General features: G+C 71.1%; 99 protein-coding genes, 3 tRNA genes, 1 other RNA gene and 1 pseudogene (2 of these 104 cut by a window edge). 46 read left to right on the top strand and 58 right to left on the bottom strand.

Features of this window, described 5'->3' with window-relative positions; translation table 11 throughout:
- From eccCa to FHU34_RS02965, 4 genes are all read left to right on the top strand, one after another.
- A protein-coding gene (gene eccCa, locus FHU34_RS02980) for a type VII secretion protein EccCa (RefSeq protein ID WP_145778581.1) crosses the window boundary here: on the top strand, positions 1-3,052 show its 3' portion. Its footprint begins 932 nt before the window's first position; only the last 3,052 of its 3,984 coding nucleotides appear in the window; its start codon lies beyond the left edge, outside the window; its stop codon occupies positions 3,050-3,052.
- 74 nt (positions 3,053-3,126) lie between these two features.
- The gene (gene mycP / locus FHU34_RS02975) at positions 3,127-4,467 is read left to right on the top strand and encodes a type VII secretion-associated serine protease mycosin (RefSeq protein ID WP_145778580.1); all 1,341 of its coding nucleotides are present in this window, start codon (positions 3,127-3,129) and stop codon (positions 4,465-4,467) included.
- Positions 4,468-4,519: 52 nt separating this feature from the next.
- Positions 4,520-5,311 (top strand): phosphatase PAP2 family protein, encoded by a 792-nt coding sequence (locus FHU34_RS02970; protein WP_145778579.1) that lies wholly within the window; start codon positions 4,520-4,522, stop codon positions 5,309-5,311.
- A gap of 37 nt (positions 5,312-5,348) precedes the next feature.
- Complete coding sequence (locus FHU34_RS02965) at positions 5,349-6,056, top strand: phosphatase PAP2 family protein (protein ID WP_145778578.1); 708 nt, start codon at positions 5,349-5,351, stop codon at positions 6,054-6,056.
- Positions 6,057-6,068: 12 nt separating this feature from the next.
- Here the strand turns inward: FHU34_RS02965 and FHU34_RS02960 are convergent, their stop codons facing one another.
- From FHU34_RS02960 to FHU34_RS02935, 6 genes are all read right to left on the bottom strand, one after another.
- Positions 6,069-7,247 carry a MarP family serine protease gene (locus tag FHU34_RS02960; RefSeq protein ID WP_145778577.1) on the bottom strand — a complete coding sequence of 393 codons (1,179 nt, stop codon included), beginning with the start codon at positions 7,245-7,247 and terminating at the stop codon, positions 6,069-6,071.
- A 63-nt stretch (positions 7,248-7,310) separates the two neighbouring features.
- Positions 7,311-8,003 (bottom strand): NUDIX hydrolase, encoded by a 693-nt coding sequence (locus FHU34_RS02955; RefSeq protein WP_145778576.1) that lies wholly within the window; start codon positions 8,001-8,003, stop codon positions 7,311-7,313.
- Positions 8,000-8,641, bottom strand: coding sequence for a TlpA family protein disulfide reductase (locus tag FHU34_RS02950; protein ID WP_145778575.1), 642 nt, complete (start codon positions 8,639-8,641; stop codon positions 8,000-8,002). Before FHU34_RS02950 ends, FHU34_RS02955 begins: the two co-directional genes overlap by 4 nt.
- On the bottom strand, positions 8,638-9,426 hold the full coding sequence (gene nth / locus FHU34_RS02945; RefSeq protein ID WP_145778574.1) for an endonuclease III: 789 nt from the start codon (positions 9,424-9,426) through the stop codon (positions 8,638-8,640). The genes FHU34_RS02950 and nth overlap by 4 nt, the downstream gene beginning before the upstream one ends.
- A 40-nt stretch (positions 9,427-9,466) precedes the next feature.
- Positions 9,467-10,636 (bottom strand): CapA family protein, encoded by a 1,170-nt coding sequence (locus FHU34_RS02940; protein WP_145778573.1) that lies wholly within the window; start codon positions 10,634-10,636, stop codon positions 9,467-9,469.
- A 56-nt stretch (positions 10,637-10,692) separates the two neighbouring features.
- Complete coding sequence (locus tag FHU34_RS02935; RefSeq protein ID WP_145778572.1) at positions 10,693-11,355, bottom strand: adenosylcobinamide amidohydrolase; 663 nt, start codon at positions 11,353-11,355, stop codon at positions 10,693-10,695.
- A gap of 143 nt (positions 11,356-11,498) precedes the next feature.
- Here FHU34_RS02935 and FHU34_RS02930 point away from each other — a divergent pair, with 143 nt between their 5' ends.
- The 9 genes from FHU34_RS02930 to FHU34_RS02890 all read left to right on the top strand — a co-directional run bounded on the left by FHU34_RS02930 (position 11,499) and on the right by FHU34_RS02890 (position 22,531).
- Positions 11,499-12,176, top strand: a complete 678-nt coding sequence (locus FHU34_RS02930; protein WP_007466162.1) for a Crp/Fnr family transcriptional regulator — start codon at positions 11,499-11,501, stop codon at positions 12,174-12,176.
- Positions 12,177-12,284: 108 nt separating this feature from the next.
- Positions 12,285-13,028: a metallophosphoesterase family protein gene (locus FHU34_RS02925; RefSeq protein ID WP_145778571.1), complete on the top strand. Its 744-nt coding sequence runs from the start codon at positions 12,285-12,287 to the stop codon at positions 13,026-13,028.
- A gap of 334 nt (positions 13,029-13,362) precedes the next feature.
- Positions 13,363-13,968: a TetR/AcrR family transcriptional regulator gene (locus FHU34_RS02920; RefSeq protein WP_145778570.1), complete on the top strand. Its 606-nt coding sequence runs from the start codon at positions 13,363-13,365 to the stop codon at positions 13,966-13,968.
- A gap of 37 nt (positions 13,969-14,005) precedes the next feature.
- The gene (locus FHU34_RS02915) at positions 14,006-14,803 is read left to right on the top strand and encodes a TIGR03084 family metal-binding protein (RefSeq protein WP_145778569.1); all 798 of its coding nucleotides are present in this window, start codon (positions 14,006-14,008) and stop codon (positions 14,801-14,803) included.
- Positions 14,800-16,494: an acyclic terpene utilization AtuA family protein gene (locus FHU34_RS02910; protein WP_145778568.1), complete on the top strand. Its 1,695-nt coding sequence runs from the start codon at positions 14,800-14,802 to the stop codon at positions 16,492-16,494. Before FHU34_RS02915 ends, FHU34_RS02910 begins: the two co-directional genes overlap by 4 nt.
- Complete coding sequence (locus FHU34_RS02905; protein ID WP_145778567.1) at positions 16,491-17,687, top strand: acyl-CoA dehydrogenase family protein; 1,197 nt, start codon at positions 16,491-16,493, stop codon at positions 17,685-17,687. The genes FHU34_RS02910 and FHU34_RS02905 overlap by 4 nt, the downstream gene beginning before the upstream one ends.
- A gap of 55 nt (positions 17,688-17,742) precedes the next feature.
- The gene (locus tag FHU34_RS02900) at positions 17,743-19,344 is read left to right on the top strand and encodes an acyl-CoA carboxylase subunit beta (protein ID WP_145778566.1); all 1,602 of its coding nucleotides are present in this window, start codon (positions 17,743-17,745) and stop codon (positions 19,342-19,344) included.
- An 11-nt stretch (positions 19,345-19,355) separates the two neighbouring features.
- Positions 19,356-21,344 carry an ATP-binding protein gene (locus FHU34_RS02895; RefSeq protein ID WP_145778565.1) on the top strand — a complete coding sequence of 663 codons (1,989 nt, stop codon included), beginning with the start codon at positions 19,356-19,358 and terminating at the stop codon, positions 21,342-21,344.
- A complete protein-coding gene (locus tag FHU34_RS02890; protein ID WP_145778564.1) occupies positions 21,341-22,531 on the top strand; it encodes an acyl-CoA dehydrogenase family protein in 1,191 nt (396 codons plus the stop codon). Before FHU34_RS02895 ends, FHU34_RS02890 begins: the two co-directional genes overlap by 4 nt.
- Positions 22,532-22,548: 17 nt before the next feature.
- On the opposite strand, the gene FHU34_RS02885 is transcribed toward FHU34_RS02890, so the two are convergent.
- Together FHU34_RS02885 and FHU34_RS02880 are read right to left on the bottom strand one after the other, a co-directional pair.
- Positions 22,549-23,739, bottom strand: a complete 1,191-nt coding sequence (locus tag FHU34_RS02885) for a hypothetical protein (RefSeq protein ID WP_145778563.1) — start codon at positions 23,737-23,739, stop codon at positions 22,549-22,551.
- A complete protein-coding gene (locus FHU34_RS02880) occupies positions 23,736-24,677 on the bottom strand; it encodes a transporter substrate-binding domain-containing protein (protein WP_145778562.1) in 942 nt (313 codons plus the stop codon). The genes FHU34_RS02885 and FHU34_RS02880 overlap by 4 nt, the downstream gene beginning before the upstream one ends.
- A 168-nt stretch (positions 24,678-24,845) precedes the next feature.
- On the opposite strand from FHU34_RS02880, the gene FHU34_RS02875 reads away from it, so the two are divergent.
- Complete coding sequence (locus FHU34_RS02875; protein WP_145778561.1) at positions 24,846-25,190, top strand: hypothetical protein; 345 nt, start codon at positions 24,846-24,848, stop codon at positions 25,188-25,190.
- Here FHU34_RS02875 and FHU34_RS02870 read toward each other — a convergent pair.
- From FHU34_RS02870 to FHU34_RS02845, 7 genes are all read right to left on the bottom strand, one after another.
- Positions 25,174-26,673, bottom strand: coding sequence for a serine/threonine-protein kinase (locus tag FHU34_RS02870; protein ID WP_145778560.1), 1,500 nt, complete (start codon positions 26,671-26,673; stop codon positions 25,174-25,176). The two genes, FHU34_RS02875 and FHU34_RS02870, sit on opposite strands and share 17 nt — an antisense overlap.
- A gap of 30 nt (positions 26,674-26,703) precedes the next feature.
- Complete coding sequence (locus FHU34_RS02865; RefSeq protein WP_145778559.1) at positions 26,704-27,207, bottom strand: hypothetical protein; 504 nt, start codon at positions 27,205-27,207, stop codon at positions 26,704-26,706.
- 196 nt (positions 27,208-27,403) lie between these two features.
- The gene (locus FHU34_RS02860) at positions 27,404-31,042 is read right to left on the bottom strand and encodes an adenylate/guanylate cyclase domain-containing protein (protein ID WP_145778558.1); all 3,639 of its coding nucleotides are present in this window, start codon (positions 31,040-31,042) and stop codon (positions 27,404-27,406) included.
- Positions 31,039-31,875, bottom strand: coding sequence for an MBL fold metallo-hydrolase (locus FHU34_RS02855; protein ID WP_145778557.1), 837 nt, complete (start codon positions 31,873-31,875; stop codon positions 31,039-31,041). The genes FHU34_RS02860 and FHU34_RS02855 overlap by 4 nt, the downstream gene beginning before the upstream one ends.
- 114 nt (positions 31,876-31,989) lie before the next feature.
- On the bottom strand, positions 31,990-32,451 hold the full coding sequence (locus FHU34_RS02850) for a RidA family protein (protein WP_088950573.1): 462 nt from the start codon (positions 32,449-32,451) through the stop codon (positions 31,990-31,992).
- Entirely contained in the window at positions 32,448-32,603 is a 156-nt protein-coding gene (gene sp36 / locus FHU34_RS32815; protein WP_007466198.1) for a Sp36 family protein, read from the bottom strand. The genes FHU34_RS02850 and sp36 overlap by 4 nt, the downstream gene beginning before the upstream one ends.
- Before the next feature lie 44 nt (positions 32,604-32,647).
- On the bottom strand, positions 32,648-33,133 hold the full coding sequence (locus FHU34_RS02845) for a hypothetical protein (protein ID WP_145778556.1): 486 nt from the start codon (positions 33,131-33,133) through the stop codon (positions 32,648-32,650).
- Positions 33,134-33,580: 447 nt separating this feature from the next.
- Here FHU34_RS02845 and FHU34_RS02840 point away from each other — a divergent pair, with 447 nt between their 5' ends.
- The 3 genes from FHU34_RS02840 to bagB are packed head-to-tail and all read left to right on the top strand — an operon-like array spanning position 33,581 to position 36,456.
- Positions 33,581-34,246 carry an Rv0361 family membrane protein gene (locus FHU34_RS02840; RefSeq protein WP_145785417.1) on the top strand — a complete coding sequence of 222 codons (666 nt, stop codon included), beginning with the start codon at positions 33,581-33,583 and terminating at the stop codon, positions 34,244-34,246.
- Positions 34,247-34,272: 26 nt separating this feature from the next.
- A complete protein-coding gene (gene bagA / locus FHU34_RS02835) occupies positions 34,273-35,250 on the top strand; it encodes an ATPase BagA (RefSeq protein ID WP_145778555.1) in 978 nt (325 codons plus the stop codon).
- 54 nt (positions 35,251-35,304) lie between these two features.
- Positions 35,305-36,456, top strand: coding sequence for an ArsA family ATPase (gene bagB, locus FHU34_RS02830; protein WP_167524752.1), 1,152 nt, complete (start codon positions 35,305-35,307; stop codon positions 36,454-36,456).
- A 6-nt stretch (positions 36,457-36,462) separates the two neighbouring features.
- Here bagB and FHU34_RS02825 read toward each other — a convergent pair whose 3' ends face one another.
- Positions 36,463-36,783, bottom strand: coding sequence for a WhiB family transcriptional regulator (locus tag FHU34_RS02825; RefSeq protein WP_145778553.1), 321 nt, complete (start codon positions 36,781-36,783; stop codon positions 36,463-36,465).
- 407 nt (positions 36,784-37,190) lie between these two features.
- Here FHU34_RS02825 and FHU34_RS02820 point away from each other — a divergent pair, with 407 nt between their 5' ends.
- Positions 37,191-39,620 (top strand): penicillin-binding protein, encoded by a 2,430-nt coding sequence (locus FHU34_RS02820; RefSeq protein ID WP_145778552.1) that lies wholly within the window; start codon positions 37,191-37,193, stop codon positions 39,618-39,620.
- A gap of 94 nt (positions 39,621-39,714) precedes the next feature.
- Here the strand turns inward: FHU34_RS02820 and FHU34_RS02815 are convergent, their stop codons facing one another.
- Positions 39,715-40,170, bottom strand: coding sequence for a GatB/YqeY domain-containing protein (locus tag FHU34_RS02815; protein ID WP_145778551.1), 456 nt, complete (start codon positions 40,168-40,170; stop codon positions 39,715-39,717).
- 25 nt (positions 40,171-40,195) lie between these two features.
- Between FHU34_RS02815 and FHU34_RS02810 the strand changes: the two genes are divergently transcribed.
- The 3 genes from FHU34_RS02810 to FHU34_RS02800 all read left to right on the top strand — a co-directional run bounded on the left by FHU34_RS02810 (position 40,196) and on the right by FHU34_RS02800 (position 42,679).
- Positions 40,196-41,089, top strand: a complete 894-nt coding sequence (locus FHU34_RS02810) for a metallophosphoesterase (protein ID WP_145778550.1) — start codon at positions 40,196-40,198, stop codon at positions 41,087-41,089.
- A gap of 215 nt (positions 41,090-41,304) precedes the next feature.
- Positions 41,305-41,381, top strand: a tRNA-Pro gene (locus FHU34_RS02805).
- Between the two features lie 482 nt (positions 41,382-41,863).
- Entirely contained in the window at positions 41,864-42,679 is an 816-nt protein-coding gene (locus FHU34_RS02800) for a class I SAM-dependent methyltransferase (RefSeq protein WP_145778549.1), read from the top strand.
- Between the two features lie 44 nt (positions 42,680-42,723).
- Here FHU34_RS02800 and FHU34_RS02795 read toward each other — a convergent pair whose 3' ends face one another.
- The 7 genes from FHU34_RS02795 to FHU34_RS02765 form a co-directional block, all read right to left on the bottom strand.
- Positions 42,724-45,408, bottom strand: a complete 2,685-nt coding sequence (locus tag FHU34_RS02795; RefSeq protein ID WP_167524751.1) for a right-handed parallel beta-helix repeat-containing protein — start codon at positions 45,406-45,408, stop codon at positions 42,724-42,726.
- 142 nt (positions 45,409-45,550) lie between these two features.
- Positions 45,551-48,136, bottom strand: coding sequence for a NosD domain-containing protein (locus FHU34_RS02790; protein ID WP_167524750.1), 2,586 nt, complete (start codon positions 48,134-48,136; stop codon positions 45,551-45,553).
- Between the two features lie 128 nt (positions 48,137-48,264).
- Positions 48,265-50,874 carry a right-handed parallel beta-helix repeat-containing protein gene (locus FHU34_RS02785; RefSeq protein WP_145778546.1) on the bottom strand — a complete coding sequence of 870 codons (2,610 nt, stop codon included), beginning with the start codon at positions 50,872-50,874 and terminating at the stop codon, positions 48,265-48,267.
- A gap of 134 nt (positions 50,875-51,008) precedes the next feature.
- On the bottom strand, positions 51,009-53,603 hold the full coding sequence (locus tag FHU34_RS02780) for a right-handed parallel beta-helix repeat-containing protein (RefSeq protein ID WP_145778545.1): 2,595 nt from the start codon (positions 53,601-53,603) through the stop codon (positions 51,009-51,011).
- Between the two features lie 45 nt (positions 53,604-53,648).
- Positions 53,649-56,267 carry a right-handed parallel beta-helix repeat-containing protein gene (locus FHU34_RS02775; protein ID WP_145778544.1) on the bottom strand — a complete coding sequence of 873 codons (2,619 nt, stop codon included), beginning with the start codon at positions 56,265-56,267 and terminating at the stop codon, positions 53,649-53,651.
- Positions 56,268-56,375: 108 nt separating this feature from the next.
- The gene (locus FHU34_RS02770) at positions 56,376-58,985 is read right to left on the bottom strand and encodes a DUF1565 domain-containing protein (RefSeq protein ID WP_145778543.1); all 2,610 of its coding nucleotides are present in this window, start codon (positions 58,983-58,985) and stop codon (positions 56,376-56,378) included.
- A 106-nt stretch (positions 58,986-59,091) separates the two neighbouring features.
- The gene (locus FHU34_RS02765) at positions 59,092-59,565 is read right to left on the bottom strand and encodes a hypothetical protein (protein ID WP_244311529.1); all 474 of its coding nucleotides are present in this window, start codon (positions 59,563-59,565) and stop codon (positions 59,092-59,094) included.
- An 86-nt stretch (positions 59,566-59,651) separates the two neighbouring features.
- Between FHU34_RS02765 and FHU34_RS02760 the strand changes: the two genes are divergently transcribed.
- Positions 59,652-60,935 carry an MFS transporter gene (locus FHU34_RS02760; protein ID WP_145778541.1) on the top strand — a complete coding sequence of 428 codons (1,284 nt, stop codon included), beginning with the start codon at positions 59,652-59,654 and terminating at the stop codon, positions 60,933-60,935.
- 535 nt (positions 60,936-61,470) lie between these two features.
- On the opposite strand, the gene FHU34_RS02755 is transcribed toward FHU34_RS02760, so the two are convergent.
- Positions 61,471-63,177, bottom strand: coding sequence for a bifunctional metallophosphatase/5'-nucleotidase (locus FHU34_RS02755; RefSeq protein WP_145778540.1), 1,707 nt, complete (start codon positions 63,175-63,177; stop codon positions 61,471-61,473).
- Between the two features lie 300 nt (positions 63,178-63,477).
- Here FHU34_RS02755 and FHU34_RS02750 point away from each other — a divergent pair, with 300 nt between their 5' ends.
- On the top strand, positions 63,478-64,275 hold the full coding sequence (locus FHU34_RS02750) for an alpha/beta fold hydrolase (protein ID WP_208744913.1): 798 nt from the start codon (positions 63,478-63,480) through the stop codon (positions 64,273-64,275).
- A gap of 75 nt (positions 64,276-64,350) precedes the next feature.
- On the opposite strand, the gene FHU34_RS02745 is transcribed toward FHU34_RS02750, so the two are convergent.
- Together FHU34_RS02745 and FHU34_RS02740 are read right to left on the bottom strand one after the other, a co-directional pair.
- Positions 64,351-65,001 carry a histone deacetylase gene (locus FHU34_RS02745; protein ID WP_244311528.1) on the bottom strand — a complete coding sequence of 217 codons (651 nt, stop codon included), beginning with the start codon at positions 64,999-65,001 and terminating at the stop codon, positions 64,351-64,353.
- 11 nt (positions 65,002-65,012) lie between these two features.
- Positions 65,013-65,792, bottom strand: a complete 780-nt coding sequence (locus FHU34_RS02740; RefSeq protein WP_145778539.1) for a phosphodiesterase — start codon at positions 65,790-65,792, stop codon at positions 65,013-65,015.
- A gap of 241 nt (positions 65,793-66,033) precedes the next feature.
- Here FHU34_RS02740 and FHU34_RS02735 point away from each other — a divergent pair, with 241 nt between their 5' ends.
- Positions 66,034-67,398: a sensor domain-containing diguanylate cyclase gene (locus tag FHU34_RS02735; RefSeq protein ID WP_425280560.1), complete on the top strand. Its 1,365-nt coding sequence runs from the start codon at positions 66,034-66,036 to the stop codon at positions 67,396-67,398.
- Here the strand turns inward: FHU34_RS02735 and FHU34_RS02730 are convergent.
- Entirely contained in the window at positions 67,395-68,456 is a 1,062-nt protein-coding gene (locus FHU34_RS02730; protein ID WP_145778537.1) for an aspartate-semialdehyde dehydrogenase, read from the bottom strand. The genes FHU34_RS02735 and FHU34_RS02730 overlap by 4 nt on opposite strands.
- Positions 68,457-68,462: 6 nt before the next feature.
- Complete coding sequence (locus FHU34_RS02725) at positions 68,463-69,728, bottom strand: aspartate kinase (protein WP_088987236.1); 1,266 nt, start codon at positions 69,726-69,728, stop codon at positions 68,463-68,465.
- A gap of 258 nt (positions 69,729-69,986) precedes the next feature.
- Here FHU34_RS02725 and FHU34_RS02720 point away from each other — a divergent pair, with 258 nt between their 5' ends.
- The 3 genes from FHU34_RS02720 (at position 69,987) to leuA (ending at position 73,448) form a co-directional block, all read left to right on the top strand.
- Complete coding sequence (locus FHU34_RS02720) at positions 69,987-70,775, top strand: hypothetical protein (protein WP_244311527.1); 789 nt, start codon at positions 69,987-69,989, stop codon at positions 70,773-70,775.
- A gap of 84 nt (positions 70,776-70,859) precedes the next feature.
- The gene (locus tag FHU34_RS02715) at positions 70,860-71,411 is read left to right on the top strand and encodes a nitroreductase family protein (protein WP_145778536.1); all 552 of its coding nucleotides are present in this window, start codon (positions 70,860-70,862) and stop codon (positions 71,409-71,411) included.
- 285 nt (positions 71,412-71,696) lie between these two features.
- Positions 71,697-73,448, top strand: a complete 1,752-nt coding sequence (gene leuA / locus FHU34_RS02710) for a 2-isopropylmalate synthase (protein WP_145778535.1) — start codon at positions 71,697-71,699, stop codon at positions 73,446-73,448.
- Positions 73,449-73,477: 29 nt separating this feature from the next.
- Here leuA and FHU34_RS02705 read toward each other — a convergent pair whose 3' ends face one another.
- Positions 73,478-74,971, bottom strand: a complete 1,494-nt coding sequence (locus tag FHU34_RS02705) for an MFS transporter (RefSeq protein ID WP_145778534.1) — start codon at positions 74,969-74,971, stop codon at positions 73,478-73,480.
- 107 nt (positions 74,972-75,078) lie between these two features.
- On the opposite strand from FHU34_RS02705, the gene FHU34_RS02700 reads away from it, so the two are divergent.
- Positions 75,079-75,735: an HNH endonuclease family protein gene (locus tag FHU34_RS02700; protein ID WP_145778533.1), complete on the top strand. Its 657-nt coding sequence runs from the start codon at positions 75,079-75,081 to the stop codon at positions 75,733-75,735.
- Positions 75,711-76,100: a hypothetical protein gene (locus FHU34_RS02695; RefSeq protein WP_145785413.1), complete on the top strand. Its 390-nt coding sequence runs from the start codon at positions 75,711-75,713 to the stop codon at positions 76,098-76,100. Before FHU34_RS02700 ends, FHU34_RS02695 begins: the two co-directional genes overlap by 25 nt.
- A 60-nt stretch (positions 76,101-76,160) precedes the next feature.
- Here the strand turns inward: FHU34_RS02695 and FHU34_RS02690 are convergent, their stop codons facing one another.
- The 8 genes from FHU34_RS02690 to FHU34_RS02655 form a co-directional block, all read right to left on the bottom strand.
- Positions 76,161-77,264 (bottom strand): ABC transporter ATP-binding protein, encoded by a 1,104-nt coding sequence (locus FHU34_RS02690; RefSeq protein ID WP_145778532.1) that lies wholly within the window; start codon positions 77,262-77,264, stop codon positions 76,161-76,163.
- Positions 77,261-78,274, bottom strand: a complete 1,014-nt coding sequence (locus FHU34_RS02685; RefSeq protein WP_145778531.1) for an ABC transporter ATP-binding protein — start codon at positions 78,272-78,274, stop codon at positions 77,261-77,263. Before FHU34_RS02685 ends, FHU34_RS02690 begins: the two co-directional genes overlap by 4 nt.
- A gap of 8 nt (positions 78,275-78,282) precedes the next feature.
- Positions 78,283-79,245 carry an ABC transporter permease gene (locus tag FHU34_RS02680; protein ID WP_030328130.1) on the bottom strand — a complete coding sequence of 321 codons (963 nt, stop codon included), beginning with the start codon at positions 79,243-79,245 and terminating at the stop codon, positions 78,283-78,285.
- Complete coding sequence (locus FHU34_RS02675; protein ID WP_145778530.1) at positions 79,242-80,246, bottom strand: ABC transporter permease; 1,005 nt, start codon at positions 80,244-80,246, stop codon at positions 79,242-79,244. The genes FHU34_RS02680 and FHU34_RS02675 overlap by 4 nt, the downstream gene beginning before the upstream one ends.
- 85 nt (positions 80,247-80,331) lie before the next feature.
- Positions 80,332-81,993, bottom strand: coding sequence for an ABC transporter substrate-binding protein (locus FHU34_RS02670; RefSeq protein ID WP_145778529.1), 1,662 nt, complete (start codon positions 81,991-81,993; stop codon positions 80,332-80,334).
- 313 nt (positions 81,994-82,306) lie between these two features.
- Positions 82,307-82,900, bottom strand: coding sequence for a recombination mediator RecR (gene recR, locus FHU34_RS02665; protein WP_145778528.1), 594 nt, complete (start codon positions 82,898-82,900; stop codon positions 82,307-82,309).
- An 8-nt stretch (positions 82,901-82,908) separates the two neighbouring features.
- On the bottom strand, positions 82,909-83,217 hold the full coding sequence (locus FHU34_RS02660) for a YbaB/EbfC family nucleoid-associated protein (protein WP_030489880.1): 309 nt from the start codon (positions 83,215-83,217) through the stop codon (positions 82,909-82,911).
- 150 nt (positions 83,218-83,367) lie between these two features.
- A complete protein-coding gene (locus FHU34_RS02655; RefSeq protein ID WP_167524749.1) occupies positions 83,368-83,943 on the bottom strand; it encodes a hypothetical protein in 576 nt (191 codons plus the stop codon).
- 252 nt (positions 83,944-84,195) lie between these two features.
- On the opposite strand from FHU34_RS02655, the gene FHU34_RS02650 reads away from it, so the two are divergent.
- Positions 84,196-84,885, top strand: a complete 690-nt coding sequence (locus tag FHU34_RS02650; RefSeq protein WP_145778526.1) for a DUF998 domain-containing protein — start codon at positions 84,196-84,198, stop codon at positions 84,883-84,885.
- A 48-nt stretch (positions 84,886-84,933) separates the two neighbouring features.
- Here the strand turns inward: FHU34_RS02650 and FHU34_RS02645 are convergent, their stop codons facing one another.
- A complete protein-coding gene (locus FHU34_RS02645; protein WP_145778525.1) occupies positions 84,934-87,810 on the bottom strand; it encodes a DNA polymerase III subunit gamma and tau in 2,877 nt (958 codons plus the stop codon).
- A gap of 234 nt (positions 87,811-88,044) precedes the next feature.
- An RNA gene (ffs, locus tag FHU34_RS02640) (signal recognition particle sRNA small type) lies at positions 88,045-88,134 on the bottom strand.
- Positions 88,135-88,216: 82 nt separating this feature from the next.
- Between ffs and FHU34_RS02635 the strand changes: the two genes are divergently transcribed.
- A tRNA-Ser gene (locus tag FHU34_RS02635) sits at positions 88,217-88,301 on the top strand.
- 68 nt (positions 88,302-88,369) lie between these two features.
- Here FHU34_RS02635 and FHU34_RS02630 read toward each other — a convergent pair.
- Together FHU34_RS02630 and FHU34_RS02625 are read right to left on the bottom strand one after the other, a co-directional pair.
- Positions 88,370-89,032, bottom strand: coding sequence for a pentapeptide repeat-containing protein (locus tag FHU34_RS02630; protein ID WP_145778524.1), 663 nt, complete (start codon positions 89,030-89,032; stop codon positions 88,370-88,372).
- On the bottom strand, positions 89,029-89,460 hold the full coding sequence (locus FHU34_RS02625) for a YbaB/EbfC family nucleoid-associated protein (protein ID WP_145778523.1): 432 nt from the start codon (positions 89,458-89,460) through the stop codon (positions 89,029-89,031). The genes FHU34_RS02630 and FHU34_RS02625 overlap by 4 nt, the downstream gene beginning before the upstream one ends.
- A gap of 30 nt (positions 89,461-89,490) precedes the next feature.
- Here FHU34_RS02625 and FHU34_RS33525 point away from each other — a divergent pair, with 30 nt between their 5' ends.
- The 4 genes from FHU34_RS33525 to FHU34_RS02605 are packed head-to-tail and all read left to right on the top strand — an operon-like array spanning position 89,491 to position 91,380.
- Positions 89,491-89,712, top strand: a complete 222-nt coding sequence (locus FHU34_RS33525; RefSeq protein ID WP_280116504.1) for a Scr1 family TA system antitoxin-like transcriptional regulator — start codon at positions 89,491-89,493, stop codon at positions 89,710-89,712.
- Positions 89,703-89,894 (top strand): DUF397 domain-containing protein, encoded by a 192-nt coding sequence (locus FHU34_RS02615; RefSeq protein WP_145778522.1) that lies wholly within the window; start codon positions 89,703-89,705, stop codon positions 89,892-89,894. The genes FHU34_RS33525 and FHU34_RS02615 overlap by 10 nt, the downstream gene beginning before the upstream one ends.
- Positions 89,895-89,953: 59 nt before the next feature.
- Entirely contained in the window at positions 89,954-90,667 is a 714-nt protein-coding gene (locus tag FHU34_RS02610) for a helix-turn-helix domain-containing protein (RefSeq protein WP_244311526.1), read from the top strand.
- Between the two features lie 56 nt (positions 90,668-90,723).
- Entirely contained in the window at positions 90,724-91,380 is a 657-nt protein-coding gene (locus tag FHU34_RS02605; RefSeq protein ID WP_145778521.1) for a dihydrofolate reductase family protein, read from the top strand.
- Between the two features lie 65 nt (positions 91,381-91,445).
- Here FHU34_RS02605 and FHU34_RS02600 read toward each other — a convergent pair whose 3' ends face one another.
- Entirely contained in the window at positions 91,446-92,078 is a 633-nt protein-coding gene (locus tag FHU34_RS02600) for a DUF1349 domain-containing protein (protein WP_145778520.1), read from the bottom strand.
- 136 nt (positions 92,079-92,214) lie between these two features.
- Between FHU34_RS02600 and FHU34_RS02595 the strand changes: the two genes are divergently transcribed.
- Together FHU34_RS02595 and FHU34_RS02590 are read left to right on the top strand one after the other, a co-directional pair.
- Complete coding sequence (locus FHU34_RS02595; protein ID WP_145778519.1) at positions 92,215-92,769, top strand: hypothetical protein; 555 nt, start codon at positions 92,215-92,217, stop codon at positions 92,767-92,769.
- A gap of 92 nt (positions 92,770-92,861) precedes the next feature.
- On the top strand, positions 92,862-93,356 hold the full coding sequence (locus FHU34_RS02590; protein ID WP_208744912.1) for a hypothetical protein: 495 nt from the start codon (positions 92,862-92,864) through the stop codon (positions 93,354-93,356).
- Between the two features lie 13 nt (positions 93,357-93,369).
- Here FHU34_RS02590 and FHU34_RS02585 read toward each other — a convergent pair whose 3' ends face one another.
- On the bottom strand, positions 93,370-94,983 hold the full coding sequence (locus FHU34_RS02585) for a carboxylesterase/lipase family protein (RefSeq protein WP_145778517.1): 1,614 nt from the start codon (positions 94,981-94,983) through the stop codon (positions 93,370-93,372).
- Positions 94,984-95,171: 188 nt separating this feature from the next.
- On the opposite strand from FHU34_RS02585, the gene FHU34_RS02580 reads away from it, so the two are divergent.
- Positions 95,172-96,098 carry a TetR/AcrR family transcriptional regulator C-terminal domain-containing protein gene (locus tag FHU34_RS02580; protein ID WP_167524926.1) on the top strand — a complete coding sequence of 309 codons (927 nt, stop codon included), beginning with the start codon at positions 95,172-95,174 and terminating at the stop codon, positions 96,096-96,098.
- Between the two features lie 4 nt (positions 96,099-96,102).
- Here the strand turns inward: FHU34_RS02580 and FHU34_RS02575 are convergent, their stop codons facing one another.
- On the bottom strand, positions 96,103-96,735 hold the full coding sequence (locus FHU34_RS02575) for a TetR/AcrR family transcriptional regulator (RefSeq protein WP_208744911.1): 633 nt from the start codon (positions 96,733-96,735) through the stop codon (positions 96,103-96,105).
- 131 nt (positions 96,736-96,866) lie between these two features.
- Here FHU34_RS02575 and FHU34_RS02570 point away from each other — a divergent pair, with 131 nt between their 5' ends.
- Positions 96,867-97,616, top strand: coding sequence for an SDR family oxidoreductase (locus FHU34_RS02570; RefSeq protein WP_145778514.1), 750 nt, complete (start codon positions 96,867-96,869; stop codon positions 97,614-97,616).
- A gap of 57 nt (positions 97,617-97,673) precedes the next feature.
- Here the strand turns inward: FHU34_RS02570 and FHU34_RS02565 are convergent.
- A tRNA-Ser gene (locus FHU34_RS02565) sits at positions 97,674-97,760 on the bottom strand.
- A 75-nt stretch (positions 97,761-97,835) separates the two neighbouring features.
- Here FHU34_RS02565 and deoD point away from each other — a divergent pair.
- Positions 97,836-98,543 carry a purine-nucleoside phosphorylase gene (gene deoD / locus FHU34_RS02560; RefSeq protein WP_030328147.1) on the top strand — a complete coding sequence of 236 codons (708 nt, stop codon included), beginning with the start codon at positions 97,836-97,838 and terminating at the stop codon, positions 98,541-98,543.
- An 81-nt stretch (positions 98,544-98,624) separates the two neighbouring features.
- On the opposite strand, the gene FHU34_RS02555 is transcribed toward deoD, so the two are convergent.
- From FHU34_RS02555 to FHU34_RS02540, 4 genes are read right to left on the bottom strand one after another with little or no spacing between them, the layout of a single operon-like run.
- A complete protein-coding gene (locus tag FHU34_RS02555; RefSeq protein ID WP_425280510.1) occupies positions 98,625-99,839 on the bottom strand; it encodes an ABC transporter permease in 1,215 nt (404 codons plus the stop codon).
- Entirely contained in the window at positions 99,839-100,522 is a 684-nt protein-coding gene (locus FHU34_RS02550; RefSeq protein ID WP_208745113.1) for an ABC transporter ATP-binding protein, read from the bottom strand. Before FHU34_RS02550 ends, FHU34_RS02555 begins: the two co-directional genes overlap by 1 nt.
- Before the next feature lie 8 nt (positions 100,523-100,530).
- Positions 100,531-101,625, bottom strand: coding sequence for a peptidoglycan-binding protein (locus FHU34_RS02545; protein ID WP_145778512.1), 1,095 nt, complete (start codon positions 101,623-101,625; stop codon positions 100,531-100,533).
- Complete coding sequence (locus FHU34_RS02540) at positions 101,622-102,134, bottom strand: hypothetical protein (RefSeq protein WP_244311525.1); 513 nt, start codon at positions 102,132-102,134, stop codon at positions 101,622-101,624. The genes FHU34_RS02545 and FHU34_RS02540 overlap by 4 nt, the downstream gene beginning before the upstream one ends.
- A 140-nt stretch (positions 102,135-102,274) precedes the next feature.
- On the opposite strand from FHU34_RS02540, the gene FHU34_RS02535 reads away from it, so the two are divergent.
- Together FHU34_RS02535 and FHU34_RS02530 are read left to right on the top strand one after the other, a co-directional pair.
- Positions 102,275-102,931, top strand: a complete 657-nt coding sequence (locus FHU34_RS02535; protein WP_208744910.1) for a response regulator transcription factor — start codon at positions 102,275-102,277, stop codon at positions 102,929-102,931.
- Positions 102,928-104,082, top strand: coding sequence for a sensor histidine kinase (locus FHU34_RS02530; RefSeq protein WP_145778510.1), 1,155 nt, complete (start codon positions 102,928-102,930; stop codon positions 104,080-104,082). The genes FHU34_RS02535 and FHU34_RS02530 overlap by 4 nt, the downstream gene beginning before the upstream one ends.
- A gap of 11 nt (positions 104,083-104,093) precedes the next feature.
- Here the strand turns inward: FHU34_RS02530 and FHU34_RS02525 are convergent, their stop codons facing one another.
- The 4 genes from FHU34_RS02525 to FHU34_RS02515 form a co-directional block, all read right to left on the bottom strand.
- Positions 104,094-104,540, bottom strand: coding sequence for a nucleoside deaminase (locus tag FHU34_RS02525; RefSeq protein WP_145785409.1), 447 nt, complete (start codon positions 104,538-104,540; stop codon positions 104,094-104,096).
- Positions 104,541-104,685: 145 nt separating this feature from the next.
- Entirely contained in the window at positions 104,686-105,213 is a 528-nt protein-coding gene (locus tag FHU34_RS02520; protein ID WP_145778509.1) for a tRNA adenosine deaminase-associated protein, read from the bottom strand.
- Between the two features lie 118 nt (positions 105,214-105,331).
- On the bottom strand, positions 105,332-105,499 hold the full coding sequence (locus FHU34_RS32810) for a hypothetical protein (protein ID WP_167454701.1): 168 nt from the start codon (positions 105,497-105,499) through the stop codon (positions 105,332-105,334).
- 132 nt (positions 105,500-105,631) lie between these two features.
- Positions 105,632-106,024 (bottom strand): hypothetical protein, encoded by a 393-nt coding sequence (locus FHU34_RS02515; protein ID WP_425280509.1) that lies wholly within the window; start codon positions 106,022-106,024, stop codon positions 105,632-105,634.
- A gap of 65 nt (positions 106,025-106,089) precedes the next feature.
- Here FHU34_RS02515 and FHU34_RS02510 point away from each other — a divergent pair, with 65 nt between their 5' ends.
- Complete coding sequence (locus FHU34_RS02510; RefSeq protein ID WP_145778508.1) at positions 106,090-106,851, top strand: M23 family metallopeptidase; 762 nt, start codon at positions 106,090-106,092, stop codon at positions 106,849-106,851.
- A 1-nt stretch (position 106,852) separates the two neighbouring features.
- Positions 106,853-107,920, top strand: a complete 1,068-nt coding sequence (locus tag FHU34_RS02505; protein ID WP_145778507.1) for a PHP domain-containing protein — start codon at positions 106,853-106,855, stop codon at positions 107,918-107,920.
- Here the strand turns inward: FHU34_RS02505 and FHU34_RS02500 are convergent.
- Positions 107,809-108,969, bottom strand: a pseudogene (locus FHU34_RS02500) (DMT family transporter); the annotation flags it as partial. The gene FHU34_RS02505 and the pseudogene FHU34_RS02500 overlap by 112 nt on opposite strands.
- 130 nt (positions 108,970-109,099) lie before the next feature.
- Between FHU34_RS02500 and FHU34_RS02495 the strand changes: the two are divergent.
- Positions 109,100-110,770, top strand: coding sequence for a DUF885 domain-containing protein (locus tag FHU34_RS02495; RefSeq protein WP_145778505.1), 1,671 nt, complete (start codon positions 109,100-109,102; stop codon positions 110,768-110,770).
- 61 nt (positions 110,771-110,831) lie between these two features.
- On the opposite strand, the gene FHU34_RS02490 is transcribed toward FHU34_RS02495, so the two are convergent.
- From FHU34_RS02490 to pgfA, 3 genes are all read right to left on the bottom strand, one after another.
- Positions 110,832-112,238 carry a DUF6114 domain-containing protein gene (locus FHU34_RS02490; RefSeq protein ID WP_145778504.1) on the bottom strand — a complete coding sequence of 469 codons (1,407 nt, stop codon included), beginning with the start codon at positions 112,236-112,238 and terminating at the stop codon, positions 110,832-110,834.
- A gap of 76 nt (positions 112,239-112,314) precedes the next feature.
- Complete coding sequence (locus FHU34_RS02485; protein ID WP_145778503.1) at positions 112,315-112,938, bottom strand: DUF6230 family protein; 624 nt, start codon at positions 112,936-112,938, stop codon at positions 112,315-112,317.
- A 466-nt stretch (positions 112,939-113,404) separates the two neighbouring features.
- Positions 113,405-114,445: a cell envelope lipid trafficking protein PgfA gene (gene pgfA / locus FHU34_RS02480; RefSeq protein ID WP_145778502.1), complete on the bottom strand. Its 1,041-nt coding sequence runs from the start codon at positions 114,443-114,445 to the stop codon at positions 113,405-113,407.
- A gap of 133 nt (positions 114,446-114,578) precedes the next feature.
- On the opposite strand from pgfA, the gene FHU34_RS34200 reads away from it, so the two are divergent.
- Positions 114,579-115,343, top strand: partial view of an acyltransferase family protein gene (locus FHU34_RS34200; protein WP_145785407.1) — the 5' portion only. 714 nt of this gene lie beyond the right edge of the window; the window shows 765 of its 1,479 coding nt (coding positions 1-765); the start codon lies at positions 114,579-114,581; its stop codon lies beyond the right edge, outside the window.

Here is a 115,343-nt window from a genome sequence, read left to right as displayed (position 1 = left end):
CGTGCTGGCCAGCCGCTCCCGATTCAGCCCGGCCGGGCCGGCCACCGACGGCCCGCACGTGGTGGTCGTCCTCGACGGCGGCGAGTTGACCGGCGCCAGTGATCTGACCGGTGACGGCGGCATCGACGCGGTCACCGTGCTGGACCTGGACACTCCCCCGCCTCGGCTGCTCGACCGGTACGCGCTGCTGCTGGAGTTGCACGGCCGACGACTGCACTCGCGGTCGACCGACGGGCATGCCGACGTCGGCACCGCCGACCAGCTCGACCTCGCCGACGCCGAGGCGGTCGCCCGACGGTTGGCCCCACTCCGGCTCGCCGGCGCGGCCCGTGGGCCCGATTCCCCACTCCAGGCCGACCTGGGCCTTCCCGAGCTGCTCGGCCTCGGCGACCCGGAGAGCTTCACGGCCGAGCAGGGCTGGCTGCCGCGCTCGGCACGGGAGCGGCTGCGGGTGCCGATCGGGGTGGGCACCGACGGCGGTGCCATCGAACTGGACCTCAAGGAGTCCGCCCAGGACGGAATGGGCCCGCACGGCCTTCTCATCGGGGCGACCGGTTCCGGTAAGTCCGAGCTGCTCCGCACGCTGGTGCTGGGGTTGGCCGCCACGCACAGCTCCGAGCAGCTCAACTTCGTGCTGGTCGACTTCAAGGGCGGCGCCACCTTCGCCTCGTTCGACAGGTTGCCGCACACGGCGGCCGTGATCACCAACCTGGCCGACGCGCTGCCGCTGGTCGACCGGATGGTCGACGCGATCAACGGGGAACTGGTCCGCCGGCAGGAACTGCTCCGCCGCGCCGGCAACTTCGCCAGCGTGCGCGACTACGAGCGGGCCCGCGCAGCCGGCAGCCCGCTGGCCCCGCTGCCGTCGCTGCTGCTGATCTGCGACGAGTTCTCCGAACTGCTCTCCGCCAAGCCCGACTTCATCGACCTGTTCGTGCAGATCGGCCGGCTGGGCCGCTCACTCGGTGTGCACCTGCTGCTCGCCAGTCAGCGCCTCGAGGAGGGACGGCTTCGCGGGCTGGACACCCATCTCTCGTACCGGATCGGTCTGCGGACCTTCTCCGCGCTGGAGTCCCGCACCGTGCTGGGGGTGCCGGACGCCCACGAGTTGCCCCGCTCGCCAGGTCACGGTTATCTGCGCGCCGGCACCGACCCGTTGGCCCGGTTCAAGGCCGCGTACGTGTCCGGTGCCGTCCGCCGGCGGACGGTGGCGGCCGGCGCCACCGTCGAGGGTGGCGCCCGGCTGCTCACCTTCACCACGCACGCCGTACCCGTGCCCGAGCCGGCGACCCCGGTCGTGCCCGTCGTGGCCGAGGAGGAGGGCCGGGAGACCCTGCTCGACCTCCTGGTGGACCGGCTTGTCGGGCAGGGTCCGCCGGCGCACCAGGTCTGGCTCCCCCCGCTCGGTCAACCGCCGACAGTGGACGAGCTGCTCGGCCCGGTGGGGGTCGACCCGGTACGCGGCCTGACCGTGGACAACCCGGAGCTGCACGGCGCGCTCAGCGTGCCTATGGCCGTGGTGGACAAACCGTTGGAACAGCGTCGGGACCTGCTCTGGCTGGCGCTGGACGGCGCTGCCGGGCACGTGGCGGTGGTCGGCGCGCCGCAGAGCGGCAAGTCGACGGCGCTGCGCACGCTGATCTGTGCGCTGGCGCTCACCCACACGCCGGCCGAGGTGCAGGTCTACTGCCTGGACTTCGGTGGTGGTGGGTTGGCCGCGCTACGCGACCTCCCGCACGTGGGCGGGGTCGCCGGTCGGGCCGACCCGACCGCCGTACGGCGCACCGTCGGCGAGATGACCACTCTGCTGGCGGATCGGGAGCGCCGCTTCGCGGAGTTGGGTGTGGAGTCGATGGCCGTGTACCGGCAGCGCCGAGCCGCGGCGGGGACGACCAACCAACCGGGTATCGATCCGTTCGGTGACGTGTTCCTGCTGGTCGACGGTTGGAGCACCGTCCGAGGTGAGTACGACGACCTGGAGCCCCTGGTCACCGACCTGGCCACCCGGGGCCTGTCGTACGGGGTGCACGTGGTCGCCACCGCGCTGCGCTGGCTGGACTTCCGTCCGGCGATCCGGGACCTGTTCGGCTCACGGCTGGAGTTGCGCCTCGGTGACCCGTCCGACTCGCTGGTGGCGAGGCGTGCGGCCGCGAACGTGCCGGAGCGCGCCGGCCGGGGGGTGACGGCGGAGGGCCTGCACTTCCTCACCGCGTCACCGCAGCTCGGTGCCGCCGCCGGGGACACCGCGGATCTGGTGAAGCGGGCCGCCGACGGGTGGGCGGGTCCTCCGGCGCCCCGCGTGCGGCTACTCCCGCCCGTGCTGCCGTACGCCGATCTGGGCCTCGCCGCGACGACCGGCCTGCGGTTGCCGATCGGGATCGCGGAGGCGGACCTGCGCCCGGTGTCGCTCGACTTCGCCACCGAGCCGCATTTTGTGGTCTTCGGGGACTCGGAGTGCGGCAAGTCGTCGTTCCTGCGGGCGCTGGCCACGTCGATCATCACGCGGTTCACGCCCGAGCAGGCTCGGGTGATCCTTGTCGACTACCGGCGCAGTCTGCTCGGCGCGATCGAGACGCCGCACCTGATCGGGTACGGCACCGCCGCGGCACACACCGCCGACCTGATCGAGTCGGCTGCCGGTTACCTGGAGCGGCGGGCCCCGGGGCCGGAGGTCACCCCGCAGCAACTTCGGGACCGCTCCTGGTGGTCCGGCCCGGAGCTGTTCGTGCTGGTGGACGACTACGACCTGGTGGCGGCCGGGCCCGCGAACCCTCTGCGGGCGTTGGAGGAGCACCTGCCGCACGCCCGCGACGTCGGGCTGCACCTTGTGCTGGCCCGCCGGTCGGGTGGCGCGGGCCGCGCCCAGTACGAGCCGATCGTGCAGCGGCTGCGGGAGTTGTCCACCGCCGGTCTGGTGATGGCGGGCAGTCCGGACGAGGGCGCGCTCGTCGGGCCGGTACGCCCCGGCCCGCTGCCGCCGGGGCGTGGTCGACTGGTCACCCGGCGGGAGGGCGTACGCCTCGTCCAGCTGGCACAACTTCCGCCACCATGACCTGACTCGCCGGTTCCTCCCGTGACAGGTGAGGAAACCGGTAATCTCCGATCGTCATGGTTCCGTCGGGATGAATGGCTGGGGATGTGACTGGGGTTCGGCACAGCGGTCCGTCAGCGGCCCGCCGAGCGGCCAGCCGGGCGCTGCTCGGTGTCGCCGCGGCGCTCGCTGTCGTGGCCCCGACCGCGGCGGCCGTGCCCGTCGCCACGCCCACCAACGGCGGACAGCTCGCCGGCGCGTCGATGGCCCTCGCCCCTGGCGACGCGGTCGCCCGCACCGACCAGGTTCGCGACGAACAGTGGCAGCTCGACGAGTTGCGCGCCGAGACGGCCTGGCGCAGCTCGACCGGTCGAGGCGTGACCGTCGCCGTGGTGGACTCCGGAGTGGACGGCAACCATCCCGACCTGGTCGGCCAGGTGCTGCCCGGCAAGGATCTGGTCGGCCCCGGGGGCGGGGCGGGCCCGGATCCGGTGGGGCACGGCACGACCGTCGCCGGTCTGATCGCCGGGCGCAAGGACGACAAACGGGGCGTCGTCGGCCTGGCGCCGGACGCCCGGATCCTGCCGGTCCGGGTGCTCGACGAGCAGAACCGCTACGACGACGCGTTGATCGTCGCCCAGGGGGTCCGCTGGGCCGTCGACAACGGCGCCCGCGTGATCAACCTGTCCCTGGGTGGCAGCGGCGACAGCCCAGCCCTGGCCGCGGCTCTGGACTACGCGTTCGTCCGGGACGTGGTCGTCATCGCCTGCACCGGCAACCTGGCGACGTCCACCAGCACCAAGGTCTGGTACCCGGCCCGTGAGCCGGGAGTGGTCGCGGTCGCCGGCCTCGAACGCGGTAGCGACAACCTGTGGTCCGGGTCGATCACCGGGCGGGCGACGGTGCTCACCGCTCCCGCCAGCGGGCTGGTCGGCGCGAAGTCCCCCGACGGGTACTGGCGGGTGCAGGGCACGAGCTTCGCCGCGCCACTGGTGACGGCCACCGCCGCGCTGGTCCGGTCCCGCTATCCGCAGATGCCCGCCGGTGAGGTGGTCAACCGGTTGCTGGCCACCGCCCGGGACATCGGCCCGACCGGGCGGGACGACCGCTTCGGGTACGGGGTGGTGGACCCGGTGGCCGCGCTGACCGCCGACGTGCCGCCGGTGACCGTCAACCCGCTCGACGACCAGACGTCGCCGGGTGTGACTGGTTTCGGCCCGGCGCCCGGCTCGGCCGACGACGAACCGGTGGCCGGCGCCGGCAGCGACCCGCTCGGGCTCACCGCACCCCACCAGCAGACCCGGTGGACGGCCCGTGCTGCCGGCGGCCAGGACCCGTCCGCTCCGGAACAACTGTGGATCGGTCTCGTGCTGGTCGTCGCCCTGGTCGGCAGCGCAGCGCTGATGATCCGCCGGTTCCGGCACCGAGCCCGCTGACCGCGAACGACCGGGAGGTCTGACCGGGCGCCCGGTCGGGTAGAACCGACGAATGAGTACGCAGCAGCCGCCCACCCTCGCCTCCGTCCAGCAGTCGTCCTGGCGGCACCGCCGACTCGACCCCGACCATTCACTGGGGCTGCGGCTGACCCTCGCCGCGGCGGCCGCGTTCCTGGTACTGGTGCCCTTCGCGCTGCTCACGCTGCTGGTGCTCGGTGCGTGGGCGCCGCTGCACCGGCTGGACACGGCGGTCACCGACGCCCTGCACGGCTACGCGCAGGACCACAGGGGGTGGGTCGTGCTGATGCGGATCTGGACCGAGGTGTTCGCGCCGATGCCGCTGCGTGCCGTGGCCCTGCTCCTGGTGGTCTGGTTGCTGCGCCGGGGGGCTCGCCGGCTGGCTCTCTGGGCGGCCACCACCATGGTCGTCGGTGGCCTGGTCGGTCCGCTGCTCAAACTGCTCGTCGGCCGCGACCGGCCGGAGTTGCTGGACCCGGTGGCACGGGCCGCCGGCTACTCCTTCCCCTCGGGGCACGCGCTGAACGCGACACTGGCCGCCGGGGTGCTGCTACTGGTGCTCCTGCCGTACGTCGGGCGCGGGGCGGCGCGGGTCGTGCTCTGGGTCGCCGCGGTGCTGCTCACCGTGCTCACCGGGCTGAGCAGGGTGGCGCTCGGCGTGCACTTCACCAGCGATGTGCTGGGCGGCTGGCTGCTCGGAGTGGCGGTGGTCGCGGCGACCACCGCCGCGTTCACCAGTTGGCGGGCGCACAACGGTCTCCGGCCGGTCCGGCCCACCCGCGACGGTGTCGCCCCCGAGGTCGAGCGGCAGCCCGGAGCGGCCTGAGGCATGCCGCCGACGTCGGGCGGGTACTGGCCGACCCATGTCCGACACCGTGGTCCTGATCGTCCGGCGGGTGCTGCTGCCGGTGTCCCTCCTGTTCGGTCTCATGGTGCTGCTCGGGATGCTGGTCACCCGGGTGTTCGCCCGGACCTGGCCGTTCACCGTCGAGGACGCGGTGAACCGGGAGTTGGCCGCCGACCGTACCGGCGGCTGGAACGACGTCTCGCTGGTGTTCAGCACGCTGGCCAGCACCCAGATGATCGTCGTGGTCACCGTGCTGGTGGCGTTGGCGCTGCGGCTCTGGCTGAAGCGCTGGCGGGAGCCGCTGTTCCTGTGTGCGGCGGTGACGGCCCAGGCCCTCGTGTTCCTGCTGACCACCCTGGCGATCGACCGACAGCGGCCGGCCGTGGAGCACATGGACGTCTCGCCACCCACGTCGAGCTTCCCGTCCGGGCACACCTCCGCGGCGGTGGCGCTCTACGTCGGCATCGCCGTGTTGATGGCCCTGCGGGCGCATAGCACCGGGGCGAAGGTCGCCTGGTGGACGCTGCTGCTGATGGTGCCGCTGGGGGTTGCGCTGACCCGGATGTACCGGGGAATGCACCACCCCAGCGACGTGGTGGCGTCCTTCCTCAACGGCGGCACCTGCGTGGCGATCATGGCTCGTGCGGTGCTGGACCGAGGGCTGCGGTGGGGCCGGGCGACGCTGCCGACCGGGCGTCGACCGGTGGTGTCGGCCGGGAGTTGATCCGCGCGGCGCTCAGGTGCACTCGCCGGTGGCCACCTGCCGGTTTCGTTCGGCGCCGGCCAACGCCACCGGGCGAGCCTCGGCCGCGGTCACCGCGAATCCGGTGTTCGGGTCGTCGGCCGCCGCCGCGAAGATCACGCCGAGCACGAGGCCGTTGGCGGACAGCAGCGGACCGCCGGAGTTGCCACTGCGCACCAGCGCCCGGATGGTGTAGATCTCCCGCGTGACGTCACCGGAGGAGTAGATGTCCGGCCCCTTGATCTTGTCGACGTCGCGGATCCGCGCCGACTGTGCGTTGTAGGGGCCGTCCAGCGGAAAGCCCAACACGATCGCGTCCGAGCCGCTGCCGGCGTTGCCGGCGGCGAACCGCATGGACGGGCCGGGCAGCCCGGGCACCAGCAGCACGGCCAGGTCCCGGTCCGGGTCGTAGACCACCACCTTGCCGTCGTACCGCTCGCCGCCCAACTCCACGGCGACCGAGCGGGTGCCGGCCACGACGTGCGCGTTCGTCATCACCCGGTCGTCGGCGTACACGAAGCCGGAGCCCTCGATGCGACGCGAGCAGCCCGGCGCGGAACCGAGCACCTTCACGACCGACCGCTGACCGTTGACCACCACCTGCGAGCCGGCCAGCGCCGGGTCGGGCGGGTCGACCTGGCGGGCCCGGGTGGGCGCGAGGTCACCGAAGACGTCCGGGAAGCCGTCCGTGTCGACGGTGTCCTCCAACGCGGTGGACAACCGGTGGGCCTGGTCCGGCACGACCTGGTTGACCACCGAGATCAACGCGCTGTTACGCACCGACGCGGCGAGCCAGGGCACCGAGGACGAGCCGAGCGGCACCGCTACCAGCCAGGCGAGCAGCAGCACCGCGAGCAGCGACACCAGCGCGCCACCCACGTCGTCGACCCGTTTGCCCACGTCGCTGGTGATCGTCTTGCGCAGGTGTGAGCCCAGCCAGCCGGCGAGCGCCTGCCCGACCACGGCCAGCCCGAAGATCGCCACGAGCGAGATCAGCACACGGGTGCCGGCGTCCACGAACTGTCTGGCGAACAGCGGCCCGAGTTGGAGACCCAGCAGCAGACCGAGGAAGAAGCCGGACAGCGAGGTGATGCCGATGACGAAACCCTGGCGGTATCCGCTGATCGCGAACACGAGCATGAGCAGCAGCAGGACGAGATCCACGACGGACACGGGTCAAGCGTACGGGCAGTGCGCCCGCCAGATGACCATCGCTTGCCGAAGGTGACCGTGCGGTCAGCGTAGGGCTGTCTCGTCAGCATCGTCGGTGCCCGCCGACGGTGCCGGGGTAGCCCCGCTCGGCGGCAGCTCGACCACCCGGTCCCGCGGCCACGGACGGGCCCAGCCGCCCATCTCCAACAGGGTGGCCAGCACCCCGGCGGTGAAGCCCCAGACGAGCATCCCGCGTGCCGAGAACGCCGGACCGATCCAGCCGCTGGGGTGGCGGACCCGCAGCCGGTTGGCCGGGTCGACCAGCTCGCTGACCGGCAGGCGGGCGACGTGGGCGACCTCGGCCGGCTCGCAGGGGTACACCGGGTGCGGGTCGTGCCACCAGGCCAGCACCGGCGTGACCACGAAGTCACTGACCGGGATCCACAGTTTCGGCAGCTCGGCGAGCACTGTCACGCTGGCCGGGTCGAGGCCGACCTCCTCGTTCGCCTCGCGCAGCGCGGTGGCGCGGACGTCGGCGTCCTCGGGGTCGGCCGCACCTCCCGGGAAGGCCGGCTGGCCGGCGTGGGTACGCAGGGTGGCGGCCCGTTGCAGGACCAGCACGTCGGGGCCGGTGTCGGGCTGCTCGCCGAGCAGCACCAGCACAGCGCTCTCCCGGCCACCTTCGGCAGGGGTGGTCAACCGGGTGAAGTCCTCGGCGCGGGCGGTGCCCAGCCGGGTCAGCAGCGGGTCGATCCATTCGGGTGGTCGACGGGTCACGCGGGCACCGTCAGGCCGAGGTGCTGGCGGACCAGCTTGGCGAGTTGGGCGTCGTCGAGCGCGCCGCTGGCGTCGATGTGCCGGATCCGACCGTCGGCGTCGACGAAGAGGGTCAGGGGGATGGCGTTGCGCTTCAGCTCGCGTTGCAGCGCCTCGCCCTGGTCCACCAGGATCGGGAACCGGACGCCGAAGTCCTCACCGATGGACTGGGCGCCGCTGCGGCTGTCCCGGCTGTTGACCCCGACCACCTGGAGCTGACCGGTGGTCCGCTGACTCAGTCGTTGGAAGGCGGGCAACTCCTTCCGGCACGGTGGGCACCAGGACGCCCAGACGTTGATCACTGCCGGCCCGGCGACGGACCGGAGCGCGACCGGCGCCCCGCCGGTGAAGCAGGACAGCGTCAGCTCCGGCAGCGCCTGACCACCAGCGGCGGGGGCGGTCGTGCCGGGGGTCTTCGTGCCGGAACCCGGCGTGGTGGCGGCCGTGGGCGCCGTGCCCAGCGTGGCGCAGTCCCGAAACGGCGACGGTCGTTCGGCGGCGGCCGGTCGGGGAGCCGGCTCGTCGCTGGCCTTGTCCGCGGTGCAGCCGGCGACGGCCAGGAGCAGCGGCAGGACGAGCAGCGCGAGGCGGCGGTTCACGGCACCTCCGCGGCGACCGCCTGGGCGGGCACCAGATCCGGGTCGACTCCGGCGGCCACCGCGAGGTCGCGTGCCCGGGGGCCCTTGAGCAGCTTCGCGGCGGCTGCCGGCTCGGTCGGCCCGGTGCCGTACGAGGGGCAGAGCTTCGCGAGGGTGCACGCCCCGCAGGCCGGCTTGCGGGCGTGGCAGACCCGGCGCCCGTGGAAGATGATCCGGTGCGACAGCATGGTCCAGTCGCGCTTGGGGTAGAGCGCACCGACCGCGTGCTCGATCTTCACCGGGTCGGTCTCGGTGGTCAGCCGCCACCTGTGGACCAGCCGCTGGAAGTGCGTGTCGACGGTGATGCCCGGGACGTCGAAGGCGTTGCCGAGGATCACGTTGGCGGTCTTGCGGCCGATGCCGGGCAGCGTCACCAGGTCGACGAGGCGGCCGGGGATCTGCCCGTCGTACCGCTCGACGAGGGCCTGCCCGAGCTTGAGCAGCGAGTCGGTCTTGTTGCGGTAGAAGCCGGTGGGCCGGATCAGCTCCTCCATCTCGCCCCGGTCGGCCCCGGCGTACGCGGCGGCGCTCGGGTAGCGGGCGAAGAGCTTGGGGGTGACCTCGTTGACCTTCTTGTCCGTGCACTGCGCGGAGAGGATGGTGGCGACGGCCAACTCCAGAGCGTTGGAGTGGTCCAGCTCACAATGGGCGTCGGGGTGCGTCTCGGTCAGCACCCGGCCGATCTTGCGGGCGCGGCGTGTGCGCCCGAGGTCGGTCTCGCTGGCGGCGGGAGGACTACTGGTCACGACGGTCAGCCTACGTCGGACCCCGGACGTTCCCGACGGGTCAACCGGCGGTCGGCGGCGAGATCTTGCCCTGTCCGTCGAGCCGGGCACCACCCTTCGGGAAGTCGGTACTGCTCAACTCGGTGACCAGACCGAGGCCCCGCTTGTTCGGGTCCATCGTCGGCTTGCCGGCGTCGTTCATGTACGTCGAGGTGAACGAGCCGCCGGCCCAGCTGCCGTCCGGCTTGAGCGACACCTTCAGCACGCCGCCCCAGCCGAGACGCCCGTCGTTGTTCAGGGAGTTGCCGCCGCCGGCGAAGTTGCCCAGGCTGTACGCGATCAGGCGCCCCTGGTAGAACTCCATCCCGCGCAGCACGTGCGGCCCGTGTCCGACGATCAGATCGGCACCGGCGTCGATCATGGCGTGGGAGAACTTGACCGGGTCGCCCCGGTTCTCGCCAAGGAACATCTCGGTGCCCGGCTTCACCCGGGTCTTCTCCGCTCCCTCGCCGCCCATGTGCACCTGCACCACGACCAGGTCGGCCATGGTGGCGGCCTTGGCGACCACCGTCTTCGCCTTGGCGATGTCGACAAGGCTGTTCGACCAGACGTACGACGAGAAGCCGGCAACGGCGACCTTCACCCCCTTGACGTCGACAATTGTGATCTGGTCCGGCGCGCCGGTGTGCTTCAGGTCGTACTTCTCCAACGCCTTCTGGGTGTTCTCGTAGCCCTTCGGCCCGTAGTCGTACCCGTGGTTGTTGGCCTGGTTGAGCACGTCGAACCCGGCGTCGCGCAGGTGTGCCGCGTACTCCGGCGGGGCACGGAACTGGAAGCAGCGGGTGGAGTTGGCCCCGCACTTGCCGGTGCCGGTGTCCACCGTCAACGGCTCTTCCAGGTTGCCCATCACCAGGTCTGCCTTCAGCGCCTCGGTGACCGAGGTGAAGAAGCCCTTCCCGCCGCCGGCGGGCAGCCGGCTCGGCGCGTTGCCCATGATGATGTCGCCGGTGGCGGAGAGCGAGATCGCGCCGGAGGCTGCGGGCGCGGTGGCGCCCGGTTCGGCAGTGGCCACCGGTGCGCCGGTGCCACCGCCGCCGGCACCGGGCTGCCAGACGGGAGCCTCGCCACCCGCATCGGAGCAGCTGGCGACGAGCAGGGCGGCCAGCAGTGCGGCGAGGCCTAGGGCGACACGGCGACGCGGGCGGGACGCGAGGGGGGCGGGAGCATACATCGCCCGCGACCATACCGGGCCGTAAACGCGCCGACGACAGCCGATCGGTCGAATCTTCAGTCGTTGACCTGCTCTGACCAGGGCACGACCGTCTGGGAGCCCCCGGCGAGCACCGCCGCGTGCACCGCTCGGGCCAGCGGGGCGCCCCAACTGGAGCGCGGCCCCCCGTACGCGGCCTCCGGCCCGTCGACCGGGCACAGCACGGTGACCGCGTCGGTCGGGGTGCCGGTCCCGGGTAGCCCGAGTTCGCTGATCGCCTGGGTCTTCGCCTCGGTCGCCGTGGCCACCGCGTTGACGAGTGCCGAGTCGGCGAGCCGGGCCGGCACGTACACCACGATGTTGACAGTGCCGACCCGTTGGACGAGCCCGGCCGGCGTCGGCGCGGCCGCGAGCACCGGCGTGCCGAGCCCGACCGTCGCCCAGACCCGCACCCCGGTGTCGGTCCGGGCCACCACCTCGCCGACGTGCACCCCGGTCAGCAGGCCGACCCCGGGCCCGTCGAGGGCCAGGTCGACGGCGAGCGCCGCCAGGTGCGCGGCGGGGTCATCACTGTCGTACGACATGGGCACGGTCGCGTTCAGCACCCACCGCCGGACCCCGATGCCACCGCCCAGCGGGCCGCTGCTGACGGTCCGCAGGGGCGCGGTCGCGCGCCAGAAGAGCAGTGGAATGTCCCGCCCGTCCTCGGCACGGCTGGTCAGAGTCGGCTCGCTCAGCACGTCGGGCAGGTTACGCCCACCGATCAAGATTCCAGGGGCGACCTCTGATTCATGCTCATGTGCGCCTAGACTTGGCGGCGCGCGAGGGGATCAGCGGACGGCGACCCCGGCCGACGGACGGCCCGCGTAACCGGAGGTGCGCGATGGACGAGGTACTGGCCCGCAGCGGGATCTTCCAGGGTGTCGACCCGGAAGCTGCCGAGGCGCTTGCCAAGGAGATGGAGACGATCGAGGTCCGCAAGGGCGAGATCGTCTTCAATGAGGGCGAGCCCGGCGACAGCCTCTATATCCTGCTGTCTGGGAAGATCAAGGTTGGTCGCCGCGCAGCGGACGGCCGACAGAACCTGATCGCGGTGATGGGGCCGTCGGACATGGTGGGTGAGCTGTCGCTCTTCGACCCTGGTCCGCGTACGGCGACCGCTACCGCGGTGACCGACACCCGGTTGGTGCGACTGCGCAAGCAGGCGCTGCGACCGTGGTTGAACAACCGCCCGGAGATCGCCGAGCAGTTGCTCCGGGTGCTCGCCCGGAGGCTGCGTCGGACGAACGACTCGCTCGCCGACCTGATCTTCACGGACGTGCCGGGTCGGGTCGCCAAGAACCTGCTCCAGATGGCTGGGCGGTTCGGTACCCGCGACGGCGGCGTCCTGCGGGTGACCCACGACCTCACCCAGGAGGAGATCGCCCAGCTCGTCGGCGCCTCCCGGGAGACGGTCAACAAGGCGCTGGCCGACTTCGCCTCGCGCGGCTGGCTTCGGCTGGACGGCAAGAGCATCATCATCCTGGACCCGGAGCGCCTGGCCCGCCGCGCCCGCGTCTGAGCCGCACGTCAGGTCCCCGCCTCCCGTCATCGACGGTGGGCGGGGACGTTTCGTCTGCCGGGCGCAGAAAGACTGGTTCGGCGCGGCCGAAGCGGTGAGGGTGGGGCCATGGTGAACAGAGTTGCCGTGCTCTCCGACATCCATGGCGTACTTCCCGCGTTGGAGGCCGTGCTGGCCGAGCCGGACGTCGCCGCCGCCGACCTGATCGTGCTGACCGGCGACATCGCGGCCGGTCCGCAGCCGGTCGAGGTGCTGGACGTGCTCGCCGACCTGGGTGACCGGGTCTGCTGGGTGGGCGGCAACGCCGACCGCGAACTGGTCGAGGCACGAGCCGGGAAGGCCGCGTCGATCGAGGTGTCGAACTGGGCCGCCGGGCAGCTCCGCGACGACCAGGTGGCTCGTCTCGTGACCCTGCCGGCGACGGCGACGTTCGCGATCGACGGGCTCGGGCCGACACTGTTCTGTCACGCCACTCCTCGGGACGACGAGGAGGTGGTGCTCGTCGACTCCCGGATGCCGCGCTGGGCCGAGGTGTTCGCCGGCCTCCCGGCCGAGGTCACGACTGTGGTCTGCGGCCACACGCACATGCCCTTCACCCGACTGGTGGACCGACGCCTCGTGGTCAACCCCGGGAGCATCGGCATGCCGTACGGGGGCGCGGGCGCGTGGTGGGCACTGCTCGGGCCGGGCGTCCAGCTCCGTCGCACCGCCTTCGACGTGGACGTGGCGTGCGCCCGGGTGGCTGCGGAGTCGACCTTCCCCGACGCGGCGGCCTGGGCCGACGAGTACCTGCGCTCCCAGCACAGCGACGCCGACGCACTGGCCGTCTTCGGCCCCCGGGACGGCCGCTGACGCTCCGGCTGCCGTCGGTGCTTGAGACGCCGGCTCAGCGGTTGGTGGCAACCTGAGGCAACGCGCCTATGGAGCTGAATCGTTTGCGACATCAGCGCAAGCGACCGGCAAATGCGACCGCCGAATGCGACCAACCGGCCCAACCGACCGGCTCGCCAGCAATTCGGCTGGTGGCTGACTCGTCTGCGTTATCAGCTCCATAGCGAGCCAACACACCGCGACCCACCCGCCTTGAGCCCCACTGCCGCACCCACCGCCAGCTTGACTGATCGGCAGCAGGACTAGAAAAAAAATCAGGCTTGACTGTTTGTTTCGTTGGCAGCAGGCTGTTCGCGTGCCTTCCACACCGACGCGAGTCCCGCAGCAGGAACGCAGCCGCGCCACCCAGGCCCGGCTGCTGGAGGCGACCGTCGACTGCCTGATCGAGCACGGCTGGTCCGGCACCACGACCACTGTCGTCGCCGCCCGGGCCGGTGTCTCGCGGGGGGCCCAGCTGCACCACTACCCGACGAAGGCAGCGCTGGTGACGGCCGCCGTGGCCCACCTCGCCGAGCGGCGGGCCGCCGAGTTGCGCACCGAGGCCGAGGCCTTGCCGGCCGGGCCGCAGCGCCTCGACCGGGTGATCGACCTGCTCGGCGTGGCGTTCACCGGGCCGCTGTTCGTGGCAGCTCTCGAACTCTGGGTCGCCGCCCGCACCGACCGGGAGCTCCGGGACGCCCTGGTGCCGCTGGAGGCGACAGTCGGCCGGGAGATGCACCGACTGACAGTTGCCCTGCTCGGCGTCGACGAGCGTCGACCCGGCGTCCGCGAAGCGGTGCAGGCCACCCTCGACCTGCTCCGCGGGCTCGGGGTGGCCAACCTGCTCAACGACGACTCCGCCCGTCGTACCGCCCTGTTGGCCACCTGGAAGCGCCAGCTCGCCACCCTGCTCACGCCCTGACCGCCGGCCGCACCGGCCACCACCGACCGGAGGCACCATGGTCGACCTCACCGACCTGCTCGCGGATCTGGCCGCCGAGTCCGCCCAACTGGACGCCCTGGTGGCGCCGCTGCCGGCCGCCGACTGGGCCCGGCCCACCCCGGCACCCGGCTGGAGCATCGGGCACCAGATCGCGCACCTCGCCTGGACCGACCACGTGGCGCTGCTGGCCGCCACCGACGCCGAGGCGTTCTACGCAACGGTGACCAGCGCGCCGGACGCGACCCGGCTCGTCGACGCGGGCGCTGAGGAATTCCTCGCCCCGCCGCAGGAACTGCTCCACCGCTGGCGGACCGGCCGGTCGGCGCTGGCCGACGCACTGGGTGCCGTCCCGGCCGGAGAGAAGCTCCCCTGGTACGGCACCCGGATGTCGGCCACCTCGATGGCCACCGCCCGGATCATGGAGACCTGGGCACACGGTCAGGACGTGGCCGACACACTCGGCGTCGTCCGCCCCGACAGCGAGCGGTTGCGGCACGTCGCGCACCTCGGTGTGCGTACCCTCGGGCACGGCTTCGCCGCCCACGGCCGGACGGCACCGACGACGCCGGTCCGGGTCGAGCTGGTCGGGCCCGGCGACGACACGTGGAGTTGGGGGCCGGCGGACGCCGCCGACCGGCTGACCGGCCCGGCTCGAGACTTCTGCCTGCTGGTCACCCAGCGCCGACACCGCGCGGACCTCGCCCTGGTCGCCACCGGCCCGGTCGCCGACGAGTGGCTCGACGTGGCGCAGGCGTTCGCCGGGCCGCCGGGCGTCGGCCGTGAGCCGGCCGGCGGAGACGGGGTACGAGCGTGATCCGCATCGGTAACGCCTCCGGCTTCTACGGGGACCGGTTCACCGCGTGGCGGGAGATGCTCGACGGCGGTGAGTTGGATGTGCTGACCGGTGACTACCTGGCCGAGTTGACCATGCTGATCCTCGCCCGGGACCGGCTGCGCGACCCCGACCTGGGCTACGCGAAGACATTCCTGCGTCAACTGGAGACCTGCCTCGGCACCGCCCTGGACCGTGGGGTGCGGATCGTGACCAACGCCGGCGGGTTGAACCCGGCCGGCCTGGCCGCCGCCATCGAGTCCCTCACGATCCGGCTGGGCCTGGCCGCGAAGGTGGGGTACGTCGAGGGCGACACGATCCAACGGCCGGACGCGTTGAGCGCCAACGCCTATCTGGGCGCGTTCGGGATCGCCGCGTGCCTCGACGGCGGCGCGGACGTGGTGGTCACCGGCCGGGTCACCGACGCGTCGCTGGTGGTCGGCCCGGCCATCGCCCGATACAAGTGGAGTCGCGACGACCTCGACCAGCTGGCCGGGGCGACCGTCGCGGGCCACCTCGTCGAATGCGGCGCGCAGGTCACCGGAGGCAACTTCAGCTTCTTCACCGAGCTGCCCGACGGCGGGCACCGGCCCGGTTTCCCGATCGCCGAGGTGCACGCCGACGGCTCGACGGTGCTCACCAAACATCCCGGCACCGGTGGCGCGGTCACCGTGGAGACGGTCACCGCACAACTGCTGTACGAGATCGGCGGGCCGGCGTACCTGGGGCCGGACGTGGTCACCCGACTGGACACGGTGGCGCTGAGCCCGGACGGTCCTGACCGGGTCCGGGTGTCCGGCGTCCGGGGCACCCCGCCGCCGGCCACGCTGAAGGTGGGCGTCAACAACCTCGGCGGCTTCCGCAACTCGATGACGTTCGTCCTCTGCGGACTGGACGTCGAGGCGAAGGCGGCGCTGGTGCGCGGGCAGGTCGAGGAGGCGGTCGGCACGGACGGGCTGGAGTTCACGCTGGCCCGGACCGACCACCCGGACGCCGCCGACACCGAGGCGGCCAGCGCGCTGCTGCACGTACACCTGCGGCACGGCGACAAGGCACGGGCCGGGCGGGCGTTCTCGGCCGCCGCGGTGGAGCTGGCGCTGGCCTCGTACCCGGGCTGCACGCTGACCACACTGCCCGGCGACGCGACACCGTACGGTGTCTTCACCGCTGACGAGGTGCCGCAGGACGCCGTGGCTCACGTCGCGGTGCTGCCCGGCGGTGAGCGGGTGTCGATCGCCCCGCCGATCCGTACCGCACCCACGTCGGAGGACGAGACGACAGCTGGCGGGGGCGCGACGGCCGACGGCCCGACCCGCCGTGGCGCGCTCGGCGAGCTGGTCGGCGCGCGATCCGGGGACAAGGGCGGGGATGCCAACCTGGGCGTCTGGGCGCGCCACGACGCCGTGTACGAGTGGCTGCGCGACTGGTTGACAGTGGCGCGCCTGGCCGAGCTGTTGCCGGAGACCGCGCCACTGTCGGTGAGGCGTTACGAGCTACCGAACCTGCGGGCGGTCAACTTCGTCATCGAGGGTCTGCTCGGGGAGGGGGTCGCCGCGTCCACCCGGTTCGATCCGCAGGCCAAGGCGCTCGGTGAGCTGCTGCGGGCGAGGATCGTCGACCTGCCGGCCGACGTGCCGACTGGGCCGACCGCAGCGGACGGAGTGACCCGATGAGCATCGTGGACACGCCGGAGCGGCGGCAACTACGGGAGCTGACCCGGGCCTTCGTGACCCGCGAGGTGTTGCCGCACCTGGACGACTGGGAGCGGGCCGGTGAGGTGCCCCGGGCGCTGCACGCCACCGCCGCGAAGATCGGCCTTCTCGGCATCGGCTTCCCCGAGTCGGTCGGCGGCAGCGGCGGTGAACTGCTCGACTCGATCATCGTGACCGAGGAACTGATCCGCTCGGGTGGCTCGTCCGGGCTGGTGGCAGCCCTGTTCACGCACGGCATCGCGTTGCCGCACATGGTCGCGGCGGCCGGCGCCCACACCGGAGGTTCGCTGGGCGGTCGGCTCGGCGGCACCGCGTCCCCGGGTGAGGACGGCCTGATCGAGCGGTACGTCAGACCCACCCTGGCCGGCACGATGATCGGCGCCTTGGCGATCACCGAACCGGACGGCGGCTCCGACGTGGCCGGCATCCGCACCACGGCCCGCCGGGACGGCGACCACTACGTGGTGAACGGGTCGAAGACGTACATCACCAGCGGGCACCGGGCCGACTTCGTGACCACCGCCGTCTGCACCGACTTCCCGGGTAGCGGCGAGCTGACCCTGTTGGTCATCGACAAGGGGCTGCCCGGGTTCACGGTGGGGCGCCGGTTGGAGAAGCTGGGCTGGCACTGCTCGGACACCGCCGAGCTGTCGTTCGTCGACGTGCGGGTGCCGGTGACGAACCGGATCGGCGCGGAGGACACCGGCTTCCTGGCGATCATGCAGAACTTCGCCGCGGAGCGGCTGTCGCTGGCCACCCAGGCGTACGCGACAGCGCAGCGCTGCGTCGAACTGGCCGTGCGCTGGTGCCGGGACCGGGAGACCTTCGGGCGTCCGCTGGCCAGCCGGCAGTTGATCCGGCACCGGCTGGCGGAGATGCACACGCGGGCCGAGGCGGCCCGGTCGTACGTGCACGAGGTGGCCAACCGGGTCGCGGCCGGCGAGCCGGTGGTGACCGAGGTGGCGATGGCGAAGAACGTGGCGGTGGCCGCCTGCGACCACGTCGTCGACCAGGCGCTGCAACTGCACGGCGGCTTCGGCTACCTGCGCGACGCGGAGGTGGAGCGCCACTACCGCGACGCGCGGATCCTCGGCATCGGCGGCGGTACCACCGAGATCATGAACGAGATCATCGCGAAGGGCATAGGGCTGTGAGCGCGAGGAGTGAGCCGATTTTGCGAGCCCCGCAGTCGCGAACGAAGGAGGCACCGTGAGCACTCTGGACAGCGCGATCGACCCGACGGCGCCCGGGTACGCGGCGAACCGGGCTGCCCTGCTGGAGCGGCTGGCCGAGCTGGATGCCGCTCTGGACCAGGCTCGGGCGGGCGGCGGCGAGAAGTACGTGTCCCGGCACCACGCGCGCGGCAAGTTGCTGCCTCGGGAACGCATCGAGCTGTTGGTGGACGCGGACAGCCCGTTCCTGGAGTTGTCGCCGGTCGCCGCGTTCGGTACGGACTTCCCGGTCGGGGCCAGCGTGGTGACCGGGATCGGGGTGGTCGAGGGCGTGGAGTGCCTGATCGTCGCGAACGACCCGACGGTACGAGGCGGCGCGGTCAACCCGTGGTCCCTCGCCAAGACCCGGCGGGCCGGTGAGATCGCGCTGGCCAACCGGCTGCCGATGGTCAACCTGGTCGAGTCGGCCGGGGCGGACCTGCCCACCCAGGCGGAGATCTTCATCCCGGGTGGCCGGGTGTTCCGTGACCTGACCCGGCTCTCGGCGGCGGGTATCCCCACGGTCAGCGTGGTCTTCGGCAACGCCACGGCCGGTGGCGCGTACGTGCCGGGGATGTCCGACCACGTGATCATGATTCGGGACCGGTCTCAGGTCTACCTGGCCGGGCCGCCGCTGGTGAAGATGGCGACCGGTGAGGTCACCGACGACGAGTCGTTGGGTGGCGCGGAGATGCACGCCGGCACCTCCGGGCTCGCCGACTACCTGGCCGAGGACGAGCGGGACGGGATCCGGCTGGCCCGGCAGTGCGTACGCCGGCTGAACTGGCGCAAGCAGGGCCCGCCGCCGCGTTCGGCGGTGCCGCAGCCACCGAAGTACGACCCGGAGGAGCTGCTCGGCATCACCAGCGCCGATCTGAAGGTGCCGTTCGACCCGCGTGAGGTGCTGGCCCGGATCCTCGACGGCAGCGAGTTCGACGAGTTCAAGCCGGCGTACGGGGGTGCGTTGGTCACCGGCTGGGGCGAGCTGCACGGCTACCCGGTGGGCGTGCTGGCGAACGCCCGTGGGGTGCTGTTCAGCGAGGAGGCGCAGAAGGCGGCCCAGTTCATCCAGCTCGCGAACGCCGCCGACACCCCGCTGATCTTCCTGCAGAACACCACCGGCTACATGGTCGGCACCGAGTACGAGCAGCGGGGCATCATCAAGCACGGCGCGCTGATGATCAATGCGGTGTCCAACTCGACGGTGCCGCACCTGACGGTGAACCTGGGCGCCTCGTACGGGGCTGGCAACTACGGCATGTGCGGCCGCGCGTACGAGCCGAGGTTCCTGTTCACCTGGCCGAACGCGAAGTCGGCGGTGATGGGCCCGGCCCAGCTCGCCGGCGTGCTCTCCATCGTGGCCCGCCAGGCGGCGGCAGCGCGGGGGCGTGACTACGACGAGGAGTCCGACGCGGCGATGCGGATGATGGTCGAGCAGCAGATCGAGTCGCAGTCCGGCGCGTTGTTCCTGTCCGGCCGGCTCTACGACGACGGGGTGATCGACCCACGGGACACCCGGACCGTCCTCGGGCTCTGCCTCTCGGCGATCCACAGCGGACCCGTCAAGGGTGCCGACGGCTACGGCATCTTCCGGATGTGAGGGGTCAACCGATGATCGAACGTTTGCTCGTTGCCAACCGGGGTGAGATCGCGCGTCGGGTCTTCGCGACCTGCCGGGCGCTGGGCGTGGAGACGGTAGCCGTGCACTCGGACGCTGACGCGTCGGCGCCGTTCGTGCGGGAGGCCGACCAGGCGGTTCGGCTGCCCGGGAACACTCCGTCCGAGACGTACCTGCGGATCGACCTGATCCTGGACGCCGCCCGGCGCACCGGCGCGGACGCGGTCCACCCCGGTTACGGATTCCTCGCCGAGAACGCCGAGTTCGCGGCTGCGGTGACCGACGCCGGGCTGACCTGGGTCGGCCCACCCGCCAAGGTGATCGCCGCGATGGGCGACAAGCTGGCGGCGAAGGCGCTGCTCGCCGACGCCGGCGTGCCGATGCTGCCGAGCTGGACCGACGCCGACGAGGTCACCGACTTCCCGGTGCTGGTGAAGGCGTCCGCCGGTGGCGGCGGGCGTGGCATGCGGATCGTCCGGGACGCCGGGGAACTGGCCGAGGCCGTGGCGTCCGCGCGCCGCGAGGCGGCTGCGGCGTTCGGTGACGGCACTGTCTTCATCGAGCGGTACGTCGAACGCGGCCGGCACGTCGAGGTGCAGATCTTCGGCGACACCCACGGTACGGTCGCCGCTCTCGGTGTCCGGGAGTGCTCGATCCAGCGCCGGCACCAGAAGATCATCGAGGAGGCGCCCGGGGTCGTCGGGGCGGAGTTGCGGGAGCGGCTGCACGAGGCGGCGGTGGCGGCCGGGCGCGCGGTGGACTACGTGAGCGCCGGGACTGTGGAGTTCCTGCTGGCACCGACCGGGGAGTTCTTCTTCCTGGAGATGAACACCCGCCTCCAGGTGGAGCACCCGGTCACCGAGCTGACCACGCCGGTCGGGCTGGACCTCGTCCGGCTGCAACTGCTGGTGGCCGAGGGCGACCCGCTGCCCGAGCACGGCTACTACCCCGCCGCGCGTGGCTACGCGATCGAGGCGCGGCTGTGCGCCGAGGATCCGGCGCAGGGCTGGCGGCCGGCAACAGGCACGCTGCACCGCTTCGACGTGCCGGGGGTGGACCGCGAGTTCGGCTGGCTCCAACGGGCCGGCCTGCGGCTGGACTCCGGCGTCGTGGCGGGCTCCGAGGTGGGGGTGCACTACGACTCGCTGGTCGCCAAGGTGATCGCCGTGGCGCCGACCCGGTCCGAGGCGGCCCGCGCACTCGCGGGCGCGTTGGCCCGGGCCGAGGTGCACGGGGTGGCCACCAACCGCGACCTGCTGGTCCGGGTGCTCCGCAGCCCGGAGTTCGCGGCGGCCGAGATCGACACCGGTTTCCTGGACCGGCACCCCGAGGTCTTCGCCCCGCTGCTCCCCGCCGAACAGGTTCCGGTCACCGCCCTCGCCGCCGCGCTCGCCTCGGCTGCCGGCCGTCGCGCCTCGTCCCCCGTGCTCGGCGGGCTGCCGTCAGGGTGGCGCAACGTGCCGGCGGTCCCGCAGGTCACCCGCTTCGCCGGCCCCGACGGCGAGATCGAGGTCCGCTACCGGCTGGACCGTACTGGCGGCCTCGCCGAATGGTCCACCGACCCGTCGGCCGATGACGCCACAGTGGCGCTGGTCGAGGCGACCCCGGATCGGGTGGTGCTCGACGTCGACGGGGTCCGGCGCGCGTTCCGCGTACACCGGGTGCTGTCGACGGTCTTCGTGGACGGCCCGGACGGGGCGGCGAGCCTGACCGAGCTGCCGCGCCTTCCGCTGCCCACCGCGGAGGTGGCCGCCGGGTCGCTGCTCGCGCCGCTGCCCGGCGCGGTGACCCGGGTGCACGTCCAGGTCGGCCAGCGGGTCGCGGCCGGCGAACCACTGCTCACGCTGGAAGCGATGAAGTTGGAACATCCCGTGCTCGCCCCCACCGATGGTGTGGTCGCCGAGCTGCCGGTGCCGGCCGGCGGCCAGGTCCGGACGGGTGCCGTGCTGGCTGTGGTCACTACCGAGGAGGACCCCCGATGACCTTCGACCTCACCCCCGAGCAGGATCAGCTACGCGACGCCGTGCGGGCGCTCGGCCGTCGCTACGGCCACGGTTACTTCGTCGAGAAGGCGAAGGCCGGCGAACACACCACCGAACTCTGGGCCGAGGCCGGCCGGCTGGGCTACCTGGGCGTCAACATCCCCACCGAGTACGGCGGCGGGGGCGGCGGCATCACCGACCTGGCGATCGTCTGCGAGGAGTTGGCGGCGGCCGGCTGCCCGTTGCTGCTGCTGGTGGTCTCCCCCGCGATCGCGGCGACGGTGTTGACCCGCCACGGCACCGAGGAGCAGCGCAAACGGCACCTGCCCGGTCTCGCCGACGGCTCCCAGAAGATCGTGTTCGCGATCACCGAGCCGGAGGCCGGCTCCAACTTTCACCGGCTCGGTACCGTGGCCCGCCGGGACGGTGACGGTTGGCTGCTCAACGGCCGTAAGTGCTACATCTCCGGTGTCGACGAGGCGGGTCACGTCCTGGTGGTGGCCCGGGTCGCCGTCGATGACGGCCCAGCCGGCTCAGAGGACACGTCTCCGCAGAAACTCAAGCCGGCGCTCTTCCTGGTGCCTACCGACGCGGCCGGGCTGACCAGGTCCAAGCTGGACATGGAGATCGTCTCCCCGGAGAACCAGTTCCTGCTCTACCTGGACGACGTGCGGGTGCCCGCCGACGCGCTGCTCGGTGAGTCGCTGGACGCCGGACTGCCGGCGCTCTTCGCGGGGCTCAACCCGGAGCGGATCACGGTGGCGGCGATGGGTGCCGGCACCGGCCGGTACGCCATCGAGCGGGCCAGCGAGTACACCGCCACCAGGAAGGTCTGGGGTGGTCGGAGCATCGGCTCCCACCAGGGCGTTTCGCACCCGCTGGCACACGCGGCCGTGCAGGTGGAACTGGCCCGCCTCATGATCCAGAAGGCGGCCACCCTCTACGACGCGGGCCGCGACCTGGAGGCCGGGGTGTCCGGCAACATGGCCAAGTACGCGGCCGGGGAGGCCGCCGCGCTCGCCGTGGACACCGCCGTCCAGGTGCTCGGTGGGGCCGGCATGACCACCGAGTACGGGGTGGCCACGTTGCTCGGCGCGGTGCGGGCCGGACGGATCGCCCCGGTCAGCCGGGAGATGATCCTCAACTTCGTCGCCCAGCACGTCCTCGGCCAGGACAAGTCGTACTGAGCCGTCGACCAGTGCGGTCAGAGTGCGGTGCGGCAGGCGGCGTCGATGCGGTGGACCGGGCGGACCCGTCGGCCCATCCCCTCCAACAGGGAGTCCTCGACGTGGAAGTCGTGGATGCGCAACTGGTGCCGGGGCAGCTCCTCCTCGCTCGGGCAGAGCACCTGCGCGCGGACCAGGTCGACCGGGACGTACCGGACCCCGCCCTGCTCCTGAAGGATCACCATGTTGACGTCGTCGGTGGTGACCACGTGCCCGCGTACGTCCTCGGTCGGTCCGCTCTCCGGGCCCACTGTGGTGACGGTCAACGGCAACACCGGGGTGCTGATCACCGGCACCGCGGCCCAGACCAGCGTGGCCAGCACCGCCACCTCGGTCACCGACGCCAGGGGCCGGATCACCAGGCCCGGCAGGGGTCCGGCGATGAACAGGGCGAGCAGCGGAGGCACCACGAGGAGCGCCAGCACCAGCCCCTCACCGCCCTGCTTCACCGCCTCACGCAGCGTGGGCAGCATCAGCCAGCCGTACCCGGCGAGCAGCGCGACGATGATCAGCAGCCGTGGCAGCACCCGTTCGTGCAGGCGGGCGGGGCGGAGTTGGAACGCGGCCACGAAAGCCGGCAACAGCAACGGAAGGTAGAGCAGCGGCCAGGTGATCAGGGCGAGCAGGAAACTGGCCAGGACCACCCAGGCCGGGGTGATGTCGGCCCAGCGGGCGAAGAGCGGACGGCGACGCGTGCCCGGCGGCAGCTGGTCGGCGCTGACGGCCAACACCGCGCCGAGCGCGAAGACGGCGACCATTCCGGTCGAGAGCAGCCGGGCAGCCGTGGTCAGGAAGCCGGCGAGCAGGTTGACCGGCCCGACGTTCGCGACCAGCAACAGCGTGGTCTGGAGTTCCCCGCCGGCCTCCACCCCGAGGCGGAGCACCGAGAAGATCGCCGGTACGCCCACCACAGCGGTCCAGAACGACTGGCTGGCTCGGGCACGCCGCTCGGCCGGGTCCCATCGGACCCGCCCGTGCTCCACCTCGGCGACGACCGGCTCGGCGGGCTCGGCGACCGGAACTCCGGCCGGCCAGTCGATGGTGTCCACCCCACCGGCCACGGGCACCGTACCGCCGGTGGCCGGCGCGGTGGCGTCGTCACCCGGCACGGATCGGCGGGGCGGCGGGACCGGGCCGTCGCCGTCGGCGGCGGTGCTCGCCGCGCTCACTTCGCGGGTGCCTTGTCGTCGAAGTCGACGAGCTTCGGCACCTCCAGCGGTTGCGGCTGGCGCTTCTCGGCCGTCAGCCATGGACCGAGGGTCTGGTTGTACGCGGTCTGCCACGGGCTCGCCTGTTCGTCGCGGCCCTGCTGGTAGCTCTTCTGCAGGAAGAACGCGACCAGATCGCGGAGTGCCGGGTCGCCGATCGGCACGCCGATGCCCAGCAACTCGCTGGTGCCGAAGGGCAGGTCGACGATCTCGAACTCCTTCGGGTGTCGGGCCAGGAAGCCGGCGAGGATCGTCTCGTCGGAGCTGACCGCGTCGTAGCGGCCGGCACGGATGCCGTTGACGCAGTCACCCACGGTCTTCACGACCAACGCCTTGACCTGGTGACTTCCCAGCTCGGCCTCGGTGGTGGAGCCGCCGCTGGTGCAGATCTTGTAGTCCGGGTTACGGAGGTCCTCGATGGTGCTGATCTTGCCTTTCAACCGGGTCGGCACCATCACCTCCTGGGTGGTGACGAAGTACGGCCCGGCGAAGCTCACCACCTTCTTGCGCTCCTCAGTGATGGAGAAGCTGGAGACCACGAGGTCCACAGTGCCGCCCTGGAGCGCGGGGATCCGCTCCTCCGTGGCCACCGGCACGAACTCCAGCCGCTGGTCCCCCTCGTAGCCCAGGGAGGCGGCGATGTACTTGGCGATCTCGACGTCGAAACCGGCGTGCTTGCCGTTCCGCAACTCGCCCATCAACGGCTCGTTCGTGGCGACACCGATCCGCAGCTTCGACTGGCCGTAGATGTGCGTGTCGCGCATCTTTTCCTGCACCGAGGGCAGCTCGGGCTCCTGCCGACTGTCGCAGCCCGCGGCGGCGGCCAGGGCGAGGGTGAGGGCGACGGCCAGCGTCGACGCGACCGAGCGGAGCCGGGACTGCGACCTGCCTGAGTTCATGGGCGACCTCGCTGCCGGAAGAGCCTGCGGGACACCGAGAGTAGCGGCTCTCGTCCACTGAGTGTGGACGCCGAGCAGCCATGTTGGACCGCCCAGCCGATCGATGCCGATCGGCGCGCCGGTCGGCTCTGCGGTTGACAGCCGGGCTCGTCACGACATGCTGGACGGGTGAGCCAATTGCCCAGACCCGATGCGCGGACGGTGGCGGTGCTCGCGGCGCTGGGAGCCCTCGCGCCGCTGGCCATGCTGGTCATCTGGCGTCGACAGGATCTTCTCGGCGTGGTCCTGGCACTCCTCTGCGTCCTGCTGACCATGGTCGCCGGAGTCGCCGTCTCGGCCGCCCGGCAGGGCGACGCACCGGAGCCGGTGGACCGCGCGCCGGCCGTCGGGCCGCCCGAGTTCATGCCGTACGGGATCGACGCCGACACCCTCGACGCCCTCGACAGTCGGGACGCGTTGCGTGCGGTGCGTGACCGGCGACGCGGAACGAACGGGCTCAGCGGCGGCCGGTGAGGGTGGGCGCGGCGAGCGCGTCCACGCCCCGCCCGGCCAGACACCGGTACGCCCGGTCGATGCTGCCGTCGACCGGCGGTAGCACCTCCAGGTGCCAGCCGCTCGGCTCGGCGATCCCGGTCGTCAACCGGAACGTCGTGGTGCTGCACACCTGTCGCACCTGGGCGGCGGCGATCACCTCGTCATAGGCGGCACCGACCAGCGACACCGGCAGGATGCCCTCGGCGTACGTCTCCCAGGTGTGCCGGCCGGCGCAGGGCAGCCGGGCCGCCTCCGCGCGGTCGCCCCGGATCCGCACCGGGCCGAAGCACTCCAGCTCGGGCAGGCAGCGGGCGCCCTCGGGCAGGGCGGTCGGCGCACCGGAGCCGGTGGCGCAGCCGGGCAGCGGGCCGGTCGCCGGTGCGGCGACCTGGGTGACCGACGGGTTCGGGGTGGGCACCGCCGCCCGGTCGGCGACCCAGGCCCCGGCGGTGGCGGAGGCGGCGAGAGCGAGCACACCCGCGCCGCCGAGGAACCAGCGCCGCCAGCGCCGACCGCTGGGCACCGCCTGCTGGGTGTCCTCGATGGCCGGGCGCGGCATGGGCCGGCTGACCGGGTAGGCGCCGGAGAGGGTCGCGCCACCGCTGACCGGGGCACCGCTGACGGGTGCCGACGGCGGCCCGAGGGGCAGGTTGGCGAGCAGGTCGTGCAGCTCCAGGGCGGAGGGACGCTCGGCGGGTTCGTTGGCCATGCCCAGACGCAGGACATCGATCAGCTCGTCCGGCACCCCGGGCAACGAGGGCAGCGGCTGGTTGAACATCTCCAGCACGGTGACCAGGCTGGGATTGCGCTCGGACTGCCAGCGGGGCGGTCGGCCGTGCATCACCGCGTAGAGGGTGGCGCAGAGCGCGTACACGTCGACGGCCGGTGACGGCGGACTGTGGCTGAACATCTCCGGTGGCGCGTAGGCCGGGGTGAGCACCTCCAGCGTGACCGACGCGTCGCGGTGCTCGGCGAGCACTGCCAGCCCGAAGTCCGCGAGCACTGCCGAGTTGAAGTGCGAGTAGAGGATGTTGGCCGGCTTGACGTCGCGGTGCAGCACCCCGGCCGCGTGTGAGTGGGCCAACGCGTCGGCGATCTTCATGCCGAGGTCACGGGCCTCCACCGGGCCCAGCGGCGAGGTACGCATCCGTTCGGCGTACGAGCCGTCGCAGAGTTCCATGATCAGGTAGGGGTGCTGGTCGACGGTGACCCCGACGTCGAAGAGGTCGACCACGTGCGGGTGTGACGACATCCGGCCGGCAGCCCGCGCCTCGCGCAGGAAGCGGGCCTGATCCCGCTCGCTGTCCAGCGTCCGGTTCTCCACCTTGACGGCAACCTCGCGACCCACCGAGATCTGGGTGGCCTGGTAGACGGTCGCGTATCCACCCCGGGCAAAAACCCGCAAATCGGTCAGACCGGGCACGATCGGAACCGGCAAGCCGCCGCTCGGGGTGTCCGTCACCGCTCGAAAATACCCAACCCGGCCGGTGGCTCAGCGCACCGCGTCCGCCGGAGCGGCTCCGGCTGGACCGGTACCCTCCTCAGCGTCCGCGGTCGCCGCGGCACCCTCGGACGCGTCGATGCCCCCCGCGGGAGCGCCCCGGCGAGCGTCCAGGCGCAGGCCGACAGCGGTGGCCACAGCCCCCAGCCCCTCCCAGGCCGCCACCCCGAAGAACCGGTCGGGGGCGATGTCGGCCAGCACCGCAATGGTGAAGACGGTGAACGTGACCAACCGGAAGACCACTGTGAACCGGTAGAACGCCCGCCACTCGGTGACCGTGGCCAGCAGGTAGTAGACACCCATGTTGAACGCCGCCATCGACGACGCCAACAGGAACGTGCCGGTGTGATCACCGACGGCACGCGTCTCCGGCACCTCGAACCCGAGCATGCGCAACTGCGCCTCCGGCCAGAGCAGCCCAACCGTGCCCATCACCAGCGCCAACACGCCGAAGACCGCGATGGTCCAGCCCGCGATGGAACGCGGCAGCTTCATGAAGGGCCTCCCCAGGCACGGCGACGGTCACCACTGTGGACCAGCACACGGTGGTGACACGCTAGCCGCTACCCCCGACCACCACATCCCCAAAACCGGTAGAAACCCAACCCCGACCCTTCAGGTTGATCAAGAGGTTTCGGTCACCGCACGGGCGTTTCCTGACGCGAACCTCTTGATCACCGAGTTCAGGAGGTCAGGGCGTCAGGGGTGGGGTGCTCAGGCGGGCGTGCAGGGCATCGGCGGCGGCGCGTTCGCTGCGCTGCTCGGTCGCGTACGCCAGTCGGACCGCCTCGTCCGCGCAGGACAGCGCCTCCGCCGGCTGGCCGCACGCAGCCAGCGCCTCGGCCAGCACACTGGCCGCGATCACCTGACTGCGCACGTCCTCGGCCGGCGCGGTGACCGCCCGCCGAGCCCAGTCCAACGCCTGCTCCCGCTGACCGTGAGCGAGAAGCGCCGACGCGTACTGAGCCATCGTCTGACGGCGGGAGAACAGCAGCGAGGGCGCGTTCGCGGCAGCCGTCGCCACCGGGGCGAGCAGCCCGACCGCGGTCGCCGAGTCGCCGGCGGCCAGACGCGCCGTCGCCAGCAGCACCCGAGGTGCCACCTGCGCCGGGGCCTGCGGGTTGTGCGGCTCCACGGTGGTCAGCACCGCACGGGCCATCTGCTCGGCGGTCTCGCAGTCGCCCAGGTCCAACGCCACGAAACCGCGCAGCGTGCCGGCCATCCCGGTCAGCAGCGGGTGCGAGGTGCGCTCGGCGTACGCCAGGGCGTCGCTGAGCAGGTCCGCCGCGTGCTCCGACTCGCCCAGCCCTCGTGCCACGACCGCGCGGACCACCAGCGCGAACCCGCGCCCCCAGTCGTCGGAGGCGGCGGCGAACTCCCGGTACGCCCGCCGGGCCTCCCGGTCCGCCTCGGCCAGGTCACCCAGCTCGGCGGTGGCGAACGCGGCCACCGCGCGCAGCGTGCCCACCGCCCACGCCTCGCCGACCCGCTCCCCGAAGGGCAGGAACACCTGCGCCATCCGACACGCCTCGCGCAGCCGGCCGGCGAGCAGTCGGGCGAACGCCGTGGTGCCGCGCAGCCAGGCCTGCCCGTACGGGTCCTTCAGCTCGGCGAAGAGCCGGGCGGCCCGGCCGAGCACCGCGTCGGTGCCTGCGAAGTCACCCCGGGTGGTGGTGACCCAGGCCAGGTTCTGCAACGACCAGGCCTGCCCGCGCCGGTCCTGTGCGCCGAGGCTGACCTGGTACGCGGCAGCCAACCGACTGCTCGCCTGGCTCAACCGGCCGGCCACGAAGTCGGCCATCCCGATCCGGCGCATCGCGGTGGCACGTTGCACAGGCAGACCGGCCGCCGTGGCCACCTGCAACGCCTCGTGCCAGGCGGTCATCGCCCGGCCCTGATCACCGAGGGTCTCCTGGGCCTGCCCGGCGAGCAGCAGGGCACCGACCCGGGTGGCCTCGTCCCCCGCGTTCGCGGCGATCTTCTCGGCGTACGCCAACGCGTCGCCGACACGGCCGACCTGGAGCAGGGCCCGAGCGTGCACGACCCGATCGGCCGCCGGCACCCCGTCACGGGCAAGTTCGGTGGCGCGCTCGGCGTACTCGACGGCCAGCACCGGCTCACCGGCGGACAGCGACCGGCGGGCGGCCCTGCCGAGCGCGGCGACGCCCAGTGGTACCACCGCGCGGGCCGGCGCGTCCGGACGCAGCTTCACCGCGTCGGCGAGCGTTGCGGCCCGTTCGACGTGCGTCGCCACGAAGTCGTCCCGGGCCTCGTCGGTGAACCCGCCCGGCCCGGCGGGAGCGGCCTCGTCCGCTGGCGCCGCCCAGCGGGCCAGTGCGGCGTGCCGCTCGGCCAGCTCCGCCTTGCTCACCCCGGCGTACGCGGCCTCGCGCATCAGCGGAGTCGCGAACGAGTATCCGGTCCGGGAGCGGTGCAGCATCCGCCGTTGCAGCAGCTCCTCGACGGCCCGGTCGAGTTCCACGGCGACCACGGCGGACGGCCTGCCGTCGCGGCCGGCGCGCTGTTCGCGCATCGCCTCCAACGCACCGTTGGGAACCGTGTCACCGATCACCGCGGCGTCCCGCAGCACCGAACGGGCGTCCGGCGGCAGGGCGTCGATCCGGGCGGCGAGGACGGCGGCGAGGTCCCGGGAGAGCAACCGGCTGCCCAGCGAGCCGGGCACCAACCGCCAGCCGGCCGCCGGGCTCTGGTCGCGGTCGCCGCTCCGCTCCCCCGGTGCGCGGACACCCCGCGTGGACTCCGTGGTGAGTGCTCCCCGCTCGATCAGCAGGGTGACCAATTCGGCAAGGTAGAACGGGTTGCCCTGCGCGGTGGCGAGCAGCCGGTCCGTGTCGGCCTGCGGCAACCTGCCGCCACCGAGGTAGCTCGTGAGCAGCCGCGCCGCGTCGGCACCGCGCAGTGGTGGCAGGGAGTGCACCTCGGCGTCCGCGACCCGGGTCAACGCCCCGGCGGTACGCACCAGCTCCGGCCGACCGAGCAGCAGCACCAGCACGGGGCCGGTGAGCCTGGACAGGGTCAGCCCGAGGGCGCTGATCGTCTCGGCGGTGGCGTCGTGCAGGTCGTCCACCACGATCACCAGCGGCGCTTCCGAGGCGAGGCCGCTGAGCAGGTCGGCGACCGCGTTCGGCACCGCCTCCGCGTCCGCCGCCGGGACGCCAGACCCACCCCACTCGCCGGTATCGGTGCCGGCGTGCGCGGGGAGTTCGCCGTAGCCGAGCAGGGCGAGCAGTTGCTCGGTGGCGATCGGCGCGGTCTCACCGCCGGAGCGGGCGAGCCGCTGCCCGAGCCGCCGCAGCCTCTCCTCGACTGCCGGTCGGGTCAGCGCGGTGGCCGCGTCGCTGGGCAGGCCGACGGCGGCACGCACCAGGTCGGCCAGGGGCGCGAGCCGGCGTCGCTCGCCGAACGCGGCACACCGCACCGAGAGCACCCGGGCTCCCGTGTGCGCCGCGTAGCGGCCGGCGCCCACGTCGTACCCGGCGGCGAGGCGCTCGACCTCCGCGGCGAACCGGGACTTGCCGATGCCCGCCTCGGCGGTCATCAGCAGCACCCGCGGGTCGCCCTGGTCGATCACCTCGGCGAGTCGGCCGGCGACCCGGCCGATCTCCGTCTCCCGTCCGACGTACGGCGCCTCGTCGCCGAGCCCCGACCGGGTGCCCGGCGCGTCCAGGAGGCCCAGCAGCTCGTACGCCTCGACCGGCTCCCGCTTGCCCTTGAGCCGCAGCGGGCGCAGCGCCCGCCAGGACGACACGTGCCGGGTCGCGGCGGCGGTGCGCCCTCCGGCGTACACCGCGCCGACGGCGGCGGCGTCGGCCAGCCGGGCGGCGGTGTTCACCGTGTCGCCGATGACCGTGTACTCGATGGCTGCCTGGATGCCCGCGATGACATCGCCGGTGTTCAGGCCGACGCGCAGCCCGAGTGGCGCGCCGCCGCCTCGCTCGTCGTCGAGCACCCGGCGGACGGCCCGCTGCATGGACAGGGCGGCTCGAACGGCGCGTTCGGCGTCGTCCTCGTGCGCCACGGGAGCGCCGAAGACCGCCATGATCCCGTCACCGGTCAGCTTGTCCACGTGCCCGCCGAACGTCTTCACCGCGCCGGCGAGCGCGGCGAGCACCCGGTCGGTGACCGCGCCGACGCGTTCCGGGTCGAGGTCCTCCGACCAGGAGGTGAACTCGGAGAGGTCGCCGAAGAGCACGGTGACCACCCGGCGCTCGGCCGCCGGCAACGTGGCGGCGGCCGGCAACGCGGCACCGCAGTTGTGGCAGAACCGCGCACCGGGAACGGCGACGGTTCCACACACGGGGCAGGTCACATGTGCTCCAACCCACTGACCCCGGGTGCGGATTCCCCAGGGTCGACACCCAGATATTCGAGCTGGGCGCGGACCGACCACTCGGCCGCCCACCAGAGCGAGCGGTCCACGTCCGCGTAGACCGCAGCCACCACGTCGGCGGGGGTGCGAGCGCCGGCGGCGACCGCGGCCCGGACCTGGTCGAGCCGGGCCCGACGGTGCGCGAGGTAGAAGTCGGCGGCGGCGGCGCAGTCGGCCAGCGCCGGGCCGTGCCCGGGCAGGGCCGGGATTCCCCGGTACGCGGACAGCAGCTCCAGGCTGGCCAGGTAGTCACCCAGGTGCCCGTCGGGGTGGGCGACAACTGTGGTGCCCCGGCCGAGGATGGTGTCGCCGGTGAGCACCGCCTGCTCGTCGCCGTGCTCGACCAGGAAACACACCGAGTCGGCGGTGTGCCCTGGCGTGCTCAGCAGACGGATCTCCAGGCCGAAGCCGCCGAGGTGTTCACCCGGCTCGGTGAGCGGCTCACCGCCGATGGTGTGCGCCGGATCGACGGCGAGGACGTGCACACCGCCGAGCAGTTCGCTCAGTCGCGCGGCGCCCTCGGTGTGGTCGGGGTGGCCGTGGGTGATCAGGATCAGCCCGATGGGCCCGTGCGCGGCGATGCGATTCAGGTGCCCCTCGTCCGCCGGCCCCGGGTCGACCACCACGGCCCGGTCGGCCGACGGGGCGCGCAGCACCCAGGTGTTGGTGCCGTCGAGAGTCATCGGCCCGGGGTTCGGCGCGCGCAGCAGCGTTACCCAGGTCGGCAGCTCGTCGGCGAGCGCCGCCGCCGGCGCCGTCACGTGCCCGCTCATGGCTGCGATCGTACGACCCTGCCCGCCACACCCCACGATCTTGTCCAGCGAACCGGAAGGAAGGGCCGCAAAAGGGGCCCTTCCTTCCGACTGATCACCGGTGACGCCGACGCGTCAGGCGACCTCGACGATCAACTCGATCTCCACCGGGGCGTCGAGGGGCAGTTCGGCAACACCGACGGCGCTACGGGCGTGGCGACCGGCCTCGCCGAAGACGGTGCCGAAGAGGTCGGAGGCACCGTTGATCACCGCGGGCTGACCGGTGAACCCGGGCGCGGATGCCACGAAACCGGTCACCTTGACCACCTTGACCACGTTCTCCAGGCCGACCAGCGAGTCGACCGCGGCCAGCGCGTTGAGCGCGCAGCGCTGGGCCAGATCCTTGGCCTGCTCGGCGGAGATCCCGGCACCGACCTTGCCGGTTGCGAGCAGTTTGCCCTCGGCGATCGGCAACTGGCCGGAGACGTACACGTGCTGGCCGGACTGCACGGCCGGCACGTAGCTGGCCACCGGCGGCACGACCTCGGGCAGTTCGAACCCCAGCTCGGCAAGCTTCGCGTGCGGACCGTTGCTCACGCCTTGGGCCGCTTCAGGTAGGCGACCAGCTGGTCCGGGTTGGGCCCGGGGACCACGGCGACGAGCTCCCACCCGTCCTCGCCCCAGTTGTCGAGGATCTGCTTGGTCGCGTGGACCAGCAGCGGGACCGTGGAGTATTCCCACTTCTGCATCGCTGAAGGGCTCCCTCTCGGTGCGGAATTGTTCGAGGGACAGCCTACGGTCCGCCGGCCGGGCGGGACGCGGGACGCTGCTCCGGCGTGGCCGGCAACTCCCCACAGAGCCCTTCGTGCTCGTACCCCTGCGGGCAGCGGGACCGGTCGGGCAGCAGCAGGTCGCAGAAGACGCGGTGCCGGTTGTTCTGGTCGTCGGCGTTGGACACGGTGGTCTCGCCGGCGTCCAGCTCGGGCAGGAAGCCGAGGGACACCGCGACCCGACCCGCGAGCACCGTCGCCGCCGCCAGGCTCGGCACCCGGATCGGCAAATGGATGACGTAGCCCGCCTCGTCGTCGTCGCGGGCCCGCTCGGCGGGGCGGCTCGGCGTCCGGGCCGCCTCCACCTGCTCCGGCATCCGACGATACGACCGTTCGTTGACCGGCTGGCCGCTGACGGGCCCCCCGCCGGCCTCGACCACGAACCCGGGCCGTCGGGACCGGTCGTTGGTCGGGAACTGGGTGCGAGGGATGTTGTCCGCGTCGCGCATGCACTGCCTCCGGTCGTACCTCTCGGATCATGCTTCCGGCCCGGACGTATTCATCCGTTCCGGCCCCCGCACCGGGACGAAGGTAGGTCGGTGGCCCCAGTCCCGCCAATAGGACGCGCACAACCAGGCACCAACAGTCACATATGCGACAGATCGTCAGCGCGAGGGCGTCGACGTCGACCCCGGGTCCGGGTGCTCGTCCGTCCGACCGACGCCCGCCCGGCATGGCAGGGCGACGCCGATCCGGTCATCGACCGCTACCCTTCCGGTCGGACGGTCGCGCAGCGCCCGGCCGCCCGCTCGATCACGCTCGGCGCCCTGGGTGGCGGCGGGCGTCGCACCCCCGAGGGAACGACGATGACCCAACCGCCCAGCGGCGACCAGGCCGGCCCATCCGCCCACCCTTCGGCCCACCCGGAGTCCGCCGGCCAGTCGGGCCCCCCGGCCATCCCCGGCCAGCCAGCCCCCGCCGCACCGTCCGGGCGACTCGCCCTCCCCGCGTCCCCCGCCCAGCCCGCGCTCCCCGCGTCCCCCGTCCAGGCCACCGGTGCCGGACAACCGGAAGGGCCGGGCGGCTCCACGTCGGCTGCCGCCCCGACACCGCCGGGCGCCGCGGAGATCCCCCCACCCCCGCCGGCGTACGCGCCCTACCAGGGCGCGGCCGAGCCGAAGAAGAAGCGCGGCCTGCTGATCGCGGTGATCGCACTGGCCGTGATCATGGTGCTCTGCGTGGGCGGCGGCGCGGTGGCGTTCCTGACCCTGCGCGACGCCGAGAACGGTGAGGGCGCCAAGGAGCCGGCGGTCGCCGTCGACGAGTTCCTCACCGCGGTCTACAAGGACCGCGACGCCGCCAAGGCGGCCAGTCGGGTCTGCGCAGCCTCCCGCGACGACGAGAAGATCGCCGCGAAGGTCGCCGAGGTGGAGAAGTACGCCTCCACGCACCAGAACCCACGCTTCCGGTGGACCACCCCGAAGGTGGACAACCAGACCGGTGACCGCGCCACCGTCTCCACCCGGGTCACCATGACCACCTCCGACGAGAAGGTGGCTGACCAGGACCTGCGCTTCACTGTGGTGCAGAAGACGGGTTGGTGGGTCTGCGAGGTCGCGTGACCGCCGGGCCTGGATAGGCTCGACGGGTGTGTGCAGCTGAGTGGCCGGCCGACCCGGCCGGTACCGGATGGTCCGCCCGCCTTCACGTGGTGACCGGCAAGGGCGGCACCGGCAAGACCAGCATCGCGGCGGCCCTGGCTCTCGCGCTCGCTGCCGGCGGCCGGCGCACCCTGCTGGTGGAGGTCGAAGGACGGCAGGGCATCGCCCAGCTGTTCGGTATCGACCCGCTGCCGTACGAGGAGCGGCACCTCGCCGACGCGCCGGACGGCGGTGAGGTACGCGCTCTGGCGGTGGACGCCGAGGAGGCGCTGCTCGAGTACCTGGACATGTTCTACAAACTGGGCGCGGCGGGCCGGGCACTGCGCAAGCTCGGTGCCATCGACTTCGCCACCACCATCGCGCCGGGCCTGCGGGACGTACTGCTCACCGGAAAGGTCAAGGAGGCGACCACCCGCACCTCCGGGCAGCGTCGCGCGTACGACGCGGTGGTGTTGGACGCTCCGCCGACCGGGCGGATCGGCCGTTTCCTCAACGTGACGGCGGAGACCGCCCGGCTGGCGAAGGTGGGCCCGATCAAGACCCAGAGCGAGGGGGTCTCGGCGCTGCTGCGCTCCCCGATGACAGCGGTGCACGTGGTCACGTTGCTGGAGGAGATGCCGGTCCAGGAGACGGTGGACGCGATCGCGGACCTGACCTCGCTCGGCTTCGGCATCGGGAAGGTGATCGTCAACGGCGCTCGGCCCCGGCTGCCGGCCGGCCCGGCGGTCACCGCCGCGGAGCTGCGGCGCGGGCTGGTCGCCGCCGGGCTGCCAGCCGATCGGGACACCGTGGCCGGTTTGCACGGCGAGGCCCGGGACCAGCTCATCCGGCGCGAACTGGAAGATTCGCTCCGCGCCGATCTGGTGGAGCTGGGGCTGCCGATGCGCGAGCTGCCGTTGCTGCCCGACGGGGTTGACCGGGCGGGCCTGACGGCCCTGGCCCGGGCCCTCGTCAGCGCCGATTGACTCACACCTGAGCTCAGCACGGGCGCGTTGACCCACGCGGCCCGATACGCTCGATTGGTGCCTTCCGAAGACGCGGCGCCGCAGCTGGACGTCGACCAGATCCTCGCCGACCCAGGCGTGCGGATCGTCGTGTGCTGCGGTGCCGGCGGGGTGGGAAAGACGACCACCGCCGCGGCACTGGCTCTGCGAGCCGCCGAGCAGCACGGCCGACGCACTGTGGTGCTCACCATCGACCCGGCTCGCCGGCTGGCCCAGTCACTGGGGCTGACCGAGCTGGACAACACCCCACGCCAGGTCAAGGGCATCGACGTGGAGAGCAGCGGCGGCGAGTTGCACGCCATGATGCTGGACATGAAGCGCACCTTCGACGACGTGGTGCTGCAGCACACCGATCCGACGAAGGCCGCGGAGATCTTCTCGAACCCGTTCTACCAGGCAATGAGCTCGACCTTCGCCGGCACGCAGGAGTACATGGCGATGGAGAAGCTGGGCCAGCTGCACGCCCGTGGCGAGTGGGACCTCATCGTGGTGGACACGCCACCGTCCCGCTCGGCACTGGACTTCCTCGACGCGCCGGCCCGGCTCTCCCGTTTCCTCGACGGCCGGATGCTGCGGCTGCTGCTGGCCCCGGCGCGAAGCGGCGGACGGAGCATGTTCAGCCTGGTCACGGCATCGTTCGGGATGTTCTCGAAGGTGGTGCAGAAGGTCCTCGGCGCACAACTGCTCACCGACCTGTCCGGCTTCGTGGCCGCCCTGGATTCGATGTTCGGCGGTTTCCGGCAGCGCGCGGAGCAGACGTACCGCATCCTCCAGGCACGGGAGACGGCCTTCCTGCTGGTCGCGGCACCGGAGCCGGACGCGGTCCGGGAGGCCGCCTACTTCGCGGGCCGTCTGCGCGACGAGCGGATGCCGCTTGCCGGTCTGGTCCTCAACCGGGTGCACCGGCCGGCGGTGCCGGAGCTGGACGCCGAGCAGAGCCGGGTCGCCGCCGAGCGGCTGGCCGAGCTGGGTGGGCACGAGGCCACCGTCGACGTGTTGCGGGCGCACGCGGCACTGGCCCGTCAGGCGGTACGCGAGCAGCAGGTCGCCGCGCGCTTCACCGAGGCGTTCCCGGAGGTGCCGGCGGTGTCGGTGACGGCTCAGCCCGCCGACGTACACGACGTCGACGGGCTGCGGACGATCGGCGCGGCGATCAGCCGGCCGTGACCGGCATCAGTTGGTAGCGCTGACCAGGATCTTGTCCTTGCCGGTCTTGTCCTTGCTGTTCTTCTTCATCGCAGCCTCGAACATCTTGCGCCAGCTCGTCACCTGCGGGTGACGACGCAGCAGCGCCCGCCGTTCGCGTTCGGTCATGCCACCCCACACACCGAACTCGATCCGGTTGTCCAGCGCGTCGGCCAGGCACTCGTACCGAACTGGGCAGCTCCGGCAGATCCGCTTCGCCACGTTCTGTTCGGCGCCCTGTACGAACAACGCGTCCGGGTCCCCGTTCTGACATGCCGCCAGTGACGGCCAGTCAGTGATCATGCCCATGTGTACACGTCCCCCCTTGCAGTACCTACCGACCTCGTCGATGCACGTCAGCCGGCAATTCCCCCCGATCGTCCGGCCTGCCTTCCCCAAGGCGGCGCGGACGACATGTGGCCTTGTCGCCGCCCCCATCATGCTCTGTAGTCGACCGATTACGCAACGTTGTCGGCGAAATCCATCATTCCGGACACTCCCGGCTTCCCGGGCCTTCGACCGCCGGTTACCCCGCCGAGGTCGGCGATAACGCTGCGCCGCCTCCCTGAATCGGAGGAGACTCACGCCAGGTCACACGCAACCAAGCACCGGGGGTCGTGCGTTTAGCACAACGAGGGCAGCGCGCGCAGGAAATGGGGCAAGAACGCCCCAGCGCCCCTCGTTCCCTACTCGCGTACCCTGTCGAGGTGACCTGGATGCGGAAACGTGACCACAATGTGCTGACCAACGCCGCATCGCTACTCGTGTGTGGCCTGTTGGCCGGCGTGGTGGTCGCTGCGGCGGCCTTCCCCGCAGTGGCGATGTCCGGCTTGGCCGCCAAGGCCGGCGCCGAGACATTCGGCGCCCTGCCCACGGAGCTGACGGTGGCCCGCGCGCCACAGATCAGCTACCTGTTGGCCGCGGACGGCAAGACGCCGCTCGCGACCATGTACGACGAGAACCGGCGCGACGTGAAGTTCGATGACATCTCGCCGTTCATGCGGAAGGCGATCATCGCGGCCGAGGACCACGACTTCTACAAGCACAACGGCGTCGACATCAACGGTGTCGCTCGCGCGTTCGTCAACAACCAGAGCGAAGGCTCCGGCCGGCAGGGCGCGTCGACGCTGACCATGCAGTACGTCCGGCTGGCCATCGCCTACTCGGCCACCCACCCGGCCGACGTGGTCGCGGCGACCGAGGACACCAGCGCCCGCAAGCTCCGCGAGATGCGACTGGCACTCCAGGTCGACAAGGAATTCTCCAAGGACGAGATCCTCACCCGCTACCTCAACCTCGCCTCGTTCGGCAACGGCGCGTACGGCATCTTCGCCGCCAGCCAGGTCTACTTCGGTAAGCCGCCGAGCAAGCTGAAGATCGAGGAAGCGGCGCTGCTGGCCGGCATGGTCAAGGCACCGACGACGAACGACCCGACCACCAAGGCCGGCTACCCGCTCGCTCTGGACCGCCGCGACTACGTCATCCAGAACATGGTCGAGATCAAGGCCATCACGCAGCAGGAGGCCGACGCGGCCAAGGCCGTCAAGCTCGAGGTGAAGGACAAGCGCACCCCGAACGGCTGCGTCTCCGCCAACGTCAACAGCTGGGGCTTCTTCTGCGACTACTTCTACCGCTGGTGGATGCAGCAGGAGACGTTCGGCTCGACAACGTACGACCGGGAACGGCGCCTGAAGAGCGGCGGCTACACGGTCGTGACCTCGATCGACGTCCAGGCGCAGAAGGCCGCGGACAAGGCGGTCCGGAAGGCCAAGAGCGAGAACAGCAAGGAAGCCGCCATGGTCGCGGTGGTCGAGCCCGGCACCGGCCGGGTCCGGGCGCTCGCGGTGAACAGGCAGTTCAAGCTGGACGACCCGAAGAACCCGAAGAACAAGATCTCCAGCGACCCGGCGAAGAGCAAGAAGAAGATCCGGGGCAACTACCCGGCCACGGTGAACCCGCTGCTCACCGGCGGCGACGGCATCACCGGCTACCAGGCCGGCTCGACCTTCAAGATGTTCACCATCGTGGCGGCGCTGGAGAAGGGCATCCCGCTCAGCTACAACATCAACGCGCCGAAGCAGTTCAAGTCGGAATACATCATCCAACCCGGTCCGGCGGCCTGCCCGGGGACGAACTTCTACTGCCCCACGAACTCCACCGAGAGCATGGCAGGCATGCACAACATGTGGAGCGCGTTCGGCCGCTCGGTCAACACCTACTTCGTGCCACTCCAGCAGCAGGTCGGCGCGGAGAACGTGGTCAAGGCCGCCAAGCGGCTGGGCATCAACTTCCGGTCCCAGGAAGACCTGGACCTGGAGAAGGGTGCGCACCAGTGGGGTGCGTTCACCCTGGGCGTCTCGCAGACCACCCCGCTCGACCTGGCCAACGCCTACGCCACCCTGGCCGCTGACGGCAAGTACTGCGAGCCGATCCCGGTGCAGGAGATCCGCGACCCCGAGGGCAACAAGCTGGACATCGCCAACCCGCGGTGCGAGAAGCGGTTCAGCACCGACGTGGCCCGCGCCGCAGTGGACGCCGCCCGGTGCCCGCTCGGTGACAGGTCGTCGTCCTCGAAGTGCACTGGTGCCACCGCCGGCAACGTACGCGGCGACGTCGGTTACCCGGTGGCCGGCAAGTCCGGCACCACCGACTCGGAGAAGACCGCCGCCCTGGTCGCGATGACCAAGCAGTACTCGGTGGCGGGCATCATGGCCGACCCGGACTGGCCGCAGACGAACGTGAAGATGAAGCACGGGGAGAAGGACGGCATCAACCCGCCGGTGTGGGAGACGCTGCGGGACGCCATGAAGGGCAAGCCGAAGATCAACTTTGAGCCGCCCGGCCAGAAGATCTCCGAGGGTGACCAGCGCAGCATCCCCGACGTGAAGTGCATCTCGGTGGACCAGGCGAAGTCCCGACTCAAGGGCGCCGGCTTCGAACCGGTCGTCTCCAGCACGAAGGTCCCCTCCTCGTGCAAGGCCGGCGACGCCGCCGGCACCAGCCCGGACGGTCGCACGATCAAGGGTGGCCTGGTCAGCATCCAGGTCAGCAGCGGTGGCGGCACGCCGGGCAACACCGACGGCACGCCGGGTAACCCGCCCGGCAACCAGCCCGGTGGTCGACCCGGCGGTCGTCCCGGCGGCTGAGCCGACGAGCAGACACGAACGGGCGGGCACCCTCCTCGGGTGCCCGCCCGTTCGTCTGTCCGGCCCAGTTGTGGCAGGCGCTGGTCCCGTTGGGTCAGAGACCGAGCTGTCGGCGTACCTCCGCGGCCACCCGGCCCCCCTCGGCCCGGCCCGCCACCGCGGCCTGGGCCGCCTTCATCGCCGGGCCCATCTGGTTCTTACCGGTGAAGCCGCCCGCGGCGAGCGCCCCCGACACCAGCCCGGCCAGCTCGGCGTCCGGGAGCTGCTTGGGCAGGTAGCGGTCCAGCACCTCCCCCTCGGCGGTCTCCTTCGCGGCCTGCTCGGCGCGGCCGGCGTCGGCGAACGCGGTGGCGGCCTCCCGACGCTTCTTGGCCTCCTTGGTCAGCACCGCGAGCACCTCGTCGTCGGTGAGGTCGCGCTTGGCCTTGCCGGCGACCTCGGCGTTGCCGACGGCGGCCAGGGCCATCCGCAGCGTGGAGGTGGTCAGCTCGTCGCGCGCCTTGAGCGCGGAACGCATGTCGGCGGTGAGGCGGTCCTTCAGCGTGCTCATGGACGGTCAAACTACCCTGAACGCCATGCGAAAGCGCACACTATTCCGGCTTGCCGCCGGAACCGCCACGGTCGGCGCGGCCACCCTCGCGTACGCGTCGCTCATCGAGCGCAACATGTTCACACTGCGGCGGTACGACGTGCCGGTGCTTCCGGCCGACGCCGAACCGCTGCGTGTGCTGCACCTGTCCGACCTGCACATGATGCCCGACCAGGCGCGCAAGCAGCGCTGGGTGGCGTCGCTGGCCGCCCTGGACCCCGACCTGGTGGTGGTGACCGGCGACAACATGGCCCACCCGGGGGCGGTCCCCGGGGTGCTGCGGGCCCTCCAGCCACTGCTGGACTTCCCCGGCGCGTTCGTCTTCGGCTCCAACGACTACACCGGCCCGGTGTTGAAGAACCCGTTCACCTACTTCCTGCCCGACCGGGAGTACACCGAGGGCGTCGAGCTGCCCTACGAGGAGCTTCGCCAGGTCTTCACCGGCGCCGGTTGGGTCGACCTCAACAACGCCCGGACCATGCTGAAGGCCGGCGGTCGGCAGCTCGACCTGGTCGGCGTTGACGATCCCCACATCGAACGGGACGACTACCCCGCCGTGTCCGGCGCGGTCTCGTCCTCGGCCGACCTGTCCATCGCGGTGACGCACTCCCCCGAACCACGGGTGCTCGACCAGATGGCGGCGGACGGCTTCGGGCTGCTGCTGGCCGGGCACACCCACGGCGGTCAGGTCTGCGTACCGGGCTACGGGGCGCTGGTGACCAACTGCGGCCTGCCCCGCTCGATGGCGCGCGGTCTGCACCGGTGGCCGGGATCGGACTCCTGGCTGCACGTCTCCGCCGGCCTGGGCACCCACCCCACCGCCCCGGTCCGCTTCGCCTGCCCCCCGGAGGCCAGCATCCTGACCCTCATCCCCCGCTGACCCACACCAGGCCCATCGGGCGCGCCCGTCGGCCGCGCTTGCCGGGTCAAGATCCGCGCAACATCGGGGATGTTGCTGCCTCGGCGCGTTCTGAGGCAGCAACATCGGCGATAGTGTGCGGATCTTGGGCGCCGCGCTGTGGCGGGGTGCGCCGGGTGGCGGGGGTACCGAGTTTGACCATCGGACCGGGTGGGCTACTATTTGTCGGCACGCCTCGGGGTGTGGCGCAGCTTGGTAGCGCGCTTCGTTCGGGACGAAGAGGTCGTCGGTTCGAATCCGGCCACCCCGACCAGAGGTAACAGCAGGTCAAGGCCCCTCCACCGAGGGGCCTTGATTCGTTTCCAGGGCTCATCGCTCATTCCGAGGCAGCGAGAAGGCAGCAAACGACGCGAGCACCCTGCAATCCTGGTCCCGCGTCGAATGCAAGGCCTACCTCGACGACCGGATCACCCCGGCGCTCAGCGCCAAGGCCAACATCCCCGAAACCTAAGGCCGCTCCTACGGCAGGCACTCAATGCCCTCCCCTGACGCAGACGGTGGTCGTCAGACGGTCGGATCGTGGCGGTCGACACCCCTACCGGCGGCCCTCCAAGTCGGGAGACGGACACCCCGTCGGCGAGCCGCCGCGACGACGCGTCGGAAAGCCGTGACGGGCGGCGTTCCGCAGGATCCGCTCGGGCTTTGTGCCACCAATATAGGTGTTTCTACCGATCCCTGGAGGTGCTGCCACGCCTAGCGTCGGTGGCACGACGAGCCGCCCAAGGGAGACCACTGATGACCACCGCACTCGACCTCACCGCCGTGAAGGCACGCCAGCAGGTGACCTGGGCCAGCGGCGACTACGGCGCTGTCGCCGCGCTCATCCACCCGATCTCCGAGTTGCTGGTGACGGAGGCCGACCTGTCCGCCGGCGCGCGGGTGCTGGACGTGGCGACCGGCACCGGCAACGCCGCCATCGCCGCCGCCCGCTGCGGCTGCGTCGTGACCGGCGTCGACTACGTACCCGAACTGTTGGCCCGGGGTCAGGCGCGGGCCGAGGCGGAGCGCCTCCCGGTCACGTTCGTGACCGGGGACGCCGAACGCCTGGCGTACGTCGACGGAGCCTTCGACGCGGTGCTCTCCGTCGTCGGCGTGATGTTCGCTCCGAGCCAGGAGCGGGCGGCGGCCGAGCTGGTCCGGGTCTGCCGGCCGGGCGGCACGGTGGCCCTGGCGTCGTGGACGCCGCAGGGATTCATCGGCGAGTTGTTCCGCACGGTTGGGCGGCACGTGCCGCCACCGGCAGGGCTGCGCCCGCCGGTGCAGTGGGGCGACGAGGGCCGGGTCCGCGAGTTGCTCGGCGGGTCCGTGGGCGACCTGCGAGCGGTACGCCGGGAGTTCGTCTTCCGCTTCGGCACGCCGGAGGAGTTCGCTCTCTTCTTCAGGGGCAACTACGGCCCGACGTTGAAGGCGTTCGAGGCGCTGCCCGAGGAGCGACGCGCCGAGCTGCACGCCGACCTGGTGCAGCTGGCCCGTACGCACAACCGGGCCACCGACGGAACGGTGCGGATTCCGGCCGAGTACTTGGAGGTGGTGGCCGAGCGGACGGCGTGAGGGCGACCGCCCCTCGCCCGTCGCGGGCGAGGGGCGGCGCGGGCTCAGGCGGCGGGGATGAAGTAGCCCGCCTGGTCGACGAGCACGTGACTGCTGCCGGAACTGTTGTTGTACAGGGAGATCCTCGCCTCGCGGGTCTTGATCACCGCGAGGTTCGAGGCCGTCTCGCCGGCGACGAAGTTGACGTTCGAGGCGGTGGGCGGCGCCGTCCACGAGGGGAAGGCTGTGAGAAGGCCGGCGGTGGTCGGAGCAGTGACGGTCAGGTTGGCCACGAACGCGGTGGGGGCGGGGCAGTCCGACCCGCATCCGCCGCCGTCGAACGCCTTGTAGTACCAGGGCTCGACGCTCGCCACCGCCTGCTTCTCCAGTGGGCCGGCGGCGCGATCGATCAGGCCGTTGCCGGTGCGGCTGTCGGCGATCCGGAACGGCCCGTACGGCACGTAGGTCTGCGTCGCGCCGGAGGCCGCGGAGCCGAAGTAGCCGGCCAGGTCGGCGACGACGTGGGTGGTGCCGGAGCTGACGTTGCGGATCGCCACCTTGCCGCCCACGACCCGCACGGTGACCAGGTTGGGGATCGTCTGCCCGGCCACGAAGTTCAGGTTGGACGCCACCGGCACCGGCGTACCGTCCGGGTAGACGGTGAGCACCCCGGCGGTCGTCGGCTGGGTGACCGTGACGTTGAGGATCGCGGCGGTCGCGTCGGCGGGGAGGACGCCGGAGAGGTCGACGCGCAGGTCGGCGTTCGGGGCGACCGGAGCTGCCGAGCGGGTGTCCAACACCCGCGTCGGTGCGAGTGGCGCGAAGCCCGAGCCGTGGGCGCTGTAGTAGCCCTGGAGATCGGCGACCAGGTGGACCGTGCCCCCGCTGGCGTTCTCCAGGTAGATCCGGCCGTCGCGCACCGGCACGGTGACCAGATTCGGCACGGTCTCCTTGGCCACGAAGTTGACGCTCGACGTGGTGGTGGGCGTGCCGGCGTCGGGGTAGACCTTCACGAACCCGGCGGTGGTGGGGCCGGTGACGGTGACGTTCAGGACGATCGAGCTGATGTCGGCGGCTGGAACGCCACCCACCTGGGGCAGGTCGAGGGTCACCCGGCCGCCGGCGGCGACCGGCGCCGTGGTCGGAATGCCGAGGGCAGCGCGGGTGTCCAGCAGCCGCGTCGGCGCGACCGCCGTGTAGTGCGAGCCGGTCACCGTGCAGGCCTGATCAGTGCGCCCGACGCCGCCGTTCACACGGCGGAATCCGTTCGGGCTGACGTAGTAGTCGACGCAGGCCACCCCCGCCCGGCGGTACGTGTAGCTGACTCGGGGCACGTCGCTGATGCGCGGGGCGGTCTGGTCGCCGAACCGGAACGCGTACCGGCCCTCTTCACGCTCGACCGGCCAACTGTGGCTCGGGGTGATGGTCGCCACCGTGTCCAATGGAGCGCCACCAGCCGCCCGCCGGATATCGATCGCACCGGGGTCCAACGTCCCCTGGCGCTCCCAGGCGCCGCGGTCCCGGTAACCACTGCCCGTGCCGGTGTTGGCGGCCGCCGGGTCGTCGCTGTACGGGTTGCCCAGGATGTCACTCGGCAGGGCACCTGGGGCGGAGCCGTCCGCCGAGTCGATGGCGGGAGATCCCGGCCGGAGCGTGATCCAGCTCCGCCAGTAGTTGATGTCGACGATGTCGATCCCCGGGTTTGTCGTCAGGTCGTTGACACCCTGGCCGGTGGCCGCGACGAAGCTGTCCCGGATGGTGTGGGCGGTGCCGCCCCACACGTAGAACGGGCCGCCACTGACCGGATCGATCAGGTTGTGGTCAACGACGCTGCGAGCGGTCGACCCGGCGGCCACGGTGATCGCGGCGGCGGCGGCCGGATCGGCGCAGGCCTGCCTGACGCTGCCCGCCGTCGCGATGATGTTGTTGCGGATGCTCGCGCCCGGCGAGTCGCCGGCCACGTCGACCCCCTTCCCACAGGTGGTGATGATGGTGTTGCCGGTGACCACGGTGTCCGGGGCGTCGGTGACGACCATCCCGGCACGGCTGTAGCCCTGGTTGCCGACGACGACCGCGTTGAGGGTGTCGGCCCCGACGGCCACCACGGGCCCGCCGCCGATCAGGAACCATTGGCGGCTGACCGTGACGTCGCGGGATCCACCGGTGATCCGCACACCCTCGGACGCTGCAGCACCCCGTATGCCGTTGCCGTCGATGGTGACCCGGGTCGAGCCGTCCACCGTCACCGCCGGCGCTCCGCTCACGCCCTCCACCACGAAGTCCCGCAGGGCCACGTCGTGCACGCCGGCGACGATGATGACGCTGCCGGTGGTCGGCCCCGCCATGGATCGGACCTTGCCGATGCGCACGTCTCCCCGGACCGCCGAGGCGCGGAACGTGATCGGTGCCTCGGGCGTACCGGAACGCGTCATCGTCAGCACCTCCTCGTAGTGCCCCGGCTCGACGAGGACGGTCTGTCCCGGTTGGACGACGGCCGCCGCCGCGGAGATCGTGCAGAACGGGTCGTTGCTGCTGCCGGTGCCACCGCTGGCGGAGCAGCGGTTCTGGTCCACGGACAGCTCGGCCGGCAGGACGGCTTGGGCGGCCGGCTGGGTGGTCACGGGCACTGCGGCACGAGCGGGCCCTGCGGCATGAGCAGGCACCGCAGCATGCGCCGCCGGCCCGGCCAGGCCTCCGGCACCCAGGACAAGGGGTACGACCAGGAACCCGGCGAACCAGCGACCACCCATGGACCATCCCCGTCTTATGTCGATCATGATCAGGACGGAGACTACCGGCATCGCCCGGCCGGTCACGTCAGTCGATCGGTCACCGTCGCCGGAACGGCCGGAGCCGGCACCATCACGTGGTGCCGGCTCCGGATCGGTTCGGTCACGGGTTGGCGGCGATGAAGTGGCCCGCCTGGTCGACGACCACATCCGTGCTGCCACCGCTGTTGTTGGTCAACGTCACGGAACCGTTGGCACCCACTCGCACCACCGCGGCGTTCGACGCCGTCTCCCCGGCCACGAAGTTCACGTTCGAGGCGGCGGACGGCGCCTCACCCTTGGGCTGTGCGGTGAGGACACCCGCTGCGGTCGGCCCGGTGACCGTCAGGTTGGCGACCAGCGCGGTCGGCTTCGGCGTCGTGTCGTTGCCGTTCGGGTCGAGGTAGGGCACCAGAAGGTTGAGCGACGAGAACGACGCCAGCCTGCTCCCGCCGTTCCCGGACCGGGTGTCGAGGATTCGCCGGGGGCCGTACGGGACGAAGCCGTCGGTGGCTCCGGTGCCGTACCAACCGGCCAGGTCCGCGAGCACGTGGGTGGTGCCGGAGCTGACGTTCTGGATGACGAGCCGGCCGTTCACCACCGGCACCGTCACCAGGTTGGGGATGGTCTGGCCGGTGACGAAGTTCAGGTTGGACGCCGTCGGCACGGACGAACCGGCCGGGTACACGGTGAGAAGCCCGTTCGCCGTCGGCTGGGTGGCCGTCACGTTCAGCACGACGGCCTTGGCACCCGACGGCACCCGCCCGGAGAGATCCAGCACCCGGTAGCTGTTCGCGGGGACCGGCGCGCCTCCGTTGGCCCGAGTGTCCAGCACGCGGGTCGGCGCCAGCGGCTTGAAGCCGTCACCGAAACCGGAGTAGAAGCCCTGCAGGTCGACGACGACGTGCACCGTTCCGCCGGCGTTGTTACGGATGCGCAGGTTGCCGTTGGACATGGGCACCGTGACCTGGTTCGGCACGGTCTCGCCGGGAACGAAGTTGACGCTCGACCCCTGGGGAGTCGTCGTCCCGTCGGGGTAGACGCTGAGGTATCCGGCGCTGGCCGGCTGGGTGGCCGTCACATTGAGGACCACCGCCGTGATGTTCGAGGCCGAGACGCCATTGATCGACATGACCGGCAGAACGATCTCCGAGTTGGCCGCGATGGGAACGGTGGTGCTGATCCCGACGGCGGAGCGGGTGTCCAGCAGACGGGTCGGTGCCACCGGAGTGAACATCGCGCCGAGGACCGCGCAGTCTCCACCCAACGGCTCGGGCACGAACGGCGGGAGCACCCGGAAGTTGTCGAACCGGACGTCGTTGTCCACACAAGCGGAACCGGCGCGCTGGAGTTGGCGATCGACGGGCACGATCGGGCCCACCCGGTAGAACCGATCGTTGGTGAAGATGCGGGCCACCTTGCCCACCGGGCCATCGGTGGGCCACGCGTGATTGACCGTCAGGGGTGAGGTGTAGTCCAGCGAAGAACCGCCGGGCTTGCTCTGGACCCCGTACCCGCTCACCGTCCGGCCACCCTGGAGTTCGACAGCGCCCCGGTCGTGATACCCATTGCCAGTGCCGGTGTTGGCCACGGTCGGTGCGTCGGCGTGTGCGTTGTCCAGCAGGTCGGTGCGGGCGACCCCGGGTGCCGTCGCGTCGGCGGAGTCGACCGCCGGCGACGCGGCGGTCAACGGGAACCAGCCGCGCTCGGTGCCCAACTGCTCGCCCAGCAGGACCGAAGCCAGGATGTCGTGACCGCCCTGACCGGTCGCCGCCTGGAACGACGCCAGGTCGGCGTGATCGGTGTCGCTCCAGCGGTAGACAGCCCCGCCGCTGGCCGGGTCGACCAGGTTGTAGTCGGCCGTCGTGCCGGCGGCGGCGGTGGAGACCGAGATCGCGGGTGCGGTCGCCGGGTCGGCGCAGGCCCCCGGCGCTGGGACGGGCCCGGAACCGGTACGCAGGATGTTGTTCTGGATGCTCGCGCCGGTCGAGGCACCGGCCAGCACGATCCCGGCCGTGCAGTCGGTCACCACGGTGTTGCCGGTGATCCGGGCTCCCGGGGCGTCGGTCACGGCGACCCGGGTCTTGAAGAAGGTGTTGGCCGTGACCACCGCGCCGGTGACGCCCGCCTCGACGGCCACGCCGGTGCCGGAGCCGGAGAACCAGCCCCGGCTGACCGTGACAGCGCTGGACGAGCCCGTCACCCGGACGGCGGGCAGGGTGCCGGCGCCAGCGGCGATACCGTCCACGGTGACCCGCTGGGCCCCGCTGATCAGAGCCGGCACCGCGTCGCCGCGGCCGGTGAGCGTGAAGCCCTCGACCACTACGTCATGCACGCCAGAGATCGTCAGCGGCGTACCGCTGAGCGTGTAGTGACCGAGACGAACGATGCCCCGCGAGGTGTTGACCGCACGCACGGTGATCGGCGCGGACTCGGTGCCCGACCGCGTGACCGTCACATTCTCCGCGTAGTCCCCCGGCTGCACGAGCACCGTCTGACCCGGCTGGGCGACCGCCAGAGCGGCGCCGATCGTGCAGTAGGGCGCGGCCTCACTGCCGTCGCCAGCCGGCTTGCAGTTGGACCGGCTGACGTACACCTCGGTGCCGGCGCTCGCGGCCCTGGCCGCGGCCGGCGCGGGCGCCGCCACCGCCGGCCCGGCGGGCCCGACCAGGCCCACACCCGCCAGCAGCGGTACGACCGCAAGCTGCATTGAACTGTGTCTTCTCATCAACTGTCCCCCGTGGAAGCCGAACGATTCTCACCGCAGCCTATATTTACCTCTGCCGTGCCGGCCGTCTCGTTACCCGACGGACGCTGGCCCTTCTGGTATTCGACGGGTCAGGGCGCGGCGGCGATGAAGTGTCCCGCCTGGTCGATGATCACGTGGGTGTGTCCGGAACTGTTGTTGAACAGCACGACGAGCCCGTATTCACCGACGCCGACGATGGCGTGGTTCGAGGCGGTCTCACCGGCGACGTAATTGACGTTCGACGCGGTCGGCCGGTCGGGTCCGTTGGGGTGGATGGTGAGCACGCCGGCCCTGGTGGGTGCGGTGACGGTCAGGTTCGCCACCAGCGCCGTCGGCTGTGGCGCAGACTTGTCGCCCCTCGGGTCGAGGTAGGGCGCGGTCAGCGCACCCCAGCCGTTCGGCCCGAGCGCCCCCTCGCCGTCGCGGGTGTCGTAGATCCGGGTCGGGCCGTACGGCACGAAGACGTCCGTGGCACCGCCGCCGAACCAGCCGGACAGGTCGGCCACCACGTGGGTGCGGCCGGAGCTGACGTTCTGGATGGACACCTTCCCGTTCACCACCGGCACCATCACCAGGTTCGGAATGGTCTGCCCCGCCACGAAGTTCAGATTCGACGCCGTCGGCACCGCCGTGCCGTACGGATGAACGGTGAGCACCCCACTGGTCGTCGGCTCCGTCACGGTCACATTCAGCACCACCGCCGTCACCCCGGACGGAATCCGACCGGACAGATCCACCGCCCGACCCGTGTTCGGCGCGAACGAGCCACCGACGCTGCGGGTGTCCAACACCCGCGACGGAGCCACCGACCGGAACCCCGACCCGCTCGCCGAGTAGTACCCCTGCAGATCCGCGACGACGTGAACCGTACCGCTGGCGGTGTTACGGATACGCACGTTGCCGTTGGACATCGGCACGGTGACCAGGTTCGGCACTGTCTCGCCCGGTACGAAGTTGACTGTCGACGCGTCCGGCAGGGTGGTGCCGTCCGGGTAGACCCGCAGGAACCCCGCGCTGGTCGGCGCGGTGACGGTCACGTTCAGCACGACGGCGCTGATGTCCGCGGCTGGCACCCCGTTGATCTGCGGCAGCGCCAGCACGACCTCGGTGTCCGCCGGGATCGGCACGGTGCCCGGCACCCCGAGCGCCGCACGGGTGTCCAGTACCCGCTGCGGTGTCAGGGCCGTGTAGGCGGCACCGACAACCGTGCAGCTGGTCTTGGGCGCTCCGTAGGTCCACCGGAAGTCGGTGAACGTCACCTGATGGGTTTCGCAGGCTCCGCCGGCCCGGCGGAAGCGGTGCTCCTCCGGCCCGAGCGGAACGACCCGGCGGAACGGCTCGTCGCTCCAACTGCGGGACACCTTGCCCAGCGGGCCGTCGGTGGGCCAGGCGGTGGTGACAGAGAGGCCGACGGTCACGTCCAGAGGGTTACCGCCGGGCTTGTGCCGGACCGGAACCTCGGTGACCGTCGTCGGGCCCTGCACCTCGACCGCACCCCGGTCGTGGTAGCCCGACCCGGTGCCCGTGTTGGGCACCGCCGGGGCGTCACTGTGCGGATTGTCCAGCAGGTCGGTACGGGAGACGCCCTCGGCGGTGGCGTCAGCCGAGTCGACCGCCGGCGAGTTCGGGGCGATCTCGTAGTACGGCCGGTCATACATGGGCACCGCCGACAGCCGGGGGTTCGCGGCGATGTCGTGGGTGCCGTTGCCGGTGGCGGCGACGAACTCGGGCAGGCTCGTGTAGTCGGTGGCACCCCAGCGGTACAGGGGACCGCCACTGGCCGGCTCGATCAGGTTGTGGTCCGCCACGGTCTGCGGAACGCTTTCGGCGGAGACGGCGATGGCGGTCGCCTGCGCCGGCCACCTGCACGGCTGCGCGTCATCGAGCGGACCGCCGGCGGTCTCCACGATGTTGTTCCGGATCGACACGCCCGGCGAGGTGCCGGTGACGTCCACGGCGAAGGTGCAGTTGGTCGTCAGCGTGTTGCCGACGATCTTCGTGCCGGGAGCATCCCGCACCGTGATGCCACTGGCGGTGAAGGTGTTGGTGGTGATCAGAGCGGCACGCACACCCGGGTCCACCACCAGACCGCTTCCGCCCACGAAGGAGCCACGACTCACTGTGACCTCCGCGGACCCACCGGTGATCCGGACCCGGGCCGGGGCCTCGTACTCGGCGACGACCAGCCGATCGAGGGTGATCCGGGATGACCCGTCGACGAGTACCGCCTCGGCTGTACCCTCACCGGCCGCCCGGAAGCCGTCGAGGACCACGTCGTGGACGCCGCGAACGGTGAAGGCGCTCTCGTTGCCGCCGGGACCACGACGCTTGCCCACCTTGACGACGGTGGCGGCCTCACCCGGCCCGTTCACCGCCCGGAAGGTGATCGGCGCACCCTCGGTCCCCGAGCGGCTGATGACCACCGACTCCCGGTATTCGACTCCCGGGTGGACCAGGACGGTCTGACCGGGCTCGGCCACGGCGGCGGCCGCGGAGATGGTGCAGAACGGGGCTGTCAGGCTGCCGTCACCGCCCGTCCCGCATCTCGTGTTGCTGACGTGCAACTCGGCTCCGACGGCCGCCGGCACCTGCGCGACAAGGGCACCGGGTGCCGCCGACGCGGGCGCCGCCGGGACCGCCAGGCCCGCGCCGACGGTCAGGGGCACGAGCGCGAACCGCGCCAGCACAAAAGTCCTCATCAACCATTCCCTACCAGGTGGATCTTTCGGATCATGAGCTTGAGGCGGCGTACCTCAATGGGTATGACGCCGACCGGACGTCACGGCCGTCCATCGCCGAGACGATGGACGGCCGTGAAACTGGTGCGTTGGAGTCAGGACGCGGCGGCGATGAAGTAGCCCGCCTGGTCGACGATCAGATGCGTGTAGCCGGAGCTGTTGTTGAACAGCACGATGTTCTCGCCCTCACCGACGCCCACAATGGCGTGGTTCGAGGCGGTCTCACCGGCGACGTAGTTGACGTTCGACGCGGTCGGCTGGACCGATCCGTTCGGGTGAGCGGTGAGCACGCCGGCCCTGGTCGGCGCGGTGACGGTCAGGTTCGCCACCACCGCCGTCGGCACCGGCCCCGTCTTGTTGAGCGAATCGAGGTACGAAACGGGGACGCCCGAAGAGGTGAAGGGTGCCTGCGGCCACCCCTCGCCGGCGGCTCCCCGGCTGTCATGGATGCGGCGTGGGCCGTACGGCACGAAGACGTCCGTGGCGCCCCCGCCGAACCAGCCGGACAGGTCGGCCACCACGTGGGTGCGGCCGGAGCTGACGTTCTGGATGGACACCTTCCCGTTCACCACCGGCACCATCACCAGGTTCGGAATGGTCTGCCCCGCCACGAAGTTCAGATTCGACGCCGTCGGCACCGCCGTGCCGTACGGATGAACGGTGAGCACCCCACTGGTCGTCGGCTCCGTCACGGTCACATTCAGCACCACCGCCGTCACCCCGGACGGAATCCGACCGGACAGATCCACCGCCCGGCCCGTGTTCGGCGCGAACGAGCCACCGACGCTGCGGGTGTCCAACACCCGCGACGGAGCCACCGACCGGAACCCCGACCCGCTCGCCGAGTAGTACCCCTGCAGATCCGCGACGACGTGAACCGTTCCGCTGGACTTGTTGACGATCACCACAGCGCTGGTCTTCAGCACCGCCACGGTGGCCAGGTTCGGCACTGTCTCGCCGGCGACAAAGTTGACGCTCGAGGAGTTGGTTGGTTCGCCTTCCGGATACACCTGCAGGAAACCGGCGGAAGTCGGCTGGGTCGCTGTCACGTTCAGCACCACGGCGCTGACGTCCTTCTCCGGCACCCCGTTCAGCGGGTTGATCGGCAGCGTGACCGCCTGGTTCGGCGGGATCGGCACTGTCGGATACCCACCGATCCCGGCACGGGTGTCGAGCACCCGCTTCGGTGACACCGGCGTGTAGGCGGCACCCAGCACCAGGCAGGTCGTCGTCGGGGTCTCCCGGAACTGGCGGAAGTCGTTGAGGCTGACCTGGTGGGCCTCGCACACCCGGCCGGCACGGGGGAACCGGTGGTCCTCCGACCCGAGCGGGAGCACCCGACGGTTGGACTCATCGCTCCAGTTGCGCGATACCTTGCCCAACGGACCGTCGGTCGTCCACGCGGTGGTGATGGAAAGCTCGGCGGTCACATCGAGGTGCGTGTCGCCCGCCTTCCGCCGGATCGGCAGCTCTTTGACCGTCACCGGCCCCTGGGCCTCGACGGCACCCCGGTCGTGGTAACCCGAGCCCGTGCCGGTGTTCGTCTTCGCCGGGTCGTCCGTGTGCGGGTTGTCCAACAGGTCGGTGCGGGACACACCCTCGGCGGTGGCATCGGCCGAGTCGACGGCGGGTGAGTTCGGGGCGATCTCGTAGTACGGCCGGTCGTACGCGTCCGTCGACCGCAGCCAGGGGGTGGCGGCGATGTCGTGCGCGCCCTGACCGGTGGCAGCGACGAACTCGGGCAGGCTGGTGTACTCGGCGGCACTCCACCGGTACAGCGGACCGCCGCTGGCCGGCTCGATCAGGTTGTAGTCCGCCACTGTCTGCGCGACGCTGCCGGCGGAGACGGCGATGGCGGTCGCCTCGGAGGGCACCTCGCACGCCACCGCGTCACTGAGCGGGCCGGTGGCGGTCTCCAGGATGTTGTTCCGGATCGACACCCCCGGCGACGTGCCGGTGACGTCCACGGCGAGGGTGCAGTCGGTCTCCAGCGTGTTGCCGACGATCTTCGTGCCCGGCGCGTCCCGCACGGTGATCCCGCTCTGGGTGAAGGTGCTCGCGGTAACCAGCGCGCCGCGCACCCCCGCATCCACCACCAGGCCGCTGCCCGGACGGAAGGCGCCACGACTTACCGTCACGTCCGCGGAAGCGCCGGTGATCCGGACCGCACCCCGGGCGTCGTACTCGGAAGTGACAAGCCGGTCGAGGGTGATGCGGGACGAACCGTCGACGAGGACGGCCTCGGCCGTGCCGTCACCGAACGCCAGGAAGCCATCGAGGACCACGTCGTGGACGCCGCGAAGAGTGAACGCGCTCTCGCTGCCGTTGGCGCCGCGTCGCTTGCCCACCTTGACGACGGTGGTGCTGCGACCCGGCCCGTTCACGGCCCGGAAGGTGATCGGCGCACCTTCCGTCCCCGAACGGGTGATCACCACGGACTCCCGGTAGTCACCGGGCCGAACCAGGACCGTCTGTCCAGGCTGGACGACGTCCGCGGCTCGGGAGACGGTGCAGAAAGGGCTGGACGCACTGCCGTCGCCGTTGTTCGAGCAGTTGGCCGAGTCGACGTACCACTCGGTGGTGGCGGCGACGGACGCGGGAGCGGCGGCGGCCGGCACCGCCGGGACCACCAGGCCCGCGCCAACGGTGAGTGGTACGAGCGCGAATCGCGCCAGTACAGATCGGTTCATCAAGCTTTTCCCAAGGTAGGTGGCTCTGAGAGCGGACAGATCAGGTCAGGACGCGGCGGCGATGAAGTAGCCCGCCTGGTCGACGATGACGTGCGACGTACCCCCGCTGTTGTGGAAGAGGTCGACGCCGGAGCCCACGGCGACCACCGCGGCGTTCGACGCTGTCTCGCGGGCGACGAAGTTGACGTTCGAGGCGGTGGGGCGCTGCCCGCCGCCCGGGTGCACGGTGAGCACGCCCGGTGTGGTCGGCGCGGTGACTGTCACGTTCCCCAGCAGGGCGGTCGGGGCGGGGCAGGCCGGGTTGCAGATCGCCTCGCTGCGGAACGGTGCGAACCGGACGGTCTCGCGGGCAGCGAGCGGAGCCGGGGTACGGCCGGGAAGCCCGACGCTGTACCGGGAGTCGACGATCCGCTTCGGTGTCATCGGTACGAACGTCTGGGTGGCCTCCGGACTGAACCAGCCGGCCAGGTCCGCGACCACGTGCGTGGTGCCGGAGCTGTTGTTGAAGATGTTGATCTCGCCGTTCGACAGCTGAACGGTGACCAGGTTGGGGATGGTCTGCCCGGCGACGAAGTTGAGGCTGGACGCGGCCGGTGCCACCGAGCCGTACGGGTAGACGGTGAGCACACCGCTGGTGGTCGGTGCGGTGACCGTCACGGAGAGGACGACCGCGGTCGCGGTGGCGGGCAGCCGGCCGGAGAAGTCGAGGGTTCGGGTGCCCTTGGCCGGGATCGGGGCTCCCCCGCTGTCCCGCGTGTCCAGAACCCGCGTCGGTGGCACCGACGCGAAGCCGGAACCGGTCGCGGCGTAGAAGCCCTGGAGGTCGGCGACCAGGTGGACGGTTCCCGAGCCGGCGTTGCGCAACATCACCGACCCGTTGCGGACCGGCACGGTGACCTGGTTCGGCACCGTTTCCCCGGCGACGAAGTTGACGCTTGACGCGTCACTCGATTCGCCGCCCGGAGAGACACTGATGAAGCCGGCGGAGGTCGGCTGGGTCACCGTCACGTTGAGCACGACAGCGCTGATGTCCGTGTCCCGGACGCCGCCGATGATGCCGATCGGCAGTTCGATCGTTCCGAAGCCCGCCACCGGCCCGGCGGTGGACACACCGATCGGTGCCCGGGTGTCCAGCACCCGGGTCGGGGGGATCGGTACGTAGCGCGCGCCAACCTGGGTGCAGACAGGTCCTTCGTACTCCTTGGGCAGTCGGAAATCGGTCTGGGACACCTGCACCTGCACGCAGGCGTCACCGGCTCGCCGCAGCGTGTACTCGGCGGTCGCGGAGTCGGTGACCCGCCAGAACCGCTGACCGGTCAGGTAGTAGGCGTACTGGGACCGCTCCCGCTCGACGGGCCAGGCGGAGTGCGCACCCGACCGGGCGACCACGTCGAACGGGCCTGCGCCGACCTTGCGCTCGACGCGTAGCGGGTCCTGGGTGACCGGTCCCCGAGCCTCTACCGCGCCCCGGTCGCGGTATCCGCTGCCGGTGCCGGTGTTCACGACGGCTGGATCGTCGGCGAACGACCCGCCGAGCATGTCGGTGTCCAGGCCACCGGGGGCGTTCGCGTCAGCCGAGTCCCGTGCGGGCGAGCCGTCCCCGGTCTCGAGGTAACCCCGGTCCATTCCGCTCACCCAGGCGATCTTCGGATCGGCCGAGAGGTCGTGGGTGCCCTGCCCGGTCGCCGCGACGAACGAGGCGAGGGTCGGGTGATCGGTGCCCGCCCAGCTGTAGGGAACCCCACCGCTGGTTGGGTCGAACAGGTTGTAGTCGGTACTGCTGCCCACCGCCGACTCGGCGGACACCCGGATGCCGACGGCGTCCGCCGGAGTGGTGCAGACATGGCGCCGGCGGGTCGTGACGACGATGTTGTTGCGGATCGAGGCACCCGGTGAACGCCCGGCCAGTTGAATGCCTTGCCGGCACTCGACATGGAAGGTGTTGCCGGTGATCGTGGTCCGTGGAGCGTCAGCTGCCGCCAGTCCGGAGTAGTCGAGCTGGTTCCCGGTGACCGTCGTGTCCGTGACGCCCGGCTCGATGGTCACGGACGAGCCGTGCGTGTTGTAGACGAAGGTACGGCTCAGCGTCACCCGGTTCGACACACCGCTGATCCGTACCCCGTTGGGGCCGTAGGCGCCGGTCTCGACGGTCAGCTTGTCGAGGCGGACTCGCTGGGAATCCCGCACCGTGACGACGTCGGCGTAGGGGGCCCCGAAAACGACCAAGCCCTCCACCGTCACGTCGTGTACGCCAGTGAGGTCGAGGATGGTCCCGCTGACCGCCGCGGTGTTGTACCTGCCCACCCGCGCCATCTGCCAGTTGACGTTGACCGCGCGGAAGATGATCGGCGCCGACTCGGTGCCGGAACGGGTGAACCGGACGTTCTCCTGGTACTCCCCCGGGTGCACCAGAACCGTCTGGCCCGGGCCGGCCACCGAAGCCGCCTCGGAGATTGTGCAGAACGGCCGCTCCTCACTGCCGTCGCCGCTGCTCTGACACCATTGCTCGCTAACATGCAGCTCGCCGCTAGCCGCCGCCGCGCCGGTGACCGGCGCGGCCACGACGGGCGCGGGCACCGCCGCAGCGGGCGTCGCGGGGCCCACCAGGGCCGCGCCGCCAATCAGTGGTACGAGCGTGAACTCCGCCCAACGTCGAACGTTCATGAACCGCCCCTGCAGGAGAGATGATCGAATTCGGCGTCACTGCCAAGCGGTGCCTGTGCCACAGCGGGCCACGCCCGACGAGGGGTGTGGCCCGCTGTGGCAGAACCGTCAGTACAGCGGCTTGATGAAGACACCCGCCTGATCCGCGATGGCATGCGTGGTGCCTGAGCTGTTGTTGTAGAGCGTGGTGCCGCCACCAGTCCCGACGATGGCGAGGTTGGAAGCCGTCTCCCCGGCGGCGAAGTTGACGTTCGACGCCGACGGTCGCGCCTCGTCCGTCGGGTAGGCGGTCAGCACGCCCGCCGTGGTCGGAGCGGTGACGGTCAGGTTCGCCACCATCGCCGCCACGAACGGGCAGGAACAGTTCGAGCCGGCCGCGAAGTTGGCATAGGCCGTGATCGACTCGCGCGGATTGAGGGGATGGTTTCCCCGGTTCGGGTCGGCGCGCGTGTCGGTGATGCGAACCGGGGAGTTCGGCACGTACGTCAACTGACCGTCCGGCCCGAAGTAGCCGGCCACGTCCGCCACGACGTGCGTGCTGCCGGAACTCGCATTGTGAATGTCGACCCTGCCTCCCACCACCGGGACGGTCACCAGGTTCGGAATGGTCTGCCCGGCGACGAAGTTCAGGTTCGAGGCGGCCGGCGGCGCGTCACCGGAGGGAAAGACCTTCAGGACGCCGCTCGTCGTCGGCCCGGTCACAGTGACGTTAAGGACGACGGCGGTGGCATCCGCCGGGATCTGCCGGGCAAGGTCCAACTGCCGGGTGGTGTTCGGCGGGAACGCTCCCCCGGAGGTACGGGTGTCGAGCGCCCGCTGCGGGTTGAGGGCGGTGAACCCTTGGCCCTCGGCGCTGTACTGCCCCTGAAGGTCGGCGATCACGTGCACGGTGCCGCCACTGCTGTTGCGGATCCGGATCTTTCCGTTCTCCACCGGAACGGTGACCAGGTTCGGCACCGTCTCCCTGGCCACGAAGTTGACGTTGGACGCGCTCGGCGTTCCCGCACCGTCCGGATAGACGGTCAGGAAGCCCGACGTCGTCGGCTCGGTCACCGTCACGTTCAACACCACGGCACTGATCCGCGCGACGGGGACTCCGCCGATGCTGCTGAGTGGCAACACCACGTCGGAGTTCGCCGGAATCGGGGTGGTCGTTCCCACACCGACTGCGCTGCGGGTGTCGAGCAGCCGGGTCGGTGACACCGGCGTGTAGTGCGCCCCCAGAACCGTGCAGAGGTTGGTGATGGAGCCGGGGGCGTCACGGTTGCCGGAAAAGTTCGTGCGGACGTAGGCGCAGGCCCGGCCCGCGCGGCGGAACCGGTGCGTCTCCTCCGGCGACTGGGTCACCCGGTAGAACTTCGAGTCGCTGAACTTGTAGGTGAAGGTCCCCACCGGGCCGTCGGACGGCCAGATCGACCGGCTGATACTCCGGGAGGTCCCGTCCAGCGGACCGCCGCCGACGGTCTGACGGAAGGGCTGCGTGGACCAGTCGAAGCCGACGACCCGCTCGACTGCGCCTCGGTCGTGGTAGCCATTGCCGGTGCCGGTGTTGGCCGCCTCGGGGTCGTCGGCGTGCGCGTTGCCCAGCATGTCGGTTGCCGGTACGCCCCGTGCCGTCGCGTTGGACGAGTCGATCGCCGGTGAGCCCGGCTTCAGGGGAACGAAGCTCCGCATTCCGCCGCGCTGAAGGTCCAGTAGTGGATCGGCGGCGATGTCGTGTCCACCCTGCCCGGTGGCGGCATGGAACGCCTCCACTGTGGCGTGCGTGGTGCCGGCCCAGGCGTACGGGGCGACACCCGCCGTGGGATCGATCAGGTTGTAGTCCGCCACGGCCGGCAGCGAGGCCGCCGAGACCGAGATGGCGCCGTCGACGACAGGCACCTTGCACGAGATCGCCCGGTCATCCAGAGGTTTGATGATGTTGTTCTCGACGGCCGCGTCGGTGGAGGTGCCCGCGAGGTCGATCCCCGATCCGCAGGCCGCGGTGACCGTGTTGTTGGTGACCGTGCTGCCGGGCGCGTCGGTCACGCGGATCCGCCCCGCCGTGACCTGGTTGGCGACGACCCTGGTGCCGGTCGACGTCCCGTCGACAACGATTGTGGGGAGACCAGTGTCATTGAGGTTTACCAGCCAGTTCCGGCTGATCGTCACGTCATGGGAAGCCCCGCTGACACGTACCGCTGCCGGCACCTTCGTCTGTTGCGCGGCGATCCCGTTCACCGTGACCCGGGACGAACCGTCGATCACCACAGCAGGTGAGGCGCTGGCATTGTGCCCGTACAACACGAAGCCGTCCACGACCACGTCGTGAACCTGGTTGAGGGACAGGATGGTGCCGGTGACGTCCGACCCGTTGGTCCGGCCCACGTAGACCCACCCGTTGAACGCGTTCACCGCGCGGAAGGTGATGGGCGCGTTCTCCGTGCCGGACCGGGTGAAGGTGACCGTCTCGGGGTAGTTGCCGGGCTGCACCAGCACCGTCTGACCGGGCTGCGCCACCGCCGCCGCCGCCGAGATCGTGCAGTACGGTGCCTCTTCGCTGCCATCGGCGACCGGTGAGCAGTTCGCGCCGCTCACGTAGAGCTCGTTCGCCGGGCTGGCCGCCGCTCGGGCGACCGGCGCGGGAGCCGCCGCCACCGCGGGCGCCGCCGGGCCCACCAGGCCCACACCAGCGAGCAGCGGTACGACCGCGAGCCCTGTCACTATTCGTCTGTCCATCACACACCCCCGTGCAAGTCGATCATGCGGTGAGAGAGTACCGCGATGGTGAACGATGTGATCAGCTCCGATCGGTCGGCACCCTCGCCCGTTCGGCCGCGCCGTGTCAGTCGTGCCGCTCGGTGCGCTCGATCTCGGTGAACGCCGCGCTCAGGTAGCCGTCGAGCGGCCGGCCCGTCACCGCCAGCAGGTCGGCCACGAGCAGTGGGGCGTGTCGGGCGAGCGCCGCCGGGCCGGGTGGCGAGTCGTCCTCGCCGGGGTCGTACACGCCGAGCGCCCCGGCCAGCAGGACCAGCACGACGTGCGGGTCGACCTCCGGTCGCCAGGGGGCCGCCGCCCGAACGCACCGCTCCAGCACCTGCCGCACGTCATCACCGTCCAGCCCGTCCGGATGGGTCGCCTCCAGCAGCAGCCGCACCACCGCGCCGAGCACCAGCCCCGAGCGTTCGGCCACGGCGAGCCGGCCGGAAGCCACCTCGTACGCCTCGGTGTCCTGGTCTCTAGCGGCCTCGACCGCGTCGGTGGCGGCGCCGGCGATCTCGCGGGCGGATGCGGGCAGGTGTCGCCAGGTCACGCTCACCGGGCCAGCATGGCAGAGCACCCCGACAGCCGCCGCCTGGGTAAACGGTTCGCACGATGTTGCACCCGACGAACAGAATGTCGGTCATGTTGCGTCGCGCCCTCCCCCGCCGCCCAGAAGCTCGCCGGCTCCTCGTCGGCACTCTGTTGTCGGCGATCGGGCGCGGCCTCACCCTGCCGTTCCTCTTCATCTACCTCACCGACGTACGCGGCCTCACCGACACCCGGGCCGGGCTGGTGATCGGCTGGTACGGCGCGGTCACCCTGGCACTGTCGCCACTGGGCGGGACTCTGATCGACCGATTCGGGGCGCGCCGGGTGGTGCTGCCGTGCCTGCTGATCGAGGCGGTGGGCACCGGCTCGCTGGCCCTGGTTGATTCGAGCGCCTCCGCGTTCGCGGTGATGACGGTGATCGCGGTTGGCAGCTCGGCGATCTGGTCCGGGCAGAACACCATCCTCGCGTCGCTGACCGACGACAATGAGCGGCAACGCGTCTTCGGGCTGAACTTCGCCCTGCTCAACCTGGGCATCGGCATCGGTGGCATGACCTCCGGCGCGATCGTCGACACCGGCAGGCTCGGCACCTTCCAGGTGATCTACCTGCTGGACGCGGTGACCTACCTGCTGCCCGCACTGATCCTGCTCACCCTGCCCGGCGTGGGCCACCGACTCGGCAACCTTCGGGGCGTCGACGAGCCGTCGGCCGGCGGCTACCTGACCGTGCTCCGGGACCGCCCGTTCCGGCGGCTGGTGATCTTCGGTTTGATCCTCACCACCTGCGGCTACGCACAGGTCGAGGTGGGCTTCGCCGCGTACGCGGTGCGGGTCGTCGAGGTGAACCCCCGGGTGGTGGCGTGGGCGCTCGCGGCGAACACCGTGATGATCGTGCTCGCGCAACTGCTGGTGATCCGCCGGATCGAGGGGCGCAGCCGCACCCGGGCACTGGCCGTGGTGGGTGCGGTGTTCGCCGCCGCCTGGTTGGTCCTCGGCGCGGGCGGCCTGGTCAGCGGTGAGAGCGCCCTGTTCGCCGCCCTGTGCGTGGTGGCCTGCTCGGCGATCTTCGGCTTCGGCGAGACGATGCTCTCGCCGGTGATGCCCGCGCTGACCAACGCACTGGCCACCGACGAGCTACGCGGCCGATACAACGCCATGAGTTCGATGATCTTCGGGGTTAGCGGTGTCATCGGCCCGGTTACCGCCGGCCCGCTCATTGGCGCCGCCAACGGCATGGTCTGGGTGGCGACGGTGGTCGGCGGCTGCCTGGTCGCCTCGCTGGTCGCGCTGTCCCTGCGCCGCCTGCTCAGCACCGAGCAGGATGGCCTCGCAACCACCGCCCCGGCATCCCCCGCCCCCACGCCCGCCCCCGCCTGACAACCCCTCTCCCTCGCCCTGGGCGCTGCGCCCGCGCCACCCCGCACCCCGCGCGCTGCACGCACCCCGCACCCCGCACCCCGCACCGAAGGTCCGCGCAACTTCCCCGATGTTGCTGTCTCCGACGCGCGGGAGGCAGCAACATCCCCGATGTTGCGCGGATCTTGTTCGCGGACCCGCCCGGACGCGGCAAGATCGCGCTCGATCCTGGATCGAGTGGCATCCACGCGCGCAGAGGCCACTACTTCCATGTTCGAGCGCGATCATGCGGCGGGGCGGGCCACGCAGCCGGCCACGCAGCCGGCCGGGCGGCCGAGCAGCCGGGCGGGGAAAGCGACGGGGCCGGCAAAGCAGGGCAGGCCGGCCAGGCGGGGCAGCAGGGCAGCAGGGCAGCAGGGTAGGGCCGGGCAGGGCACGACGGGCCGGGCAGGGGCGGGGCACCGCGGGGCAGGGTGGAAGACGGACGAGACAGGGCCGGGACACGTGTCGGGCCCCGGAGCATTCGCTCCGGGGCCCAACGTCGCGGGGTCGACCGTCAGCTGGCGGGGACCTCGGCGGTGGTGCGGATCCGGTCCAGCGTCGGCGCGGAGACCGGCGACTGGGCGGTCAGGTAGTCCACGAAGGCGTCCAGGTCGATCTGACCGGTGACCTGGTTCGTGCCGCCGGTGAGGGCGCTGAACCCGTCACCGCCGCCGGCCAGGAAGTTGTTCACGGTGACCCGGTACGTGGCGGCGGTGTCGACGGCGGTGCCGCCGATGGTCAGGCTGCCGCGGACGACCCGGGTGCCGGCGCACGGGTCGGCCGTCGTGCCGGTGGTGCCGTTCGGGTCGACCACGTAACCGACGGTGGCCGACGGGTACAGCGTCCGGGCGGTGACGAACTGCTGCTCCAGTACGCAGTAGAGCTGCGCGCCGGTCAGGTCCAGTGTCACCAGGTTGTTGGCGAACGGCTGCACCGTGAACGCCTCCTCGTAGGTGACCGGGCCGGCGTCGAGGTCGGCCCGGACCCCGCCCGGGTTCATGAACGCGGCGACCGCGCCCTCTTCGTCGTCGGTGGCGGCGAGTTGCGCGTCGGCGATCAGGTTGCCCAGCGGCGATTCGCCCAGACTCGTACCGAAGAGGGTTTCCTGACTCCGGGTGATAGCGGTGCTGGTCACTCCGACCTGGCGACCGGCGACCGGGCCGAGCACGGTCTTGTACCGGTTGATCAGCGCGGTCTGCTTCGGGTCCTTGGCGACGTCCCGGGTGACCACGACGTTGTTCGCGGAGGCGGTCAGGATGTCACCACTCCGACGGTCGATCTTCAGGTCGATGTCGGTGACGAGGCGACCGAACGAGCTGGCGCTGGTGACCAGCTTGTCGTTGATGTTGCAGTTGTACGCCTGGTGGGTGTGGCCGCTGACCACCACGTCGATCGACGGGTCCATGCGGTTGGCGATGTCCACGATGGGCCCGGTCATGCCGACGCAGTCGTTGATGCCGCCGGTCGCCGCCTGGGTGCCGCCCTCGTGCAGCAGCACGACGATCGCCTCCACGCCCTTGCGGCGCAGCTCACGGGCGTACCGGTTGGCGGTGTCGGCCTCGTCGGCGAAGGTGAGGCCGGCGACGCCCTGCTGGCTGACGATCTGCGGGGTGCCCTCAAGGGTCATCCCGATGAAGCCGACCTTGACGCCCTGCACCTTGTGGATCGCGTAGGGGGCCATCAGCGGCTTGCCGGTCGCGGTCTTGAAGGCGTTCGCGGACAGGTACTTGAAGCCGGCGCCCCGGTATGGGGTGCCGTCGGCGCAACCGTCTACCGGGTGGCAGCCGCCGTTCTGGATTCGCAGCAACTCGGCCGCGCCCTCGTCGAACTCGTGGTTGCCGACGCTCGCGTAGTCCAGACCGGCCATGCTCAGCGCCTCGATGGTCGGCTCGTCGTGGAACGCGGCGGAGAGCAGCGGGGACGCGCCGATCAGGTCACCGGCGGCGACCGTGATGGTGTTCTTCTTCTTGGCGGCGGCGCGCAGCTCGGCCAGGTGGGTGGCCAGGTACTCGACGCCACCCGCGGTCTGCCCGGCGATGGTGCCACTGGACCCGCTCGGCGGTTCGAGGTTGCCGTGGAAGTCGTTGAGGGCCAGCAGGGTGACGTCGACCGGCTTCGGCCGCGCGTCGGCTTCCTCAGGGCTGGTGGCGACCGCGCCGAACGCGGCCACCGCGAGCACGGTCAGACCGACAGCGGCCCGACGCATCCTGGTTATGGACATGGATCTCCTCGTGAGAATCGGCCTGTGCGGTGCCCGGCCTCTGGGTCGACCGGGCCGCCGACCCGACGCCGTCGGAAGGGTCGTGGTTGGCGGCGGTTGGGGATGGCCGCCCGCTCCGACAGCCTCTCATCCGGACGGCGACTGGGCGACCCAGGCAGCACGTCGGAGCTGCGAGTCGGCCCGTACCAGGATCGACGGTCATCTGCTGCGCAGGCGACGTCGTTTGCTGCGGTCCACCGGACAACGTCAGACCTGGGGTCTAGAAAGGACGGGAGAGTCGACACGGACGGAGACGGCATCGTGAGCGGAACGACACCGACGGTGGAGCAGGTGCGATCGGCGGACGGCACGCCCATCGCGTTCGAACGGTCCGGGGCCGGGCCCGCGCTCGTCCTGGTCGGCGGCGCGTTCAACGACCGCAACACGACCCGCGCGCTCGGCGAGGCGCTGGCACCGGACTTCACCGTGTTCGGCTACGACCGTCGGGGCCGTGGGCACAGCGGCGACACCGCTCCGTACGAGATCGGCCGGGAGATCGACGATCTGGCCGCGGTGATCGCGGCGGCCGGTGGCTCCGCGGCGCTCTACGGGATTTCCTCCGGCGCGGTGCTGGCCGCCCTCGCCACCGCACAGGGTCTGCCGGTGACCGGGTTGGTCCTGTTCGAGCCGCCGTTCCAGGTCGGTTCGCACGTGGGCGTCCGGAAGGACATCACCGCGCAGCTGATCGAGCTGATCGCCGCCGACGATCGGGACGGCGCGGTGGAGGCCTTCCTCACCGCGTCGGTGGGGTTGCCGGCCGGGGCGGTCGCCGGGATGCGGGCGCAACCGATGTGGGGCGCACTGACCGCGATCGCGCACACCCTGCCGTACGACGCGGTGATCACGGCGGGCGGGCGACTGCCCGCCGATCGGCTGGCGACGATCACGGCACCGACCCTCGCGGTGGACAGCACCGGAAGTCCGCAGTGGCTGCGGGACGGCAGCCGGGCCGCGGCCGAGGCGGTTCCTGGCGGACGGTCCGTCAGCCTCGACGGTGGCAACCACGAGGTGCCGCCGACGACACTCGCCCCCGCGCTGCGCGAGTTCCTGCTCGGTTGACCTGACCCCCCTGTGACCCCGCAGCGCCCGCCGGGCCGGCACACGTGACCGCCGGGCTCGGCGTGACGGCGGCGGTCAGGGCCCGGCCAGCGCCTCGCTGACCAGGGCGGCGACGGCGTCCGGCGGCCAGGCGTCCGCCACGCCGGGTCGGACTTCCAGATAGCTGGCGATTCGTTCGGCCGGCCAGCCGTGCGACTCACGCAGGCCACGGGCGATCATGCGGAGGTACGTCGGCGCGGGTGGCCGGCACCGCACAGCGGACGCCCGCTCCGGTGCGGTGAAGGTGAGCATCGGAACGCCGCTGCGGCTGCCCGGGCAGACGAGCGTCTCGTACCGTCCGGGGCCGAGCATGGCCCGTCCGCCGGCGATGGCGGCCTCGACGGCCGCAGCTGTCGTCTCGGTCAGGTGGGCGGTTTCGCCCGCTGGGCGGTACATCTCCTGCGCCGCGATGTCGGTGAACTGGTCCACTGTCACCAGGTAGGCGCGGGCGGCGGCCTCGCCCGGCAGGTGTGGGTCGTAGAAGGCCATACCTCCGGTCCAGGCGCGGGACTCGCCGGCGAAGTAGATGCCGCCCGGCAGCGACACCGGCACCGACCGGCTCGGTGGGCGTCGGTCCCGGCACCCCGGGTACGTCCGCATTCCGCCGGGCGGACAGCCGCCGCCGATGTACCAGGCCAGCCGGGCCGCGTGCATGTTCGAGCCGTACGCGACGTACCAGACCCGCACGACGGGCGCCCTCAGAAGCCGCAGGTCTGGCCGGCGGAGTGGCTCACCTGCACGGTGTGCGTCACGCAGCCGCCCGCCTGCACGACGTGCAGCAGGAAGGCGGTCGGCTCGTCGACCCAACCGATCTGCTCGTCGGCGCTCATCGTGAGGGTGCTCTGCTTCCAGGTGCTGGGCGCCACGGTGAGCACGGTGCCCGCGTACGCCGTGGTGACCGGGCGGTGCAGGTGGCCGGCCGCGACCCGGACGACGTGCCGGTGCCGGCCGATCACCTCGGCGAGCGCGTCGCCGTCGGCAAGCCGGATGGAGTCGGCCGCGGGGATGCCGACCGCCACCGGCGGATGGTGCAGGCAGATCACTGCGGGCACCTCGGGCCGCCCGGTCAGCACCCCGTCGAGCCAGCCGAGCTGCTCCTCGCCGAGGCGACCACCGTCGCTGCCGGGGACGAGCGAGTCGAGCACCACGATCGACGCCGCCTCGTGGTCGACGTGGTAGTAGGCGGAGAAGCCGCCGCCGAGCCACGGGGTGCCTCCGAACGCGTCGAGCAGCGACTCCCGGTCGTCGTGGTTGCCGGGGACCAGGTGCACCGGCAGCGGGAACCGGCCGATCAGCTCGCGCAGCGCCGCGTACTCGTCGGGTCGCCCGTGGTCGACCAGGTCACCGGTGATCACCACGCAGTCCGGGCGGGGGCGCAACGCGAGCACCCGGCCGAGCGCGCGGTGCAGCCCCGCGGTCGGCGCGGAGGCGAGCAGGCCGGTGGTCAGGTGCGGGTCACTGAGCTGAGCGATGATCATGGATCGTCTCCTCGGCGCCGGGGTTCTCACGCTATCGCCGGGCGCTGGTTCGCGGTGCCCGCTGCCCACAGGCTGCGTCCACAGCCTGTGGATAGCACGTGTGTACGAATAAAGTCGGTTTCGCACAGTCGTGAGTACGCTTGATCGCGCGGCTCGGCGCCGGCCGGGCTCCTCCCCTACCTGGAACGACGTGCGAGTGGATCATCAGCGAGTCATCCGTGACGTCACCGTCCGCCTGCCGATGGCGTCGAGCACGCCGGAGGCCTGTCGGTGGACGGTCAGCGCGCTGTCCCGCCACACCCCGGCGACCATCTCCGTGCTGCTCGCGGCCCACGACCGTCTGCGCTGCGTCGCGGCGACCGGGGCCTGGCAGGTCTTCGCCACAGTGCCGGCGCGCACCGGCATCGTCGGCCGGGTGCACGACACCGGATCCCCCGCAGCCGTCCCGGACGTGAGCGCCGATCCGGACTACCTTCCGGTACGCCCGGACGTGACAGCCGAGCTGTGCGTACCGGTGCTGGACCCGGCGGGCCGGGCGATCGGCGTCCTCGACCTGCAGTGGAGTGAGCCGGTCGACCTGGAGCCGTGGCGGGAGACCGCGCAGCAGGTGGCCGACCGACTCGGTGCGCGGATCGCCGCCCTCGGAGGTCCACCGGAGGAGAGCCGCAGCGAGAAGCTGCTCCGGCACGCGGCCGCGCTCTCCGCCGCGCCCACCGAGGCGGACGTGCTGGGCGTGGCGGCGTGCGCCGCACGGGAGGTCTCCGCCCTCTCCACAGCGGTGCTGCTGATGGCGGGTCAGCTCGGCCCGTCGCCGACGACGCCGAGCGAACTGGAGATCCGGATTCGGGCCGAGCTGACCGAGTCGGGCCCGGCCGCGCTGGACCGGATGGTCGACCGGGCACACCGGTACGGAGCCGGCTACACGTTGGGCGAGGCGGGGCATCTCCCGACCGAGGACTACCGGCCGTTGACCCGGGCCGGAGTTCGCACGCTGGTCGCCGTTCCGGTGGGACCACCTGAGGTCGGCGGGGTGCTGCTGGTCGCGGACGAACGCGCGCTGCGCCCGGACCCGACCACCGTCAGCCTGATGGAACTGCTCGCCGGGCAGGCCTGGACGAGCGTGGACCGGCTGCGCACGCTGGCCCGACTGCGGGAACAGGCCAGCTCCGACCCGCTGACCGGGTTGCGGCACACCGGCCCGTTCGGGCAGCGGATCGCGACGGCCACCCCGGGGCGTACGGCCCTGCTGGCGATCGACGTGGACGGCTTCAAGACCGTCAACGACACGTACGGCCACCAGGCCGGCGACCGGGTGCTGGTCGGGTTGGCCCGGGCGCTGGAGGCGGCGCTACGCCACGGCGACGAGCTGTACCGGATCGGCGGCGACGAGTTCGTCGCGGTGATCGAGGTGAGCCGCCCCGAGGAGGCGGTCCGGATCGCCGAACGGTTGACCGAGGCGGCCCGACGCGTCGGCCGCACGATCAGTGTGGGCGTGGCACTGCCCCGCCCCGGCGAAACCCCAGACCGCACCCTGCGCAGAGCCGACCAGGCCCTGTACGCGGTGAAGCGCCAGGGCCGGGACGGCGTCCACCTGTCCGCCGCCTAGCCGGCCTTCAGCTCCTTGGCAAGTAGTTCGGCGATCTGGGCCGTGTTGAGGGCCGCCCCCTTGCGGAGGTTGTCGCCGGTGACGAAGAAGTCGAGGGCGCGGGGGTCGTCCAGGGCGCGGCGGATCCGGCCGACCCAGGACGGGTCGGTGCCGACCGCGTCGATCGGCATGGGGAACTCTCCGGCGCCGGGATCGTCGACCAGGATCACGCCGGGCGCGTTGCGCAGCGCCTCGCGGGCGCCCTCGGCGTCCACCTCGCTGGCGAAGACCGCGTGCACGGCCACCGAGTGCGCGGTGACCACCGGCACCCGGACGCAGGTGGCGGACACCTTGAGGTCGGGCAGGCCGAGGATCTTCCGCGACTCGTTGCGGATCTTCATTTCCTCCGACGACCAGCCGGCGTCGGCAAGGGAACCGGCCCAGGGCACCACGTTGAGCGCGAGGGGTGCCGGGAACGGGCCGAGGTCGTCGCCGACCGCCTGCCGGACGTCACCGGTGCGTGAGCCGAGCGCCCGATCGCCGGCGACCTTGGTGAGCTGGTCGTGCAGGATGTCGACGCCGGACTTCCCCGCCCCGGAGACCGCCTGGTAGGAGGCGAGCACCAGCTCCCGCAGGCCGTACTCACGGTGCAGCGGCGCGACCGCGACGATCATCGCGAGGGTGGTGCAGTTGGCGTTGGCGATGATGCCCCGGGGCCGGTTGCGGACCTGCTCGGGGTTGATCTCCGGAACGACCAGCGGGACGTCCCGGTCCATCCGGAACGCGCCGGAGTTGTCGACAGCGATCGCGCCCCGCGAGACGGCGATCGGCGCCCACTCGGCGGAGACCTCGTCGGGGACGTCGAACATCGCCACGTCGACCCCGTCGAACGCCTCGGGGGTCAGCGCCTGGACGACCATCTCCTCGCCTCGGCAGCGCACCCGACGGCCGACCGAGCGCTCGGAGGCGAGCAGCCGGATCTCTCCCCAGACGTTGCGTCGTCCGGTGAGCAGCTCACACATCACGGTGCCGACGGCACCTGTCGCTCCGACCACGGCGAGGGTGGGCAGCGCCGTCATCGGGCGCTACCTACCCGTCCCCGCGTAGACCACGGCTTCGGTGTCGCCGCCCAACTCGAACGCGTCGTGGATGGCGCGGACGGCGGCGTCGAGGTCGGTGTCCCGGCAGACCACGGAGACCCGGATCTCGGAGGTGGAGATCATCTCGATGTTGACGCCGGCTGCGCCGAGCGCGGCGAAGAAGCCGGCGGCCACACCGGGGTGCGAGCGCATGCCGGCACCGATCAGCGAGACCTTGCCGACGTGGTCGTCGTAGAGCAGGCCCTTGAACTTGACCGGCTCTTGGATCTTGCTGAGCGCTGCCATCGCGGTCGGGCCGTCGGCCTTGGGCAGGGTGAATGAGATGTCCGTCCGACCGGTGCCCTCGGTGGAGACGTTCTGCACGATCATGTCGATGTTGATCTCGGCGCCGGCGACGGTGTCGAAGATCCGCGCGGCGGCACCCGGCTCGTCGGGCACCCCGACGATCGTGATCTTGGCTTCGCTGCGGTCGTGCGCGACCCCGGTGATCAGTGCCTGCTCCACGGAAAGGTCCTCCATCGATCCGGTGACCATCGTGCCGGTGTTGGTCGAGTATGACGAACGGACGTGGATCGGCAACCCCGCCCGGCGGGCGTATTCCACGCTACGTAGGTGCAGAACCTTCGCTCCGCAGGCGGCCAGCTCCAGCGTCTCCTCGTAGGTGATGTGCTGGATGTGCCGGGCGTTGGGCACGATCCGAGGGTCGGCGGTGAAGATGCCGTCCACGTCGGTGTAGATCTCGCAGACGTCGGCGTGCAGGGCGGCGGCGAGCGCCACGGCGGTGGTGTCCGACCCGCCCCGGCCCAGGGTGGTGACGTCCTTGGTGTCCTGCGAGACGCCCTGGAAGCCGGCCACGATGACCACCGACCCCTCGTCGAGCGCGCCCTTGAGCCGCCCGGGGGTGACGTCGATGATCCGCGCGCGGCCGTGCACCGAGGTGGTGATCACGCCAGCCTGCGAGCCGGTGAACGAGCGAGCTTCGTACCCCAGGTTGTGGATCGCCATGGCGAGCAGCGCCATGGAGATCCGCTCGCCTGCGGTGAGCAGCATGTCCAGCTCGCGGCCCGGCGGCAGCGGGCTGACCTGGTTGGCCAGGTCGAGCAGCTCGTCGGTGGTGTCCCCCATCGCGGAGACCACCACCACCACGTCGTCGCCGGCCTTGCGGGCTGCGACGATGCGCTCGGCCACCCGCTTGATCCGCTCGGCGTTGGCGACGGACGACCCGCCGTACTTCTGCACCACGAGTGCCACGACGTGCACTCCCTCCCAGTGACCCTGAGCGTGCCGACGCCGCCGGAACCGGGGCCGGCGGCGCGTGTCAAACCCCTTGAGGGTATCCGGCGGGTAACGACGGCGGGTCAGGTGATCCCACCATCCGGCCCGCACGAGTGCCGCCGGGCCGCTCCCACCAGGGCGGGAGGTACGCGACCACGAGCGCGTCCGACACGCCGGAACGAGCCTGGTACGCGCCGGCACCCGCGGACCGCTCGCAGCCACCAGAATGGGCCGGTGCCCGTCCTCATCCGCTCGGCCGGCCGTGTGCTCGGGCCGCTCGTGTTAGCCCTGCCAGCGCTCCTGGTCGCCTGCACCAGCACGCAGCCGCCCGCCCCGACGCCGACCGATCCCGGGTCGGTCGCTGTGGACGCCGCACGGGACGAGCTGGCTGCCCTGGCCGCAGCCGCGCAGGACCGCCACATGGTGGCGCAGTACGTGTACAGCCGGGCGGGTCAGCCGGACCGCACCATCGTGTTCACCAGCGCTAACGACGGCAGCTGGCGGGTCGACGTGCCGGGGGGCGCGTTGGGTGGCGCCGCCGACGTCTCGATGGCGGCGACGGCCGACGGGCTGTTTCAGTGCGCCCTGCCGTCAGCCGGTCGACCGGAACCGTCGAGCTGCGTACGCCTCGGTGAGCGGGACGACACGATCCCGCGCCGGTCGGACCCCCGCGTCCAGCATCCGCTCACCGACTGGCTGGACGTGCTCACCGACCGACGCGCGCCGTTGGCGGTGGCCCCGGCCAACGCGCCCGAGGGCCTGACCGGCACGTGCTACTCGGTGGACTCCACCTCGGCGTCGCTGAACGCCCCGCTGGACGTGGGCATTTACTGCTACGACCGGGACGGCACACCGACCGGCGTCCGGACCGGGGTCGGGACGCTGCGGTTGGCCGCACCACCCGGCCCGGCGCCGGCCACCGTGCAGTTGGCCGGTCCGGTGGTGATCGACCGGGACCCGCTGGACACCGCCGCGCCGCCGACCCCTGACCCCTCGGACAGCCCGAGCGCGGGAACGCCCTGATCTTCATCCCGTTACGGGTGCTTTTGCCCACATTCTGCTAACCCTGCCTGATCGGCGAATCACCCATACAGGACGATTACCGGCATGGCTGACCTGACCCCGCTGCTCGCCTTCCGTTGGAGCCCGCTGGCGTTCCACCCCACCGACGAGCTGAGCGCGGCGGACGCGGCCTCCCTGCTCGAGGCGGCCCGATGGGCACCGTCGCTGGGCAACCGCCAGCCCTGGAGGTTCACCCTCGGCCACCGCGACGACGAGACCTGGAAGCGGATCCTGGTCAACCTGCCCGAGCGTGAGCAGCGGTGGGCGCACCGCGCCGCCGCCCTGCTGCTCGCCGCACACGTCGACGCCGACACGGCACCCGACGCCGCGCCGGCCGACGGGATCGCCTACGACCTGGGCCAGGCCGTCGCCCACCTCACCGTGCAGGCCACCGCGCTCGGGCTGCACGTACGCCAGGTCCTCACCGTCGATCGCGCCGGACTCGCCGCTGACCTGCACCTTCCCGCCGACGTACGGCCGTACGCGGTGGTCGCCGTCGGGCGTCTCGGCGACCCGCTCAGCCTCCCGGCCGACCTGGTCGCCGAGGAAACCAGCCTGCGGCACCGCCGACCCCTCGCCGACCTGCTGCTCCGCTGACCATCCGCGTCCGGGCGGCCCGGCACGGACCATGACGCTGGTCCCACAGTCCGGACCTACCTTCCCACCGCCCCTGCCATCACGTAGGGTGACGTGGTCATGTGGCAGGCGCTGCTCCTCCTTAGCCGCCGCGACGAGGCCTGACCGGCCGGCACCTCGTCGCGGAGTTGCATCGCGCCGTCCAGCACATCCGAACCTTCTCTCGGCACCGCCGCGCATCGTCGCCCGGCATACGCCGACACCTTCCGATCTGCTGACGCCACATGTTCCAGGGAGCACTCTGAAATGGCTCAACCTGTCACCGACGCCGAAACCGATCCGTTCGCTCGGCAGCGCCCGAGCCGGATGCCGTACCACCGCTACCAGCCCTACCAGGAGCAGTTCCGGGTCGAGCTGCCGGACCGCACCTGGCCCACCCGCCAGGTCGACGCGGCCCCACGGTGGTGCGCGGTGGATCTCCGCGACGGCAACCAGGCCCTGATCGACCCGATGTCGCCGGAGCGCAAGCGCCGGATGTTCCAACTGCTGGTCCAGATGGGCTACAAGGAGATCGAGGTCGGCTTCCCGTCGGCCAGTCAGACCGACTTCGACTTCGTCCGGCAGCTCATCGAACAGGACATGATCCCCGAGGACGTCACCATCCAGGTGCTCACTCAGTGCCGGGAGCACCTGATCGAGCGGACGTTCGAGTCGCTGCGCGGTGCCAAGCGGGCCATCGTGCACTTCTACAACTCGACCTCCACCCTCCAGCGTCGGGTGGTCTTCGGCCTGGACAAGGACGGCATCGCCGACATCGCCACGACCGGTGCGCGGCTCTGCCAGAAGTACGCGGAGATCCACACTCCGGACACCGACATTTTCTACGAGTACTCGCCGGAGTCGTACACGGGCACCGAGCTGGAGTACGCGCTGGAGGTCTGCTCCCGGGTCATCGACGTGATCGACCCGACGCCCGACCGCCCGCTGATCATCAACCTGCCGGCGACGGTCGAGATGGCGACCCCCAACGTGTACGCCGACTCGATCGAGTGGATGCACCGGCACCTGCCGCGCCGCGACAGCGTGGTGCTGAGCCTGCACCCGCACAACGACCGGGGCACCGGAGTGGCCGCCGCCGAGCTGGGCCTGCTCGCCGGCGCGGACCGCATCGAGGGTTGCCTGTTCGGCAACGGTGAGCGCACCGGCAACGTGGACCTGGTGACGCTGGGGCTCAACCTCTTCTCCCAGGGCATCGACCCGATGATCGACTTCTCGAACATCGACGAGATCCGGCGGGCGGTCGAATACTGCAACCAGCTCCCGGTGCACGAGCGCCACCCGTACGCGGGCGACCTGGTCTACACCGCCTTCTCCGGCTCCCACCAGGACGCGATCAAGAAGGGCTTCGACGCCCTGGCCGCCGACGCGAAGGCTGCCGGCGTACCGGTGGACGAGCACACCTGGGCGGTGCCGTACCTGCCGATCGACCCGAAGGACCTGGGCCGCACCTACGAGGCGGTCATCCGAGTCAACTCGCAGTCCGGCAAGGGCGGCGTCGCGTACATCATGAAGAGCGAGCACCAACTGGACCTGCCCCGGCGGCTCCAGATCGAGTTCTCCGGGGTGGTGCAGCAGGTCACCGACCACGACGGTGGCGAGGTCGACCCGGCCGCCATGTGGGAGATCTTCGCGACGCACTACCTGCTCGACCACCAGCCCGACCCGGCCATCCGGTTGGCCGGCTACACGATCAGCACGATCGACGGCAAGGTCGAGATCGAGGCCCAGGTCGGCGTGGGCGCCGAGCAGCGCTCACTCGCCGCCGTCGGCAACGGTCCGATCGACGCGTACGTCAACGCGCTGCACACGGTCGGGGTGGGTGTGCGGGTGCTCGACTACCACGAGCACGCGCTCTCCTCCGGCGGGGACGCGCAGGCCGCCGCGTACGTGGAGTGCGAGGTCGACGGGCGAACGGTCTGGGGTGTCGGCACCGACGCCAACATCGTCACCGCCTCGATCAAGGCGGTCACCAGCGCCGTCAACCGCGCACGCCGCTGACCTACACGCGACACCCCCGGGGTGGATCCCTACTTCGGGGGTGTCGCGGCGGGCAGCGAGTGGCAGGGCTGGGACGGCGGGGCTTCCCGGGGCGGCCTGTGGACCAGCACGAGCGCCAGCACCGCGCCGGCCACGAGCAGGCCGGCGCACCACTCCATCGCGCCGCGGAAGGCGTCGGTCAGCTCGCCCTTCTGCTCGTACCCGCCGCCGGACAGGCCGACCAGCAGCGGCAGCGCCGCCACCGCGAGCAACCCACCGGCCCTGGACGCGGCGTTGTTGAAGCCGCTGGCCACACCGGAGAAGCGGTCCTGCACGGCGGCCAGCACCGACGCGGTCAGCGGTGCCACGACCAGGGTCAGCCCGATCCCGAAGAGCAGCACCCCGGGCAGCACGTCCGTCCAGTACGACGCGCCCGGTCCGACGCCGCGCAGCAGCAACAGGCCGACTGCGGCCACCACCGGCCCGACGGTCAACTGCAGCCGGGGGCCGATCCGCGCCGACAACGCTCCCGAGCGGGCCGACCCGACCAACAGCAGCAGGGTCATCGGCAGTAGTGCGATGCCGGTGCGGAAGGCCGACCACTCCACCACGTTCTGCAGGTAGACGGCGAAGAAGAAGGTGAAGCCGGTGAGCGCCGCGTAGACGACGACGGTGAAGATGTTCAGCACCGAGAAGAGCCGGCTGGAGAACAGGCCGGTGGGCAGCATCGCGGCGTCCCCGCGCCGCCGTTCGAGCAGTACGAAGACCACCGCCGACAGCACCCCGACCAGCGCCGCGATCAGCACCGGCGCCGAGTCGTAGCCGCGTGCCGGCACGTCGATCAGGGCGTACGTGACGCCGGCGAGCGCGAGTGCTCCGAGCAGGGCTCCGGCGACGTCGAACCGGCGTCGGGTCCGTCCGGGCCCCGCGGTGCGGGAGGCGCTCTCGTCGCGGCTCTCCGGCACCCAGCGCGTCGTGGCCAGCACCACCAGGACGGCGATCGGCAGGTTGAGGAAGAAGATCCAACGCCAGGACAGCGCGTCGATCAGCCAGCCCCCGATGAACGGGCCGAGCGCGGTGGACACCCCGGACAGTCCGGCCCAGGCGCCGATCGCCCGGCCCCGGTCGTCCGGGTGGAAGCTCGCCTGGAGCACCGACAGCGATCCGGGCGTAAGGAGCGCGCCGCCGGCGCCCTGGAGGAAGCGGGCCGCGATCAGCCAGCCGGTGCCCTGGGCCAGCCCGCAGAGCACGGAGGCGACGGTGAACCAGAGGACACCGATCAGGAAGATGCGTCGTCGACCGAAGCGGTCCCCGAGGGCACCGCCGAGCAGCACGAACGCCGCCAGCATCAGCAGGTAGCCGTTAATGGTCCACTGGAGATCGGACACGCTCGCGCCGAGGTCCTGCCCGAGCTTCGGCAGCGCCACGTTGACGACCGTCGTGTCGAGGAAGACCATGCCGGAGGCGAGTACGGCGGCGAGCAGCGTGCCCCGGCCGGCGGCGGTGCCCATCCGGAGGGCAGGCGCCGGTACGGGTTCGGTCATCCCACCAATGTGCCCTGTAACAAGTGGGAGACGCCACGAATTGCCAAAACCTGGCCCGGGTACTGTGCGCAGTCGCCGGGAGACCGCAAGCTGGAGAGGTGTCGTCTGTGCGTACCACATCAGGACCGCGAGCGGCGGTGGCCGCGCTCGCCGCGGCGCTGGCGCTCGGCGTCGCCGGTTGCGTCCCGCCCGACGAGCCGGACACTCAGTCGCCGAGCGACGGCGGCAACGCCGTACAGCAACTCGGCCAGCTCACCGTGGCAACTGCCGGCTCGATGAAGGGCTACAGCAGAGACCACTTCCCGCACTGGCGGAACACCGGCAAGAACTGCGACGTGCGGGACAGCATTCTCCAGCGCGACGGCAAGGACGTGAAGCTCTCCGGCTGCAACGTGGTCGGCGGGCGCTGGGAGAGCGTGTACGACGGCCGTAGCGCCGCCGACCCTTCGGACGTGGACATCGACCACATGGTCCCGTTGGCCAACGCCTGGCGCTCGGGCGCCGACGAGTGGGACGACCAAAAGCGTGGCGACTTCGCCAACGACACCACACGTCCGCAGCTCATCGCGGTTTCCGCGTCCTCCAACCGGGCAAAGGGTGACCAGGACCCGTCCCAGTGGAAGCCGGCGAACCGCGAGTACTGGTGCAAGTACGCCGAAAGCTGGGTGACGGTCAAGCACTACTGGCGGTTGACGGTGACCAGCGCCGAGAAGACCGCCCTGACCGACATGCTGGAGGGCTGCACAGTGGGAAACGCGTCGTGACGGCCGCTGAGGAGAGCGGCCCGGCGGCCGCAGGCATGACCGCCGACGGCACTGCCGAGACTCCCGCCGCCGTGCCGGGTGCCGGGATGGTCGCGGATTCCGGCGGCGCGGCCAGCCCGCAGAGCCGTACCTCAGACATCGTGCCCGGCCCCGGCGGCGTGATGACCGACGAGGTCGGCGTCGTCACCGGCGACCTGACCCTGCGCACCGAGTACGCCGACGGCAAGGTCACCCTTCGGGTGCAGTACAAGGACGCGGACGAGTGGTACGCGGTCACCGGCACGTCGGTGGCGTTGGCCGATCCGGCGGGGCTGGACGCGGTGCACGGTGTCGCCGTGGGCCTGCTGAACCGACCCGAGGGCTGAACCCCCGTCGACCGGCCCGCCGCGCTCGCCCCGACCGTTGATCGGGGCGAGCGGGCTTCGTCAGACGTACGAGCCGGGCTCGGTGGGCGCGGAGACCACGGCGGGCGCTTCGCCCTCGTCCTCGGGGCGGACGATCTGCGCGCTGACCTGGTGCGGGCGTAGCTCACCGCTGGCGATCTGCTCGGCGAAGTGGCAGGCCACCCGGCTGACGCCGATCTCCCGCAGCACGGGTCGCTCGTCGGCGCAGCGGGTGGGCTGCGCCCAGGGGCAGCGCGTGTGGAAACGGCAGCCGGACGGCGGGTTGGCCGGCGACGGCAGGTCACCGGCGAGCAGGATCCGCTCCCGACGATCCTCCACATCCGGGTCCGGCACCGGCACCGCCGACATCAACGCCCGGGTGTACGGGTGCAGCGGCTCGGTGTAGAGCCGGTCGCTCGGCGCTTCCTCGACCAGCGCGCCCAGGTACATGACGCCGACGGTGTCGGAGATGTGCCGGACCACAGCGAGGTCGTGCGCGATCACCAGGTAGGTCAGCCCGAGGCTGTCCTGGAGTTCGTCGAGCAGGTTGACCACCTGGGCCTGGATCGAGACGTCGAGCGCCGAGACCGGCTCGTCGGCGACGATCAGCTCCGGCCCGAGCACCAGCGCGCGGGCGATGCCGATGCGTTGCCGCTGTCCACCGGAGAACTCGTGCGGGTAGCGGGACAGCGCCCAGCGGGGCAGCCCCACCGCGTCCAGGGTCTCGCCGATGATCCGACGACGGTCGGTGCGGTCGGCACCGATCCCGTGGGTCTGCATGCCCTCGGTCAGGATCGACTCGACGTTTTGCCGGGGGTCGAGGCTGGACATCGGGTCCTGGAAGATCATCTGCATCCGGCGACGCATGCTGCGCAGCTTGCCCGACGGCAGCGTGGTCAGCTCGACGCCGTCGAACTCGACCTCGCCGGCGGTCGGCGGGGTGAGCTGGAGCAGCGCCCGACCCAGCGTGGACTTGCCGCAGCCGGACTCGCCGACCAGGCCGTACGTCTTGCCCCGCGGGATGCTGAGGTCCACCCCGTCGACGGCCTTCACATGGCCGACCACCCGGTCGAACAGCACACCCCGCTTGATCGGGAAGTGCACCTTCAGGTCGCGTACCTCGACGAGGATGTCGTTGTCGCTCACGCTGGTTCCTCCTCGCGCGGGGCGGGCACCGTGCCGGGCACCGGCTCCGGGTTGACGCACCGGTAGCTACGTCCGTCGTGTGCCTGCACCAACTCCGGCGGCTCGCCCACGCACTCGTCGGTCCGCCGGGCGCAGCGCGGGGCGAAGGCACAACCCTCCGGCCAGGGCAGCAGGTCGCGGACCGAGCCGGGGATCGGGCTGAGCTTCTCGCCCCGCCCGGCGTCCAGGCGGGGCACCGAGCCAAGCAGACCCACTGTGTACGGGTGCCGCGGCTGACGGAACAGTGGACGGCGGCGGGCCGTCTCCACCACCCGGCCGCCGTAGAGCACGTTGACGGTGTCGCACATGCCGGCCACCACACCCAGATCGTGGGTGATCATCAGCAGTGCGGTGCCGGAGTCCCGGACCAGTTCCTTGAGCAGTTCCAGGATCTGGGCCTGGATGGTGACGTCCAGCGCGGTGGTCGGCTCGTCGGCGATCAGCAGCCGAGGCTGGCAGGCCACCGCCATCGCGATGAGCGCACGCTGGCGCATCCCACCGGAGAGCTGGTGCGGGTACTCCTTCAGCCGCCGCTTCGGGTCGGGAATGCCGACCCGGTCCAGCAGCTCCGCCGCCTCCTTCGCGGCGGCCGCACCCTTCATCCCCCGGTGCCGGGTCAACACCTCGGTCACCTGCAACCCGATCGGAATCACCGGGTTCAGCGAGGACAGCGGGTCCTGGAAGATCATCGCGATGTCCCGACCACGGATGTCCCGCCGCGACCGGTCGTCGAGCTGGAGCAGGTCGGTGCCGTCGAAGACGGCCTTGCCGCCGACGCGCAGGCCCGGCTGCTTCGGCAGCAAGCCCATGATCGCGAGCGAGGTGACGCTCTTGCCGCAGCCGGACTCGCCGACCAGGCCGACCACCTCACCGGCGTCGACCGAGAAGGACACCCCGTCGACGGCGTGCACGGCCCGCTGGCCGCGCCGGGCGAACGTGACGGAGAGATCATCAACTTCGAGCAGTGCCATTACTGGGCCTACTTCCGCAGCTTCGGGTCGAGGGCCTCACGCATCGCCTCACCGAGCAGGGTGAAGCCGAGCGCGGTGATGATGATCGCGACGGCCGGGTAGATCGCCAGCGACGGCCGGATGCCGAGGTACTGCTGCGCGTCGGCGAGCATGACGCCCCACTCCGGTACGGCGGTGTCCGGGTTGCCCAGGCCGAGGAAGGACAGCGCCGCGGCCTCGATGATCGCGGTGGCCAGGGTCAGGGTGGCCTGCACGATCACCGGCGCGAGCGAGTTCGGCACCACGTGGGTCAGCGCGATCTTCGACTTCTTCACGCCGAGCGAGGTGGCCGCCAGCACGTAGTCGCTGTTGGCCTGGGAGATCATCGAGCCGCGCAGCAGCCGGGCGAACACCGGCACCGAGACCACACCGACCGCGATCATCACGGTGGTCAGGCTGGCCCCGAGCAGGGCGGCGATGCTCACCGCCAGCAGCAGGCTCGGCATCGCCAGCAGCATGTCGATGAAGCGCATCAGGGTGGTGTCGACCCACCGCCCCCACCGGCCACCGAGACCGGCCGCCGCACCCGAGATGCCACCGATCAGCGCGCCGATGGCCAGACCGATCAGGGTGGACACCACACCGACCAGCAGGGTCTGCCGGGCGCCCACGATCATCCGGCTGAACTCGTCCCGGCCCTGGTGGTCGTACCCGAACCAGTGGTCACCGTCGGGGCCGGGAATGACACCCGGCTTGATCAGCCCTTCCCGGATGCCGATCGTGTCGGTCGGCGCGTACGGCACGAGGAACGGGCCGAGCACCGCGACCAGCACGAAGAGCGCCAGGATGACCGCGCCGACGATCGCGGCCGGGTTGCCGCGCAGCCGGCGGAACGCCTCCTGCCACAGGCTGACGCCCCGCTCGTCGTCACGGGCGGCCAACTCGGAGAGCCGGTCGATCTTTTCGCGCTTCTTGCCCGGGCTGAGTGTCATCGCACCCTCACCCTCGGGTCGATGAAGCTGTAGGAGAGGTCGACCAGCAGGTTCACCAGCACGTACACCACCGCGATGATCAGAATGAAGCCCATCAGCACCGGATAGTCGCGCTGGCCGATGGCCTCGGCGACGAACGCTCCGATGCCACTGAAGGCGAAGACGGTCTCGGTCAGCACGGCGCCGGAGAGCAGGCCGCCGGCGAGCAGACCGATCGAGGTGGCCACCGGCAGCATCGCGTTGCGCAGCACGTGCCGGCGACGGACCGTCTGCTCGGTCAGGCCCTTGGCCTCGGCGGTGCGTACGAAGTCCTCGTTGAGCACCTCCAGCACACTCGCCCGGGTGATCCGGACGATGATCGCCAGCGGGATGCTGGCCAGCGCGATGCTCGGCAGCACCAGATGCCAGAGGGCGTCGGCCGCGGCGTCCCACTCACGGGTCATCAACCCGTCGAGGACGAAGAAGTTGGTGACCCGGGTCGCCCCGAGCGTCGGGTCCTGCCGACCGCTGGACGGGAACCAGTGCAGGTTCTCCGAGAAGATCGCCTTGAGCACGTAGCCCAGGAAGAAGACCGGGATGCAGATGCCGATCAGCGAGCCGCCCACGGACGCGTGGTCCAGGAAGCGGCCGCGACGACGGGCGGCCAGGTAACCCAGCGGGATGCCGACACCGATCGCGATGATCATCGCGGTGATGGTCAGCTCGACGGTGCCGGGAAAGCGCTCGATGAACTCCGTGGTGACCGCCCGCTTGGTGGAGGTCGAGGTGCCCAGGTCGAGCTTGATCAGCCGACGGACGAAACGGCCGTACTGCACCAGGATGGGCTCGTCGAGCCCCATGTTGCGCCGGATGGCAGCCCGCATCTCGGGCGTACCGCGCTCGCCGAGGATGGCGGTCTCGGGGCCGCCGGGGAGTCGGCGGAGCCAGATGAAGAGCAGGAGGGAGAGCCCGAACAGCGTGGGTATCAGCTGAAGCAGGCGTCTGACGATGAACCGGAACACGGCGGCCTCGAAGGGGTGCGGAGGGTTGCGGGCGGGCGCTGTGCGACAGCGCCCGCCCGCGTTCCTTGCTGCGTCAGATCAGGACTTACTTGTACTCGGCGGTCGAGAACCGCTCGTCGGTGAGCGGGCTCGCCTTGACGCCGGTCACGTCCTTGCCGAACACGATCGCCGGCGGCGAGTGCGAGATCGGCACACCGGGCAGGAAGTCCATCACGGACTTGTTCAGGGCCTTGTACTTCTCGGTCCGGGCCGCGATGTCAGCGGTGGTGTCCGCGTCCTTGAACTGGTCGAACAGGGCCTTGTTGTTGAAGCCCCACTCGTCCTTCGGCCGGTCGAAGAAGGTACCGATGAAGTTGTAGGCGTCGCCGTAGTCACCGGTCCAGCCCAGGAAGTGGATGTCGTGCTTGCTGCCCGAGGTGGTGGCGTTCAGGTAGTCCGGGCTCCACTTGAGCGGGATCGCCTCGACGGTGATGCCGACAGCCTTCAGGTCCGCCGACAGCAGCTCGAAGATGTCCTTCGGGTTCGGCATGTACGGCCGGGTGACCTCGGTCGGGTAGTGGAACTTCAGCGTCAGGTTCGACGCGCCCGCCTCGGCCAGCAGCGCCTTCGCCTTGGCCGGGTCGTAGGTGTACTTCGTGACGTCGCCGTTCCAACCCTCGACGGTGTCCGGCATGAAGTTGTCGGCGACCTTGGCACCCGGCGGCAGCTTGGAGGTGACCAGCTGCTGACGGTTCAGGGCGTACGCGATGGCCTGCCGGACACGGATGTCGGCGAGCTTCGGGTTGCCCTTCTGGTTGATCGCCAGGTAGAGCACGTTGAACGCCGGGCGGGTGAGCATGTTGAAGCCCTCGGACTTCAGCGGCTCGACGTCGGCCGGGCCGACCAGGTCGTAGCCCTGGATGTCACCGGAGCGCAGCGCCTGCTTGCGGGCGTTCTCATCCGAGATCGTCTTGAAGATGAGGGTCTTCAGCTTGGCCTTGGTGCCGGCGTAGTCGTCGTTGCGCTCCAGGGTGAGCGTCTTGTTGGCGACGTCCCAGGCCTTGAACTTGAACGGGCCGGTGCCGGTCGGGTGCGCCGTCGCGTACGCCGGGTACTTGATGTCCTCGGCGGTGCCCGCGACGTTGCTCGCGTCGAACTCCTGCAGCGCCTTCGGGCTGTGGATGGAGAACGAGGGGAGCATCAGCGCGGCCGGGATCTTGCTGGAGACCCGCGTGAAGGACAGGTCCACAGTGGTGGCGTCCTTGGCGGCGCAGGACTTGAAGAGGCTCGGCGGCAGCTCCGCGTCCTCGTTCTTGGCGAAGCCGCCCATGACGTCCTGCCAGTACGCGGTCACGTCCGGGCTCTGCATGAGGCCCTTGGCGTTGTACCAGCGGTTGAAGTTGACGCAGACGGCCTCGGCGTTGAAGTCGGTGCCGTCGTGGAACTTCACGCCCGAGCGGAGCTTGAAGGTCCAGGTGGTGCCCGCTGCGTCCGGGGTCCAGGACTCGGCCAGACCGGGGGTGACCTTGGTGCCACCCTCCTCCGGCCGGACCAGGGTCTCGAAGACCTGACGCGCCACGCGCAGCGACTCACCGTCGCTGGCGAAGCTCGGGTCGAGCACCTTCGGGTCTCCGGCTACGCCGAAGACGAGGGTGTCCTTCTTGCTACCGCCGGATTTGTCGTCGCGGTTGCTCTCGGCGCAGCCTGCTACCGCGAGGGCCGCGACCGCGACGGCCGCGATCGCGACCTTCGGCCTGGGTGCACGCATGTGTGCTTCACCTCGTCCTTGGGGGTACGGACAACGTGGTGACAGGGGTCACCGATGGCGGTGACCATAGCTCTCGTTACGTCCACCCGGAAACTGCCAGGTGGACGGTTGGTATCGGATCGTGCCTCAAGCGCTGGTTGACTTTCGATTCGAAGGTAAATCGCCCCTCAAACCGATCAATCTGCACCCGCGATGCCAAACTGTTACGTCGAACAGCCCCGATGAGGGATCAAGTGTCAGATCAATTCCGGGCAGTGACGAAGCGATGGCCGACACCCCGAGGGGTGCCGGCCATCGGCTGTACGTAGGGGGATCAGACCGCGCGGCGGCCCTCGAAGGCCCGACCGAGGGTGATCTCGTCGGCGTACTCCAGGTCGCCGCCGACCGGCAGCCCACTGGCCAGCCGGGTCACCGAGATACCCATCGGCTTCACCATCAGCGCCAGGTAGGTGGCGGTCGCCTCGCCCTCGGTGTTCGGGTCCGTGGCCAGGATCAACTCCCGCACCGCGCCTCCGCCGAGCCGGATCAGCAGCTCCCGGATGCGCAGATTGTCCGGACCGATCCCCTCCAGCGGATTGATCGCACCGCCCAACACGTGGTAGCGACCGCGGAACTCACCGGTCCGCTCGATGGCCACCACGTCCTTGGGCTCCTCCACCACGCACAGCACCTCGTCGGTGCGGCGCGGGTCGCGGCAGATCCGGCACTGCTCGGACTCGGCCACGTTGTAGCAGGTCGTGCAGAACCGCACCAGCTCCTTGACCTTGCGCAGGGCGCCGGCCAGCCGGTTGACGTCGGCCGGGTCCGCCGACAGGACGTGGAACGCGATCCGCTGGGCGCTCTTCGGGCCCACGCCCGGCAACCGGCCCAGCTCGTCGATCAGGTCCTGGATGGCACCTTCGTACATCTGCCGGCTCAGAAACCGGGCAGGCCGAGGCCGCCCATGCCACCGGCGACCGGGCCCATCTTGCGCTCGGTCAGCTCGCGGGCCGCCTCGGCGGCGTTGTGCACGGCGGCGACGACCAGGTCCTCAAGCGTCTCCACGTCGTCCGCGTCGACGGCCTTCGGGTCGATCTTGATGGCCTTCAGCTCACCGGAGCCGGAGACGGTCGCCGTGACCAGCCCACCGCCGGCGGTGCCGGTCAGCTCGGCCTCGGCCAGCTCGGCCTGGGCGGCGGCGATCTGCTGCTGCATCTTCTGCGCCTGCTTCAGCATCTGCTGCATGTTCGGCTGTCCACCTGGGCGCACGGATGGCTCCTTCTCGCACTCGTCTGCTCGGCCGCCGCCCAGCCTATCCGCTGGGACCGACCCTGCCCCGCCCGGTGCGTCCGCCCACGCCGGGCCCAGAAAGCGGCCGCGCGGGGGTGGCGTGGCTCAGAGTCGGTCGCGCTGCTCGCGCAACAGCGACTCGACGGCGACGACGGTGTCCGGGAGCCGGTCGGCGGGGCTGACCGCGCGGACGAAGATGAGGACCTCGTCAGCCATCTCGACGGCCGAGATCGCGCGCGCCTCCGCCTCCAGGAAGGCCATCGCTGGCCCGTCGCGGCCGGCGATGGTGACCTTGTCGTGGTTCGCCAACTGCAACTCGATGCAGGAGTGGCTGAACTCCGCCGCCGCCTGGCTGGACTCGAATTCGAGCAGGGTGACCGTGACGGCGGTGTTGTCCGGTTGGGTCCACGCCGCACCGGCGGCATGGCGCAGGTCGGCGCGTACCTGCGGGGTCAGCAGTAGGTGCTGCGTGTCCGCGCCCGGCAGGAGCCGGTCGAAGTCGACAGTGTCGTTGGTAGCGATCGGAACGGCTGGTGTCGAGTCAGCCGGACCGGCAACCACCAGCGCACCGAGGTCAGGCCTCGGCTCGGGCATCTGATCGCCCTGAAGGGCACCCAGGGCGATCAGTGACAGAAACGGGGTCGCCAGGGCGAAGGCCAGTCCGGCGAGGCTACCGGCCACGAGGCTGACGATCAGGACGAGGCGATGCCACCACGGCTTGACCGGCGGGTGGGGGCCCTGCCCGGTGAACGGTTCCGCCTCCGTCGGCACACGCGTGCCCGGCGCGGCGGGGTCCTCGGTGGTGGCGATTCACACATCCTGGCAACGCCGCGACACGCCGTCCATCCCCGCAACGGGTACGGCTGGCACTACCCCGAACCGGCCATCTGCCGGTAGTGCGCCACGAACCACCCACCTGGTGTGCTCAAGGGCATGAATATCAGCCGCTCCGGCCGGATCGGCGCGCTGTGCTGGGTTGCGGCCGCCCCGCTCTTCCTCGTCGCCAATCTGGTCACCGGTCTGCGGTGGCGCGACCCGACCTACAGTTGGGCCACCCACAACATCAGCGACCTCGGCAACGCGCACTGCGGCATCTGGGACACCAGTCGCCCCCGCTACGTGTGCTCGCCCTGGCATCCGCTCACGAACGTCGCGACACTCACCACCGCCGTGTTGCTCGCCGTCGGAATCCTGCTGACCTGGCGGATCCTCGGTCGCGGGGGCATGGTGCGCGCGGCCCAGACGCTCCTGCTGCTGGCCGCCTGCGGGTACGCCCTGGTCGCCCTCTACCCGGCCGACGTCGACGAGAACCTGCACGTCCTCGGCGCATTCCTGATCATGGGCCTGGGCAACGTCGGTCTGCTCCTCGCCGGCTTCGCGCCGGGCACCACGCCGCTCGGCCGGTGGCGACGTCTCACCCTCACCGCCGGGATCATCGCCCTGGCCGGGACGGCGCTGTTCTTCGCCCAGCAGGGGGTCGGGATCGGCGTGGGCGGCATGGAACGAGTAGCCGTCCTGCCCTACCCCCTCTGGACCTGCTGCCTAGGAGTCCTACTAGCCGAAACCCCAGCCCCAGCCCCCGCCCCCGCTCGCGTCGATCATGGAGTAGTGGTGTCCGAATAGACCAGTAGCAGGCGGCTTGTCACCACCACAACTCCATGATCGACGGGGTTAGCGGGCGTCGACCTCGTCGATCTTCTCGGCGCCGAAGGTTTCGCGGAGCAGCCGTACCGCCTGCTCTTCACTGGACTCCCGGGCGGTCTTCTCGTCGATGACCTCGTCCAATGGCTCGTCGCCCGGGTCGAAGCCCTCGTAGACCGGGGTGGCCGCCGGGGCCGTCCCACCCGGCCGACCACCGCGGGTCGGTCCGTCGAAGTCCGGGTCGTAGGGCGGCTCGCCCGCCCATTCGGCGTCCGCGATGGGCCGGGTCGCCGCTGGGGTACGCGTACCGCGCCCCGCCGCCGCCGCGCGAGCCGCGGCGATGGCGCTGCTCACCGGTGCGGCACCGGCTGACGCCGGCTGCCGGGCCGCTGGCGTCGGGTTGCCCCGCCCGCCCGCCTGACCACCACCGGTGGCCCCGCTGGAGCCGTTCGCCCCGATGCCATGAGCGCTACCGCTGCTCGGTGCGGTGCTGGTCGCAGCATCGAGCCCGGGGGTGTTTCCGGCCGACGCGCCGCCGGGGCGGGCGGCTTCCGGCCAGTCCTCGTCGTCCTTCGCCTCGGCGACGGGGGCACCGCCGCCGGGGAGCGCCGCCTCCGGCCAGTCGTCCTCGTCGTCGGCCGCCGCCGTGGGCTGCGCGCCACCCTGCTGGCCCGCGCCGTGGCCGCCCTGCCCGCCACGCACGGCGGTGCCTCCGGGCTGACCACCGGTAGCGCCGGCCGAACCTGTTGCGGCGGACGGCGCGCTGGTCGGGCCGGTGGAAACCGGTGACGTCGGCGCACTCACCGGTCGGGCAACGGCCTCGCGGTTCGGCGCGGCGCTCGGGCTCGACGCGGCGCTCGGGCCAGGCGCGGCGCTCGGGCCAGGCGCGGCGTTCGAGTTCGGCGCGGCGCTCGGGTTCGGCGCGGCGCTCGGACTCGGCGCAGCGGGTGGCGCGCTCGTCGGGCTGGCGGCGGCGGTCGCGTTCGGCGCGGCGGGTCGGGCCGGAGCGGCGGGCTGTGAGCGCTGCGGGCTGGACAGCGACACGCCGCCACGCTCACCGGCCACCTCGCACCGAATTTGCCAGCGTCCGCCCAACTCCTCGTAGAGCGCGTCGGTCAGCACGGCCGAGTGGTCGGCCATCATCTTGGCCAGCACTGTGGACTTCACCGTCAGTACCAACATGTCGCCGTCGAGTTCGCGGACCACCGCGTCGCGCATCAGGGCGGCGATCCGCTTGTTGGTCCGGTTGACTTTGCCGACCACGTCGGGCCAGACCCGGCGGACCGCGACCGCGTCCAGCGCGGCGGCCGGCGCACCCGGACGAGGCGGCACTGGGGTGGCCGGGTCGGGAAGCACCGCCGACGGTGGCACCGCACGGCGCGGTGCCGACGAGCCCTCACCGGAACCAGGGCCAGCCGAACCAGGGCCAGCCGAAGGGGTGCCGGCTGAACCGTGGGCAGCAGAGCCGGGGCCGGCCGGGGAGACGGGCCCCAGACCGGTGGTCGCCGCCGACGCACCGGGCGACGCCGGGATCGGCGAATCGGCGGTCGGGACGCCCGGCGCCGGAGTGCCCTGGGCAGCGGCGCTCCGGGTCGGGGACGCGGCCGGGTCGACATCCCACGGCGGTGCGGAGGTCGGGGCGTTGGCGGGTGCGGGGTTGGCGGCAGCCGGAACCGGAGGGGCTTGCTGTGGGCGTACCCCCGGGTTGTTGGTCGGCGCGAAGCCGGCGGCGGCGTCGGTGCCGCTCAGGGTGAGCCGACGTTCCATCCGCTCCAGGCGCTGGAGCAGGCCGCCGGTGGAGTCGTCCACGCCGGGGAGCAGCATCCGGGCGCAGATCAGCTCCAGCAGCAGGCGGGGAGCTGTGGTGCCGCGCATCTCCACCAGGCCGTCGTGCACGATGTCGGCGCAGCGGGAGAGCGTGGCCGAGCCGAGTTGCGAGGCTTGGGCGGCCATCCGCTCGATCTGGTCGGCCGGGGCGTCGATCAGACCCTTCGCGGCGGCGTCCGGCACCTGCTGGATCACGATCAGGTCGCGGAGCCGCTCCAGCAGGTCGGAGGCGAACCGGCGCATGTCGTGCCCGGCCTCGGCGACCCGGTCGACGGTGGCGTACGCGGCCGCGCCGTCACCGGCGGCCAGCGCGTCGCACATCTCGTCGATCAGCGCGGAGTCGGTGACCCCGAGCAGCGAGACGGCCCGCGCGTAGCTGACCCCCTCCGCGCCGGCGCCGGCGATGAGCTGGTCGAGTACGGAGAGGCTGTCCCGCATGCTGCCGCCACCGGCGCGCACCACGAGCGGGAAGACCGCCGGTTCGACGGCGACGCCCTCGGCCTGGGTGAGCTGCTCCAGGTACGGGCGGACCACCTTCGGCGGGAAGAGCCGGAACGGGTAGTGGTGGGTCCGCGACCGGATCGTGCCGAGGACCTTCTCCGGCTCGGTGGTGGCGAAGATGAACTTGACGTACTCCGGGGGCTCCTCGACCAGCTTGAGCAGGGCGTTGAAGCCCTGGGTCGAGACCATGTGCGCCTCGTCGATGATGTAGATCTTGAAGCGGCTGCTGGCCGGTGCGAAGAAGGCACGCTCGCGCAGCTCACGGGCGTCGTCAACACCACCGTGGCTGGCCGCGTCGATCTCGATCACGTCGATCGAGCCGGCACCGTCGGCGGCCAGCGAGCGGCAGGACGCGCACTTGCCGCACGGCTCGGGAGTGGGGCCCTGCTCACAGTTGAGCGAGCGGGCCATGATCCGGGCGCTGGTGGTCTTGCCGCAGCCACGAGGGCCGGAGAAGAGGTAGGCGTGGTTGAGCCGGCCGCTACGCAGCGCCTGCGACAGCGGCTCGGTCACGTGCTCCTGACCGATGACCTCAGCGAAGGTACGCGGCCGGTACTTGCGGTAGAGCGCCAGCGTCACTCGTCCCGCCTCCTCTCGACCGAGCCATTCTGCGCCGGTCGGGCGCGGGTGACCACCCACCCCGCCGAATGGCCGAGGCTGCCGCGCCCTGCCGCCGCGTTGCCGTGGGTTGCCGCGCGTTGCCGTGGGTTGATCGACTCCACATCGCCGATCTGGCGGTATCGACTGCCCGGGACAGCCCCACCTCGCCGACCTGGTGTGGATCAAGGCCCCGGAGCAGGGCCCCGGAGACAAAAAGGCCTCCCGTGCACCCGGCAGAGCTCGCTTATCCTTGCTGCCTTCCGGCCCTGGGGAGGTTCACGAGATACCGCCGCACGGGAGGTGCCGCCAAGCCTACCCGACCGCCCGTCGATCTTCAGGGGGTGGTGGGGTGGCCCGCCCGACGGGGGCCTGTATCCTGGCTCGCGGAGGATTCGCCTAGAGGCCTAGGGCGCACGCTTGGAAAGCGTGTTGGGTTTACACCCTCACGAGTTCGAATCTCGTATCCTCCGCTCGCGTGAGCAGCACCAACGACAGGGCCGGCCCCACGGGGACCGGCCCTGAGTCGTCTGCGCGGGCGTCAGCCGACCACCTGGACGTCTTCCGCACCCTGCCCGGAGAACCACGCCGCGAGCGCGACGCCACCCAGCGACCGCGACGCCCCCTCGTCGACGAGGACCGGGCCGACGACGGCACCCTTCGCGCCGTCGAGTTGGCAGCCGAACATCCGCGCGCCGCTCAACACCACCGGCATGCTCGTACTGCCCAGCGTGCACCAGCGCATGCTGGCCAGTTCGAGGTCGGCGTCGCGCAGGTCGGTCTGGTAGAGCGTGGCGGAGTTGAGGACCGAACGGCGGAGATCCGCCCCGGCCAGCACGGCGTGGTCGAGTTGCGCGGAGAACAGCCGAGCCGAGGGGAACCGCGCCCGACCGGCCGAGCAGCCGACCACCGTCGCCTTCGCCAGGTCGGCGGAGGTGAGATCCGCGCCCTCCAACTCGGCATTGGCCAGGTTGGCGTCGGCGAGGTTGGCCCCCTCGAACCGGACGTCGACCAGGCGGGAGTTGGCGAGATAGGCGCCGGCCAGGTCGAGTCGGCTGAGGTCCGCCCCGCGAAAATCGAGAAAATCACCAGAGAGGTACGCGGTGTCGGGCGACGCGGCGAGCCACTCCTCAAGTGCGGCCCGAGCGTCCGGGCTGTCCGGCCAGCGGATCACGTCGTCGCTGGTCCGTCGATATCTGCTCACCGCCCGTGCTGGTCGTCCGCCCCGTCCACGGCGGAATCGGCGGCGCGCAGTTGCTGCCCGACACGTTCGGCGATCGCACGAGCGGCCGGTGAATCGGTGCCCAGGGTTTCGCCGATGATCTCCTGCGCCCGGTCGGCCAACTGCCGCTTGGCCACACCGATCGTGTTCATGATCGTCCTGGCGACGACGTCCGGTGCGACCCGCTGGATCCGCTGACCCAGTTGCAGGTCGACCAACGCGCCCACCGAGTCGACGGTGACCTCCACCAGCCCGTTGCCGTCGGCAGCGGTCACCCGTAGGGCCTGGATGCGGTCACTCATCGCGTCGGTGGCGGTCGCCAACTGGTCGAGGCGACCTTTCCACTCCGCGAGCCGGTCCATCGCGCCATCCGGGTCAAGCAGCCCTGCCGTGTTGGGAACCTCGGCCATCATGTGTCCCCTCGGTCGCTCAAGGTGATCATGCTCAGCGATGGGAGATTAACACGAGCGGCCTTCACGACAGTCCAGGTGAGACGCCGGAGGATCGCCGCTTACCTGGACAACCAACTCCAGGGACAAGTCGCTAGCGACCCCGACGACATCGCCGCCATGATGGCGGCATGGGAGAACGTGCGCGGGGAGGCGCTGTCTCACCGGCAGTCGGTCGATCTCATCTTGGAGGTGGCGGAGTCATGGAGCTGAACGGTGCCCGATGGCGCAAGAGCACCCGCAGCAGCGGAAATGGCGGCGCATGCGTCGAGGTCGCCGACAACCTGTCCGGCGTCGTCGGCGTACGCGATTCCAAGGACCCGGCCGGCCCGGCGCTCACCTTCACGCCGACGGCGTGGCGCGCGTTCGTCACCCGACTCGGTCCGCGGGTCTGACCAGGACCCGCCCTTCGAGGAGTCAACGCCCGCTGGAAAGCAGTGGAGGGGCCTTGCGCTTGCGATTCGAGCATCGTGACACCGAGACACACGCGGACATCGCCGACCGTGTGTGGCGTACCCGCAGCGACGCGGAAGACACGATGACATCGGCGGCGCGCACGTGCTGCCAACTGATCTTCACGCGGATGCAGGGGCAGCTACTTGTCAGCCTGCGCGGGCCGGAGACCAGGGCGACCACGGCGCCGGTCCCGCCGGACGCCGAGTTCTTCGGCATCCGGCTCACGCTCGGCACCGTTCTTCGGCCGCATCCCGCAGCCTCGATCGTCGACGGGTACGTGCCCTTCCCGGTGACGGACTCGGGCCGGATAGTCATCGGCGGCGAGGCCTGGGAGGCGCCGACGTACGAGAACGTCGAGCAGTTCGTCGGGCGCCTGCGGGACGCGGGTCTGCTGGTGCGGTCAGGCCTGGAGCGCTTCGCCGGGCACCCCGGGGACCAGCCGTCCAGTCGAACGCTTCAGCGGCAGTACCGCGCGATCACCGGGCTCTCGCGCACCGCCGTGACGCAGATCGACCGCGTGAACGCGGCGGCCACGATGCTGCGCGACGGGCTCGGTTGGAGCACAGCCGTCGAGACGCTGGGGTACTTCGACCAGGCTCACCTGGCCCGCTCTCTGCGGCGCTACGTCGGGCGCACCGCGCGAGGGCTGCGAACGGTCGACGGCGCGTCGATGTCGTTCCTGTACAAGACCGACCCGTCGCCAGGCAGCTAACGTCCGTTCTCCGGCCGCCCCGGCGGCTGCCCCGAACCGGAATCCGGAGGAGAACTGTGCTGCTCAGCGTCAACGTCTTCGTCAGCCTCGACGGGGTCATGCAAGGACCGGGAGCCCCCGACGAGGACCGCTCGGGCGGCTTCGACCGCGGCGGCTGGCTCGTCCCGCACGCATCAGCGCACACCAACGAGGTCGTCGAGGGCTGGTTCCGGGAGGCGGACGCCTTCCTCTTCGGCCGCACGAGCTACGGCCTGCTCGGCGGGTACTGGCCCAAGGTCACCGCACCCGGCAACCTGATCGCCGCCAAGCTGAACACGCTGCCGAAGTACGTCGTCAGCAGGACGCTGACTGACGGGGAGGCCGACTGGAGCCCGACCACTGTCCTCCGCACTGGCATCGTCGACGATGTGCGCCGGCTCAAGGGGCTCCCCGGCAAGGAGCTCCAGGTCCACGGCAGTTGGAAACTCGTGCAGGAGTTGCACCAGGCCGGGCTCGTCGACCTCTACCGGCTGCTCCAGTACCCCGTCGTGGTCGGCACCGGAAAACGCCTGTTTCCCGAGGGGACGACGCCTGCGACATTCGCCTCTGAGGGGAGCGGGCGCGTGCTGCCCGGCGGCGTCGTCTCGCTGACGCTGACTCCCACGAACCGTGGCGTGCTCCCTGCGGGCGCGTACACCGTGAAGAACGGGCGCTCGACACCAGTTGTCGACTGACACCGACGACCCCACCGCCGTCGTACACATGTTCTATCCACAGGCTGTGGACAGCGACCCGGACCTCAGGAGCCGTCGCGGAGGTCCGCCAGACGTTCGGGCCGGAAGTTGATGTTGTCGAAGGTCACGTCGCACCCCTCGCCGGTCGGCGACTGACCGGCGAAGCCGATCCGGTCGCGGGCCGTGTCGCCGTCGAAGCTGAACACGCGGATCAACTGCCAGGTCCTGCCGTCGAGCGAGGCGTGGTAGGCGTAGACCCGGCCGATTCGTGAGACCCGCAGCCAGACCGACCGGTCGGCCACGACGAAGGCGTTCGCGTCGTCGGCGACACCCCGGCAGATGACCGACACGATCATCGGCTCGGCCTCGGGTGAGAACTCGAAGCACAACTTGCCCCAGCACCGCTCGTCCCGCCAGATCAGGAGCACCCCGGCGTCGAAGGTCGCGGCGAAGGCCACGGAGACGCGGGCACTGAACTGGAAGTCCCCCTCCGGCGGCAGGTCACCGAGCAGCGTCGCCGCGTTGAGGACGGGCTCCGGGGCATCCTGGCCCGCGCCGCCACTCGGGTCGATGAAGATGTCGGTGCGTGGCTGCGCCGACACCGTCACGGCACCGGCCCCCTCGTCCACCCGCCAGAGCTCTTCGGGCGACGGCACGAGCGGGGACGGCATGCCGGGGACGATCAACTGGTCAGCCATGACCAGGACCGTACAACGGGTCCCGGCGGGAAACCTGCCGCCGCCGGGCGGGTACGGTCCGGGGATCGACGCCGGTCGGCCCGGAATCCGTCGTACACATGTTCTATCCACAGGCTGTGGACGGCGGAGGGATTCGATGGCATACCAGCTCAGCGCGGTGGTCGCGGACGTCGAACTACTCCGCGAGCAGACCGCCGAGCTGGATCACGCGGTCCTCGGCGAGCTGCGCCAGGATTTCGGGCTGCTGCCGGTCACCCCGCAGTTGGTGGTGGAGCTGACCGGGTCGCTGCCGGATTTCGCGACGGACGACCGCAGCGCCGAGCACCCGTTCGGCCTGGTGTTGTCGCCCGCGCTCGTCGAGTCGCTGATCCGCTGGTCGGAGGCGGGGCCGGTGGCCTACCTGGAGGCGGAGTTCGTCGGTGGCGCCGGCTACCAGTCGGCGGCGGTGTGGCTGGGTGGGACGCTGACCTGGGGGCCACACTTCGACGACGAGTTGGACACGTCGCGCGAACAGTGGCCGATCAACGGCGCGCTCGCCCGCCTCGGCGTCGAGCCCGGCGATTGGATCGACCCGTTCGCCGAACTGGGGTTGCACCTGGAGCGCAACACCGAGGGTTGGCTGGCGCACGGGCGACGTCGACTCAGCGCCGACTACTGGGACGAGCTGGTCGAACAGTGGGAGAACCAGTAATCCGGCTGCCGCCAGCAACCTGAACGCTCCCGTTCCGTTGGGGACTGGGGGATTCCATGAAATTGCGACAATTTGCGTTTATTGCCATGCTGATGACGGCTGCCTCGATCGCAGGCAGCGGCGTACCGCCAACCGGGTCGATCCCGGACGGCCGGCCCGCCGGCAGCGTGGAGATCATCGACCTGAACGGCCTGCGCAACGTCGAGTTCGGCGACACCGAGGACGAGCTGACCCGACGCGGCATCCTGCGTACCAGCCTGGATTCCTGCGGGCCTATGCTCGTCGGCCACGACACGGTCAGCCCGGTCTTCATGGAGGACAGACTGGTGCTGCTCTGGGTCGGTGATCCAATGCGGACACCCGAGGGCATCACCGCGGGCTCACCCGTCGACCAGGTCTGGGCGCGCTACCCGCTGGTCACCCGGCTCGACGCTCCACACGGGACGCACCGCCTCGACGGGCTGCTCGCCCGCAGCGGCGACCGCGCGTACCTGTTCCTGCACGACGGGCGCACGGTCCGAAAGACCATCGCAGGGTACGCGGACTGGGCCCGCCGCCTCTTCGACGAGGGTGCGGGCCCATGCTGAACCGCCGGTCAGGTCAGCGGTCGAAGGACCGCCAGAAGCCGTACTTGTGGGCCGCCGCGAAATCGTTCGTTCCCGACCCACCGCCACCGGCCAGCACCCGCACGTAGGAAGAGCCGCCGCCCAGCCGAGGCCAGCCCGCCCGGCCTGTCCGGGCGAAGTCGGTCCAGGTCCGGACCATGGTGTCGGAGAGCCGCCGCTGCGTCGGCGTCAGCGTCTCGGCGTAGTCGACAGCGAACAGGTACGGCAACTCCGCGCAGTGGTACGCGCCGGCGGGAAAGGTCGGTTCGGGCCCCTCGGTGAAGAACGGGGCGTCCTCGTCGGCGAACTCGTACGCGAACGTCGGCACCCGCCGAGCGAACGCCATCGCCGCGGAGTAGACCGGCTCGGCGTAGTCGTGATCGGTCAGCACCGCGCCCAACGTCGCGCTGGCAGGCTGCGCGGCGTCGCGCGGGTAGTGGGCCAGCACCTCCTCGGCCCGGTCACCGAACATGGCGCGGACCTGGTCGCGGTACTGCTCGTCGGTGAGCGGGCACGACTCGGGCTCCTGGTCCGGCTTCGGCGGCTCCGGGCAGTTGAGCCCACTGCGTTCCATCCCCCACACCACGAGCCGGGACTCGTGCCGGTTCATCCCGGTCAACACCGGCACCGGGTGCAGCCTGCCGGTCGTCAGCGCGTACGCCGGGTCCATCGGCAGCGTGCGGCCGTCGACGACCGGGCCGAGGTCCATCCCCGCGCCCGGATAGCCGGCCGTCTCGACGAGCCGGGCGGGATCAGCCGCGCGCAGGCAGGCGGCGACCGCAGCCGGGGCGGTGCAGCCGACCCGCCGGGCGAACTCCTCGGCGGCCCCGACCGCGTCGGCCCGAGTCTGGACCGGGTTCGCGCACGAGTTGCTCTGCATGATCGCGCGGTGGAACAGGCCCGCGGCTGCCGGTGCGGCGAGCTGCGCGCAGACGCTGGTCGCCCCTGCGGACTGGCCGAACACTGTGACGTTGCCCGGGTCACCGCCGAAGGCCGCCGCGTTGCGCCGCACCCAGCGCAGCGCGGCCTGCTGGTCCTGCAACGCGAAGTTGCCGGTGATCCCGTCCGCGCCGGCAAGCGCCGGATGCGCCAGGAAACCGAGCGCGCCGAGCCGGTAGTTCAGCGTGACGACGATGACGTCACCGCCGACCGCCAGCCGCTGGCCGCCGTACCCGTCTCCGCTTCCGAACCGGAAGTCCCCGCCGTGCAACCACACCATGACGGGACGAGGCGTCCGTGCGGTGGAGCGGGGGGTGGTGACGTTCAGGTAGAGGCAGTCCTCGGACTCCGAGGGTGAGTCCATCGGCAACCCCTGCAGTTGCGCGCAGGCCGCACCCGGTCGAGTCGCGTCACGTACCCCCGTCCATGTCGGACCGGGCTGCGGTGGGGCCCAGCGCAGCGGGCCCAGCGGCGGACGCGCGTACGGGATGCCCTGAAACGACAGGTGATCCGCCGCGACGCCGCCCCGCACAGCGCCCTGGTCGGTCCGGACGACGGCCGCGCTCCGGCGGTCGTCGTCGGCCGTGGCCGGGCCGGCGACCATCGTCGGCGCGAGGAGCGCGACAGCGCCCAGTGCGAAGACCCATCGGGGGTACGGGATGCTGGTCATGGTCTGCCCCTCCGTCGAGGCCGGTACGGCGTACGCACCGGGCTGCGCCGAGCATGTCGACTCGGCAGCCGAGCGGCCAGAGGGCACTAGTACGCCAGCCAGAGAGACGCACGAGGATCGGCAGGGCGGCAGCCAGTGCTCTAGTGCGCTACGGTCACCTCCCGAGCAGCGGAGGTCCGGTGACGGAGATGGACGACCTCACTCCCCCCTACCTGCGCATCGTCGCCGAGTTACGGCGGCGCATCACGGAGGGCGAGTTGAGCCCCGGCGACCGGGTCCCGTCAACCCGGCAGATCGTCCGGGAGTGGGGCGTCGCCATGGCGACCGCCAGCCGCGCCCTCACCGCCCTACGGCAGGAGAGCCTGGTCCGGGCGGTGCCGGGCGTGGGCATGGTGGTGACCGGCGCGGAGCCGGCCACCCCCGGTCGGGGCGCACGGTCCGACGTTCGGCGCGTACCCATGCAGGGGTTGAGCCGCGACCAGGTGGTGCGGGCCGCCATGGGGATCGCCGACGCCGAAGGGCTACCGGCGCTGAGCATGCGACGAATCGCGACCGAGCTGGACGTCCCCACCATGTCGCTCTACCGGCAGGTCCGGGGCAAGGAGCAGCTCTTGCTGCTGATGGCGGACGCGGCCTTCGCCGCCCATCGACTGCCGCACACGCTCCCGCCCGGGTGGCGAGCCCAACTGGAGACGCTCTGTCGGCTTCAGTGGTCGATCTACCGGCGGCACCCCTGGCTGGCCCAGGTCATCTCGCTGACCCGCCCGTTGATGGCACCGCACGCTGTCGCGCACACCGAATCGGCGCTACGCGCCCTCGCCGGGCACGGCCTGGACCAGCACACTCAGCTTCACCTGGTGGCCGCGCTGGCCAATCACGTTCGCGGCACCGCGGTGAACCTGGAGCGGGAGGCCGAGGCGGAACAGGACACCGGCCTGACCGACGACGAGTGGATGACAGCTCAGGCGGACGTGCTGAGCGGTCTCTTCGCGGCAGGCGAGTTTCCACATCTGTCCCGGCTCACCCGGTCGCCGGTCGATCTCAACGTCGAGAGCCTCTTCGAATTCGGTCTGCAACGGCTGCTCGACGGCGCGGCGGCGCTGATCGGTCGGTGAGCGCTCAGACCGTGCCGGTGGCCTGCTCCGGCACGCGCGCTCCCGACGCGGCGGCGAAACCCGCGAGGGCGATCTCCGCAGCCTGCTGAAGGTCCTCACGAGCAACTCCGGCCGCGGCGTGGATCGCGTGCCCCTCGGTGACGATCATGACGAAGCGGGCGAGCGCTACCGGGTCGGCGTCAGCGGGTAGGTCACCCTCGTCGACGGCGCGGGCGAGGCGATCGGCGAGGGCCCTTTCGCCGGCCAGACGGCTGGCGGCGAGGAACCCGGCGATGGGCGCGTTCGGGGTGGCGCAGGCGGTGCCGCCCTGGATCGACAGGCAACCGGCTGGCCGGTCCGGCCGCGTCACGGCGAGCACGTTCTCGCGCAGCAGGGTGGCGACAACCTCGTACGCGGTCGGTTGGGCGAAAGCGTCCCGCGCGTACGCCATGTCCTGTGCGGCGTAGCGCGCCACGACCTTGCGGAACAACTCCTCCTTACCGCCATAGGCGGCGTAGAGGCTGGGCTTGTTGATCCCCATCGCCTCGGTGAGGTCGCTCATCGAGGCGCCCTCGTACCCCTGACGCCAGAACACCTCCATCGCGCGCTCCAGCGCCTCGTCGACGTCGAAGCCCCGTGGTCGTCCTCGCTGCGGCACGACCCACCACCTCCCTCGGTGCATCCTACCCGCTTTCAAAACCGATCGGTACAGAAATTTGCCGACCAGGCCGGGGGTTGCTACGGTCGGATCAGTACCGCTCGGTACAAAAATTGTGGAGGAAATCCATCGTGGGACAGCTCGACGGCAAGACCGCTCTCGTCACCGGCGGCACCACCGGCATCGGCCTGGCCGCCGCCCGCCGCTTCGCCGCCGAAGGCGCATACGTCTTCGTGACCGGCCGCCGCAAGGGACCGCTGGACGAGGCGGTGACCAGCATCGGCGCCAACGTCACAGGCATCGCCAGCGACGTCAGCAACCTCGACGACCTGGACCGGATCATGCGGGCCATCCAGGACCGGGGCGCGGGCCTGGACGTGGTGTTCGCCAACGCCGGCGGCGGCGAGTTCCGTTCGCTCGACTCGATCACCGTCGAGCACGTGGCGAACACGTTCGACACCAACATCTACGGCACCATCTTCACCGTCCAGAAGGCCCTGCCCCTGCTCAACGAGGGCGCCTCGATCGTGCTCACCGGCTCGACCGCCGCCAGCAACGGCACCCCAGCGTTCAGCGTCTACGCCGCGTCCAAGGCGGCCATCCGCTCGTTCGGGCGCACCTGGGCCGCCGAGCTGATGGGCCGGAAGATCCGGGTCAACACGCTGATCCCCGGCTCGACCGAAACCCCAGGGCTCGCCGGCCTCGCGCCCAGCCCCGCGGAGGCCCCCGGGTTGCTCCAGGCCATCGCATCGGGCGTACCCATGGGCCGGATGGCCCACCCGGACGAGATCGCCAACGCCGCGCTCTTCCTCGCCTCCGACCAGAGCAGCTTCATGACCGGCGGCGAGATCTTCGTAGACGGCGGCGAGCAGCAGCTCTGAACCGAGAAACGCCCGGCCGATCCTCGCGGATCAACCGGGCGTTTCTGCACTACAGAGCGGTGGCGGAGGGATTTGAACCCTCGGAGGGCGTTAACCCTCACACGCTTTCGAGGCGTGCTCCTTAGGCCGCTCGGACACGCCACCGCCGACGAGGGTACAGGACCGCTGGTTCGGACGCCGAACCGGTATCGCCCCGGCCGGCCTGGCAGGATCTTTGCCATGAGTACGCACATCGGCGCGAAGCCGGGCGAGATCGCCGAGCGGGTCCTGATGCCGGGCGACCCCCTGCGGGCCAAGTGGATCGCGGAGACCTACCTCGAGGGCGCCACCTGCTACTCGACGGTTCGGGGCATGCTGGGTTTCACCGGCCGCTGGAACGGCGTCGAGGTTTCCGTCCAGGGCTCCGGCATGGGCATGCCGTCGGCCTCCATCTACGCCCACGAACTGATCAACGAGTACGGCGTGAAGACGCTGATTCGGGTCGGCTCCTGCGGCGCCCTCAGCACTGACCTGCAACTGCGGGACGTGGTGGCCGCGATCGGGTCGTCGACCGACTCGAACATGAACCGGATGCGCTTCGACGGGCTGATCGACTACGCCCCGGTGGCGGACTTCGGGCTGCTGCGTACCTCGGTCGAGGTGGCCGAGCGGCGCGGCATCAGCATGCACGTCGGACCGATCCTGGCGGCGGACGCCTTCTACACCGACCGGCCGGACCTCTACGACACCCTCGCCGACTACGGCGTGCTGGCGGTGGAGATGGAGTCGGCGGCGCTCTACACGATCGCCGCCCGGTTCAAGGCCCGCGCGCTGACAGTGCTGACCGTCAGCGACCACATCAAGACCGGCGAGAAGACCACCTCGGAGGAGCGCGAGCAGACCTTCAGCCAGATGGTCGAGATCGCCCTCGACACGATCATCGCCTGACATGTTCGGGTAGCAGCACCGCGAAGAGCGTGATGACTGTCAGGCACAGTCATCACGCTCTTCACCACCGGCCGGGGAAAGTCAGACCGCGGCCAGCGCCTCGGTCGGCGCGAGGCGGGCGGCGCGCACCGCCGGGTAGAGGCCCGCGAGGCCGCCGATGACCAGTGTCGCGCCGACGCCGCCGAGCGTCGCCCAGGCCGGCACCACGGTCGGCCAACCCTGGGACAGGGCGTATCCCGAGGTGACCAGGATCCCCAGCAACACCCCACCGGTCCCACCGAGCGCGGAGAGCAGCAGCGACTCGGCGAGGAACTGGGTGCGTACCTGACCCCGGGTTGCTCCGAGTGACCGGCGCAGGCCGATCTCGGCCCGCCGTTCCAGCACCGAGATCACCATCGTGTTCGCCACGCCGACCCCGCCGACCAGCAGTGCGACAGCGCCCAGGCCCAGCAGAAGGCCGGTGAACGCGTCGTCGGTCGCCTGGGCGGCGGCCAGCGCGTCCGAGGGCCGGGAGACTTCGACCTCGTTCGGCGCCTCCGGGTTGGTGGTCGCGCCGAGCACCGACCGGACGGCCTCGACCTGCGACTCCTGTGCTCGGGTGTAGACGGTGGTCGGGTGGCCGTCGAAGCCCAGATACTCCGTCGCCGCCGTCCAGCCGATCAGTGCCGAGGTGTCCAGTTCCGGGGCGAGTGGTGCCGCGGCGAGGGTGCCGACAACAGTGAACGGCCGCCCACCGAGCCACACCTGCACCTGCGGGTCCGCGGTGGTGATGCCGAGCCGCTGCGCCGCGGTGGCACCGAGCACGACCGCCGGATAGCGTGCTGTCGCCTCGTTGAGCCAGGTGCCGGTTGCCAGCTCGGCCCCGACGGTGGCGAGCAGGTCCAGCCGGGCCGCCCGGGTGGCGATGCCACCGGTCTCCGCCGCCGGAATCCGGTCCGAGCGGTAGACCTTGGCGTCGGAGACCTGCCCGGTGGCAGACACGTCGGTGACCGGGCCGATCCGCCCGATCATCGCGATCGACTCCTCGGGCAGTTGCGCGTCCGCGCCGAACAGGGTGTTACCCGGCTCGACGGTGAGGAGGTTGGTGCCGAGCGCGTCGAGCGCGCGGTCCAGTTCGGCCCGCGACGACGAGGAGATGCCGACGACCGCGATCATCGCGGCGATGCCGATCGCGATGCCCAGCGCGGAGAGGAACGCCCGCAGCGGACGGGTCCGCAGGCCCACACCGCCGACGCGCAGGATGTCCGCCGGTCCCATCCGGGCCGGGGTGAGCCGGGCCTGGTTCAGCGTGGCCATCAGCCGACCCCGCCCGGCGTGAAGGCCGAGTCGTGCCGCACCGCGCCGTCGCGCATCCGTACCTGCCGAGGCAGACTTTCGGCGATCTCCCGGTCATGGGTGATCACCACAACGGTGGTGCCGGCCCGGTGCAGGTCGTGCAGCAGCTCCAACACCCCCGCGCCGGAGCTGGAGTCGAGGTTGCCCGTCGGCTCGTCGGCGAGCAGCACCGCCGGCTCGCCGACCACCGCGCGGGCCACGGCCACCCGCTGCCGTTCACCGCCGGACAGCTCGTGCGGACGGTGCCCCAACCGGTGGCCCAGGCCAACCCGGACCAGCGCGGCCTCCGCGCGTTCGCGCCGCCTTCTCCGGGGTACGCCGGAGTAGAGCAACCCGTCGGCCACGTTGTCCACTACCGGGACACCGGGAGCCAGGTGGAACTGCTGGAAGACGAAGCCGATCCGGGTGGCCCGCAGCGCCGACAGCTCCCGGTCGCTCAGCTTCGCCGCGTCGTACCCGTCGACGTGCACGCTGCCCGACGACGGGCGGTCCAGGGTGCCGATCAGGTGCAGCATTGTCGACTTGCCCGATCCGGACGGGCCGACGATCGCCACCAACTCGCCGTGGCCGACCCGCAGGGACACGTCGTCCAGTGCGACGACGCCACCGGCGTACCTCCTGCTGACCCGGTCGAGCACGATCACCTCGCTGGTCACGCCGGCACCACCACCGTCATGCCCTCGGTGACGCCCGCGCCGTTGACCTCCACCCGACCGTCGGCGAACAGCCCGGTCGTCACCGCGAGGATCCGGCTGGCGTCACCCTCGGCGACCTGGACGCCGTAACCGCCCTCCGCGAGCGCCAACAGCGCCGCCACCGGCACGGTGAGCACGTCGCGGCGCTCCGAGACGGTGAACGTGACGTCGGCGCTGGCCTGGTCGAAGCCGGTGAGGGCCTTCGGATCGGTCACCGCGACTGTCACCTCGATCTTCGTCTCGGCGTCGCCGGACTGCCCGTTGGCGCCGGCTGCGCCCGGCTGGACGACCGTCTCGACAGTGCTGATGGTGCCGTCCACCGCCCGGCCGTCCGGCAGCCTCACGGCGACCTTCGCGTTCCGCTTGGCCAGTCGCTGGTCGTCCACGTCCAGCTCGACGGTGACCACGCGGTCGGTGCCGCTGTAGGTGAGCACCGCCTGGCCGGGCTGGGTGAGATCGCCGACGTCGGCCTGGTGGCTCTCCACCCGGACCTCCCGGTCGGCGTACACGACCCGCCCCGGCTCGACCCGACCGGTCTCGGCCAGACCGAGGTCCTCCTGCCAGTCCCGGACGGCGTCGGCGGTGCTGCCGGTGTACTCGTCGTCGACAGTGAAACCGGTGTAGCCCAGCGCATTGAGGTTCCGCTCGAACTGCGCGACGTCGGCGCCCTCCATCCCGGGGGCGAGAGTCCGGTACGCGGGCAGCCCGCCGTAGAGGAGCACCACCTCCTCGTTGTCGACCAGATAGAGCGCCTTGCCCCGCCGCACCGTCGACCCGGTCGCCGCCAACGCGGTGACGGTGCCGCTGAGCTTCGCCGTGGCGGTGCGTGGCGTGCCGTATCCCAGCTGACCGTCGGCGGTTTCGGAGTCGGCGAGGGTCTGCCGGGTCACAGCGGCGGTGGCCGGTGCCGTGGTGCCAGCCTGGGCGTGGTCGCCACCGGCGTCGCCGCCGCCGAAGCCCACCGCGGCGATCACGCTCACGGCGGCGACCAGCAGAACGATGCCCCCGGTGACGGCGGCCCGCAGCCACGGACGTCGGATGGTGCCGGTCACCGGCCACCCCCGAACTGCGGTGCGTGCTGCCTGCACTTCTCCATGGCGGCTTTCATGGCCGGATCGCCGATGTTGATCGCCTTGTCCCCGGTCCCGATCCGAACCCGCCCGTCGGCGTCCGGGTCCGGGAAGTCCGGCACCCCGTTCTCCCGCATGCACTTGGCCATGGCCCGCATCTGCTCGGCCTGCTCGGGGTTGAGCTGCGGTCCCTGCCCGCCGTTGGGCAGCTTGTCCTGGCACTTCTCCATGGCGGCCTGGACCTTCTGCTGATCCACGTCCGCACCGAACCGGAAGCCCGGACGGCCACCCGGCTCCGGGTCGGGCATGTCCACCCCGTTCTCCCTCATGCACCTGGCAAAGGCGAGTTGCCGCTCCGAGTCACTGACCGGCGTGCCGCTCGTCGTGGCGCTGACCTTCGCACCTCCGGCGGTCGCAACCCCGCCGCCGTCGTCGCCTCCCGCGCCGCATCCAGCAAGCGCCAGGGCGAGCAGGACGGGGATCACGAGCATCTGTCGTCGCATGGTGTCCGCTTCCGCTCAGGTCCGGCGCGGATCGCCGAACGTGCCACCAGTGCACGGCAGGGGCCGTATCTCCGGCGTAACCGTCGGCGGTTACGCCGCCGTTACCGCACCCCGAGCACCATTGAGGGGTGAGAGTGCTGGTGGTCGAGGACGAGAACGTGCTGGCGGACGCCATCGCCGAGTGGCTGCGTCGGGAGTCGTTCGCTGTCGACGTGGCGTACGACGGGGACGCCGCGTTGGAGCGGCTCGGCGTCAACGAGTACGCAGTGGTGGTCCTGGACCGGGACCTTCCGGTGGTGCACGGCGACGACGTGTGCCGGGCGATCGTGGACGCGGGCGGGCAGACGCGGGTGCTGATGTTGACCGCGTCGGCGGCGGTCCGGGAACGGGTGGCGGGGTTGGCGCTCGGTGCCGACGACTACCTGACCAAGCCGTTCGCCCTGGTCGAGCTGTCGGCCCGGGTGCACGCGCTGACCCGCCGGTCCCGCCCGGCGGCGCCGCCGACGCTGCGTCGCGCCGGCATCCAGCTCGATCCGGCCCGACACGAGGTACGCCGGGACGACCGGCACGTGGCGTTGTCCCGCAAGGAGTTCGCGGTGCTGGCCGAGCTGCTGCGCGCCGACGGTGCTGTGGTCTCCGCCGAGGACCTGCTGGAACGCGCCTGGGACGAGCACATCGACCCGTTCACCAACGTGGTCCGGGTGACAGTCATGAAGCTGCGCCGCAAACTCGGCGACCCGCCGGTGATCGAGACGGTCCCCGGGGCGGGGTACCAGATCCGATGAAACGCCTCACGATCCGCGCCCGGCTCACCCTCATCTACGGCGGGCTCTTCCTGTTGGCCGGCGTGGTCCTGCTCGCCGTCACGTACGTGCTGGTGGATCAGCGGATGCCGCAGCCGTTCGGGGTGAAACTGAGCGACCTGCCGAAGACCTCCCCCACGACGCCCAGCGGGCAGAACGTCGACAACCTGCGCGCCCTGTTGCAGGAGGTGCAGGACGAGGCGAAGCGCAACGCGTTGGAGTCGCTGCTCACCCAGGGCGGCATCGCGTTGATCGTGGTGTCGACGGTAGCGATCGCGTTCGGCTGGCTGCTCGCCGGTCGGGCCCTTCAACCCCTGCTCCAGATCACCGGCACAGCCCGCCGGATCGCCGGTGCGGACACCGCCGGCCGTGGTCTGCACGAGCGGATCGCGCTCACCGGCCCTCCCGACGAGGTACGGGAACTCGCCGACACGTTCGACGAGATGCTGGAACGGCTGGACCGCTCCTTCGACGGGCAGCGCCGGTTCGTGGCGAACGCCTCGCACGAGCTGCGTACCCCGCTGGCGCTCAACCGCGCCCTCGTGGAGCTGGCCATCACCCGCCCGGACGCGTCGGCCGAGACCCGGCGGCTGGGCGAGTCGTTACTGGCGGTCAACGAGCGGCACGAGCGGCTGATCGACGGCCTGTTGACACTGGCCGACTCGGAGAACGAGCTGACCGAGCGTACGCCGGTCGACCTGGCGGAGGTCTGCGCGCACCTGACCGACCAGGCCGGGAAGCAGTCACCCGACGTGACGGTGCGGCGGACCCTGGAGTCGGCGCCGACCAGCGGCGACCCGGTGCTGTTGGAGCGACTCACGTTCAACCTGGTGGAGAACGCGTTGCGCCACAACCTGCCCGCCGGCGGATGGGTGGAGGTGCGCACCGGGCTGGTCGACGGGCGGCCCACCCTCACGGTGACCAACACCGGCCCGGTCATCCCCGGCTACGACGTCGAGACGATGTTTCAACCGTTCCGTCGGCTGTCCCGGGAACGGGTCGCCGGTACGCGTGGCTTCGGGTTGGGGCTGTCCATCGTCCGCGCGGTGGCCCGGGCCCACGGCGGCACCGCCGAGGCGCAGCCCCGACCGGCCGGCGGCCTGATCGTCACTGTCACCCTTCCGCCGGCCTGACCAAGGCGTGCTCAGCGGAAGAAGGCGCGCAGCACAGCGGAGGTCTCGGCCTCCAGCACCCCGCCGTAGACCTCGGGGCGGTGGTTGAGTCGACGGTCGCGCAGGACGTCCCACAGTGACCCGGCCGCGCCGGTCTTCGGCTCCCACGCGCCGAAGACGACTGTGGAGACCCGGGCCAGCACCAGGGCGCCCGCGCACATGGTGCACGGTTCGAGGGTGACGACGAGGGTGCAGCCGTCCAGCCGCCACCGGCCGGTCCGCTCGGCACCCCGCCGTAGGGCCAGCACCTCGGCGTGGGCGGTGGGGTCGCCGGTCAGCTCCCGCTCGTTGCGTCCGACGGCCAGCTCGCTGCCGTCCGGCCCGTAGAGCACCGCTCCGACCGGCACGTCGTCCACGTCGGTGCTGCCAGCGGCGGGGCCGGCGGGGCTGGTGACGGCGACCTCCAGCGCGCGGCGCATCCACAGCTCGTGCCGCTGCCGGCGCCCGACCTCACCCAGGTCGGCGAGGCCCTCGTGGGCGCCGGGCCCGGCCCGCCCCACGGCACCGGGGGTGGATTGCCCCGGCCGGATCGACTCCAGCGAAGGATCTGTGGCGTCGGCCGGCTCAGACCTCACGCAGCTCCTCGACCTCGTCCGCGCAGCCGAGGACCTGGCAGATCTCGGCGGTGACGTCCGCCGGCATCATCCCCTCGTGCGAGCACAGGGTCAGCAGCTTCTGCGCGGAGATGCCCAGGTTGGCCAGTAGGTCGGCCTCACCGACCGGGTCGGCCTCCGGGTCGACGACGGGCTGCTCGCTCTCGTCGTCACCGGTGGCCGCCGGGCGTGGCTCCTCGTCGCCGTCGAGCCCGGTGACCGAGGTCTTCAGGTCACCGACCAGCAGCGCACCAAGCTGGGATTCCTCGGCGTACGCGGAATCCGAACCGAACACCCGCAGGTCCTCGCCCTCGTCGAGGCGAAGGACAACCAGATACGCGTCATCTGCCTCGACGAACAGCAGCGACACGTCGGCCTCCTGGTCGACGTCCCGCAGCCGGTCGGCGACCTCGTCGATGTCGGTGGCGCCACGCAGGCTGACCTCGGCGGCGGTCCAGCCACTGTCGTCGCGCACCACGGCCGCAGCGAAGTACGACACGGTCCCCCCAATAGCCCCTCGGCACAGCGCCGACTCGTTACGCGTGCACGTTAGCCGGTCAGGTCGGCAGGCGACCGGTCAACGCCCCGAAGGGCCGGTCATTCCTGTCAAAGTCGGATCAGCCGGCGACCCGACGGCGGGTGGCGATGAGCTGGCGCAGACGTTCGGTGCGCTGCCGCTGCGGTCGGCTGCGCTGACGGACCGCGCGGGCACCCGCCAACTCGGCCAACAACTGAAGGCGACGGCGGCTGCGATCGGGGTCCTGTCGCGGGGTGGTCCAGGCCATAGTGCCGAGCGTGCCGAGTCTCGGCGGCCACGTCAAGACGGCGTTCGCTACGCAGCCAACCGGGCACACCACGCAGTCGTCGACCCTGTTACCGAGCCGTTTCGGGCTGTTCACGGGGACGGTCGGAAACGGTCACCACAACGGCCAGTCACCGCTGGTGACCCAGCGGACCGCCAGCACGGCGGCGGCGATGCTCCAGCCCCCCGCGGTGACGATGGCGACTCCGGTGGCGACCCCCCGGTCGCCGTGTCGGACCAGCACCAGGGCGGTCACCCACGCCAACAGACCGGCCACCACGGTCCACCACGCGTAGCTGGCCACGTCGGTGCCGAGCAGGCCGAAAAGCAGCAACCAGCCGGCCGCCGCGCCTCCGCCGGCGGCGACGCCGCCACCGGTGACCGGGTGCGGTTCGCGGTAGGTGGGGCGGTGCGGGGGCCCGGCGGGAAAGAGACCAGAGGGGGTACGCGCCACCGGACGGACGACGGCACCGGGATCCGGGCCGGGATCGGGTCGGGCGATGGTCACCGTCGCTGCCCTCCCCTCACGCGCGTCGCTCGTGCCCACGGTACCGGCTCTGCCAGGATGACCGGATGCCGTCGCCGACGATCGACCGCCGCGTGCGTCCGGCGTACCCGATCCTGCTGCTGCTCGCCCCGGTGCTGGCCGCCGGCTGCGCGACCACCCGGCCGGGGGTGCCCGCCGACGGTGCCGCGCCGACGCCGCCGGCGGTCTGGGCGACCGCCGAGCAGCCGGCGGCGCCGTCACCGACGGCCAACCGCCCGACACCGACCCCGACGCCGTCGTCGGCCCGGCCGTCGACGGCGGCACCGCGCGCCGGGCTACGGCATGTCTTCCCGGTACGCGCCGACAACGTCGACTACCACCCGACGCACGGGGCGTACCCGGCCACGGACCTCTTCGCCGACTGCGGTGAGCCGTTCGTCGCGGTGACCGACGGGACGGTGCTCGAGGTGAGTCGGGTCGACAGGTACACCAAGCGTGGGCCGCAGGGTCCGGAGAACGGTGGCCTGTCGGTCTCCCTGCTCGGCGACGACGGGGTCCGCTACTACGGCTCGCACCTGAGCGTCGTGACGAGCGGCATCGACGCCGGGACGCGGGTCCGTGCCGGGCAGCAGCTCGGCAAGGTCGGTCGCACCGGCAACGCCAACAACGTGTGCCATGTGCACTTCGGCATCTCGCCGCCGTGCACCGGCAAGGACGGCTGGTGGATCCGGCGCGGGGTGCTCTGGCCGGCGCGTTACCTGGATTCCTGGCGGCGCGGCGGCAATCGGGAACCGGCTGCCGAGGTCACCGCGTGGCAGCGCGAACACGGCTGCCCGAAGGCTCCCTGACATGGCCGGCGCGAGAGATCCGATCGCCGACCTGCGCCGGATCGCGTTCCTGTTGGAACGGGCGAACGAGGCCACCTACCGGGTCCGCGCGTTCCGGTCGGCGGCGAAGGCGTTGGCCGGTTTGCCGGCAGCCGAGGTGGCCGCCCGGGCCGGCAACGGCACGCTCACCGAGTTGGCCGGGGTCGGTGACGTGACTGCCCGCTGCGTGGCGGAGTCGCTGGGCGGTGAGGAGCCGGTCTACCTGCGCCGGTTGGTGGCTACCGAGGGCAGCGACCTGGACGCCGAGGCGACGGCGCTCCGCGCCGCCCTACGGGGCGACTGCCACACCCACTCGGACTGGTCCGACGGCGGTTCTCCGATCGAGGAGATGGCGTTGGCCGCTGTGGAGTTGGGTCACGAGTACGTGGTGTTGACCGACCACTCGCCCCGACTGACGGTGGCCCGGGGCCTGACCGCGGAGCGGCTGCGCCGGCAGCTCGACTACGTGGCGCAGGTCAACGCGGCACTGCCCGAGGGGTTCCGCATCCTCACCGGCATCGAGGTGGACATCCTCGCCGACGGCTCGCTGGACCAGGACGACGATCTGCTGGCGCGCCTGGACGTGGTGGTCGGGTCGGTGCACAGCGGCCTGAAGGACGAACGGTCGAAGATGACCCGGCGGATGGTGACGGCGGTAGCAAACCCGCACCTGGACATCCTCGGTCACGTCACCGGCCGGATGGTGTCGTCCCGCCCGGCCGGCGTGACCGGCCCCGGTGACCGGGGGCACCGCGCCCGGACCCGGGCGGAGAGCGACTTCGACCCGGACGCGGTCTTCGCCGCCTGCGCGGAACACGACACCGCCGTGGAGATCAACTCCCGGCCGGAACGGCAGGACCCGCCGAAGCGGCTGATCCGCCGCGCCCTGGAGGCCGGCTGCCGGTTCGCCATCAACACGGACGCGCACGCACCCGGCCAGCTCGACTGGCAGCGGTTCGGCTGCGAGCGGGCCGCGCTCTGCGGCGTCCCCGCCGACCGGGTCGTCAACACCTGGTCAGCCGAGCAACTGGTGGCGTGGACCCACAGTTGATCGACTCTGGCCTCGGAGAGTCGGGGCGTCCTGGTCCGACGGACACCCCGACGTCGATGAACGCGGGTCGATCAACGGACCGGTTCGGCGGCGGGGGCGGCGGGAGCCCCGACGCCGACCACCGGGCTGGTCCGGCGGCGGCCGAGAACGCCCTGCGAGACCGCGACCCCGAGCAGCACGATGAGCGCGCCGACCGGTTGGTGCCAGTTGAGTCGCTCGCCGAGCGCCACGGCACCGATCAGCACCGCGAAGATCGGGATCAGGTAGGTGACAGTGGAGGCGGTGCTCGCGCCCGCCACCCGGATGTTGCGCATGTTGATCACGAAGGCGAGCCCGGTGCCGAGCGCGCCGAGGGTCACCACGCTGGCCACCACTCCCAGCGACAACTCGGTGGGCAGCGGCGGCAGGCCCGCGACGAACGGGGTGACGATGGCCAACTGCCCGGCGGCGAGCAGCAGCTGCGCGGCAGAGAGCGAGAGGCCGGAGTGTGAACTGCCGGCGACGAACCGCTTCTGATACGGAATCGCGACCCCGTAGCAGGCGGCCGCGCCGAAGCACATCAGCTGCCCGGTGAAGTGCGCCCCGCCGATGCCCTCCCAGACCCCGAGCACCACCAGCACTCCGACGAAGCCCAGCCCGAGCCCGACGGCACGGCGTACGGTCAGCCGCTCGGTGCGGAAGACCAGCACCGCCAGTGGCAGCACGATCAGCGGCGTGGTGGCGTTCCAGATGCCGGCCAGCATCGACTCGACCCGCTGCTCGCCGTAGCCGAACAGGGTGAACGGCACTGCCACACCGAACGCCGCCACGACTGCCAGGTGCGCCCAGACGCGGGGCTCGCGGGGCAGCCGGTCGCGCAGCACGGCGAGGACGACCAGCAGGGTCAACGCGCCGGCGACGACCCGGTAGAGAGTGAGTTGGACCGGGTGTAGCTCGGCCACCCCGATCTTGATGAAGAGGAAGCTGGAGCCCCAGATCGCGGCGAGGGCGAGGAAGCCCGGCAGCCAGGCGCTCAGCGGCGCCTTGTCAGGAGTGGTATCGGTGGTCACCCCTGACACTCTGCCCTAACCGTACGACAGTTTCGCACCCCTTTTCGGACGTCTCAGCGTGCGAAACCCGCAGCTTGGACACGGCAATCGTCATCGACACGGGGGTGGGTTGGTCACGTAGGGTCGCAGCGTGGGACGAATCGATGAAATCGCCAACCGATACGTAGCCGAATGGGCCCCCCTGAGCCCTACCGGCGCGACCTTCGTCGGCATCGCCGGCCATGACGACAAGCTCGACGACCTCTCGCCCGAGGGTTACCGGGCGCGCGCGGACCTCACCCGCCGGACGCTCGCCGAGTTGGAGGTGACCGAGCCGGCGACCGAGTTGGAACGCACCGCCAAGGAGGCCATGCAGGAACGGCTCGGCCTGGACCTGGCCCGCTACGACGCTGGTGAGGTGACCAGCGAGGTCAGCGTCATCACCAGCGGGCTGCACGAGATCCGCATGGTGTTCGACCTGATGCCGACGGCGACCAGCGACGAACAGGCCAACATCGCCGCCCGGCTCAACGGCTTCGCCGGCGCTCTGGAGGGCTACAAGACCACGCTGCGTGAGGCGCTCGCCGCCGGCGAGGTCAGCTCGAAGGTGCAGTTGGTCGAGGTGGCCAAGCAGTGCGACATCTGGGTGGACCCGACCGGGGACAACTTCTTCCACGGGCTGGTCGAGCGACTGGGCGCGGACGGCGCACTCGGCGCGGACCTGCGTCGGGGCGCGGCGGCGGCGACCGCGGCGACCGCCGAGTTCGGCCAGTTCCTGCGTAATGAGATCGCCCCGCACGGGCGGGACAAGCAGGCCGCCGGCCGGGAGCGCTACGAGCTGGCCTCGCAGTACTTCCTCGGTGCCAAGGTCGACCTGGACGAGACGTACGCCTGGGGTTTCGCGGAGCTGGCCCGCCTGGAAGCGGAGATGCGGACCGTTGCCGGGCGCATCGTCGGCTCCGGTGCCAGCGTCGACGAGGCGGTGGCCAAACTGGACGCCGACCCGGACCGGACGATCCGCGGCAAGGAGGCGTTCCGGGACTGGATGCAGGAGCTGGCCGACAAGGCCATCGCCGAGTTGCACGGCACGCACTTCGACATTCCGGAGCAGGTGCGCCGCATCGAGTGCTGCCTCGCCCCGACCAGCGACGGCGCCATCTACTACACCGGCCCGAGTGAGGACTTCTCCCGTCCGGGCCGGATGTGGTGGGCGGTGCCGCAGGGCATCAGTGACTTCTCCACCTGGCGGGAGGTGACCACCGTCTACCACGAGGGCGTGCCGGGTCACCACCTTCAGGTGGCGCAGACCGCCGTCCGGGCCGACCTGCTCAACCGCTGGCAGCGGTTGCTCTGCTGGGTCTCCGGGCACGGCGAGGGTTGGGCGCTCTACTCGGAGCGGCTGATGGACGAGCTGGGTTACCTGGAGGACCCGGGCGACAAGTTGGGCATGCTCGACGGCCAGGCGATGCGCGCGGCGCGGGTGATCGTCGACATCGGCATGCACCTGGAGCTGGAGATCCCGAAGGACAACCCGTTCGGCTTCCACCCCGGTGAGCGGTGGACGCCCGAGCTGGGCTGGGAGTTCATGCGGGCGCACTGCCGGGTGCCGGACGAGAACCTGCGCTTCGAGCTGAACCGCTACCTGGGCTGGCCGGGGCAGGCGCCGTCGTACAAGGTGGGTGAGCGGATCTGGCTCCAGGCCCGCGAGGACGCCAAGGCCCGCAAGGGCGCGGATTTCGACCTGCGGGAGTTCCACCGGCAGGCGTTGGACCTGGGTGCGCTGGGTCTCGACCCGCTGCGCCGGGCGCTGGCCCGGCTCTGATCGGGGTGCGGCTGCGCGCGCCGGCGGTACGACGAGTCCGCCGCCGTGCGCAGCCGCGCGTTCAGCCGAGGCTGAGCGCCAAGGCCGGCCGGGCGGTCAACGTGTTGCTGGTGACGTATGCCAGGTCGATGACCGGGTCGGTGAACGTGATCGGAATGGGCGACGTGATCGGCAGGCCATCCGGGAGCGGCAGGTCCGGCGTCAGCGTGATCTTGATGCCGAGCAACCGGCCGACGAACCGCGTGGCGTAGAAGGCGACGTCCCCGCTGACGGTCAGCCGGTCGGTCGCGTACAGCTGGTTGCGCCCGGCCGGGCCGTCGGCGCGGAGCAGGAAGTCGTCGGTCACCGCCTCCCGCATGCTGAACTTCAGCACCTTGAGGTCGCCCTTGACCGTGTGCAGGTCGGTGATCCCGTCGAACCGCAGGCCGGTCATCCGCACCGACGACCCGGTGAGCTTGGACGGTGTCTGCGCCACCGTCGGCAGGCTGGGGTCGGCGGCGATGCGCGGCAGCGGTTTCCCCGGCTGCACAGTGTCCGGCTTGGCGGGTGTCGCCGGCCTGCCCGGGGTGCCCGGGGGCGACGGCGGGCAGGTGACCGGCCCGGGAGGCGTGGTGGGTGTGCCGCTCGGCGATACGGTCGGGCTCGCCGACGGCGTCGGGGTCTCCTTGGCGCGTCCGCCGGGGAGCAGGTCACCGATCCCGTCCAGGATGTCGGTGATCAGGTTGCCACGCCGGGTCGGGCTCGGCGTGGGCGTCGGCGTCGCGGTGGTACGGCTGGGCGACGGCGTGACCGCCCGGGACGGCGTCGGGCACGTGGTCGTGCCGGGACGGTTCGGCGCGGCCTGCACCGCTCCAGGCTGGAGGGCCAGGCCGGCAGCGGCGAGGCCGAGCGCCACGAGGGCGACACCGAAGGCCTTCGGATCAGGCTGACCGACTGACGGCTGCTCCTGGGTCGACGCGTCGGCCGGGTCGGACGCGGACGCCGCCGGGTGAGTCGGCACGTCGGGTGCGGGCGGCGTCGGGTGGGTCGACACGTGGTCGACGTCGGGCACGGGCGGCGCCGGGTCGGACGCAGCCGGCTGGACCGGCGTCCACGCGAAGGCGAGCGCACTGCCGACGATGCCGAGCAACAGACCGACGAAGAAACCGCCGAGGTTGAGCCCGATCAGCGAGTAGACGGCGGTCACCGCGGCGACGATGGAGTAGAACAGCCGCTGCGCCGGGGTGAACCAGAGCAGCAGGCCGCAGGTCACCAGGATGACCGGGATCAACAGCGAGAGCAGACCGCTGGCCCCGCTGTGGAAGCTCAGACCGTTGACCGTCATCCGGGTGGAGGCGAACATTTCCAGCCCGGCCAGGGCGGTGAGCAGACCACCCCAGAACGGTCGGCTGCGCTGCCAGCGGCGGAAGAGCCGCCACGCCTGAGCCGGACCGCCAGGCCGGGCGTGGGACGGATTCGCGGTTGTCACGTACTCCTCCTGGCCGAGCGGGGACGGGGACACGGGCCGGGCCCGCGGTGCTGAGCGCCGCGGGCCACGACTCATCTCAGAAGCACTCCTTGCCCTTGGCGTCGTCGCCCACGTTGACCTTCAGTCGGAGGCCGACCAGGTTGAACGTGGCCGCCGTGGTGTAGCGGGACACCTGCTTCAGGTTGGTGATGGTGACGTGGTCGGAGTTCTGGCCGAACGAGCCGGCCTGCGCCGTCGGGTTCAGGTCCGTGGCGTCCCGACCGATCTTGATGTTGGTGAAGGTCGCGTTGCCGTCCAGCGAGTCCATCGCGATCAGCAGGTCCTTGGCGCGGGCGGGTTCCTTGCCCTCACCGGCGTTGATGGTGAGCACCACCGGTAGGCCCGGCAGGTCGGCGCGGACTGACTGGCAGAGGCTGTACAGCTCGGCGCTGCTGATCTCGGACAGCGCGATCGGGTGGACCTGACCGGCCTTCCCGTCCTTGCCCTTCTCCCGGACGATGCCGCCGTACTGCTTGAAGCCGTCGCCCTCCAGGCGATCGGCGCCGATCTTGAACGTCTGCCCGGAGACCGTGATGTCGGACGCGATCGCGCCGGTCGACATTCCGAACAGGATGGCGCCGGCGGCGGCCGTGGCGGGCACCATCATGGCGGCGAACCGCCGCCACCGGGTACGACCCTGACTCTTCAAGCGATCCTGCACGGGTTCCTCCTCGGGCTGGATGCGTGCGGGGTGGCCGGTCCCGAAGTGGCGGCCCACCCCTCCCGTCATCTGTTACCGGCTGGTAACCATCGGGCTTGATGGTGCACCCAGTGCGGCGCAGCTCACAACCCCCCGATTACCGATCAGTAACAGAGCGGTGACCCAGCGGCAGTGCGGGAGCACAGCGAGTGGGGGCGGCCGTCCCTGAAGGCGGGCAATCCCACCCGATTCCGCGCGAGATCAGGGGTTGTCGACACGGAGCGTGACGGGACATTGACCAATTACAATAAGGTAACGAATGTAAAGCGGCCGCCGTCCCACCCGTCGCGAGCAGGGCCGTGGTGGGCGGTTGCTGGCGGGTGCTGGATTTCGGCTGCGGCGCGGCGGCAGTGAAGACAACCGGGCCGGCCGACCCGACTGGGTCGGCCGGCCCGGTCAGGTCGGCGGTGAGGTGGGGGTGCTTGCCTTACGGCTCGGTGCGCTCCGCGGCGTGGCGTCCGCCGGCCGGCTCCGGGGACTCCGCGGCCGGCTCCGGGGACCGCTGCGACGGCAGGTCGGTCGTCGGCCGGTCGTCGGTCTCCACCAGCGCCGCCTCGGGCCTGCGGCGACCCGCACGGACGACGAGGTACACGCCGATCAGCACCAGGGCGAGGCCGAGCAGACCGAGGATGACAGGCACCACTGTGGTCAGCAGGTTGATCTGACCACGCGCGTCCTTGGCAGCCTTGGCCTGCTGCTTCTGGGTGTCCTCGGTGAAGGCGAGGTCAGCGTCGATAATCTTGATCTTGTCCGCGCCGGTGCCGTCGCGGAGCGTCTGCAACTGCTTCTCCTGGCCCTTGACGATCACGCCGCTGTCCGGCTCCACCCACAAGGTGCGGGTGTTGGCGTAGTAGCGGCCTGCGTTGACGACCTGCTCGGTAGAGCCCAGCAGGTTGCCCGGGACCTTGATCTCGCTGATCTGGATCGGCTCGACAGTCATCTCGAACTTGTAGACGGTCAACCCCTGCAGCTTCTCCGTGCTCACGTACTTGGCGGGGTATGCCTTGCGAGCGGTGTTGTCGAAGTACTGGTAGGTCTTCTTCTCCGTCCCGAACGGGAAGGTGTACGTCAGACCCTCGTGCTTGAAGGGCGCGCCGTTGATGTCCTCGGCGCAGCAGGCGACGGCCATCGCCGTGCGCCGGTCGAGGGCCACCCGGTCCGTACTGAGCGTGATCTCCTTGTCGGCGTCGTCGATCACCCGGACACCGACGTTGAAGACCGCCCGGTCAGCGTTTCCGTCCTTGACATCGCCTCGGACGGCTCGATGGGCGGTCAGGTTGACCCCGCTACGCTCCGACAGCGTGCCGAAATCAAGGACGGTCGCGTTCTGGGCCGTGGAGACCGTCACCGAACTCTGGTCCAGGGGCACCTTGACGAGAGCGGGCGCGACGACCAGCGGCGTCGCCACGGCCCCGACGATCAGGAACGTGCCCACCCCCACCAAGATGGCACCCGACGTAGATCGCATGTAACTCCTCCCCTTGTATTGGTCGACTAGTCGGCTGACAGTACATGACGAGACCGATTTCAGATATGGTCCGACGCGGCCTTCCGAGCCGTGCGGAACACGGCCGGATGCGGCCGTCCGGCTGTCATAACAAATGGGATGTCGAGGACCTGTGAGCCGACCTGCAAAAGCAGCCCCGAACAGCGGGGCGAGCCGTCCGGCCGAGCCGAATAGTGGTCGTACGGATGACTTCCTGCCCGCCTTGGAAGGCCTTCGGGCCGTAGCGGTGTTCGCGGTTCTCCTTCACCACGTGTCGTTCCTCAGCGGACTCACCTACTCGTCCGGACTTGCTGGTGGAGTGCTCGCCAGGATGGACGTGGGAGTGGCGATCTTCTTTGCCCTGTCGGGCTTCCTCCTCTACCGGCCATTCGCGCGCGCAGCAATTCAGGCGCAGCCGAAACCGCCAGTACGCACATACCTCTGGCATCGCGCACTGCGCATTCTGCCCGGCTACTGGGCAGTGGCGGTTGTCGCACTGACCTGGCTCAACATCGATTACCTCAGGTCACTCTGGGACTGGGCAATACCCCTCCTGCTCGTACACATATATGAACCATTGCGGCTGCCGGTCGGAGTGGAGCAGACCTGGAGCCTCGCCACCGAGGCGGTCTTCTACCTGGCGCTGCCGTTGATCGCGGCGCTCGGCCGATGGATGGGCGGCCGAACCCCGCTGGCGCGCGCCCGACGCCAGCTGGCGCTCGGCGTCGCACTCGTCCTGGCCGGTCTCGTGTGGAACGTGTACGCACACGGGCCCGACTCGCCTCTACCTCAGATGTCGTGGCTCTGGCTGCCCGCCTTCCTGGACTGGTTTGGGATCGGGATCGTGTTGGCCGTTCTCGCCTCCTGGCCTCCCAGCACC

The sequence above is a fragment of the Micromonospora taraxaci genome (assembly GCF_007830095.1).
Lineage (GTDB): Bacteria > Actinomycetota > Actinomycetes > Mycobacteriales > Micromonosporaceae > Micromonospora > Micromonospora taraxaci.
Note: the sequence above shows the minus strand (reverse complement) of the source record. Positions and strands in the feature narration are given on the sequence as shown.

What these genes read in the sequence shown, in the direction of transcription:
- FHU34_RS32810 (WP_167454701.1), bottom strand. Translation starts at nt 105,499, where the DNA reads ATGGCCTGGACCACCCCGCGACAGGACCCCGATCGCAGCCGCCGTCGC.
- FHU34_RS02530 (WP_145778510.1), top strand. Translation starts at nt 102,928, where the DNA reads ATGAAACGCCTCACGATCCGCGCCCGGCTCACCCTCATCTACGGCGGG.
- FHU34_RS02785 (WP_145778546.1), bottom strand. Translation starts at nt 50,874, where the DNA reads ATGAGGACTTTTGTGCTGGCGCGGTTCGCGCTCGTGCCCCTGACCGTC.
- FHU34_RS02905 (WP_145778567.1), top strand. Translation starts at nt 16,491, where the DNA reads ATGAGCATCGTGGACACGCCGGAGCGGCGGCAACTACGGGAGCTGACC.
- FHU34_RS02845 (WP_145778556.1), bottom strand. Translation starts at nt 33,133, where the DNA reads ATGCGCGACGCGGACAACATCCCTCGCACCCAGTTCCCGACCAACGAC.
- FHU34_RS02595 (WP_145778519.1), top strand. Translation starts at nt 92,215, where the DNA reads ATGGCATACCAGCTCAGCGCGGTGGTCGCGGACGTCGAACTACTCCGC.
- FHU34_RS02755 (WP_145778540.1), bottom strand. Translation starts at nt 63,177, where the DNA reads ATGTCCATAACCAGGATGCGTCGGGCCGCTGTCGGTCTGACCGTGCTC.
- FHU34_RS02800 (WP_145778549.1), top strand. Translation starts at nt 41,864, where the DNA reads ATGACCACCGCACTCGACCTCACCGCCGTGAAGGCACGCCAGCAGGTG.
- FHU34_RS02880 (WP_145778562.1), bottom strand. Translation starts at nt 24,677, where the DNA reads ATGAACTCAGGCAGGTCGCAGTCCCGGCTCCGCTCGGTCGCGTCGACG.
- FHU34_RS02670 (WP_145778529.1), bottom strand. Translation starts at nt 81,993, where the DNA reads ATGCGTGCACCCAGGCCGAAGGTCGCGATCGCGGCCGTCGCGGTCGCG.
- FHU34_RS02680 (WP_030328130.1), bottom strand. Translation starts at nt 79,245, where the DNA reads ATGACACTCAGCCCGGGCAAGAAGCGCGAAAAGATCGACCGGCTCTCC.
- FHU34_RS02775 (WP_145778544.1), bottom strand. Translation starts at nt 56,267, where the DNA reads ATGAACGTTCGACGTTGGGCGGAGTTCACGCTCGTACCACTGATTGGC.
- FHU34_RS33525 (WP_280116504.1), top strand. Translation starts at nt 89,491, where the DNA reads ATGCTCAGCGATGGGAGATTAACACGAGCGGCCTTCACGACAGTCCAG.
- FHU34_RS02525 (WP_145785409.1), bottom strand. Translation starts at nt 104,540, where the DNA reads ATGCGCCGCGCGCTGGAGGTCGCCGTCACCAGCCCCGCCGGCCCCGCC.
- FHU34_RS02625 (WP_145778523.1), bottom strand. Translation starts at nt 89,460, where the DNA reads ATGGCCGAGGTTCCCAACACGGCAGGGCTGCTTGACCCGGATGGCGCG.
- FHU34_RS02740 (WP_145778539.1), bottom strand. Translation starts at nt 65,792, where the DNA reads ATGATCATCGCTCAGCTCAGTGACCCGCACCTGACCACCGGCCTGCTC.
- FHU34_RS02930 (WP_007466162.1), top strand. Translation starts at nt 11,499, where the DNA reads ATGGACGAGGTACTGGCCCGCAGCGGGATCTTCCAGGGTGTCGACCCG.
- FHU34_RS02970 (WP_145778579.1), top strand. Translation starts at nt 4,520, where the DNA reads ATGAGTACGCAGCAGCCGCCCACCCTCGCCTCCGTCCAGCAGTCGTCC.
- FHU34_RS02540 (WP_244311525.1), bottom strand. Translation starts at nt 102,134, where the DNA reads ATGCTCGTGATCCCCGTCCTGCTCGCCCTGGCGCTTGCTGGATGCGGC.
- FHU34_RS02815 (WP_145778551.1), bottom strand. Translation starts at nt 40,170, where the DNA reads ATGAGCACGCTGAAGGACCGCCTCACCGCCGACATGCGTTCCGCGCTC.
- FHU34_RS02965 (WP_145778578.1), top strand. Translation starts at nt 5,349, where the DNA reads ATGTCCGACACCGTGGTCCTGATCGTCCGGCGGGTGCTGCTGCCGGTG.
- FHU34_RS02865 (WP_145778559.1), bottom strand. Translation starts at nt 27,207, where the DNA reads ATGAAGCTGCCGCGTTCCATCGCGGGCTGGACCATCGCGGTCTTCGGC.
- FHU34_RS02760 (WP_145778541.1), top strand. Translation starts at nt 59,652, where the DNA reads ATGTTGCGTCGCGCCCTCCCCCGCCGCCCAGAAGCTCGCCGGCTCCTC.
- FHU34_RS02890 (WP_145778564.1), top strand. Translation starts at nt 21,341, where the DNA reads ATGACCTTCGACCTCACCCCCGAGCAGGATCAGCTACGCGACGCCGTG.
- FHU34_RS02795 (WP_167524751.1), bottom strand. Translation starts at nt 45,408, where the DNA reads ATGGGTGGTCGCTGGTTCGCCGGGTTCCTGGTCGTACCCCTTGTCCTG.
- FHU34_RS02820 (WP_145778552.1), top strand. Translation starts at nt 37,191, where the DNA reads ATGCGGAAACGTGACCACAATGTGCTGACCAACGCCGCATCGCTACTC.
- FHU34_RS02715 (WP_145778536.1), top strand. Translation starts at nt 70,860, where the DNA reads ATGGCTGACCTGACCCCGCTGCTCGCCTTCCGTTGGAGCCCGCTGGCG.
- pgfA (WP_145778502.1), bottom strand. Translation starts at nt 114,445, where the DNA reads ATGCGATCTACGTCGGGTGCCATCTTGGTGGGGGTGGGCACGTTCCTG.
- FHU34_RS02855 (WP_145778557.1), bottom strand. Translation starts at nt 31,875, where the DNA reads ATGAGCGGGCACGTGACGGCGCCGGCGGCGGCGCTCGCCGACGAGCTG.
- FHU34_RS02780 (WP_145778545.1), bottom strand. Translation starts at nt 53,603, where the DNA reads ATGAACCGATCTGTACTGGCGCGATTCGCGCTCGTACCACTCACCGTT.
- FHU34_RS02505 (WP_145778507.1), top strand. Translation starts at nt 106,853, where the DNA reads ATGGCCGGCGCGAGAGATCCGATCGCCGACCTGCGCCGGATCGCGTTC.
- FHU34_RS02615 (WP_145778522.1), top strand. Translation starts at nt 89,703, where the DNA reads ATGGAGCTGAACGGTGCCCGATGGCGCAAGAGCACCCGCAGCAGCGGA.
- FHU34_RS02940 (WP_145778573.1), bottom strand. Translation starts at nt 10,636, where the DNA reads ATGTATGCTCCCGCCCCCCTCGCGTCCCGCCCGCGTCGCCGTGTCGCC.
- FHU34_RS02735 (WP_425280560.1), top strand. Translation starts at nt 66,034, where the DNA reads ATGGCGTCGAGCACGCCGGAGGCCTGTCGGTGGACGGTCAGCGCGCTG.
- FHU34_RS02660 (WP_030489880.1), bottom strand. Translation starts at nt 83,217, where the DNA reads ATGCAGCAGATGCTGAAGCAGGCGCAGAAGATGCAGCAGCAGATCGCC.
- FHU34_RS02555 (WP_425280510.1), bottom strand. Translation starts at nt 99,839, where the DNA reads ATGGCCACGCTGAACCAGGCCCGGCTCACCCCGGCCCGGATGGGACCG.
- deoD (WP_030328147.1), top strand. Translation starts at nt 97,836, where the DNA reads ATGAGTACGCACATCGGCGCGAAGCCGGGCGAGATCGCCGAGCGGGTC.
- FHU34_RS02580 (WP_167524926.1), top strand. Translation starts at nt 95,172, where the DNA reads ATGGACGACCTCACTCCCCCCTACCTGCGCATCGTCGCCGAGTTACGG.
- FHU34_RS02915 (WP_145778569.1), top strand. Translation starts at nt 14,006, where the DNA reads ATGGTCGACCTCACCGACCTGCTCGCGGATCTGGCCGCCGAGTCCGCC.
- leuA (WP_145778535.1), top strand. Translation starts at nt 71,697, where the DNA reads ATGGCTCAACCTGTCACCGACGCCGAAACCGATCCGTTCGCTCGGCAG.
- FHU34_RS02825 (WP_145778553.1), bottom strand. Translation starts at nt 36,783, where the DNA reads ATGGGCATGATCACTGACTGGCCGTCACTGGCGGCATGTCAGAACGGG.
- FHU34_RS02810 (WP_145778550.1), top strand. Translation starts at nt 40,196, where the DNA reads ATGCGAAAGCGCACACTATTCCGGCTTGCCGCCGGAACCGCCACGGTC.
- sp36 (WP_007466198.1), bottom strand. Translation starts at nt 32,603, where the DNA reads ATGCAGAAGTGGGAATACTCCACGGTCCCGCTGCTGGTCCACGCGACC.
- FHU34_RS02585 (WP_145778517.1), bottom strand. Translation starts at nt 94,983, where the DNA reads ATGACCAGCATCCCGTACCCCCGATGGGTCTTCGCACTGGGCGCTGTC.
- FHU34_RS02790 (WP_167524750.1), bottom strand. Translation starts at nt 48,136, where the DNA reads ATGCAGCTTGCGGTCGTACCGCTGCTGGCGGGTGTGGGCCTGGTCGGG.
- FHU34_RS02895 (WP_145778565.1), top strand. Translation starts at nt 19,356, where the DNA reads ATGATCGAACGTTTGCTCGTTGCCAACCGGGGTGAGATCGCGCGTCGG.
- mycP (WP_145778580.1), top strand. Translation starts at nt 3,127, where the DNA reads ATGGCTGGGGATGTGACTGGGGTTCGGCACAGCGGTCCGTCAGCGGCC.
- FHU34_RS02590 (WP_208744912.1), top strand. Translation starts at nt 92,862, where the DNA reads ATGACGGCTGCCTCGATCGCAGGCAGCGGCGTACCGCCAACCGGGTCG.
- FHU34_RS02685 (WP_145778531.1), bottom strand. Translation starts at nt 78,274, where the DNA reads ATGGCACTGCTCGAAGTTGATGATCTCTCCGTCACGTTCGCCCGGCGC.
- FHU34_RS02770 (WP_145778543.1), bottom strand. Translation starts at nt 58,985, where the DNA reads ATGGACAGACGAATAGTGACAGGGCTCGCGGTCGTACCGCTGCTCGCT.
- FHU34_RS02650 (WP_145778526.1), top strand. Translation starts at nt 84,196, where the DNA reads ATGAATATCAGCCGCTCCGGCCGGATCGGCGCGCTGTGCTGGGTTGCG.
- FHU34_RS02730 (WP_145778537.1), bottom strand. Translation starts at nt 68,456, where the DNA reads ATGACGGCGCTGCCCACCCTCGCCGTGGTCGGAGCGACAGGTGCCGTC.
- recR (WP_145778528.1), bottom strand. Translation starts at nt 82,900, where the DNA reads ATGTACGAAGGTGCCATCCAGGACCTGATCGACGAGCTGGGCCGGTTG.
- FHU34_RS02600 (WP_145778520.1), bottom strand. Translation starts at nt 92,078, where the DNA reads ATGGCTGACCAGTTGATCGTCCCCGGCATGCCGTCCCCGCTCGTGCCG.
- FHU34_RS02705 (WP_145778534.1), bottom strand. Translation starts at nt 74,971, where the DNA reads ATGACCGAACCCGTACCGGCGCCTGCCCTCCGGATGGGCACCGCCGCC.
- FHU34_RS02925 (WP_145778571.1), top strand. Translation starts at nt 12,285, where the DNA reads ATGGTGAACAGAGTTGCCGTGCTCTCCGACATCCATGGCGTACTTCCC.
- FHU34_RS02510 (WP_145778508.1), top strand. Translation starts at nt 106,090, where the DNA reads ATGCCGTCGCCGACGATCGACCGCCGCGTGCGTCCGGCGTACCCGATC.